This window comes from Sinorhizobium sp. NG07B, assembly GCF_002532005.1.
GTDB lineage: Bacteria > Pseudomonadota > Alphaproteobacteria > Rhizobiales > Rhizobiaceae > Sinorhizobium > Sinorhizobium fredii_C.
The window spans coordinates 112,456-223,277 of the sequence record NZ_NWTD01000005.1; the positions used below are offsets into that span (position 1 = coordinate 112,456).

The 110,822-nt window shown below is 63.8% G+C and carries 116 protein-coding genes, 2 tRNA genes and 1 riboswitch (2 of these 119 only partly in view); of the genes, 57 read left to right on the forward strand and 61 right to left on the reverse strand.

All coding sequences use genetic code 11. From position 1 onward, the window contains the following. The 6 genes from CO664_RS18370 to sdhC all read right to left on the reverse strand — a co-directional run. Positions 1 to 379 carry the 5' portion of a protease inhibitor Inh/omp19 family protein gene (locus CO664_RS18370; protein WP_097539538.1) on the reverse strand. 158 nt of this gene lie to the left of the window's left edge, so 379 of the gene's 537 nt are visible here — the first part of the coding sequence; the start codon lies at positions 377 to 379; the stop codon falls past the left edge of the window. A gap of 138 nt (positions 380 to 517) precedes the next feature. Next, positions 518 to 1,117: a peptide-methionine (S)-S-oxide reductase MsrA gene (gene msrA / locus CO664_RS18375; RefSeq protein WP_097539539.1), complete on the reverse strand. Its 600-nt coding sequence runs from the start codon at positions 1,115 to 1,117 to the stop codon at positions 518 to 520. A 146-nt stretch (positions 1,118 to 1,263) separates the two neighbouring features. After that, positions 1,264 to 2,043 carry a succinate dehydrogenase iron-sulfur subunit gene (locus tag CO664_RS18380; protein WP_037417782.1) on the reverse strand — a complete coding sequence of 260 codons (780 nt, stop codon included), beginning with the start codon at positions 2,041 to 2,043 and terminating at the stop codon, positions 1,264 to 1,266. Positions 2,044 to 2,061: 18 nt separating this feature from the next. Beyond that, positions 2,062 to 3,903 (reverse strand): succinate dehydrogenase flavoprotein subunit, encoded by a 1,842-nt coding sequence (gene sdhA, locus CO664_RS18385; protein WP_097526157.1) that lies wholly within the window; start codon positions 3,901 to 3,903, stop codon positions 2,062 to 2,064. 6 nt (positions 3,904 to 3,909) lie between these two features. Then, complete coding sequence (gene sdhD / locus CO664_RS18390) at positions 3,910 to 4,290, reverse strand: succinate dehydrogenase, hydrophobic membrane anchor protein (protein WP_037417785.1); 381 nt, start codon at positions 4,288 to 4,290, stop codon at positions 3,910 to 3,912. 13 nt (positions 4,291 to 4,303) lie between these two features. After that, complete coding sequence (sdhC, locus tag CO664_RS18395; RefSeq protein WP_037417786.1) at positions 4,304 to 4,696, reverse strand: succinate dehydrogenase, cytochrome b556 subunit; 393 nt, start codon at positions 4,694 to 4,696, stop codon at positions 4,304 to 4,306. Positions 4,697 to 5,001: 305 nt separating this feature from the next. Between sdhC and CO664_RS18400 the strand changes: the two genes are divergently transcribed. Then, on the forward strand, positions 5,002 to 5,649 hold the full coding sequence (locus CO664_RS18400; protein ID WP_097526155.1) for a hypothetical protein: 648 nt from the start codon (positions 5,002 to 5,004) through the stop codon (positions 5,647 to 5,649). Positions 5,650 to 5,928: 279 nt separating this feature from the next. Here the strand turns inward: CO664_RS18400 and CO664_RS18410 are convergent, their stop codons facing one another. From CO664_RS18410 to tsaD, 5 genes are read right to left on the reverse strand one after another with little or no spacing between them, the layout of a single operon-like run. Further along, positions 5,929 to 6,597, reverse strand: coding sequence for a methyltransferase (locus tag CO664_RS18410; RefSeq protein WP_097539540.1), 669 nt, complete (start codon positions 6,595 to 6,597; stop codon positions 5,929 to 5,931). A 35-nt stretch (positions 6,598 to 6,632) separates the two neighbouring features. After that, complete coding sequence (locus tag CO664_RS18415) at positions 6,633 to 7,064, reverse strand: EVE domain-containing protein (protein WP_037417789.1); 432 nt, start codon at positions 7,062 to 7,064, stop codon at positions 6,633 to 6,635. Between the two features lie 7 nt (positions 7,065 to 7,071). Then, positions 7,072 to 7,365, reverse strand: a complete 294-nt coding sequence (locus CO664_RS18420) for a YciI-like protein (RefSeq protein ID WP_037417790.1) — start codon at positions 7,363 to 7,365, stop codon at positions 7,072 to 7,074. 29 nt (positions 7,366 to 7,394) lie between these two features. Then, positions 7,395 to 8,396 (reverse strand): NAD(P)H-dependent glycerol-3-phosphate dehydrogenase, encoded by a 1,002-nt coding sequence (locus tag CO664_RS18425; protein WP_097539541.1) that lies wholly within the window; start codon positions 8,394 to 8,396, stop codon positions 7,395 to 7,397. Between the two features lie 10 nt (positions 8,397 to 8,406). Beyond that, entirely contained in the window at positions 8,407 to 9,501 is a 1,095-nt protein-coding gene (gene tsaD / locus CO664_RS18430) for a tRNA (adenosine(37)-N6)-threonylcarbamoyltransferase complex transferase subunit TsaD (protein ID WP_097539542.1), read from the reverse strand. A gap of 175 nt (positions 9,502 to 9,676) precedes the next feature. On the opposite strand from tsaD, the gene hemC reads away from it, so the two are divergent. From hemC to CO664_RS18460, 6 genes are all read left to right on the forward strand, one after another. Continuing rightward, positions 9,677 to 10,606 carry a hydroxymethylbilane synthase gene (hemC, locus tag CO664_RS18435; RefSeq protein WP_097539543.1) on the forward strand — a complete coding sequence of 310 codons (930 nt, stop codon included), beginning with the start codon at positions 9,677 to 9,679 and terminating at the stop codon, positions 10,604 to 10,606. Between the two features lie 3 nt (positions 10,607 to 10,609). Beyond that, the gene (locus tag CO664_RS18440) at positions 10,610 to 11,320 is read left to right on the forward strand and encodes a uroporphyrinogen-III synthase (RefSeq protein WP_097539544.1); all 711 of its coding nucleotides are present in this window, start codon (positions 10,610 to 10,612) and stop codon (positions 11,318 to 11,320) included. Between the two features lie 161 nt (positions 11,321 to 11,481). After that, the gene (locus tag CO664_RS18445) at positions 11,482 to 12,762 is read left to right on the forward strand and encodes a COG4223 family protein (RefSeq protein WP_097539546.1); all 1,281 of its coding nucleotides are present in this window, start codon (positions 11,482 to 11,484) and stop codon (positions 12,760 to 12,762) included. 19 nt (positions 12,763 to 12,781) lie between these two features. After that, the gene (locus CO664_RS18450) at positions 12,782 to 14,407 is read left to right on the forward strand and encodes a heme biosynthesis protein HemY (RefSeq protein ID WP_097539547.1); all 1,626 of its coding nucleotides are present in this window, start codon (positions 12,782 to 12,784) and stop codon (positions 14,405 to 14,407) included. A 30-nt stretch (positions 14,408 to 14,437) separates the two neighbouring features. Then, positions 14,438 to 14,923, forward strand: a complete 486-nt coding sequence (locus tag CO664_RS18455; RefSeq protein ID WP_037417803.1) for a TerB family tellurite resistance protein — start codon at positions 14,438 to 14,440, stop codon at positions 14,921 to 14,923. Positions 14,924 to 14,925: 2 nt separating this feature from the next. Beyond that, a complete protein-coding gene (locus CO664_RS18460; protein WP_097539548.1) occupies positions 14,926 to 15,690 on the forward strand; it encodes a glutamine amidotransferase in 765 nt (254 codons plus the stop codon). A gap of 146 nt (positions 15,691 to 15,836) precedes the next feature. On the opposite strand, the gene CO664_RS18465 is transcribed toward CO664_RS18460, so the two are convergent. Next, entirely contained in the window at positions 15,837 to 17,084 is a 1,248-nt protein-coding gene (locus CO664_RS18465) for an MFS transporter (protein ID WP_097539549.1), read from the reverse strand. 129 nt (positions 17,085 to 17,213) lie between these two features. Between CO664_RS18465 and CO664_RS18470 the strand changes: the two genes are divergently transcribed. After that, on the forward strand, positions 17,214 to 17,507 hold the full coding sequence (locus tag CO664_RS18470; protein WP_012709685.1) for a YggT family protein: 294 nt from the start codon (positions 17,214 to 17,216) through the stop codon (positions 17,505 to 17,507). Position 17,508: 1 nt separating this feature from the next. Then, a complete protein-coding gene (locus CO664_RS18475; RefSeq protein WP_097526146.1) occupies positions 17,509 to 17,832 on the forward strand; it encodes a DUF167 domain-containing protein in 324 nt (107 codons plus the stop codon). On the opposite strand, the gene ppa is transcribed toward CO664_RS18475, so the two are convergent. From ppa to CO664_RS18500, 5 genes are all read right to left on the reverse strand, one after another. Then, positions 17,833 to 18,366 carry an inorganic diphosphatase gene (ppa, locus tag CO664_RS18480; protein WP_037417814.1) on the reverse strand — a complete coding sequence of 178 codons (534 nt, stop codon included), beginning with the start codon at positions 18,364 to 18,366 and terminating at the stop codon, positions 17,833 to 17,835. A gap of 261 nt (positions 18,367 to 18,627) precedes the next feature. After that, entirely contained in the window at positions 18,628 to 19,134 is a 507-nt protein-coding gene (locus CO664_RS18485; RefSeq protein WP_097526145.1) for a GNAT family N-acetyltransferase, read from the reverse strand. Between the two features lie 202 nt (positions 19,135 to 19,336). Continuing rightward, positions 19,337 to 21,163, reverse strand: a complete 1,827-nt coding sequence (gene typA / locus CO664_RS18490) for a translational GTPase TypA (RefSeq protein ID WP_097539551.1) — start codon at positions 21,161 to 21,163, stop codon at positions 19,337 to 19,339. A 129-nt stretch (positions 21,164 to 21,292) separates the two neighbouring features. Continuing rightward, complete coding sequence (locus tag CO664_RS18495) at positions 21,293 to 22,852, reverse strand: alkaline phosphatase (protein WP_097526143.1); 1,560 nt, start codon at positions 22,850 to 22,852, stop codon at positions 21,293 to 21,295. Further along, positions 22,749 to 23,159: a KTSC domain-containing protein gene (locus tag CO664_RS18500; protein WP_234819775.1), complete on the reverse strand. Its 411-nt coding sequence runs from the start codon at positions 23,157 to 23,159 to the stop codon at positions 22,749 to 22,751. The genes CO664_RS18495 and CO664_RS18500 overlap by 104 nt, the downstream gene beginning before the upstream one ends. Before the next feature lie 284 nt (positions 23,160 to 23,443). On the opposite strand from CO664_RS18500, the gene CO664_RS18505 reads away from it, so the two are divergent. Next, a complete protein-coding gene (locus CO664_RS18505; protein ID WP_097539552.1) occupies positions 23,444 to 24,766 on the forward strand; it encodes an amidase in 1,323 nt (440 codons plus the stop codon). A gap of 100 nt (positions 24,767 to 24,866) precedes the next feature. Here CO664_RS18505 and CO664_RS18515 read toward each other — a convergent pair whose 3' ends face one another. Then, on the reverse strand, positions 24,867 to 25,028 hold the full coding sequence (locus CO664_RS18515) for a hypothetical protein (RefSeq protein ID WP_097526141.1): 162 nt from the start codon (positions 25,026 to 25,028) through the stop codon (positions 24,867 to 24,869). A gap of 190 nt (positions 25,029 to 25,218) precedes the next feature. Between CO664_RS18515 and CO664_RS18520 the strand changes: the two genes are divergently transcribed. Then, complete coding sequence (locus CO664_RS18520) at positions 25,219 to 25,728, forward strand: hypothetical protein (protein ID WP_097526219.1); 510 nt, start codon at positions 25,219 to 25,221, stop codon at positions 25,726 to 25,728. A 40-nt stretch (positions 25,729 to 25,768) separates the two neighbouring features. Beyond that, on the forward strand, positions 25,769 to 26,545 hold the full coding sequence (locus CO664_RS18525; protein WP_037417828.1) for a DUF429 domain-containing protein: 777 nt from the start codon (positions 25,769 to 25,771) through the stop codon (positions 26,543 to 26,545). 26 nt (positions 26,546 to 26,571) lie between these two features. Here the strand turns inward: CO664_RS18525 and CO664_RS18530 are convergent. After that, a tRNA-Ser gene (locus CO664_RS18530) sits at positions 26,572 to 26,661 on the reverse strand. 299 nt (positions 26,662 to 26,960) lie between these two features. On the opposite strand from CO664_RS18530, the gene rplU reads away from it, so the two are divergent. The 14 genes from rplU to CO664_RS18605 all read left to right on the forward strand — a co-directional run bounded on the left by rplU (position 26,961) and on the right by CO664_RS18605 (position 39,191). Then, a complete protein-coding gene (gene rplU, locus CO664_RS18540) occupies positions 26,961 to 27,332 on the forward strand; it encodes a 50S ribosomal protein L21 (RefSeq protein ID WP_097539553.1) in 372 nt (123 codons plus the stop codon). Positions 27,333 to 27,365: 33 nt separating this feature from the next. After that, positions 27,366 to 27,635, forward strand: coding sequence for a 50S ribosomal protein L27 (rpmA, locus tag CO664_RS18545; protein WP_097539554.1), 270 nt, complete (start codon positions 27,366 to 27,368; stop codon positions 27,633 to 27,635). Positions 27,636 to 27,765: 130 nt separating this feature from the next. After that, on the forward strand, positions 27,766 to 28,398 hold the full coding sequence (locus CO664_RS18550) for a GNAT family protein (protein ID WP_176536621.1): 633 nt from the start codon (positions 27,766 to 27,768) through the stop codon (positions 28,396 to 28,398). Beyond that, positions 28,395 to 28,979 carry a GNAT family N-acetyltransferase gene (locus CO664_RS18555; RefSeq protein ID WP_037417912.1) on the forward strand — a complete coding sequence of 195 codons (585 nt, stop codon included), beginning with the start codon at positions 28,395 to 28,397 and terminating at the stop codon, positions 28,977 to 28,979. Before CO664_RS18550 ends, CO664_RS18555 begins: the two co-directional genes overlap by 4 nt. A 175-nt stretch (positions 28,980 to 29,154) precedes the next feature. Further along, entirely contained in the window at positions 29,155 to 30,165 is a 1,011-nt protein-coding gene (obgE, locus tag CO664_RS18560) for a GTPase ObgE (protein ID WP_037417924.1), read from the forward strand. A 1-nt stretch (position 30,166) separates the two neighbouring features. Then, positions 30,167 to 31,348 carry a glutamate 5-kinase gene (proB, locus tag CO664_RS18565; protein WP_097539556.1) on the forward strand — a complete coding sequence of 394 codons (1,182 nt, stop codon included), beginning with the start codon at positions 30,167 to 30,169 and terminating at the stop codon, positions 31,346 to 31,348. Next, positions 31,341 to 32,624, forward strand: coding sequence for a glutamate-5-semialdehyde dehydrogenase (locus tag CO664_RS18570; protein ID WP_097539557.1), 1,284 nt, complete (start codon positions 31,341 to 31,343; stop codon positions 32,622 to 32,624). The genes proB and CO664_RS18570 overlap by 8 nt, the downstream gene beginning before the upstream one ends. A 14-nt stretch (positions 32,625 to 32,638) precedes the next feature. Then, a complete protein-coding gene (locus tag CO664_RS18575) occupies positions 32,639 to 33,247 on the forward strand; it encodes a nicotinate-nucleotide adenylyltransferase (protein ID WP_097539558.1) in 609 nt (202 codons plus the stop codon). Between the two features lie 89 nt (positions 33,248 to 33,336). Next, positions 33,337 to 33,783 carry a ribosome silencing factor gene (gene rsfS / locus CO664_RS18580; RefSeq protein WP_037418182.1) on the forward strand — a complete coding sequence of 149 codons (447 nt, stop codon included), beginning with the start codon at positions 33,337 to 33,339 and terminating at the stop codon, positions 33,781 to 33,783. 161 nt (positions 33,784 to 33,944) lie between these two features. Continuing rightward, complete coding sequence (gene rlmH, locus CO664_RS18585) at positions 33,945 to 34,427, forward strand: 23S rRNA (pseudouridine(1915)-N(3))-methyltransferase RlmH (RefSeq protein ID WP_037417938.1); 483 nt, start codon at positions 33,945 to 33,947, stop codon at positions 34,425 to 34,427. A 95-nt stretch (positions 34,428 to 34,522) separates the two neighbouring features. Then, on the forward strand, positions 34,523 to 35,950 hold the full coding sequence (locus CO664_RS18590; protein WP_234820280.1) for a murein hydrolase activator EnvC: 1,428 nt from the start codon (positions 34,523 to 34,525) through the stop codon (positions 35,948 to 35,950). Continuing rightward, positions 35,940 to 37,262 carry a S41 family peptidase gene (locus CO664_RS18595; RefSeq protein WP_037417945.1) on the forward strand — a complete coding sequence of 441 codons (1,323 nt, stop codon included), beginning with the start codon at positions 35,940 to 35,942 and terminating at the stop codon, positions 37,260 to 37,262. Before CO664_RS18590 ends, CO664_RS18595 begins: the two co-directional genes overlap by 11 nt. Before the next feature lie 146 nt (positions 37,263 to 37,408). After that, positions 37,409 to 38,614 (forward strand): divergent polysaccharide deacetylase family protein, encoded by a 1,206-nt coding sequence (locus CO664_RS18600; protein ID WP_097539561.1) that lies wholly within the window; start codon positions 37,409 to 37,411, stop codon positions 38,612 to 38,614. A 46-nt stretch (positions 38,615 to 38,660) separates the two neighbouring features. Continuing rightward, on the forward strand, positions 38,661 to 39,191 hold the full coding sequence (locus CO664_RS18605) for an RNA pyrophosphohydrolase (RefSeq protein WP_097539562.1): 531 nt from the start codon (positions 38,661 to 38,663) through the stop codon (positions 39,189 to 39,191). 67 nt (positions 39,192 to 39,258) lie between these two features. On the opposite strand, the gene CO664_RS18610 is transcribed toward CO664_RS18605, so the two are convergent. The 6 genes from CO664_RS18610 to CO664_RS31235 all read right to left on the reverse strand — a co-directional run bounded on the left by CO664_RS18610 (position 39,259) and on the right by CO664_RS31235 (position 49,686). Beyond that, a complete protein-coding gene (locus CO664_RS18610) occupies positions 39,259 to 42,282 on the reverse strand; it encodes a calcium-binding protein (protein WP_097539563.1) in 3,024 nt (1,007 codons plus the stop codon). A 587-nt stretch (positions 42,283 to 42,869) separates the two neighbouring features. Continuing rightward, on the reverse strand, positions 42,870 to 43,355 hold the full coding sequence (gene bfr, locus CO664_RS18615; RefSeq protein WP_018235917.1) for a bacterioferritin: 486 nt from the start codon (positions 43,353 to 43,355) through the stop codon (positions 42,870 to 42,872). Then, positions 43,321 to 43,632, reverse strand: a complete 312-nt coding sequence (locus tag CO664_RS18620; RefSeq protein WP_097539564.1) for a (2Fe-2S)-binding protein — start codon at positions 43,630 to 43,632, stop codon at positions 43,321 to 43,323. The genes bfr and CO664_RS18620 overlap by 35 nt, the downstream gene beginning before the upstream one ends. Positions 43,633 to 43,926: 294 nt before the next feature. Then, a complete protein-coding gene (locus CO664_RS18625) occupies positions 43,927 to 47,280 on the reverse strand; it encodes an error-prone DNA polymerase (protein ID WP_097539566.1) in 3,354 nt (1,117 codons plus the stop codon). Continuing rightward, entirely contained in the window at positions 47,277 to 48,821 is a 1,545-nt protein-coding gene (locus tag CO664_RS18630) for a DUF6504 family protein (RefSeq protein ID WP_272939095.1), read from the reverse strand. Before CO664_RS18630 ends, CO664_RS18625 begins: the two co-directional genes overlap by 4 nt. Further along, positions 48,733 to 49,686: a hypothetical protein gene (locus CO664_RS31235; RefSeq protein ID WP_234820281.1), complete on the reverse strand. Its 954-nt coding sequence runs from the start codon at positions 49,684 to 49,686 to the stop codon at positions 48,733 to 48,735. The genes CO664_RS18630 and CO664_RS31235 overlap by 89 nt, the downstream gene beginning before the upstream one ends. 168 nt (positions 49,687 to 49,854) lie before the next feature. Here CO664_RS31235 and CO664_RS18635 point away from each other — a divergent pair, with 168 nt between their 5' ends. After that, entirely contained in the window at positions 49,855 to 50,289 is a 435-nt protein-coding gene (locus CO664_RS18635) for a metallopeptidase family protein (protein WP_097539569.1), read from the forward strand. Positions 50,290 to 50,397: 108 nt separating this feature from the next. Here the strand turns inward: CO664_RS18635 and CO664_RS18640 are convergent, their stop codons facing one another. The 4 genes from CO664_RS18640 to CO664_RS18655 all read right to left on the reverse strand — a co-directional run bounded on the left by CO664_RS18640 (position 50,398) and on the right by CO664_RS18655 (position 52,971). Then, positions 50,398 to 50,586, reverse strand: a complete 189-nt coding sequence (locus CO664_RS18640; RefSeq protein WP_018235934.1) for a Trm112 family protein — start codon at positions 50,584 to 50,586, stop codon at positions 50,398 to 50,400. A 10-nt stretch (positions 50,587 to 50,596) separates the two neighbouring features. Beyond that, positions 50,597 to 51,277 (reverse strand): LON peptidase substrate-binding domain-containing protein, encoded by a 681-nt coding sequence (locus CO664_RS18645; RefSeq protein ID WP_037389940.1) that lies wholly within the window; start codon positions 51,275 to 51,277, stop codon positions 50,597 to 50,599. A gap of 145 nt (positions 51,278 to 51,422) precedes the next feature. Further along, positions 51,423 to 52,400 (reverse strand): thioredoxin, encoded by a 978-nt coding sequence (trxA, locus tag CO664_RS18650; protein ID WP_097539571.1) that lies wholly within the window; start codon positions 52,398 to 52,400, stop codon positions 51,423 to 51,425. Between the two features lie 61 nt (positions 52,401 to 52,461). Further along, positions 52,462 to 52,971 (reverse strand): prolyl-tRNA synthetase associated domain-containing protein, encoded by a 510-nt coding sequence (locus tag CO664_RS18655; RefSeq protein ID WP_037418183.1) that lies wholly within the window; start codon positions 52,969 to 52,971, stop codon positions 52,462 to 52,464. A gap of 252 nt (positions 52,972 to 53,223) precedes the next feature. Between CO664_RS18655 and CO664_RS18660 the strand changes: the two genes are divergently transcribed. Together CO664_RS18660 and CO664_RS18665 are read left to right on the forward strand one after the other, a co-directional pair. Beyond that, positions 53,224 to 53,298, forward strand: a tRNA-Gly gene (locus tag CO664_RS18660). A gap of 233 nt (positions 53,299 to 53,531) precedes the next feature. Beyond that, positions 53,532 to 54,140, forward strand: a complete 609-nt coding sequence (locus tag CO664_RS18665) for a hypothetical protein (protein WP_234820282.1) — start codon at positions 53,532 to 53,534, stop codon at positions 54,138 to 54,140. A 447-nt stretch (positions 54,141 to 54,587) separates the two neighbouring features. Here the strand turns inward: CO664_RS18665 and CO664_RS18670 are convergent, their stop codons facing one another. From CO664_RS18670 to CO664_RS18705, 8 genes are all read right to left on the reverse strand, one after another. Then, entirely contained in the window at positions 54,588 to 55,604 is a 1,017-nt protein-coding gene (locus CO664_RS18670; RefSeq protein WP_097526217.1) for an aldose epimerase family protein, read from the reverse strand. An 82-nt stretch (positions 55,605 to 55,686) separates the two neighbouring features. Continuing rightward, positions 55,687 to 56,871, reverse strand: coding sequence for a VWA domain-containing protein (locus CO664_RS18675; RefSeq protein WP_097526133.1), 1,185 nt, complete (start codon positions 56,869 to 56,871; stop codon positions 55,687 to 55,689). Then, positions 56,871 to 57,794 carry a homoserine O-succinyltransferase gene (metA, locus tag CO664_RS18680; protein ID WP_097526132.1) on the reverse strand — a complete coding sequence of 308 codons (924 nt, stop codon included), beginning with the start codon at positions 57,792 to 57,794 and terminating at the stop codon, positions 56,871 to 56,873. The genes CO664_RS18675 and metA overlap by 1 nt, the downstream gene beginning before the upstream one ends. Before the next feature lie 61 nt (positions 57,795 to 57,855). Then, positions 57,856 to 57,933, reverse strand: a riboswitch (SAM riboswitch). A gap of 336 nt (positions 57,934 to 58,269) precedes the next feature. Next, positions 58,270 to 58,569: an NUDIX domain-containing protein gene (locus CO664_RS31705; protein WP_337441822.1), complete on the reverse strand. Its 300-nt coding sequence runs from the start codon at positions 58,567 to 58,569 to the stop codon at positions 58,270 to 58,272. Next, entirely contained in the window at positions 58,566 to 59,405 is an 840-nt protein-coding gene (locus tag CO664_RS18690; RefSeq protein WP_097526131.1) for a MoxR family ATPase, read from the reverse strand. The genes CO664_RS31705 and CO664_RS18690 overlap by 4 nt, the downstream gene beginning before the upstream one ends. Positions 59,406 to 59,453: 48 nt before the next feature. Then, the gene (locus CO664_RS18695; RefSeq protein ID WP_097526130.1) at positions 59,454 to 59,834 is read right to left on the reverse strand and encodes a RidA family protein; all 381 of its coding nucleotides are present in this window, start codon (positions 59,832 to 59,834) and stop codon (positions 59,454 to 59,456) included. Between the two features lie 11 nt (positions 59,835 to 59,845). Further along, on the reverse strand, positions 59,846 to 60,451 hold the full coding sequence (leuD, locus tag CO664_RS18700) for a 3-isopropylmalate dehydratase small subunit (RefSeq protein ID WP_097526129.1): 606 nt from the start codon (positions 60,449 to 60,451) through the stop codon (positions 59,846 to 59,848). A 123-nt stretch (positions 60,452 to 60,574) separates the two neighbouring features. Further along, positions 60,575 to 60,817 carry a hypothetical protein gene (locus tag CO664_RS18705; protein WP_097526128.1) on the reverse strand — a complete coding sequence of 81 codons (243 nt, stop codon included), beginning with the start codon at positions 60,815 to 60,817 and terminating at the stop codon, positions 60,575 to 60,577. Positions 60,818 to 60,918: 101 nt separating this feature from the next. Here CO664_RS18705 and CO664_RS18710 point away from each other — a divergent pair, with 101 nt between their 5' ends. Together CO664_RS18710 and CO664_RS18715 are read left to right on the forward strand one after the other, a co-directional pair. Further along, positions 60,919 to 61,824 carry a CoA ester lyase gene (locus CO664_RS18710; protein ID WP_097539572.1) on the forward strand — a complete coding sequence of 302 codons (906 nt, stop codon included), beginning with the start codon at positions 60,919 to 60,921 and terminating at the stop codon, positions 61,822 to 61,824. Further along, positions 61,821 to 62,027, forward strand: a complete 207-nt coding sequence (locus CO664_RS18715; RefSeq protein WP_097526126.1) for a DUF1737 domain-containing protein — start codon at positions 61,821 to 61,823, stop codon at positions 62,025 to 62,027. The genes CO664_RS18710 and CO664_RS18715 overlap by 4 nt, the downstream gene beginning before the upstream one ends. A gap of 21 nt (positions 62,028 to 62,048) precedes the next feature. Here CO664_RS18715 and CO664_RS18720 read toward each other — a convergent pair whose 3' ends face one another. Next, positions 62,049 to 63,263 (reverse strand): ubiquinone biosynthesis hydroxylase, encoded by a 1,215-nt coding sequence (locus tag CO664_RS18720; RefSeq protein ID WP_097526125.1) that lies wholly within the window; start codon positions 63,261 to 63,263, stop codon positions 62,049 to 62,051. A 183-nt stretch (positions 63,264 to 63,446) separates the two neighbouring features. Here CO664_RS18720 and tesB point away from each other — a divergent pair, with 183 nt between their 5' ends. The 6 genes from tesB (at position 63,447) to CO664_RS18750 (ending at position 71,075) form a co-directional block, all read left to right on the forward strand. Beyond that, entirely contained in the window at positions 63,447 to 64,325 is an 879-nt protein-coding gene (gene tesB / locus CO664_RS18725; protein WP_097526124.1) for an acyl-CoA thioesterase II, read from the forward strand. A gap of 252 nt (positions 64,326 to 64,577) precedes the next feature. Next, a complete protein-coding gene (locus tag CO664_RS18730; protein WP_014766401.1) occupies positions 64,578 to 64,916 on the forward strand; it encodes a P-II family nitrogen regulator in 339 nt (112 codons plus the stop codon). A gap of 27 nt (positions 64,917 to 64,943) precedes the next feature. Then, positions 64,944 to 66,368 (forward strand): ammonium transporter, encoded by a 1,425-nt coding sequence (locus tag CO664_RS18735; RefSeq protein WP_097539573.1) that lies wholly within the window; start codon positions 64,944 to 64,946, stop codon positions 66,366 to 66,368. Between the two features lie 338 nt (positions 66,369 to 66,706). Then, positions 66,707 to 69,361, forward strand: coding sequence for a DNA translocase FtsK (locus CO664_RS18740; protein ID WP_097539575.1), 2,655 nt, complete (start codon positions 66,707 to 66,709; stop codon positions 69,359 to 69,361). A gap of 115 nt (positions 69,362 to 69,476) precedes the next feature. Beyond that, a complete protein-coding gene (locus tag CO664_RS18745; protein ID WP_097526216.1) occupies positions 69,477 to 70,139 on the forward strand; it encodes an outer membrane lipoprotein carrier protein LolA in 663 nt (220 codons plus the stop codon). A 129-nt stretch (positions 70,140 to 70,268) separates the two neighbouring features. Continuing rightward, entirely contained in the window at positions 70,269 to 71,075 is an 807-nt protein-coding gene (locus tag CO664_RS18750) for an exodeoxyribonuclease III (protein WP_097539576.1), read from the forward strand. Between the two features lie 30 nt (positions 71,076 to 71,105). On the opposite strand, the gene CO664_RS18755 is transcribed toward CO664_RS18750, so the two are convergent. Together CO664_RS18755 and CO664_RS18760 are read right to left on the reverse strand one after the other, a co-directional pair. Beyond that, a complete protein-coding gene (locus CO664_RS18755; protein WP_097539578.1) occupies positions 71,106 to 71,561 on the reverse strand; it encodes a Crp/Fnr family transcriptional regulator in 456 nt (151 codons plus the stop codon). A 62-nt stretch (positions 71,562 to 71,623) separates the two neighbouring features. Beyond that, positions 71,624 to 72,307: a response regulator transcription factor gene (locus CO664_RS18760; protein WP_037390380.1), complete on the reverse strand. Its 684-nt coding sequence runs from the start codon at positions 72,305 to 72,307 to the stop codon at positions 71,624 to 71,626. A 144-nt stretch (positions 72,308 to 72,451) separates the two neighbouring features. Between CO664_RS18760 and CO664_RS18765 the strand changes: the two genes are divergently transcribed. After that, positions 72,452 to 73,000 carry a L,D-transpeptidase gene (locus CO664_RS18765; RefSeq protein ID WP_097539580.1) on the forward strand — a complete coding sequence of 183 codons (549 nt, stop codon included), beginning with the start codon at positions 72,452 to 72,454 and terminating at the stop codon, positions 72,998 to 73,000. Positions 73,001 to 73,012: 12 nt separating this feature from the next. Here CO664_RS18765 and CO664_RS18770 read toward each other — a convergent pair whose 3' ends face one another. The 5 genes from CO664_RS18770 to rplS all read right to left on the reverse strand — a co-directional run bounded on the left by CO664_RS18770 (position 73,013) and on the right by rplS (position 78,006). Continuing rightward, entirely contained in the window at positions 73,013 to 73,552 is a 540-nt protein-coding gene (locus tag CO664_RS18770) for a histidine phosphatase family protein (protein WP_097539581.1), read from the reverse strand. 143 nt (positions 73,553 to 73,695) lie between these two features. Continuing rightward, positions 73,696 to 75,105 carry a 3-isopropylmalate dehydratase large subunit gene (gene leuC / locus CO664_RS18775; protein WP_037418025.1) on the reverse strand — a complete coding sequence of 470 codons (1,410 nt, stop codon included), beginning with the start codon at positions 75,103 to 75,105 and terminating at the stop codon, positions 73,696 to 73,698. Positions 75,106 to 75,538: 433 nt separating this feature from the next. Then, the gene (locus CO664_RS18785) at positions 75,539 to 76,357 is read right to left on the reverse strand and encodes an amino acid ABC transporter permease (protein ID WP_037418189.1); all 819 of its coding nucleotides are present in this window, start codon (positions 76,355 to 76,357) and stop codon (positions 75,539 to 75,541) included. A gap of 175 nt (positions 76,358 to 76,532) precedes the next feature. Beyond that, complete coding sequence (locus tag CO664_RS18790) at positions 76,533 to 77,342, reverse strand: basic amino acid ABC transporter substrate-binding protein (RefSeq protein ID WP_097539582.1); 810 nt, start codon at positions 77,340 to 77,342, stop codon at positions 76,533 to 76,535. A 130-nt stretch (positions 77,343 to 77,472) separates the two neighbouring features. Further along, positions 77,473 to 78,006, reverse strand: a complete 534-nt coding sequence (rplS, locus tag CO664_RS18795) for a 50S ribosomal protein L19 (RefSeq protein ID WP_064242464.1) — start codon at positions 78,004 to 78,006, stop codon at positions 77,473 to 77,475. Positions 78,007 to 78,281: 275 nt separating this feature from the next. On the opposite strand from rplS, the gene CO664_RS18805 reads away from it, so the two are divergent. Together CO664_RS18805 and CO664_RS18810 are read left to right on the forward strand one after the other, a co-directional pair. Next, positions 78,282 to 78,755: a MarR family transcriptional regulator gene (locus CO664_RS18805; RefSeq protein ID WP_097539583.1), complete on the forward strand. Its 474-nt coding sequence runs from the start codon at positions 78,282 to 78,284 to the stop codon at positions 78,753 to 78,755. Beyond that, positions 78,752 to 79,990, forward strand: coding sequence for a multidrug effflux MFS transporter (locus tag CO664_RS18810; protein ID WP_097539584.1), 1,239 nt, complete (start codon positions 78,752 to 78,754; stop codon positions 79,988 to 79,990). The genes CO664_RS18805 and CO664_RS18810 overlap by 4 nt, the downstream gene beginning before the upstream one ends. A 415-nt stretch (positions 79,991 to 80,405) precedes the next feature. Here CO664_RS18810 and CO664_RS18815 read toward each other — a convergent pair whose 3' ends face one another. Next, on the reverse strand, positions 80,406 to 81,623 hold the full coding sequence (locus tag CO664_RS18815) for an argininosuccinate synthase (RefSeq protein WP_097526115.1): 1,218 nt from the start codon (positions 81,621 to 81,623) through the stop codon (positions 80,406 to 80,408). 166 nt (positions 81,624 to 81,789) lie between these two features. Between CO664_RS18815 and CO664_RS18820 the strand changes: the two genes are divergently transcribed. Beyond that, positions 81,790 to 82,443, forward strand: coding sequence for a LysE family translocator (locus CO664_RS18820; RefSeq protein WP_097539585.1), 654 nt, complete (start codon positions 81,790 to 81,792; stop codon positions 82,441 to 82,443). 25 nt (positions 82,444 to 82,468) lie between these two features. On the opposite strand, the gene rlmN is transcribed toward CO664_RS18820, so the two are convergent. The 4 genes from rlmN to CO664_RS18840 all read right to left on the reverse strand — a co-directional run bounded on the left by rlmN (position 82,469) and on the right by CO664_RS18840 (position 85,605). Then, positions 82,469 to 83,704 carry a 23S rRNA (adenine(2503)-C(2))-methyltransferase RlmN gene (gene rlmN, locus CO664_RS18825; RefSeq protein ID WP_097539586.1) on the reverse strand — a complete coding sequence of 412 codons (1,236 nt, stop codon included), beginning with the start codon at positions 83,702 to 83,704 and terminating at the stop codon, positions 82,469 to 82,471. A 231-nt stretch (positions 83,705 to 83,935) separates the two neighbouring features. After that, on the reverse strand, positions 83,936 to 84,439 hold the full coding sequence (locus CO664_RS18830; protein WP_037418046.1) for an invasion associated locus B family protein: 504 nt from the start codon (positions 84,437 to 84,439) through the stop codon (positions 83,936 to 83,938). Between the two features lie 395 nt (positions 84,440 to 84,834). Further along, complete coding sequence (locus CO664_RS18835; RefSeq protein WP_037418049.1) at positions 84,835 to 85,212, reverse strand: YkvA family protein; 378 nt, start codon at positions 85,210 to 85,212, stop codon at positions 84,835 to 84,837. A 75-nt stretch (positions 85,213 to 85,287) separates the two neighbouring features. Then, complete coding sequence (locus CO664_RS18840) at positions 85,288 to 85,605, reverse strand: 4a-hydroxytetrahydrobiopterin dehydratase (RefSeq protein WP_097539588.1); 318 nt, start codon at positions 85,603 to 85,605, stop codon at positions 85,288 to 85,290. A 71-nt stretch (positions 85,606 to 85,676) separates the two neighbouring features. Here CO664_RS18840 and CO664_RS18845 point away from each other — a divergent pair, with 71 nt between their 5' ends. After that, on the forward strand, positions 85,677 to 86,150 hold the full coding sequence (locus CO664_RS18845) for a low molecular weight protein-tyrosine-phosphatase (protein ID WP_176536623.1): 474 nt from the start codon (positions 85,677 to 85,679) through the stop codon (positions 86,148 to 86,150). Here CO664_RS18845 and thpR read toward each other — a convergent pair. Both thpR and CO664_RS18855 read right to left on the reverse strand, forming a co-directional pair. Further along, positions 86,090 to 86,677, reverse strand: a complete 588-nt coding sequence (gene thpR, locus CO664_RS18850; protein WP_097526109.1) for an RNA 2',3'-cyclic phosphodiesterase — start codon at positions 86,675 to 86,677, stop codon at positions 86,090 to 86,092. The two genes, CO664_RS18845 and thpR, sit on opposite strands and share 61 nt — an antisense overlap. A gap of 112 nt (positions 86,678 to 86,789) precedes the next feature. Next, the gene (locus tag CO664_RS18855) at positions 86,790 to 87,431 is read right to left on the reverse strand and encodes an arylesterase (RefSeq protein ID WP_097539590.1); all 642 of its coding nucleotides are present in this window, start codon (positions 87,429 to 87,431) and stop codon (positions 86,790 to 86,792) included. A gap of 64 nt (positions 87,432 to 87,495) precedes the next feature. Between CO664_RS18855 and CO664_RS18860 the strand changes: the two genes are divergently transcribed. The 4 genes from CO664_RS18860 to CO664_RS18875 all read left to right on the forward strand — a co-directional run bounded on the left by CO664_RS18860 (position 87,496) and on the right by CO664_RS18875 (position 92,397). Further along, positions 87,496 to 88,221, forward strand: a complete 726-nt coding sequence (locus CO664_RS18860; protein WP_037418060.1) for an ABC transporter ATP-binding protein — start codon at positions 87,496 to 87,498, stop codon at positions 88,219 to 88,221. Then, on the forward strand, positions 88,218 to 90,773 hold the full coding sequence (locus CO664_RS18865) for an ABC transporter permease (RefSeq protein WP_097539591.1): 2,556 nt from the start codon (positions 88,218 to 88,220) through the stop codon (positions 90,771 to 90,773). Before CO664_RS18860 ends, CO664_RS18865 begins: the two co-directional genes overlap by 4 nt. Before the next feature lie 211 nt (positions 90,774 to 90,984). Continuing rightward, a complete protein-coding gene (locus CO664_RS18870) occupies positions 90,985 to 91,722 on the forward strand; it encodes a Bax inhibitor-1/YccA family protein (protein ID WP_037390358.1) in 738 nt (245 codons plus the stop codon). Between the two features lie 117 nt (positions 91,723 to 91,839). Further along, positions 91,840 to 92,397: a GNAT family N-acetyltransferase gene (locus CO664_RS18875; RefSeq protein ID WP_037418066.1), complete on the forward strand. Its 558-nt coding sequence runs from the start codon at positions 91,840 to 91,842 to the stop codon at positions 92,395 to 92,397. 152 nt (positions 92,398 to 92,549) lie between these two features. Here the strand turns inward: CO664_RS18875 and CO664_RS18880 are convergent, their stop codons facing one another. The 3 genes from CO664_RS18880 to acnA form a co-directional block, all read right to left on the reverse strand. After that, positions 92,550 to 92,954 (reverse strand): DUF2794 domain-containing protein, encoded by a 405-nt coding sequence (locus CO664_RS18880; protein WP_037418194.1) that lies wholly within the window; start codon positions 92,952 to 92,954, stop codon positions 92,550 to 92,552. Between the two features lie 450 nt (positions 92,955 to 93,404). Beyond that, on the reverse strand, positions 93,405 to 94,178 hold the full coding sequence (locus CO664_RS18885; RefSeq protein WP_097539592.1) for a thioredoxin family protein: 774 nt from the start codon (positions 94,176 to 94,178) through the stop codon (positions 93,405 to 93,407). Between the two features lie 213 nt (positions 94,179 to 94,391). Beyond that, positions 94,392 to 97,082, reverse strand: a complete 2,691-nt coding sequence (gene acnA, locus CO664_RS18890; protein WP_097539594.1) for an aconitate hydratase AcnA — start codon at positions 97,080 to 97,082, stop codon at positions 94,392 to 94,394. Positions 97,083 to 97,351: 269 nt separating this feature from the next. On the opposite strand from acnA, the gene ccmA reads away from it, so the two are divergent. From ccmA to CO664_RS18915, 5 genes are read left to right on the forward strand one after another with little or no spacing between them, the layout of a single operon-like run. Next, complete coding sequence (gene ccmA, locus CO664_RS18895; protein ID WP_037418072.1) at positions 97,352 to 97,975, forward strand: heme ABC exporter ATP-binding protein CcmA; 624 nt, start codon at positions 97,352 to 97,354, stop codon at positions 97,973 to 97,975. Further along, positions 97,972 to 98,631 (forward strand): heme exporter protein CcmB, encoded by a 660-nt coding sequence (ccmB, locus tag CO664_RS18900; RefSeq protein ID WP_097539595.1) that lies wholly within the window; start codon positions 97,972 to 97,974, stop codon positions 98,629 to 98,631. The genes ccmA and ccmB overlap by 4 nt, the downstream gene beginning before the upstream one ends. A 60-nt stretch (positions 98,632 to 98,691) precedes the next feature. Next, entirely contained in the window at positions 98,692 to 99,462 is a 771-nt protein-coding gene (locus CO664_RS18905) for a heme ABC transporter permease (protein ID WP_097539596.1), read from the forward strand. Then, entirely contained in the window at positions 99,459 to 99,635 is a 177-nt protein-coding gene (gene ccmD, locus CO664_RS18910; RefSeq protein WP_083853990.1) for a heme exporter protein CcmD, read from the forward strand. Before CO664_RS18905 ends, ccmD begins: the two co-directional genes overlap by 4 nt. Continuing rightward, positions 99,632 to 100,243, forward strand: coding sequence for a DsbE family thiol:disulfide interchange protein (locus tag CO664_RS18915; protein WP_037418080.1), 612 nt, complete (start codon positions 99,632 to 99,634; stop codon positions 100,241 to 100,243). The genes ccmD and CO664_RS18915 overlap by 4 nt, the downstream gene beginning before the upstream one ends. A 258-nt stretch (positions 100,244 to 100,501) precedes the next feature. On the opposite strand, the gene CO664_RS18920 is transcribed toward CO664_RS18915, so the two are convergent. The 6 genes from CO664_RS18920 to CO664_RS18945 all read right to left on the reverse strand — a co-directional run bounded on the left by CO664_RS18920 (position 100,502) and on the right by CO664_RS18945 (position 106,849). Continuing rightward, a complete protein-coding gene (locus tag CO664_RS18920; RefSeq protein ID WP_083853992.1) occupies positions 100,502 to 101,095 on the reverse strand; it encodes a DUF2585 domain-containing protein in 594 nt (197 codons plus the stop codon). After that, positions 101,092 to 101,724 (reverse strand): septation protein A, encoded by a 633-nt coding sequence (locus CO664_RS18925; RefSeq protein WP_037418204.1) that lies wholly within the window; start codon positions 101,722 to 101,724, stop codon positions 101,092 to 101,094. The genes CO664_RS18920 and CO664_RS18925 overlap by 4 nt, the downstream gene beginning before the upstream one ends. A 158-nt stretch (positions 101,725 to 101,882) precedes the next feature. After that, on the reverse strand, positions 101,883 to 103,562 hold the full coding sequence (gene ftsY / locus CO664_RS18930; RefSeq protein ID WP_097539598.1) for a signal recognition particle-docking protein FtsY: 1,680 nt from the start codon (positions 103,560 to 103,562) through the stop codon (positions 101,883 to 101,885). 15 nt (positions 103,563 to 103,577) lie between these two features. Next, positions 103,578 to 104,852, reverse strand: coding sequence for a tRNA (N(6)-L-threonylcarbamoyladenosine(37)-C(2))-methylthiotransferase MtaB (gene mtaB / locus CO664_RS18935; protein WP_097539599.1), 1,275 nt, complete (start codon positions 104,850 to 104,852; stop codon positions 103,578 to 103,580). Further along, positions 104,849 to 105,751, reverse strand: a complete 903-nt coding sequence (gene dapF, locus CO664_RS18940) for a diaminopimelate epimerase (RefSeq protein ID WP_172900191.1) — start codon at positions 105,749 to 105,751, stop codon at positions 104,849 to 104,851. Before dapF ends, mtaB begins: the two co-directional genes overlap by 4 nt. A 90-nt stretch (positions 105,752 to 105,841) precedes the next feature. After that, on the reverse strand, positions 105,842 to 106,849 hold the full coding sequence (locus CO664_RS18945) for an MBL fold metallo-hydrolase (protein WP_097539600.1): 1,008 nt from the start codon (positions 106,847 to 106,849) through the stop codon (positions 105,842 to 105,844). Between the two features lie 126 nt (positions 106,850 to 106,975). On the opposite strand from CO664_RS18945, the gene CO664_RS18950 reads away from it, so the two are divergent. The 6 genes from CO664_RS18950 to trmD all read left to right on the forward strand — a co-directional run. Continuing rightward, a complete protein-coding gene (locus tag CO664_RS18950) occupies positions 106,976 to 107,428 on the forward strand; it encodes a MarR family transcriptional regulator (RefSeq protein ID WP_097539601.1) in 453 nt (150 codons plus the stop codon). 277 nt (positions 107,429 to 107,705) lie between these two features. Beyond that, positions 107,706 to 109,268 (forward strand): signal recognition particle protein, encoded by a 1,563-nt coding sequence (gene ffh / locus CO664_RS18955; RefSeq protein WP_037418094.1) that lies wholly within the window; start codon positions 107,706 to 107,708, stop codon positions 109,266 to 109,268. A 12-nt stretch (positions 109,269 to 109,280) separates the two neighbouring features. Next, entirely contained in the window at positions 109,281 to 109,616 is a 336-nt protein-coding gene (locus CO664_RS18960) for a chorismate mutase (RefSeq protein WP_097539603.1), read from the forward strand. A 37-nt stretch (positions 109,617 to 109,653) separates the two neighbouring features. Continuing rightward, positions 109,654 to 110,028, forward strand: coding sequence for a 30S ribosomal protein S16 (gene rpsP / locus CO664_RS18965; RefSeq protein ID WP_037418100.1), 375 nt, complete (start codon positions 109,654 to 109,656; stop codon positions 110,026 to 110,028). Positions 110,029 to 110,162: 134 nt separating this feature from the next. Further along, positions 110,163 to 110,726 carry a ribosome maturation factor RimM gene (gene rimM / locus CO664_RS18970; protein ID WP_097526214.1) on the forward strand — a complete coding sequence of 188 codons (564 nt, stop codon included), beginning with the start codon at positions 110,163 to 110,165 and terminating at the stop codon, positions 110,724 to 110,726. Positions 110,727 to 110,736: 10 nt separating this feature from the next. Next, positions 110,737 to 110,822 carry the 5' portion of a tRNA (guanosine(37)-N1)-methyltransferase TrmD gene (trmD, locus tag CO664_RS18975; RefSeq protein ID WP_097539604.1) on the forward strand. The gene runs 631 nt beyond the window's last position, so the window shows 86 of its 717 coding nt (coding positions 1-86); it begins with the start codon at positions 110,737 to 110,739; the stop codon falls past the right edge of the window.

Sequence of the window (110,822 nt, forward strand, 5' to 3'; positions counted from 1 at the left end):
CGCAGCCGCGCGTACCGCCGCGCGAGCCGCTGCCGAGATTGGTCAGCGTCAGGAACATATCGCAGGAACTGCCGGCGCTCGAAACGCGCCAGTTGCCGACCATGGATTCCTTCGTCACGTCGAGGGCGTTGGTGGCGGCGGCCACCTGCGTGCCCGCGGGCGCGCCGGCCGGGGTGCCTGTCGGAGCGCTCGGGAATTGCGAGGTGTTCGTCGTCGGATCGGGCAGCTGGCCCGCCGAGACCGACGGCACCGGCTGCGCTTGCAGGGGAGCAGGCGCGGCAGAAACATCCTGGGAACCGAAGCCCCCAAAGGATGTCCGCTGGCATCCGGTCAGCGCAAGCACAATAACAAGCCCCGCCGCCGCATGAAAAACCCGCATGTCTTTACCCCCTATATTGTCCTCGAACGATGATGCAATGCGATAATAAAGGCCGAATTACAGCAAATCCACCCGTGAGATCAAGGCACCACGTTTCGGCCTTGGCTGTTGCACGATGGAAACGCTTGCGGCGAAAGCTTAATGGCTGACGCCGGCATAGGCCCGCTCGCCCCAAAGGGCCTCGACCGCCCGGTTGCGGCCGCAGCCATTGCGGTAATACCAGTAGCGGATCGGATTCCGCGTCGCGAAATCCTGGTGGTAGTCTTCGGCCGGCCAGAACTTCGCGGGGCCCTCGACGGGCGTCACGATCGGCCTGCCGAGTTCCGCCTCGGCCTTGATTTTCTCGGCCTTCGCCTGCATCGCCTGCTGCTCATCGAGCGCGTAAATCGCCGTCGAATAGGAGAAGCCGCGATCACAGAACTGGCCGCCGCCATCGGTCGGGTCGGTCGTGCGGAACAGCACGCCGACGAGTTCCGCATAAGAGACCCTGTCGGGATCGAACTTGATCCGCACCACCTCGCGGTGGCCGCCCTTCGCATAATCTTGATAGGTCGGATTTTCGCTCCTGCCGCCGGCATAGCCGGAAATCGTCTCGACAACGCCCGGCACGTCATCGAAATCGCTCTCGACGCACCAGAAACAGCCGCCGGCGAGGATCGCGTGTTGCGGCTCGGCTGCTCGCGCCGACGGCAGGAGACAGCTTACGGCAGTTGCGACAAGCAGGCGAGCGAGAAGCATCAGCGACCCTCCACCCTCTAATACCTATGCGCCTCGCGGCGGCTTTCAATTCACTTACCGACACGTCGATGCGAGAGTTGTGAAAAGCAAGACGGCGGGCCCTCTGCCCGCCGTCCAATTTCGATGATTTTTGAGCCCGGGACGCTTTAGAACCGCCGCTCGACCAGCATCTTCTTGATCTCGCCGATCGCCCTGGCCGGATTCAGCCCCTTGGGACAGGCCTGGGCGCAGTTCATGATCGTGTGACAGCGGTAAAGACGGAAAGGATCCTCGAGATTGTCGAGCCGCTCGCCGGTCGCCTCGTCTCTGGAGTCGATCAGCCAACGATAGGCCTGCAAGAGAACGGCGGGACCGAGATAGCGGTCGCCGTTCCACCAGTAGCTCGGACAGGAGGTCGAGCAGCAGGCGCAGAGGATGCACTCGTAGAGCCCGTCGAGCTTCTGGCGGTCCTCGTGGCTCTGCCGCCATTCCTTGGCAGGCGTCGGCGACACTGTCTTTAGCCAGGGCTCGATCGAGCGGTGCTGGGCGTAGAAATTGGTGAGATCCGGCACCAGGTCCTTGACCACCGGCATGTGCGGTAGCGGGTAGATCTTCACCGTGCCCTTGATCTCCTCCATGCCCTTGGTGCAGGCGAGCGTGTTAGTGCCGTCGATATTCATCGCACAGGAGCCGCAGATACCCTCGCGGCAGGAGCGCCGCAGCGTCAGCGTCGGATCGATCTTGTTCTTGATGTACAGCAGCCCGTCCAGGACCATCGGGCCGCAGTCGTCGATGTCGATGTAATAGGTGTCGATGCGCGGGTTCTTGCCGTCGTCCGGGTTCCAGCGATAGACGCGGTACTCGCGCAGATTGGTTGCGCCGACCGGCTTCGGCCAGACCTTGCCTTCATTGACCTGCGAGTTCTTCGGGAGAGCGAGTTCAACCATGTGCCTTAGTCCTCGAGATCAGTATACCCGCGCCTTCGGCTCGATCTTTTTCGGATCGATGCCGTCGGCGATCAGCTCGGTGTGCACCGGACGATACTCGAGCCGGACGTCGCCGGCGTCATTGACCCAGGCCAGCGTATGCTTGCGCCAGTTCATGTCGTCGCGGCCGCCGAGCGGACCATCCTTGTAGTCCTCGCGGGCGTGTGCGCCGCGGCTTTCCTTGCGCGCTTCGGCGCCGTAGACCGTGGTGATAGCGTTCGCCATCAGGTTCTCGAGCTCTAGCGTCTCGACGAGATCGGAATTCCAGATCATCGAGCGGTCGGTGACCTTGATGTCGGAAAGTTCCTTCCAGATTTCCGATAGCCGCCGGCAGCCGGATTCGAGCGATTCCTGGGTACGGAAGACGGCCGCGTCTTCCTGCATGGCGCGCTGCATCTTGTCGCGCAGCACCGCCGTCGGCGTACCGCCTTTGGCATGGCGCAGCCGGTCGAAGCGCTCGACGATGCGATCGCAGGCGGCCGCATCAAGCGCCGGGATCGATTCCTGGCGGTCGATGATCTGGCCGGCGCGGATCGCCGCGGCGCGGCCGAAGACGACGAGGTCGATCAACGAGTTGGAGCCCAGCCGGTTGGCGCCATGCACGGAGGCGCAGCCGGCTTCCCCGACCGCCATCAGGCCGGGCGCGATGCGCTCGGGGTTCTGAGCGTCTGCGTTCAGCACCTCGCCCCAGTAGTTGGTCGGGATGCCGCCCATGTTGTAGTGAACGGTCGGCAGCACCGGGATCGGCTCGCGGGTGACGTCGACGCCGGCGAAGATCTTCGCCGATTCCGAGATGCCCGGCAGCCGCTCGTGCAGCACCGCCGGATCGAGATGGTCGAGGTGCAGGAAGATGTGATCCTTGTTCTTGCCGACGCCGCGGCCTTCGCGGATTTCCAGCGTCATGCAGCGCGAGACGACGTCGCGCGAGGCGAGGTCCTTGGCCGACGGAGCGTAACGCTCCATGAAGCGCTCGCCTTCCGAGTTGACGAGATAGCCGCCCTCGCCGCGCGCGCCTTCGGTGATCAGGCAGCCCGAACCGTAGATGCCGGTCGGGTGGAACTGCACGAACTCCATGTCCTGCAGCGGCAGGCCGGCGCGGGCGATCATGCCGCCGCCGTCGCCGGTGCAGGTGTGCGCCGAGGTCGCCGAGAAATAGGCGCGGCCGTAACCGCCGGTCGCCAACACCACCATCTTCGCGGCGAAGCGATGGATGGTGCCGTCGTCCAGATTCCAGGCGACGACGCCGGTGCAGCGGCCGTCCTCGGCCATGATCAGGTCCATGGCGAAATATTCGATGAAGAATTCGGCGTTGTTCCTGAGCGACTGGCCGTAGAGCGTGTGCAGGATCGCATGGCCGGTGCGGTCGGCGACTGCGCAGGTCCGCTGCACCGGCGGACCTTCGCCATAATTCTGCATATGGCCGCCGAACGGCCGCTGATAGATCTTGCCTTCCTCGTTGCGCGAGAACGGCACTCCGTAGTGCTCGAGCTCGTAGACCGCCTTCGGCGCCTCCATGGTCAGGTACTGCATGGCGTCGACGTCGCCGAGCCAATCGGAGCCCTTGACGGTGTCGTAGAGATGCCACTGCCAGCTGTCCGGCGTCATGTTCTGCAGCGAGGCGGCGATGCCGCCCTGTGCTGCAACCGTGTGGGAGCGCGTCGGGAAGACCTTGGTGATGCAGGCGGTCTTGAGGCCCTGTTCGGCCATGCCGAGGGTGGCGCGCAGGCCCGCCCCGCCGGCGCCGACGACGACGACGTCGAAGGCGTGATCGACATATTGATAGGCTTTGCCGTTTGCAGCCGGTGAACTGATCGATGCCATGGCGAGTTATCCTGCGAAAGCGATCTTCAGGATGGCGAAAAGACAGAGCCCGCCGATCAGGATCGCAAAGAATGTATTGAGCATGAGAAGCGCAATCTTGACGCCCTCCGCATGAACATAATCCTCGATAATGACCTGCATGCCGATCCGCATGTGGATGAGCGCCGAGGTCACGACGAGACCGAGGATCACCGCGACGAAGGGATTGGAGAGCGCCGCGAGGAGCTCTGCATGCGGCGCGCCGGCGTAGCGGGCGACGAAGAAAACGAAGAAGATCAACAGCGGAATGTTGGAAACGGCCGTCAGGCGCTGGCGCCAGAAGTGGTCCGTGCCTTCCTTGGCCGAGCCGAGGCCGCGAACCTTGCCGAGGGGTGTGCGCATATCCATGGTGTTTCCCCTGTCAGCGAAGCAGAGAAGCGATGATCCAGATGACGAGCGTCAGCGTCACCGATCCGGCGAGCGTCGCCTTGGCCATCTTCGTCGCGAAGTGCTTTTCGTAGCCGTAGCCGAGGTCCCAGACGAGATGGCGCAGGCCGCCCAGCATGTGGTGCATCAGCGCCCAGGTGTAGCCGAACAGCACGAGCTTGCCGATCAGCGTGCCAAACAGCCAGTTCACCCAATCGTAATAGGCCGCACCCGAGGCGGCGGCGATCAACCACCAGGCCACTAGGACCGTGCCGAAATACAGTGCGCCGCCGGTGATGCGGTGCATGATCGACATGACCATGGTGGGAATTGGTTTGTAGATTTGAAGATGCGGCGAGAGCGGCCGGCTTCTTGTGACATCCGTCATCGGAACCTCACGAAATGACCGGATTTCTCGCCCTTTAACTAGACTATTCTAATCCGGTATCGCACCCGATTGTGCGCAATTCAGTCATTCGGACCTTTAATCACCATATTGCTTAACGACAAGTATGTTTGCAGTGCAAAATAAATAAAATCGATTAGACGAAAAGCGGCATTTTCCGGTCTGCCGGAGACATCCCGCCGTTAACGATAAGGCCGGAAAAAGCCAATCAAATTCGTGACATTTGGCAGCGCTTACATCAGGATGCGGTTAAGAGTTCGTTAACCGCATCCGAGGGGCATGGCAGAATGAATCTGTTGCGCGCGGTCCACGCGACCAAAGTTCTACTCCTGGCCCTGGCCTTGGCAATCCCCGCCGGCCTGCCTGCGAGCGCCGGGAGCGACAGGGGCCTCCAGGACGTGGAGACGCGCGTGCGGCATGTCCGGCTCAAGGATCGCCCGCCGCACCGCGCCTGGCGCAAGGCGCGGCACCTCCGCCATTTCGCCGGCCATCGGCGCCACCGCTCCGTCAATTCCAGCATCGATGATTTCTCGTCCTTCGAGACGGGCGGCCTCCGCGACGTTCAGACCCGCACCCGCCATGTCCGACGCAAGCACTGGCCCCCGCACTTCGTGCGGCGTGATCGCAATCGAGGCCCCTGGATCGTCATTGACGGAAGGGGCTACGGCGCCGGCCGCTATAGCGGCGACATCGACGGCGGCTATGATTTCCCCTCCGATATCCCTGGCCTCGGCACCTATGCCGGCAATCTTTCAGCCTATGAGGATGTGGGCACCGGCATCTATTTCAGCCAGACCGGCAGCTATTCCTATGTCGCCGGGGATAACCTTGAGGCCGCCCCGCCGGCCGAGCGCCCGAAAATCATCGTCGTCTCGCCGCAGACCAATGCCAGCGCCTGCGCCTGGGAGCACGGTGTGTGTGTCGTCCGGCCGTAGAGCGATGTGAAGGGTAGGAAAGCGCCAAAATCAGGAAGCGGTGCTAATACCCCCCTCTGCCCTGCCGGGCATCTCCCCCACAAGGAGGGAGATTGGCAAGCGGCGATGTCTCGCCCGATCAGCGCCGTTGCGGGTTTACGGCCGGAGTCGGCAACTTCGGCGGAGCGGCGGGGCAGCATCTGTATCTCCCTCCTTGTGGGGGAGATGCCCGGCAGGGCAGAGGGGGTGAATCCCGGTCGCCCGCGACGACTACCGCGCGCGCTGACGGTAAGGATCCAATCACGCTCCAACGTTCGTGTCGGCGGCCCCAAACCGCCAAACCGTGGTCCGCTTCACCTCGCTGTCCTCGAGCGCCCTGGTGACCGGCACCTCATAGGTCGCAAGCGCCGCCAGCCGCTCGCGCGGGCAATAGGCGCGGCCCGGATCACCGACGATAACCGCGGCACCGGCGCTCCCGAGCGCCTCGAACCAAGGCTGCAGCAGATCGGCAAAGCCCTTGTCGTAAAAGACGTCGCCGGCGAGATAGACGTCGGCCTCACCCTCGCGGCCGATGATGTCCTCGCCGAGAAACCTCACTTCAACGCCATTCAGATCCGCATTGAGCCGCACGGCCGTTTCGGCCCAGGGATCGATATCAACGGCGAGAACCTCGGCGGCGCCGGCCAGCATGGCGGCAATCGCCACGAGACCGGAGCCGGAGGCGAAATCGACGACGCGGCGGCCGCGCACCACCTCCGGATGATCGAGGACATAGCGGGCGAGACCCTGCCCGCCCGCCCAGGCAAAGGCCCAGAAGGGCGGCGGCAGGCCGATCGCCTCCAGTTCCTCCTCGGTCTTCAGCCACAGGTCATGCGCTTCGCTCGCCAGATGGAGCCGGATCTCCGGTACATGCGGCGGCGAGAGAATGCCGGTATTGGCGCGGATGAAGCTTTCCGGATCCGTTTTCAAGATTGGAGACTCGGGGGGGCGTGCGCCGAGAGCAATTACTTCGGCGGGTTGTCGAGCCCACCCATGCGGCAGACCTCGATCCACTCGTCCTCGGTCACCGGCTGGACGGAGAGGCGCATCGAGGTCACCAGCGACATCTTGGCGAGTTTCGGGTTTTCCTTGATTTCCTTCAAGGAGACCGGACGTGGCATGTCGATCACGGCGCGGATGTCGACGCAGTCCCAGCGGGCATCGCCGTCAGCGGTGGAGTCCGGATGCGAAAGGGCGCAGACCTCGGTGATGCCGACGATCTCCAGCCCCTCGTTGGAATGATAGAAGAAGCCCTTGTCGCCGATTTTCATCGCCCGCATGTTGTTGCGCGCCAGATAGTTGCGCACGCCCGTCCATTCGGTGCCCTTCTCGCCGGCATCCTTCTGCATCTGCCAGGACCATTTGTTGGGTTCGGATTTATAGAGCCAGTGGGCCATCGCTCCCTCACGCGTCCGGATTGTTGAAGACCCAGTTGTAGGCCTTGATCTCGACATTGGCGAAGAGGCCCGCCTTGGCATAGGGATCGGCCGCGGCGATCTCCTCAGCTTCTTCGATCGTCTCGGCCTTGACGATCACCAGGCTTCCCGTCGGCTTGCCGTCGGCGCCGAGAAAGGGGCCGGCGATCTTCAGGACGCCCTTGGCGTTGAGGTCGTTGAGATAGGCGAGATGGTCGGGCCGCGTGTCGAGCCTCAATTGCAGGGCGCCCGGCTTATCCGTGCAGAGCAGTGCGAAGAGCATGGTTCCTCCTATGAGAATGCGCGGGCCGGTCACTCCTGGGTGATCGGCCGCGACATCAATTGTTCGAGAGCAGTGCGCACATCGAGCCTGCCGTCGATGATGGCGGCGACGGCTTCGGTGATCGGCATCTCGATGCCGAGGTCCTGTGCCACGCGCCCCGCCACCGACGCGGCAAAGGCGCCCTCGACGAGCTCGCCGCCGCTGCCGTCGGCACGGCCGTTGTTGCCGAGTGCTATGCCGAAGCGCAGGTTGCGGGACTGGTGGCTGGTCGCCGTCAGCACCAGGTCGCCGAGGCCCGACAGGCCGCGCACCGTATCGGCCTCGCCGCCGCGTGCGGCGATGAAGCGCGACATTTCCGCAAGGCCGCGGGAGATCAGCGCCGCGCGGGCGGAATCGCCGAGGCCCGCCCCTTCGACGATGCCGCAGGCAATCGCCAGCACGTTCTTGAGCGCGCCGCCGAGCTGGACGCCGATGCGGTCGGTCGACGGGTAGAGCCGGAAGGTCGGTCCGGACAGTGCTTCGGCCAGTTGCGTCGCAATTGCCATGTCGGGAGCGGCGACGACCATCGCCGTCGGCAGGCCTTTGGCGATGTCGGCGGCGAAGCCTGGCCCGGAAAGGACGCCGATCCTGTGGCCCGGCAATTCGTCTGCAAGCAACTCGGTCAGCAGCCGGCCGGTCGATTGCTCCATGCCCTTGGCGCAGGTGACGATCGTCGCATCGGCGCCGATCGCCGCGCCGTAGGTCTGCGCCGCGGTCCTGTGTTCCTGCGACGGCATGGCAAAGAGCACGATATCTGCTCCCGCCAGCGCCGCGGCATCGGCGGAAAAGCCAAGCCCAGCGGGAAGCGCGATGCCCGGCAAAGCCCTTTCGTTGCGGCCGGTCAGACGGCATTCCGCCGCCACTTCCTCGCGGCGCGAAAGCAGCGTCACGTCCGCATTGGCCTTTGCCGCCGCAACAGCCGCAAGGGCCGTGCCGAAGGCGCCCGCGCCGACGACGGCGATCTTTGGCACGATCGTTTGGTTAGCGCTCATCTTCTGTCCGTCATGCCTTGGCGCCGCGTTTTCCGGAGCCGATCAAGGCCCGGGCCTCGCTGTCGAGCGGCCAGCGCGAACGCGGCGCGACATCGAGCCCGTCGGCCGGCAGCCCCGCCGCCAGCCGCTCGGCGCCTGCCCAGGCGATCATCGCCGCATTGTCCGTGCAAAGCTGAAGCGGCGGCGCGACGAAGCGGAAGCCGTGCGTGTCGCAGAGCGCCTGCAGCGTTTGCCGGAGCGTCTGGTTGGCGGCCACGCCCCCGGCAACGACCAGCGCCGGCCGATCGACCGATGGATATTCGCCCTTGAACCGCTTCAGCCCGCGGCCGACGCGATCCTTCAGCGTCCGCGCAATGGCCCGCTGGAACGAGGCGCAGATGTCGGCGATATCCTGTTCGGTGACCGGCTCCAGCGATTGCGCTGCCTGCCGCACCGCCGTCTTCAGGCCGGAAAAGGAGAAGTCGAGCCGGGCATCGCCGACGAGCGGCCGGGGGAAGTCGAAGCGCTCGGGATTGCCGTTTCGGGCCGCCCGTTCCACCGCAGGCCCGCCCGGATAGAGAAGGCCGAGCAGCTTCGCCGTCTTGTCGAAGGCCTCGCCGAGCGCGTCGTCGATGGTCGTGCCCCAGCGCTCGTAGTCGCCGACGCCCTTGACCAGAATCAGTTGCGTGTGGCCGCCCGAGACGATCAGCATCAGATAGGGAAAGGCAAGTCCGTCCGTCAGCCGCGCCGTCAGCGCGTGGCCTTCGAGATGGTTGATGGCGTAGAGCGGCTTGCCGGTCGCCCGGGCGATCGCCTTGCCGGTCATCAGCCCGACGATCAGGCCGCCGATCAGGCCGGGACCGCTCGTCGCAGCGATCGCGTCGATGTCCGTGAGCGTCACCCCGGCCCGCAGCAACGCTTCCTCGATCAGCGCATCGAGCGCCTCGACATGGGCGCGCGCGGCGATCTCCGGCACGACGCCGCCATAGGCGCTGTGCTCTTCAAGCTGGCTCAGCACCACGTCGCCAAGAATCCGGCCGCCGCCCTCCTCGTCGCGCAGCACGACGGAAGCCGCGGTTTCGTCGCAGCTTGTCTCAATGCCGAGGATGCGCAAGGGCGGGGACATGACGTGGTATACTCAAAGATTGCGGTCACCCATAAAGGTGGGTACACGGAACTCCTACAGCGCAGTGCGTCTTTCAGAGGCACAAAGGACGCTGTAACGCTTTGAAGTGCTGCATGGTTTTTCCTCAGATCGTTTCCGATCGAAGGAAACCTGCAGTAACAACGGATGGCCAAGGATGCAAACAAAACCTTTCCGCATCGGCACGCGCGGCAGCCCGCTGGCGCTCGCCCAGACTCATGAGACGCGCGACCGCCTGGCCGCCGCCCATGGCCTGCCGCCGGAAATGTTCGAAGTCGTCGTGCTGTCGACGAAGGGCGATCGCATCACCGACCGGCCGCTCGCCGAGATCGGCGGCAAGGGCCTGTTCACCGAGGAGCTCGAGCAGCAGCTTCTGTCGGGCGATCTCGACTTCGCCGTCCATTCGTCGAAGGACATGCCGACGAAGCTGCCCGACGGGCTGTGTCTCTCCGCCTTCCTGCCGCGCGAGGATATCCGCGATGCCTTCGTCGGGCGAACGGCCCCGAAGCTTGTGGATCTGCCCGAGGGCGCCACCGTCGGCTCGTCGTCGCTGCGCCGCCAGGCGCTGATCCGGCGACTGAGGCCCGACATCAACGTCATCACCTATCGCGGCCAGGTCGAGACGCGGCTGCGCAAGCTCACCGAAGGCCAGGTCGACGGCACGCTGCTCGCCTATGCCGGGCTGAAGCGGCTCGGCATGACCGACGTGCCGACCGAACTGCTCGATCCTGAGGCGTTTCCGCCGGCCCCGGCCCAGGGCGCGATCTGCATCGAAAGCCGCGTCGGCGACGACCGGGTAAATACGCTGCTTGCCGCAATCGACGACCCGCGCACCCATGAGGCGGTCGCCTGCGAGCGCGGCTTCCTGGCGTCGCTCGACGGCTCCTGCCGCACGCCGATTGCCGGCTACGCGCAGTCGGACGGCGCACATATCCGCTTCTTTGGCATGATCCTGACGCCCGACGGCGCCACCTCGCATCGCATCGAAATCGACGGCAAGGCTGCGGAGGCGGCGGAACTTGGGCGCAAGGCCGGCGAACAGATCCGTGCCAAGGCCGGACCGGGGTTCTTTTCGAGCTGGACCTGACCGATGCGCGTGCTCGTCACCCGTCCTCGCCCGGCAGCCGAACGAACGGCGCTGAAGCTCGAAGCGATGGGACACCAGCCCACCGTCCTGCCGCTGATTCAGGCGCAGCATTTTGTCGCCGCGCTCCGCGCCGGCTTCGAGCGGCCCCATGACGCGGTTGCCGTGACCAGCGCCGAGGCGATCCGTGTTCTGGCCGAGCTCGGTCCCGCACTTCAAGCGCATCTATCGACGCCGCTTTTCGCCGTCGGTGCGGCGACGGCGGCCGTCGCCACCGATCTCGGCTTCACTGACGTCCGGGTCGGCGTGGGAACCGGCGAAGCGCTGGCGGAAACGGTTGCCGGCTTTCTTGGCCCCGGAACCGGATCTCTGCTTTATTTCGCCGGCTTGCCGCGCGCCGATGGCTTCGAACATTCGCTTCGTCAGCGGGCGATCGATCACGTGACCGTCGAATGCTACCGCATGATTCCTGTCGACCATCCGCTGGAAACGCTGCCGGCCCTCACCCGCTCCGGCCCGTTCGACGCGGTGCTGCTCTACTCACGCGAAACGGCTCGGCGGCTTGCCGCGCTGATGCGCGACAGCGGCGTTGATTGCGCCGACTTTTCCACCCGTTACCTCTGCCTCAGCGCCACTGTCAAAGAGGCGCTGCCCAGCGGCGCTGCAGCAGAAGTGGCACCTGCGCCCGACGAGGAAAGCCTGCTGAAGATCCTTTGAGGCGGGATCAGCAAAGGCAGCGACGATTTTCCGCTGGCTTCCCGCCGTCGGTCAGCTCATCTAAGGCAAATGCCGCAAAAACGAGGCCCGGGGACTTTCCCTGTTGCGCTTCCCTGACTAGGTTTGGCTTTCAGAGCCCGACAGAACGGTAAGAGGTCACTATGGTATCGGAGAAGCCGCCGCGCCGCTCGCAACCGGAAAAGGAACCGCTGACGATCGACCTGGAGGCGGAGAGAACCGTCACCGAAGAGACGGAATCGATCGCCAGCCGGGAGCCGGTGACCGACGAGCCGGCGGAGATCTCGGCGACAACGGCCCCGGACGCGACCGGACCTGCGGCGGACGACGTCGAAGCGGAGAAGGCCGTAGAAGAAGAGGCCGAACGGAAAGCGGAAACCGAGGAGGAACGCGCCAACGCGGCTGCCGCCGCTTTCGACGAGGAGCCCCCGCATCTGAGCAGCGGCGCGACAGCCGAACCGAAGAGAAGGCAGGGGACGAGCGCCGGGGCGCTTGCCGCCGGCATCCTTGGCGGCCTCGTCGCGCTTCTCGGCGCCGGCGTCTTGCAATATGCCGGCTATGTACCGGCACCGGGGCCGGATCGCGGCAACGGATCGGTCGAGCAGAACCTGACGGGTGAAATCGAGGCGATCAAGGCCGAGCTCCGGTCGCGGCCGACGGCCGCGGCAGAGGCGGTCGACCTCGCTCCGCTGGAAAGCCGCCTCGCCGCGCTGGAACAGGCGGCCCCCTCGGCGGCGAACGCACCCGATGTGACGGCGCTCCAGGCCGAGGTCGCCAACCTGACCAAGGAAATCGCTGCGCTGAAAACCGATCTCGCCGACGCCCGGCAATCGGCGGACACCGCCAAGGCCGAACTCGCCGGCCGCATCGACCAGGCCGAGCAAAAGCTTAATGAGCCGGTGAACGACATCGAAATGGCCAAAGCGGTCGCCGTCACCGCGCTGAAGACCGCAATCGATCGCGGCGGGCCGTTCCTCGCCGAACTCGAGGCGTTGCGCAGCATCGCGCCTGAAGACGCTGCGGTGAAAGCGCTTGCCGAGGACGCCAAGACCGGCGTCGCCACACGGACGGATCTGCGTGAGGCGTTTCCGGCAACGGCGACCGCAATGCTCGACGCCCTGCACCAGCCGGACCCGAACGAAGGCATTTTTGCCCGGCTCATCTCGAGCGCCATGTCCGGCATTCGCGTCCGGCCGGTCGGCAGCGTCGAGGGAGACACGCCGGAGGCGATGATCGCCCGCATCGAAGACAAGCTCAACAATGGCGACCTCAAGGGCGCTTCGCTCGAATGGGAAGGCCTTCCTGACGCGGCGAAAGCGGCGGGCCAGAATTTCAAAGAGAAGCTCGACCGGCGACTGCGCGTCGAAACCGCTATCGGTGCGGCCGTGGCGGCGACCATGACGCGAAACGGCACCCAAGGCTAAGGGGAGGAAACAAGACTAGATGGTCCGGATATTGTTCTTCATCCTGCTCGTCCTTGCGCTCGCACTCGGCTTTGCCTGGCTGGCGGATCGGCCGGGAGAGCTGTCGCTGATCTGGCAGGGCCAGCGCATCGAAATGAGCCTGATGCGCGCCGCCACCATCCTGATCTCGGTCGTCGCCGCGATCCTGATCGTCCTTTGGCTGATCCGCACGATCTGGCTGTCGCCCTATACGGTGACGCGCTACTTCCGCGCCCGCAAGCGCGATCGCGGCTACCAGGCGCTCTCGACCGGCCTGATCGCAGCGGGCGCCGGCGACGCCGCGCTGGCGCGCAAGATGGCCAGCCGCGCGCGCGGCCTGATCCGCGTCGACCAGGAGCCGCTCATCCACCTCTTGGAGGCGCAGACGGCGCTGATCGAAGGCAAATATGACGATGCGCGCAAGAAGTTCGAGCTGATGGCGGACGACGAGGAGACACGCGAGCTTGGTCTGCGCGGGCTCTATCTCGAAGCCAAGCGGCTGGGTGCCAACGAGGCCGCCCGCCAATATGCCGAACGGGCTGCCGAAAAGGCGCCGCACCTTTCCTGGGCGACACTTGCGACCCTCGACCAGCGCAGCCAGGCGGGCGAGTGGGACGAGGCAATTCACCTTCTCGACCAGAGCCGCGCCGCCAATGTTCTCGACAAGAAGGAAGCGAACCGCAAGAAGGCCGTGCTGCTCACCGCCCGGGCCACGAGCAAGCTGGAGGCCGATCCGAAGGCCGCCCGCGACGACGCGGTCGCCGCACTGAAGCTCGACGATCGGCTGGTGCCGGCGGCGCTCGTCGCCGCCAAGGCGCTGTTTCGCGAGGACAATCTGCGCAAGGGCGCTTCTGTCCTCGAAAAGATCTGGAAGCAGGAACCGCATCCGGACGTGGCCCGGCTTTACGTCCGGGCGCGCGGCGGCGATTCCGCCGTCGACCGGCTGAAGCGCGCCAAAAGGCTGGAAACGCTCCGCGGCAACAATGCCGTCAGCCTGGCAACGGTCGCCGATGCAGCTCTTGAGGCACGCGAACTGGCGCTTGCCCGGGAGAAGGCCGAAGCCGCCGTCCGGCTGGCACCGAGCGAGAGCATCTTCCTGCTGCTTGCCGACATCGAAGAGGCCGACACCGGCGACGAGGGCCGCATCCGCCACTGGATGGCGCAGGCGCTCAGAAGCCCGCGCGACCCGGCCTGGACCGCCGATGGCGTGACCTCGCCGACCTGGCTGCCGGTCTCGCCGGTCAGCGGCCGGCTCGACGCCTTCGAATGGAAGGCACCCCCGTCGCCGCTTGCCGGCCCCACCGAGGACGGTCGCCTCAGCCCCGACGATGCCATCCGCAGCCTGCCTCCGGTAGCACCCGACCAGCCGGCGATCGCGCCGGCGGCCCCGGCTGCGATCAAGCCTGAAGCAGGCCCTCCCGTGCTGGAAGCGGAACCCCCGTCGCCGACACCTGCCCCGATAAAGGTGCCCGAGCGGAAAGAACCCTTGGTTCCGCCCACCAAGAGCGAGGAAACCGCTGCCGCGGACGAGGAGGCCGCACCGTTCTTCGGGCGTCCGCCGGACGATCCCGGCGTGCGCGAGCGGGTGGTGGAAGAAGGCAGCAAGGCCACCTTCCGGCTGTTCTGAGTTCTGGTTTCAAGGGTTGCGGGCATAGGCATGTTTGAACGGTTTCGAGGGTTTCTCGAAGAACTGACGGGTACGGGTGCGCGAATCGACAAGGACGATCCGCGCGTGGCGGTCATCGGGCTCTGTTTTCAGGTGATGGAGGCGGACGGCGCCATCCGTTCGTCGGAACGCCGCACGTTGCGCAAGATCATCAAGGAGCACTACAGGCTCGACGATGCTGCGCTCAACGCGCTGGTCGCGGCCGGCGAAACCGCCGAAAGCGAGGCGATCGACTTCTACCGCTTCACTTCCGAGATCAAGCGCCACCTCTCCGAGGACCAGCGCATCGAACTCGTCGGCATGCTGTGGGACATCGTCTATGCCGACGGCGCACGCAGCGAAATGGAGGATCACGCAATCTGGCGGATCGCCGATCTCCTTGGCGTCTCCGGGCGCGACCGGGTTTTGAAACGGCGGGAGGCAGCGGCCAAGATCGACATGGTTGAGGAGGAGAACGAGGCACAACAGGAAAGCTGACGATGCCGCGAGAAGCTTGCGACGCCAACAGACCGATCCTCGTCGTCCTCCACCAGGAGCGGTCGAGCGCAGGCCGCGTCGGCCATATTCTCGAGCAGAAGGGCTTTTCCCTCGATATCCGCCGCCCGGCGCTTGGCGACGAGCTGCCGCCGACGCTCGAGGGTCATTCGGGTACGATCATCTTCGGCGGGCCGATGAGCGCCAATGACGAGGAGGAATTCGTTCGCCGCGAGATCGATTGGCTGTCGGTGCCGCTCCTCGAAAACAAGCCCTATCTCGGCATCTGCCTTGGCGCCCAGATGCTCGCCCGCAATCTCGGCGGCAAGGTCGCCCCCCATCACCAGGGCATGACCGAAATCGGCTGGTATCCGCTTGAGGCCACCGAGGCCGGCAAGGCGCTGCTCGACTGGCCGGCCATGGTCTACCACTTCCACCGCGAAGGCTTCGATCTGCCGAAGGGTGCCGAACTGCTGGCGACCGGCGACACCTATCCGAACCAGGCCTTTCGCTACGGCGAGAACGCCTGGGGCATCCAGTTCCACGGCGAACTGACGCGCGCGATGATGCATCGCTGGGTCGTGCACGGCGCCCACCGCTTCGTGCTGCCCGGCGCCCAATTGGGCAAGGCGCATCTCGAAGGCCGGATGATCCACGACCACCCCTTGCGCACCTGGATGGAGAATTTTCTCGAGCTGATCTTTTTGCGCGGCGAAACAGCGGCGGGACCTCGTGTGCCCGATGATGAATGCCCCTCTCCTCGGGTTTAACCCGAGGACTAACCCTCTCCCCGTTTTGACGGGGAGAGGGGACTTGGGCCGGCGCGGCGTCGCCCCTTCTCCCAGTCAACACGGGGAGAAGGTCGCGGCAGCGGGATGAGGGGCCGTTTCTGGCATTTTCGCGGCGCCGGCCGAAATTATGCAGTCGAGCGCCTCTCCGGCACGTCGAGCCTGTCGATCCTGCGCAATTGCGGGAAACCGGTCGCCCAGATGAGCGACACCAGCAGCGTGCCGAGCCCGCCGAAGACGACGGCAAAGACGGCGCCGAAGCCGGCCGCCATAGTGCCGGCGCGAAACTCGCCAAGCTCGTTGGAGGCGCCGACAAATACCGCGTTGACGGCATTCACCCGGCCGCGCAGCTCGTCCGGCGTCCAGAGCGCGATCAGGCTTTCGCGCACATAGACCGAAATCATGTCCGCCGCACCCATGACGACGAGCGCGGCGATCGATATCCACGGCGTCGCCGACAGGCCGAAGACGATCGTGGCTAGGCCGAAGAGCGCCACGCCGACGAACATGGAGAGACCTGCCCGGTTGCAGATCGGGTGGGCGGCGAGCCAGATGGCCATGCCGACGGCGCCGACGCCCGGGGCAGCGCGCAACAGGCCCAGCCCCCATGGGCCGAGCACCAGAATATCGCGCGCGAAAACCGGCATCAGCGCCACCGCGCCGCCGAGCAGCACCGCGAAGAGGTCGAGCGAGATCGCCCCGAGCACGACCTTCTCGGCCTTGATGTAGCGGAAGCCGGCGGTGATCGTCTGCCAGTTCTGCGCCGAGGCGGGCGAGCGCTGGGTGGGCTTCGGCACGGCAAACACCATCAGCGCCGCAGCCGCGAAGAAGCAGAGGCTGACGGTATAGGGCACCATCGGGCCCAGGCCGTAGATCAGGCCACCCGCCACGGGTCCGACGATCGTCGCCGTCTGCCAGGAGCTCGAATTCCAGGCAATCGCATTCGGCAGATCCTCGACCGGCACGAGATTGGGCGCCAGCGATTGCGCGGCCGGCGTCAGAAAGGCCCGCTCGATCCCGAAGACGATGAGGATCGCATAGACCGGCCAGGGCGCGAACAAGCCGGTGACCGTCAGCACCAGCAAGGCCGCGGCGCAGAGCGTGCCGACGAGCATGCAGAGCCCCATGATGACGCGGCGATTGTAGCGATCCGCCACGCTGCCGGTGACGAGGATGAGGAGAAGCGACGGCAGGAACTGGAAAAGGCCGATCAGGCCAAGCGCGAAAGGATCCCGCGTCAGGTCGTAAATCTGCCAGCCGACCGAGACCGACATGATCTGCACGGCGAAATAGGCAAGGAAGCGCGAGACGAAATAGCGTCGGTAGCCGACATGCCGGAAGGCGGCGAAACGATGCGCAGTGTGGACGGCCGACATGGCGGAAGCACTCTCCGGGGATAATAACGCCCCGCATCGTTAAACATGATGGCGCGGGGTGCGAGCGTCGTACTTGCTCGTTTCGTTCCCAATGTCTACATGTCTGGCGACATAGATTTGGAGACTGGCATGATTGCTGTCATCGGTACCTTGAACTTCATCATAAATATCGCGTGGTTCCTGATCATCGCGTCGGCGATCTTCTCCTGGCTCTACGCCTTCAACGTGATCAACGTGAACAACCAGGCGATCAACATGATCGGCCGCTCGCTCTACCAGCTGACCGAACCGCTCTACCGGCCGATCCGCCGTTTCCTGCCGGACATGGGCGGCGTCGATCTTTCTCCGCTCGTCGTGCTTGTCATCCTCTATTTCATCCAGCTCTTCCTGAACACGACGATCGCGCCGGCGCTCATTCGCTGACATGGGCCGGCGAGCTCTGGCTGGCTTCGGCGACCATGCGCGCCTGGCGGTGAGGCTGACGCCGAACGGCGGCCGAGACGCGATCGACGGTTTGGAAACGGCGGCCGACGGCGAGGAGCACCTCAAGGTGCGGGTGCGCGCCGTGCCGGAAAAGGGCAAGGCGAACCAGGCGCTAATCGCCCTGCTAGCCCAATCCTTCGGCATCGCCAGGAACAGGATCTCCCTCGTCTCCGGCGCCACGCAGCGCAAAAAAATCCTCCGGATCGAGGCCGATCCGGAGGTTCTACAGAAGCGCCTCGCCGAGATCGCCGGCGCGGCAACATAATTACTTCTTCGCCTTGGCGCGCTCGACCGCTTCGCGGATCAGCTGCTTGGCGACGCCCGCATCCTTCCAGCCGAAGATCTTCACCCACTTGCCGGGCTCCAGATCCTTGTAGTGCTCGAAGAAGTGCTCGATCTGCTTGAGCGTGATTTCCGGCAGGTCGGTATAGTCGTGGACCTTGTCGTAGCGCTTGGTCAGGTGAGCCGACGGGACCGCGATGATCTTTTCGTCCTGGCCGGAATTGTCTTCCATCATCATCACGCCGATCGGGCGGACATTGATGACGCAGCCCGGTACCAGCGGCCGCGTATTGCAGATCAAGACGTCGATCGGATCGCCGTCATCGGAAAGCGTGTGCGGGACGAAGCCGTAATTGCCCGGATAAGTCATCGGCGTGTAGAGGAAGCGATCGACGACCAGCGTGCCGGCTTCCTTGTCCATCTCGTACTTGATCGGATGGCCGCCGACCGGCACTTCCACAATCACGTTGATATCTTCGGGTGGATTCTTTCCAATGGAAATCGCGTCGATCCGCATGAGCACCTCCAGGGCCGTTTAAGAAGTCGCCCGTCGGATAAAGGGAAACATGCGGCGATGCAACATGACTTTCGTCCAGCCGGGCGGAATTGCCATAGGCAGGCGACACGGCCAAATATGGGCAGAGCGGATTTTGTCCCGGAGAAAGTCGGTGGCCAGACGCCTTGCCCGGAGCCGCTTGGCAATAGCAGCCAGATATCATCTTCGGCAGCGCCGGGATGCATGAGGGCTTGCGGCGAAATGCATTTGCCCTGGAGGTCGTTATTTCCAGACGAGGCCGACCTTCTTCAGGTACTTCTCACCGAAGTCTTCCATGCCCTCGGCAACGTCGCGCCCGCCGGCCGAGAGGAAGAAGTTATAGGCGAGTTCGCTGTCCTCCAGGCACCAGACGACGAGCCCTTCGCAGCCGAGCGATTTCAACAAGCTCTTCGCCTCGCCGAAGAGCTTCCGCCCAAGCCCGAGGCCCTGATATTCCGGGCGCAGATAGATTTCGTAGATCTCGCCTTCCTGCGGCAGCGCTCGCGCCCGGCTCAGGCCAAGCGTGGCATAGCCGGCTATCGTTCCCGCCACGTCGACGACGAGCAGTGTCGCCGGACCGCGCGTCGCCTTTCGCCACCAGGTCTCGTCGCGCCGGTTGACCATCTTCACCAGCGGGCGGTGCGGGATGAGACCGCCATAGGCCTGTAGCCAGGATGCGCGATGCACATCGGCAATCGCCGCCGCTTCATGCGGCTCCCCGGGCCTGACCTCGATCGAAACAGTCTTCATGACCTGACTCTAAACACACGGCTCGGCGAACCGGAATCCCGCCCGTCTGCCGGCCAAGCTTAACCCACAGGCAACTTTAGCGGCATCCATGAGAAGGTTAACGTGATTTTAACTTTATCCGCAAGCCGGCCGCGAAAGGCACACACAGCAAAAAACCCCGGATCGCTCCGGGGTCCACATGCAGCTGTCCATTTTCTCGAAATTACGCGGCGCCGGCGGTGCGGGCCTTTTCGAAGCGCTTGCGCTCATGCGGATCGAGATGCAGCTTGCGAAGCCGGATCGACTTCGGCGTCACTTCCACCAGTTCGTCGTCCTGGATCCAGGAGAGCGCCCGCTCGAGCGTCATCTTGATCGGCGGCGTCAGGCGGACCGCCTCGTCCTTGCCGGCGGCGCGCATGTTGGTGAGCTTCTTGCCCTTCAGCACGTTGACTTCGAGGTCGTTGTCGCGGGTATGGATGCCGATGATCATGCCCTCATAGACCTTCTCGCCCGGCTCGATCACCATCGGGCCGCGGTCTTCGAGGTTGAACAGCGCGTAGGCGACCGCCTCGCCCGGCTCGTTCGCGAGCAGCACGCCGTTGATGCGGCCGCCGATCTCGCCCTTGTAGGGCTGATAGTCGTGGAACAGCCGGTTCATGATCGCCGTGCCGCGCGTGTCGGTCAGGAGCTCCGACTGGTAGCCGATCAGGCCGCGGGTCGGGGCGAAGAAAACGAGGCGGACGCGGTTGCCGCCCGACGGGCGCAGTTCGACCATTTCGGCCTTGCGCTCGGACATTTTCTGCACGACGACGCCGGAATGCTCCTCGTCGACGTCGATGACGACTTCCTCGATCGGCTCGAGAAGCTGGCCGTTGTTATCCTTGTGCATGACGACGCGGGGACGCGAGACGGCAAGCTCGAAGCCCTCGCGACGCATCGTTTCGATCAGAACGGCGAGCTGCAATTCGCCGCGGCCGGAAACGAAAAAGGAGTCCTTCTCGGACGATTCCTCGATCTTGAGCGCGACATTGCCTTCCGCTTCCTTGAACAGTCGGTCGCGAATGACGCGCGAGGTGACCTTGTCGCCCTCGGTGCCGGCAAGCGGCGAATCGTTGACGATGAAGGACATGGTGACGGTCGGCGGGTCGATCGGCTGGGCCGTCAGAGCCTCGGCCACCGAAGGATCGCAGAAGGTGTCGGCGACGGTGCCCTTGGTGAGACCGGCGATCGCGACGATGTCCCCGGCATGGGCTTCCTCGATCGGCTGACGCTCGATGCCGCGGAAGGCGAGGATCTTCGATATACGGCCGGATTCGAGCAGCCTGCCATCCTGTCCGAGCACCTTCACGGCCTGGTTTGGCTTGACGGAACCGGAGTGGACGCGACCGGTGATGATGCGGCCGAGGAAGGGGTTTGCCTCGAGGATCGTGCCGATCATGCGGAACGGCCCTTCCGCCACCGTCGGTTCGGGAACATGGTTCAGAACCAGATCGAGCAGCGGGCCCATTCCCTGGTCCTTCGGACCTTCGGGATTGACGTTCATCCAGCCGTCACGGCCCGAACCATAGAGGATCGGAAAGTCGAGCTGCTCGTCGGTCGCGTCGAGCGCGGCGAAGAGGTCGAAGACTTCGTTGATGACTTCCTCGTGGCGGCCGTCCGGCCGGTCGATCTTGTTGATCGCGACGATCGGCTTCAGGCCGACCTTCAGCGCCTTGCCGACCACGAACTTGGTCTGCGGCATCGGGCCTTCGGAGGCATCGACCAGCACGATCGCGCCGTCCACCATCGACAGGATGCGCTCGACCTCACCGCCGAAGTCGGCGTGGCCGGGGGTGTCGACAATATTGATGCGCGTTCCCTTCCACTCGACCGAGGTCGCCTTGGCGAGAATGGTGATACCGCGTTCCTTTTCCAGATCGTTGGAATCCATGACGCGTTCGGCAACGCGCTGGTTTTCGCGGAACGAGCCCGACTGCTTCAGAAGTTCGTCGACGAGCGTGGTCTTCCCATGGTCAACGTGCGCGATGATCGCGATGTTACGAATGCTCATTTTTTGTCTCGGAAAGTTCTGGGCGCGCGCGTCAGGGCGGGCACCGCTTTTTCAGTTGCCGCGCTCATACAGGTTTTTTTGCACGAGCGAAAGGGGGCCGGCGCGCGGAGCAGGTTTGCAAAAAGCAAGTCACCCAACGGCCGCCGGATCGAGCGTCACGCGCCAAAGCTCCTTGTCCTGCCGGTCCATGAGCCGCACGGTCAGCTGCCGCGTCTGCCCGCTGATGTCGACGATGCCGAAGAATTGCAGGCCGGCCGAGGGCGGCAGGTTGCTGTCGACGCCACCGCCAGACGCCTTGATGAACCGAACGTCCGGTCCGAAGGTCATGTCGAGCTCCTTCGGTCCATAGGTGCCGGAATGGAGCGGCCCGGAGACGAATTCCCAGAAGGGCGAAAAGTCCTTGAAGGCGGCGCGCGACGGGTCGTAGTGATGCGCGGCCGTGTAATGCACGTCGGCCGTCAGCCAGACGATGTTGTCGATTGCATTGTCGCGGATGAAGCGCAGCAGATCGGCAAATTCCGTCTCGCGCCCCTTGGGCGCACCTCCGTCACCATTAGCGACCGCGTCCGAGCCGCGCTTCCTCGAATAGTCGTCCCAGACGACGAGACCGATCGGCATGTCGCAGGCGATCACCTTCCAGGTGGCGCTGGATGCCGCAAGTTCGCGTTTCAGCCAGTCCGTCTGGCGCCAGCCCAGGAGGCCGGCCTCGCCGCCCTGGTTGGCGCCGCGATAGGAGCGCAGATCGACGAAGAAGACGTCGAGCAGTGGCCCATAGGCGATCCTGCGGAAGATCCGCCCCGGCTGCGTCGGCAGGGTACGGATCGGCGTCATCTCGTGGAAGGCGCGCGCCGCCCGCGATGCATAGACCGCCACGTCCTTCTCCGGATAGCGCGGGTCGTCGCGAAGATCCGTCGAGGCCGACCAGTTGTTCAGGACCTCGTGGTCGTCCCATTGATAGAAGGTCGGGCAGGCGGCATTGAGCTCCCGCACGTGCTCGTCAAGCAGATTGTATTTCCATTGGCCGCGATATTCCTCGAGCGTCCGGGCGACATCGCGCTTCTCCGGCGTCACGATGCGGTTCTTCCACATGCCGCCGTCGCGCAGCTTGATCTCGTCGGGGATTGGGTTGTCGGCATAGATCGTGTCGCCGGAATGGATGAAGAAATCCGGCTCGTGCAGCCGCATCGTCGAATAGGTCTTCATGCCGACCTCATCGATCCCCCAGCCCTGGCCGGCGGTATCGCCGGACCAGACGAAGCGCACCGACCGGCGGCGCAGGGGCGCGGTGCGGAAGCGGCCGACGATCGGCTCGGAAACGCGGTTGCCGTCATAGAGATCGGTGGCGGTGAAGCGGTAAAAAATGTCCTGGTCGGGCAGCAGATTGTCGAGGCTGGATTTGACCGCGCAATCGGTCTGCGGCGTCGCATCGATGTCGGGGAGCCGGGCGGCGTTCGAAAAGCTCTCGGTGGTCGAATATTCGACCGCGACCCGCGCCGGCCGGTCGACCCGCGTCCAGATCATTCCCGACCGTGTATCGACATCGCCGGACTGCACGCCGTGAACGAACTCCGGCCGGCCGTAGCCCCTAGCGTAAAAGGGGGTCGCAAGCCCGGAAGAAGCGACGAGACCGGCAGCGCCAGCCGATAGGAGAAAGGAACGCCTGGTAAGCGTGTCTCGAACAGCCGCCAAATCCTGCCTCCGGTCCGCGAATCATCGTTCTCGCAAGCGGACCATTGGCGCCATGCATGTCAGCGGCTTTACAGGCGCATGAAACTATTTGAACGGATTGGCGACAGTTCTGTGAAGGAAGCGGAGTTCCCGAAGGGAACCTCCGCCGATGTCGGTGCCCCTCATCTGCCTGCCGGCATCTTCGCCCCGCCTGCGGGGAGGAAGGTTGCGGCAGCGGGATGAAAAGGAAACCGTAATGGTCGCGTATGTGGTGGTTGAAATAGCCGCCGGCCGAATCCTCCTGCAGGAGTTCCTCGTAAACATGCACCGGTACGTCAAGGTAATGATAAGGTCGGTGGTTGCCGACGAACCAGATGCTCAACCATCCGACGCGGCGCGTCGTATTTCACCGCTTGGATTGCCGTAGAGTCGAGAGTGACAGGAGATTTCCGGTTCGGCATCGACGTCTTCCTGGGTCTCTGGAAATCCTTGCCGCTTGCATTCTATAACAATGCGGCAATTCCATAAACGGTTGCACTCGCCTGCCGCTCGCACCCATCTGATCCCAAAAATCCGGTATGCGTCGGCCGCGGCACCTATGAGGTCTTTGCCTTGACCCGTTCGAACGCCCAGTCCCGCGATCGGCTCGAAGCCATTCTCACCCGCTTGGGAGAGCGCCTCGGCGACGAACGCGTCTTCATGAAGCTCTATACCGAATCCGCCCGCGCCGAAGCGGATGCCTCCGATCGCAGGGGCCGGGAAGGAACGGGTCTCGGTCCGCTCGACGGCCGCATCGTCTCGATAAAGGATCTCTTCGACGTTGCCGGCGAGCCGACGCTTGCCGGTTCAATCATCCGGCGCAGCGCGCCGCCCGCAGCGGCGGACGCGACGATCGTCCGGCGCCTGCGCGCCGCCGGCGCGGTGATCATCGGCAAGACCCATATGACCGAATTCGCCTTCACCGCCGTCGGCCTCAACCCGCATTATCCGCCGCCCGGCAACGCGCGGGACGCGAGCCTCATCCCCGGCGGCTCGTCCTCGGGAGCGGGTGTTTCGGTGACGGAAGGCACGAGCGAAATCGCCATCGGCTCCGACACCGGCGGCTCGGTGCGCATTCCGGCTGCGCTGCAGGGGCTTGTCGGCTTCAAGCCGACCGCCCGCCGCGTGCCGCTCGACGGTGCCTTTCCGCTGTCGCCCAGCCTCGATTCGATCGGCCCGCTGGCGCTGAGCGTCGCCGATTGCGCGGCGGCCGATGCGATCATGGCCGGCGAGCCATCCGAACCGCTGACGCCGCTGCCGATTGCCGGGCTGAAGCTCGCGATACCGAAGGGTGTGCTCTTCGACGACCTCGCGTCCGATATCGCCGCGGCCTTCGAAGCAAGCCTGCAGAGGCTTTCGCGCTCGGGCGCAACAATTGCCGCATGCGACCTCGACGATCTCCTGCGCCGCTTCGCCGAAGCCACCGCAATCGGCTCCCTCGCCGGGCTCGAGGCAAGCCGCATCCATGCGGACTGGCTCCCCGACGAAAACGCGCCGGTCGATGCGCGCGTCAAATCCCCGCTCCGCCGCCGTCTCGCCGTTCCCGACGCGGCCATCGAAAGCCTGCTGCTGACGCGGCGTGCGCTCGTCCGCGCGATGGACGAGCGCCTCGCGCCCTTCGACCTCGTGCTGCTGCCGACGACGCCGATCCCCGCTGTCCCGTTCGCCTCCGTGGAGCAGGACAGGCAGGCATATCGCCGTGTCGAGGGTCTGCTGTTGCGCAACACCGAGGTCGCCAACCAGTTCGACCTGGCGGCCATCACGCTGCCGATGCCCGGCACTGCCTTGCCGGCGGGGCTGATGCTGATGGCTCGAAACGGCTTCGACGGAACGCTGCTGCGGGTGGCCGCATCCGTGGAGCGATTGTTGCAGGGCGGCTACTGCATGTCTCCTTAAATCGACCTCGATTTAAGGACAAAGCCATGCAGCAATTCAAAGTGCTACAGCGACCTTTGCGCGTCTGATAAGACGCGCGGCGCTGTAGCGCCGACCGCCCTCAGTGCATCGTCTGGAAAGACCAATCCTCATCGAGGATCCGGAACGCATCTTCCAGCGCGGCGACCAGAATATCGGTGAGTTCGTCGCCGTCGTTTTCCATCAGGTAGAGAGCCACGCTCGCATCCTGCGGGTCGCTATAGTGCTCAACAATGTCAGACATTCATCGTCCTTCCTTCGCCACGAATCATTCCGGCTGTTGGCGCCAGGATGAAAGGGCCGGCTTGTGCAGAGCTTGAGGTCCGCCGCAACCTCGCCAATCGACGCCGACCAACCAGCTGGCCGATGTTTTTCCTCGCCCTCGCCGCTCAGGCGCGGTAGAGGACCATCGAAATCGAGTGTCGAGGTCCATGATGTCGAAGAAGACGAGGCGCGATGACGCCCACCTGCAGCGGCTGAAGACCGATTTCCCGGACATTTATCGCGCCCTGCTCGCCGGTGAGATCGGCTCGGCGCGCAAGGCCTTCGTCCTCGCCGGCATCGAGCCGGAGCGCACCCGCATCGAGAAGCTCAAGAATTCCTGGGCGAAAGCGACGGATGCCGAACGCGACGCCTTCCTGATCTGGCTTGCCGCCAAAGGCGCGCGGCCACTCGCCCCGAGACTGACCTCCCCTGCGCCGACGTCTTCCGATCCGCGGCCGGCGCAAACACCCATCGCCAGCGGCCGCTACCTGCTTGCCTCCACCATCGCCGAGATCAAGGCGATCATGGACCGGCGCCGCATGACGCCTGAGGACGTGATGCAGGAGATGGGATGCGAAGCCGAGGGCCGCGCGCTTTCCGGCGCACTCGCCCGCGGCGCCAGTCTCAGACTGTCGGTCATTGCCGCCTTGGAGGCATGGCTGCGCGCCAACAGGCGCTGAGCGGAAACGCATAGACTGGGCGGAAACGGGAGCGGAAAGGATGAGCTTCGACAAGCTGCTCGGCATCGACGTCGGCTACGCCCGGTCCCGCCCGACCACCGGCATCGCCTGGAGCCTCGGCGAGGCCGTCGGCTCCGCAAGGACCCACACCGATTGGGAGCGGCGGCAGCGGCACATCCCCCTCTCGACGTCTTTCGCAATGATCGCCATCGACGGCCCCTTGACGCCGCCGGACGCCCCCGACAGGCTCGACCGCCTGTGCGAGCGCCTCTTGACCCGCGGCGCCTTCCAGCGACGCTGCAAGCCGGGCCTCAGTCACTTCGGCCACGGTCTCGCTCTCAGAAAAGCCGCCGCCGAGACCGCCGCACAAGTTGGCCACCTGGCCGCTGCCGCACCGATCGGCCGAGCCGTCATCCCCGGCGCCGCAATCATCGAGGCCTTCCCCAACGCCTTTCTCGGGGTTCTTCTCGCCGATGAGCGTTTCGCCATATCAAAAGCCGCGAAACGCAAGAAGTTCGACTGGCTCTATGCGCAAGCGGCCGAGACCGGTGTCATCGCTCGCCTCCTCGATTTCATCGGCTGGCACAATGGCCGCTTGCTGCAGAACATCACCACCGAAACCGACCACGAAAGACGCGCTGCCTGGATCTGCCTGCTGACCGCCGCCTGCGCCGCGGCCGGCAAGTCGGAGGTCGTCGGCGATCCGGCCGGAGGATGGATCTGGCTGCCGCCGGCGGAACTCTGGGCGGGGTGGGCTGCCGACGCCCTGAGTCGGAGCAAGGTGGCGGCCGCGTGCGGTGGCACGACGCGGCGGTGAACCTGTTTAAACTTGGGCGTGATTTATGGCGGAGAGGGGGGGATTCGAACCCCCGATGGGCTTGCACCCATGCCGCATTTCGAGTGCGGTGCATTCAACCACTCTGCCACCTCTCCGCGGGCGGTTGGCGCTTTGAAGCGCGGCCGGTTCATAGCGGCAGTTTCGGCCGCTGACAAGGGGCAGAAAGAAGAATATCTTCAAGTCGGTGGCTTTCGCCTTGACAAGGAAGGGCGACTCCCGTAATCCGCGCCATGAAGTGGTGTGGCCTGCCCGCACCGCAGCGGGTAATGGTTTGTGCCCGTTCACTGGCGGAGGTCAAGGGGGTTCCTCGCATCTCTCCGCTCAACGTAGCGACTGACAAAAAGACGGCCTTGTCCACGGGCAAAGAGCCGGACCGAACATGAAAGGATAAAGTATGTTCGCAGTCATCAAGACCGGTGGTAAGCAGTACCGCGTGGCAGCCGACGACGTCATCACCATCGAAAAGCTGGAAGGCGTTCAAGGCGACAAGATTGAATTCACCGAGATCCTGATGGTCGGCGCCGGCGCCGATGCCACCATCGGTGCTCCGTTTGTCGAAGGTGCCATTGTCAGCGCCGAAGTTGTGGAACAGGGCCGCGCCAAGAAGGTCATCGCCTTCAAGAAGCGCCGCCGCCAGAACTCCAAGCGTTCGCGCGGCCATCGCCAGCATCAGACGACCGTCCGCATCCTGGACATCGCTGCTGCCGGCGGCAAGGCGAAGAAGGCTTCGAAGAAGACCGAAGCCGCCGCTGAAGCTGCAAACTGAGTTCCGAGATCGAAGGTTTAAAGGAGAACACCAATGGCACACAAGAAAGCTGGCGGTTCGTCGCGTAACGGTCGCGATTCTGAGTCCAAGCGCCTTGGCGTGAAGAAGTTCGGCGGCGAAACCGTCATTGCGGGCAACATCATCGTGCGCCAGCGCGGCACGAAGTGGCATCCGGGCGCCAATGTCGGCCTCGGCAAGGACCATACGATTTTTGCGCTTACGGCAGGCAACGTGGACTTCCGTACGAAGGCCAACGGCCGAGTCTACGTGTCTGTAATGCCGAAAGCCGAAGCAGCGGAATAAGCCGGTAGCGCTCTAAAACAGCCGGCGTCTCATCGACCCGGCTGATGCACCCGCAAGGTTCAAAAGCCAGACTTCAAAGGGGAGATGGGACGATACCCAACTCCCCTTTCGCATGTCTGGAGGAAGAACCATGCAAACCGAGCTCTTGAGGGAAGACCAATCCCGGTCTCCCGAACAAAGGCTGAGGCCTCAGCGGTCAAGGACCGATTGCCCGATATTGTTATCGCCCCGGCTCGTTTTGCGCGCGCCCCACGAAGACGATATCGACGCCCTTGCCCATCTTGCCAACAACGCCAATATCGCCACCATGGTCTCGCGCATGCCGCACCCCTACACCACGGCGGATGCGGCCGATTTCGTGCGACGCGCAAAAGCCGGCACGATTGGCAAGTGCGTCTACGCGATCACCAAGGCGGACAATGGCGCATTCCTGGGTTGCTGCGGCATCGAGCCGCATCCCGACGGCAAGACGGCCGAGCTCGGCTACTGGCTGGGCGAACCCTACTGGAACCAGGGCTACGCCACGGAAGCTGCGCAAGCGCTGACCGACATGGCTTTCCGCACCCGCGACATCGACCAGATCGATGCACGCTGCCGTGTGATGAACATGGCTTCGCGCCGGGTCATCCAGAAGTGCGGCTTCCAGTTCCAGGGCTCCGGCATGGTCGACAGCCTGGCGCTCGGCGGCACCATTGCCGTCGAGTGGTACCGGCTCGACCGCAAGACTTGGGTTTCGCTCAGAAGCTGGGGAGGCATGCGATGAACGCGCTCGTTCCCGAACGGTCGCGGGTGGTCGCCCGCCCCGATCCCGGCCCCTGCCCCATCATCGAGACGCAGCGGCTGCGTCTGCGCCCGCACCGGCTTTCCGATGCCGCGGCGATCGCCGAATCGCTCGGCGATTTCCAGGTGGCGCGCATGCTGGCTCGGGTGCCGGCGCCCTACCACCAGCAAGATGCGCTCGACTGGCTGAACCGTCAGACGGCAAGCGTCCTGCCCGACTGGATGCTCGCCGTCACCTCCGGCGACGACGTCCATATCGGCTGCGTCGGCATCGAATTCCGGCGGAGCGAATGGCACGTTGGCTACTGGCTGAACCGCTTCTATTGGGGCAAGGGCCTGGCCAGCGAGGCCGTCCATGCCGCCGTCGAACGCTTCTTCCGCCGCATGCCGGAGGCGGTGCTGCATTCGGGCGTCTTTGCCGACAACCCGGCCTCGCTCAAGGTGCAGGAGAAGCTCGGCTTCCGCATCACCGGCTGCAGCCAGATCTATGCGCTCGCGCGCAATGCCATGGTGGCGCATATCGAAACGCGGTTGACGGCGGAGGACCTGCGCCGGCCGGCTTGACGAACAGAACCCGCCGGAGCTCAGCTTTGGCGGGTCCTTCATGCGATAGTCTTTGACCTCTGCCGGAACCGCCTATATCGATGGCGGCGACTGCAAGAGAGCAAGGATGCGCGGTCTTCCAGCTTTATCCTTCCTCACCCCAGATGAAGCCGAACACGCAAGAAATGGCGAGCCGATGAAATTCCTCGATGAAGCGAAAGTCTATATCCGGTCCGGAGATGGCGGCGCCGGCGCCGTCTCTTTCCACCGCGAGAAATTCATCGAGTTCGGCGGACCGGACGGCGGCGACGGCGGCCGCGGCGGCGATGTCTGGGTGGAGGCGGTCAACGGCCTCAACACGCTCATCGACTTCCGCTACCAGCAGCACTTCAAGGGCAAGACCGGCGTTCACGGCATGGGCCGCAACCGCACCGGCGCGAAGGGTGCCGACGTAACGCTGAAGGTGCCGGTCGGCACGCAGATTTTCGAGGAAGACAACGAGACGCTGATCGTCGACATGGTCGCGGAAGGCCAGCGTTATCGGCTCGCGGCCGGCGGCAATGGCGGCTTCGGCAACGCCCATTTCAAATCCTCGACCAACCAGGCGCCGAACTGGGCCAATCCCGGCCTCGAGGGCGAGGAGAAGACCATCTGGCTGCGCTTGAAGCTGATCGCCGATGCGGGCCTCGTTGGCCTGCCGAATGCCGGCAAGTCGACCTTCCTTGCCGCCTGCACGCGCGCCCGGCCGAAGATAGCCAACTATCCTTTCACGACGCTGCACCCCAATCTCGGCGTCGCCACCGTCGACGGGCAGGAATTCATCATCGCCGACATTCCCGGGCTGATCGAGGGCGCCCATGAGGGCGTCGGCATCGGCGACCGCTTCCTCGGTCATGTCGAGCGCACCCGGGTGCTGCTGCACCTGGTTTCGGCTCAGGAGGAAGATGTCGCCAAGGCCTACAAGACCGTCAAGCACGAGCTGGAGGCCTACGGCGGCGGGCTCGAAGACAAGCCGCAGATCGTCGCGCTGTCGCAAATCGACGTGCTCACCGACGAGGAGTTGAAGGCGAAATCGAAGGCGCTCGCCAAAGCCTGCGGCGCGCCGCCGCTCCTCATCTCGGCCGTGACCAACAAGGGCATGACCGAGGCGCTGCGGGCACTGCGCGACGTCATTTCCTCCGCCAAGGCCGGCGAGGAGCAAGCCTGACATGGCCGCGAACCGCAAACCGCTCGAAAAGCACCGCCGGATCGTCATCAAGATCGGCTCGGCCCTGCTCGTCGACCGCCAGACGGGGCTGAAAAAGAGCTGGCTCGACGCCATGTGCGCCGACATCGCGGCGCTAAAGGGCAAGGGCGTCGAAGTGCTGGTCGTTTCCTCGGGCGCCATCGCGCTCGGCCGCACCGTATTGAACCTGCCGGCCGGCGCCCTGAAGCTCGAGGAAAGCCAGGCGGCCGCCGCCGTCGGCCAGATCGCCCTCGCCCGCGCCTGGTCGGAAAGCCTTTCGACCGACCAGATCATCGCCGGCCAGATCCTGCTGACGCTCGGCGATACGGAGGAGCGACGCCGCTACCTGAATGCGCGCGCCACGATCAACCAGTTGCTGAAGCTCGGCTCCGTGCCGATCATCAACGAGAACGACACGGTCGCCACCACCGAAATCCGCTATGGCGACAACGATCGGCTCGCCGCCCGCGTGGCGACCATGGTCGGCGCCGACCTGCTCGTGCTGCTATCCGACATCGACGGGCTCTATACGGCCCCGCCGCATCTCGATCCGGAAGCCCGCTTCCTCGAGACGATTGCGGAAATCACGCCGGAGATCGAGGCGATGGCCGGCGGTGCGGCCTCGGAACTGTCGCGCGGCGGCATGCGCACCAAGATCGATGCCGGCAAGATCGCCACAACGGCCGGTTGCGCGATGATCATCGCCTCCGGCAAGCCGGTGCATCCGCTGAAGGCGATCGAGGCCGGCGCCCGTTCCTCCTGGTTCGCGCCTTCCCGCTCGCCGGTGACGGCGCGCAAGACCTGGATCGCCGGACAGCTCCTGCCGGCCGGTTCGATTGCGATCGATGCCGGCGCGGAGACGGCGCTGCGCTCCGGCAAGAGCCTGCTTCCGGCCGGTGTCCGCCAGGTGACCGGAACGTTCAGCCGCGGCGACACGATCGCGATCCTCAACAATTCCGGCCGCGAGATCGCCCGCGGGCTCGCCGGCTACGACGCCGACGAGGCGCGCCAGATCGCCGGCAAGAAATCGGCCGAGATCGCCGCGATCCTCGGCTACGCCGGCCGCACCGCCATGGTGCATCGCGACGATATGGTAATGACGGCTCCCTCGGAACCACGATCCGGGGCGGAAAAGGACGAGAAGAAAGGGGAGCTCCATGCTTGACACGGTCGAGAACGGCTCAGACGTCAATGCGATCATGCTGGAGATCGGCCGTCGCGCAAAGGCGGCCGCCCGGCCGCTCGCCATTGCCAGCGCCGAACGCAAGGATGCGGCGCTCATCGGCATGGCCGAGGCAATCATCGCGAGGAGCAGCGACATCCTCGCCGCCAATGCGACCGATCTCGCAAACGCTGAAGAGAGCGGTGTCGCCAAGGCCTTCATCGACCGGCTGACGCTGACGGACGGCCGCATCCGCGACATGGCGGACGGCATCCGGGCGATCGCGGCGCTGAAGGATCCGGTCGGCGAGGTCATTGCCGCATGGGACCGGCCGAACGGCTTGCATATAGAGCGCGTCCGCACGCCGCTCGGCGTCATTGGGGTAATCTATGAAAGCCGTCCGAACGTCACGGCGGATGCCGGCGCGCTCTGCCTCAAGGCGGGTAATGCGGTGATCCTGCGCGGCGGCTCCGACAGCTTCCATTCGTCGCGGGCGATCCATGCCTGCCTGGCCGAGGGGCTGAAGGCTGCCGGCCTGCCGGAAGAAGCGATCCAGATGGTGCCTGTCGCCGACCGCGCCGCCGTCGGCGCCATGCTTTCGGGGCTGAACGGGGCGATCGACGTCATCGTGCCGCGCGGCGGCAAAAGCCTCGTCGCCCGGGTTCAAAACGAGGCGCGCGTGCCGGTCTTCGCCCATCTCGAAGGCCTTTGCCATATCTATGTCGATGCCTCCGCCGACCTCGACATGGCGAAAAACATCGTCGTCAATGCCAAGATGCGCCGAACCGGCATCTGCGGCGCCGCCGAGACGCTGCTGATCGACCGCAACGCCGCCGACCGGCTGGCGAAACCGCTGCTTAAGGGTTTGCTCGACGCTGGTTGCGAGGTGCGCGTTTCCGAAGAGCTCCAAGGCCTGCTACCGGGCCTGAGAGGCGCAACCGACGAGGACTGGGCGACGGAGTATCTGGAGGCGATCATCTCGGCCGGGCTCGTCGACGGCATTTCCGGCGCCATCGAGCACATCAACAGCTGGTCTTCGGCCCATACCGAGGCGGTGATCGCCGAGGATGCGGCGGTCGTCGAGCGCTTCTTCACCGAAATCGACTCGGCGATCCTGCTGCACAATGCCTCGACGCAGTTTGCCGATGGCGGCGAGTTCGGCATGGGCGGCGAGATCGGCATTGCCACCGGCAAGATGCATGCCCGCGGTCCGGTCGGCGTCGAGCAGCTCACCTCGTTCAAATATCGCGTGCGCGGCACAGGACAGGTGCGGCCCTGACGACACCTGCGGATGTGAAGCCGGAATATCTGCGCATGCCGCATGTCGAGAGCGGCATGGCCGTCGGCCTGTTCGGCGGATCGTTCAACCCGCCCCATGAGGGCCATGTGCTCGTTGCCGAGACGGCGCTACGCAAGCTCGGGCTCGACCAGCTCTGGTGGATGGTGACGCCCGGCAATCCGTTGAAGGACCGCAACAATCTCGCGCCGCTCGCCGAGCGGATCGCGATGAGCGAGAAGACCGCCGGCAATCCGCGCATCAAGATCACGGCCTTCGAGCAGGCGCTCGGACAGAGCTATACGGCGCGCACCCTGGAGTTCGTCCGGGCACGCAACCGCGGCGTCCGCTTCGTCTGGGTGATGGGGGCCGACAATCTCCGGAGCTTTCATCGCTGGCAGGACTGGCGCCGGATCGTCGGCACCTTCCCGATCGCGGTGATCGACAGGCCGGGCTCGACGCTCGCCTATCTGTCGTCGCCCATGGCCAGGACCTTCAGCCATGCGCGAATCGACGAGGACGACGCGCCGAGGCTTGCATCTCGGCCGCCGCCGGCCTGGACTTTCATCCACGGACCCCGCTCCTCACTAAGCTCGACGGCGCTCCGTTCCGCCAAATCCGGGTGAATTCCCGTCATTTACGTCTCGCGTCTTGAAACCGTACCGGTTTGGTGCCTACATTTGACGCACGGTTCGACCTCAATCACGGACCGGAAGTGCTTGTTCTGTTCATTCGGAAAGGAAAGACCCTGACAACAGCACACGCCAAGGGATATGCGGTCTCCGCAGTCCCGCGCAGCACGGAACTGAGCGACGAAGCCGCTGTCCGTGCGCTTAAGCTGGTCCTCGAAAGCCTAGAGGACTCGAAGGCAGAAGATATCATCACCATCAACATTGCCGGAAAGTCGGCGTTGGGAGACTTCATGGTCGTCGTCTCCGGGCGTTCGAACAGGCATGTTATGGCCATTGCCGACCACCTGGTGACGGACCTGAAGGACGAGGGCCTTGGCAATCCCCGCGTCGAAGGTCTCGAAGGTGGCGACTGGGTGCTGATCGACACCGGCGATGTGATCGTTCACATCTTCCGGCCCGAGATCCGGGAATTCTACAACATCGAAAAGATGTGGGCGGCCCCGGAGGTCGAGGACAGCACCCTGCACTGAGACGCGCCGCCCGTCCCTGACCGATCGCCTCAGGACGGAGCGACGACCGGTGCCGATTTGAGATGCCGCTGCCATCACCCGACCGGGAGGATGGCAGCAGAAGGGTTTTTGCCGATCGAAATCCCCTTCGATCGGATGCCGGTGGGGATGGAAACGGGTCAATGCGAATCGGACTTTTCGCAGTCGGCCGCCTCAAGGCGGGGCCGGAAAAGGATCTCGCAGCCCGTTACCTCGATCGCTTCGCCAAGGCGGGACCGGCCATCGGCCTGGAACTGGCGCGCGTCGTCGAAGTCAACGAGAGCCGCGCCGCCAACGCGGAAACACGCAAGCGCGAGGAAGCGGCCCAGCTCGAAAAGGCGCTTGCCGAGGGCAGCCTGCTGCTCTTGCTCGACGAACGCGGCAAGGCGCTCGATTCGGAGAGTTTCGCGACGCTGCTCGGCACGTTGCGGGACGGCGGCAAGCGCGATCTGATGATCGCCATCGGCGGTGCCGACGGGCTCGACCCGACACTTCATGCCCGGGCCGATTCCGTCCTCTGCCTCGGCAAGATGACCTGGCCGCACCAGCTCGTGCGCATCCTGATTGCCGAACAGCTCTATCGGGCCGTGACGATTTTGGCCGGTCATCCGTATCATCGTGCGTGAATCTCATTCGTCGGCAATAACAAGAATATGTATTGGTGGGCTGCGGCAAATCGGATTAGGGTTTCCTGATTTATTTGCTTAGCCCACGAGACAGGATGACGCGCGCCAGGAACAGAGACGTCGCCCGGATGAAATTTGCCGTCGGGCAGGTCGGTCGGCACGCGGCGATCGTCGCCGTTCTCCTGTTGAGCGGCGCGCCGGCACTGGCGCAGGATCCCGGCGCGGCCGCTCCGGGCCCGACCGCTGCGACGCAGGGGCCGCCGGATCCCGCCGCCGACCTGACCCTGAGGCGCGACAGCACACGCAGCGAACTCGAGGCGCTGTCGAAGACGATCGGCGTCTCGCGTGATCGCGCCGCGGCTCTCGAGCAAACGATTGCCGAGATCGACAAGAGCAATGCGGCGCTGCGCTCGGCGATCGTCGATTCGGCGGCGAAGCGCCAGGACCTCGAACGGCAGATCGCCGAGGGCGAGAAGAAGCTCAACGAGCTGCGCGCCAAGGAGGACGTGGTCAAGCGCTCGCTCAGGGGCCGGCGCGGCGTACTCGCCGAGGTGCTTGCCGCCCTGCAACGGATGGGCCGCAACCCGCCGCCGGCGATCTTGGTGACGCCGGAAGATGCGCTTGGCTCCGTTCGCAGCGCCATCCTGCTCGGCGCCGTCGTTCCAGAAATACGCGAGCAGACCGACAGCCTCGTCGCCGATCTCAAGGCGCTTTCCGACATCCGCGCCGGCATAGCGAGGCAGCGGGACGATCTGACGGCGACGATGACCGCCAATCTCGAGGAAGAGCGGCGCATGTCAATGCTCGTCGCCGAGAAGGAAAAGCTGCGGCAGCAGAACGCGACGGAACTCGCCTCCGAGCAGCTCAAGGCGGAGGAACTGGCCCTGCAGGCGACCAATCTCGAGGGGCTGATCTCCTCGCTCGAAAACGAGATCTCCTCGGTGCGCGAGGCAGCCGCGACGGCGCGCGCGCAGGAGGAGGAACGGCTGCGGATGAACGAGGCCGAGCGCCAGGCGGCGCGGGAATTGGCCAAGAGCGCGGTGCCCGACAAAAACCGTATTGCGCCCGCATATGTGTTTTCGGAATTGCAACAGAGGCTCAGCTATCCGGTCGCAGGCTCGATCCTGCGGCAATTCGGCGACGCGGACGGCACCGGGCACTCGCTGCAGGGGATCATGCTGGAAACCAATGCAGGCGCGCTGGTGACCACGCCGGCGGACGGATGGGTTGTCTATGCCGGCAGCTTCCGCAGCTACGGACAGATGATCATCCTCAATCCCGGCGACGGCTACCATATCGTGCTTGCCGGAATGGAGAGCGTGAGCGTCCGCCCGGGGCAATTCGTCGTGGCAGGCGAGCCGGTGGCGACGATGGGTGCAAAAAGAGTGGCGAGTGCGGCGGCCTTGACGCTGGAAACCGACAGGCCAACGATTTACATTGAATTCCGAAAAGACGGAAAGCCGGTTGATTCCCGACCGTGGTGGACCGCAGCAGAAGTTGGAAAGGCGCGAAATGATACGTAGAGCTTCACTTGTTCTGGTCGGGGCGCTGATGGGGGCGACGGCGATGGGCGTCGTCTATTCGGCAACGATCCCGGCCGTGGCGGCCAATTCGTCCACCTATCGCGAGCTGGCGATTTTCGGCGATGTGTTCGAGCGCGTGCGCGCTCAGTACGTGACGCCGCCGCAGGACGACAAGCTCATCGAGAATGCCATCAACGGCATGCTCTCCTCGCTCGACCCGCATTCGAGCTACATGAACTCGGCGGATGCCGAGGATATGCGCACCCAGACGCGCGGCGAGTTCGGCGGCCTCGGCATCGAGGTGACGATGGAAGAGGATCTCGTCAAGGTGACGAGCCCGATCGACGATACCCCTGCCGCCCGCGCCGGGGTGCTTGCCGGCGACCTGATTTCGAAGATCGACGGGCAGGACGTCCGCGGCCTGAAGCTCGAGGAAGCGGTCGACAAGATGCGCGGTGCCGTCGGCACGCCGATCAAGCTCACCATCCTGCGCAAGGGTGCGGAGAAGCCGATCGAAGTGACGATCGTTCGCGACGTGATCGCCGTGCGTGCCGTCAAATACCGCGTTGAAGGCGATGTCGGCTATCTCCGAGTGATCTCCTTCACGGAGAAGACCTTCGACGACCTGAAGAAGGGCATCGAGAAAGTCAAGGCGGACGTCCCGACCGACAAGCTCAAGGGCTATGTGCTCGACCTGCGACTCAACCCGGGCGGTCTGCTCGACCAGGCGATCAATGTTTCGGACGCTTTCATGGAACGCGGCGAGGTCGTCTCGACCCGCGGCCGCAACCCGGACGAGACGCGCCGCTTCAACGCGACGCCGGGCGACCTGACGGACGGCAAGCCCGTCATCGTCCTCGTCAACGGCGGCTCAGCTTCGGCATCGGAGATCGTCGCCGGTGCGCTGCAGGATATGAAGCGCGCGACCGTGCTCGGCACGCGTTCCTTCGGCAAGGGCTCGGTTCAGACGATCATTCCGCTCGGCGACGCCGGCGCACTGCGCCTGACGACCGCGCTTTATTACACGCCGTCCGGCAAGTCGATCCAGGGCACCGGCATCACCCCGGACATCAAGGTCGAACAGCCGCTGCCGCCGGAACTCCTCGGCAAGGTCGAGGCCCAGGGCGAGTCCGATCTGCGCGGCCACATCAAGGGCCAGAACGAGGACGACGAGGGCTCCGGTTCGGTCGCCTATGTGCCGCCGGAGGCCAAGGACGACATTCAGCTGAACTACGCGCTCGACCTCCTGCGCGGCAAGAAGACGGATCCGTCCTTCCCGGCCAATCCCGAACAGGCCGAGCTCAAGAAGTAAGCGGACGCGAAGCGGATGAGACAAAGGCGCCGGGCTGTTCAACCCGGCGCCTTTATATTATGCATCGGCGATGTAGCCGACTGCCGATGATTCTCGCGAGCGGGGCGCATCCCTCACCGGCAACGTTCCAAAGGTCGAGGCTCCGTTTGGGAACTGATCTCAATGCCCCCCTTGGCCAGGGCCCGAAGAAGCGGCCTCGGCGCAAGCGCGACCCGCGCCGGCTGTCCGGCTATGCATTTCTTGGCATCTTCACCCTTGTCGTCGCCGGGCTTTCCGGCTGGGCCGCCTTGGCGCCCGATCCCCTGCTCCGCACTCCGGATCCGGTAGCGAGCGCAGAAGCGAGCCAGGCGCCCGCCGAGCAAGTCGCATCCCCCGCCAAGCCGAAAGGAGCAGCCGGCTCGCTTCGCCCGAGCGGCGCCCGTTCCGGCGCCCATGTCGAGGAGATCCTCACCGACGACGGCGCAACGGTCACGAAATTCACGCCGAGGCCGCGCGATGGCGAGGGCCCGGCGCTGATCAGCGCCGGGGCGATGCGCGGCCAGGACCCCCGCATGGCGGCGCTTCCGAACGAGGACCTCATCGAAGCAACGCCCGAGGGCCGGCTGCCGACCGTCGGTCCGGACGGTTTGCGGCCCATGGATCAATATGCCCGGCCCTGGTCCGGCGCCCGCGGCACCCGCATCGGGCTCGTCGTCGGCGGCCTCGGCCTCAGCCAGACGGGGACCCAGCGGGCGATCCGCGATCTGCCGCCGGACGTGACGCTCGCCTTCGCCGCGGCCGGCAACAGCCTGCAGCGCTGGATGCAGGATGCGCGCCGCGACGGCCACGAGATCCTCCTGCAGATCCCGATGGAGCCCTTCGACTATCCGGACAACGACCCCGGGCCGCATGCGCTTCTCGTCTCTCGCGGCGCCACGAAGAACCTCACCGAGCTGCACCGCAGCATGGGCCAGATCACCAATTATACCGGCGTCATGAACTATCTCGGCGGCCGCTTTCTCTCCGATGCGGATGCGCTCGAGCCGGTGATGCGCGACCTCGGTAAGCGCGGCCTGTTGTTTCTCGACGACGGCACCTCGGCGCAATCGCTTTCCGGAACGCTCTCTGGCGCCTTGGGCGTGCCGCATGGCTTTGCCGATCTGGTTCTCGACAGCGAACTCAGCCGCAGCGCGATCCTGCGCAAGCTCGACGAACTCGAACGCGTCGCGCGGCGCAACGGCACGGCGATCGGCGTCGCCTCCGCCTTCGAAGAGAGCGTGGCGACGATCGCCGACTGGATGGAGGAGGCCGGCGGGCGTGGCATCGAATTCGTCGGCATCTCGGCGCTCGTCAACGATCCGCAACAAAACTGATCTAAGCAGGCTGAATGCCTGACAGCACATGCAAGGGAATGACGACATGGGTAAAGACAAGGGCAAGGCTTTGAAGGCAGAGGACCTGCCCTATCGGCCGTGTGTCGGCGTCATGGTCCTCAATCAAGAGGGGCTCGTCTGGGCGGGGCATCGGCTTGCCGTCGGCAATTCGGAATATGACGGCTCGCCGCAGCTCTGGCAGATGCCGCAGGGCGGCATCGACGAAGGCGAGGACCCGCTTGAAGCCGCCTATCGCGAGCTCTACGAGGAGACCGGCATGCGCAGCGTTTCGCTGCTTGCCGAGGCGCCCGACTGGATCAATTACGACCTGCCCGAGCATCTGATCGGCATCGGGCTCAAGGGCAAGTATCGCGGCCAGACGCAGCGCTGGTACGCCTTCCGCTTCGAAGGCGACGAAAGCGAAATCGCCATCAACCCGCCGCCGGGCGGTCACGATCCCGAATTCGACGCCTGGGAATGGAAGCCGATGCGCGAACTGCCGGGCCTGATCGTGCCTTTCAAGCGCAAGGCCTATGAAGAGGTCGTCGCCGCCTTCGCGCATCTGGTGGGTAGGTAGGCCCGCCGTCGGAGCCCGCCCCGCAAAAACGGGACGGGCTACTGATCGCGGATCGTTCGGACCTTCGTCAGGCGAGGACGAAGTCGCTCGTCGTAAGTGTTCTGACGTTCTGCAGGATGGCGACCAGTTGCGGGTCTTCGGCAGTACCCGAGCCGTCGGCATCGAACCAGAGACGGCCATTGTCCGTCTCGAACAGGAACATGCCCTTTCCGCTCGTCGCTGCGGGGTCGGTGCCTGTCACGAGTGTCACCGCCGCATCGCCCCCCGCGATGCCGAAGGCGTCGCGCTCGATGACGAGCTTGTCCTGGCCACGGGTGAAATCGGTGATGACGTCTCCCTCGCCGTCGAATCCGTCCTTATCGAAGACGAACCGGTCGTTGCCGGCACCGCCGGTCAGCCAATCATCGCCCTTGCCGCCGACCAGCATGTCGTTGCCCGTGCGACCATCGAGGATGTCGTCCGCCTTCCCGCCATAAAGAACATTGCCGTTTGCATTGCCGCGAATCTCATCGTCGGCGCCGCTGCCTCTGATGTTTTCGACGTTCGTCACCGTGAGACCGAGTGCCAGGCCCTTGCTCGCCGCCTGATCCTGGAGATCGAGAACGACCGAAGTCGATCCTTCGCTGAAGGAAAGCGTATCGACACCGCTACCGCCGTCTAACACATCCCTGCCTGATGGATCATCGCGGATGAGAAGGTCGTCGCCAGCATCCCCGAAGAGTTGATCGTCGCCGGCGCCGTCGCGGAGCGTATCGTTGCCGTTTCCGCCGTGCAGGGTGTCGTCGCCGTTGTTGCCCTTGAGCGTGTCGTCGAGAGCGCCGCCGCTCACCCTGTCACGGCCGTTGCTGCCCGCATAATCAAGCCCTTCGAAGCCGTTGAACCATGTCGCCGTATCGACGATCACCGCTGCGCCAGAGAAGGCAAAACTGATTTCCCGCGTCTGCCCAGTGAGATCAAGGTTCAGCACGTCGGTTCCGGCGCCGCCGTCCGCCTTGTCGCCGATGCCGATATAGACCGTGTCATTGCCGTCCTCGGCATAGATCACGTCCTTGCCCTCGGTACCGGCGAGGCCCGCGCCGCGGATGATGTCATTGCCAGCGCCGCCTCTCAATCTGTCGTTGCCGGCATCACCCGATATCGTGTCGTCGCCGGCGCCGCCGTTGAGGACGTCGTTGTTGCCGCCGCCGCTCAACTCGTCATCGAGGCTACCGCCGGCGAAGGTGTTGCTGCCCGCACCCCCGATGAGCTTGACTCGCTCGACGTTCCTCACAAAGACGGACGCGTTGGTAGCGGTCACGTCGGCCGAGAGCTCAAATCCGACATTCGACCAGGACATGCTGAAGTCGATGGTCGCGAAGTCGTTTCCGGCGCCTCCGTCGAGGTCGAGAACCCCATTCGAGGCGCTCCGCGAAAACGTGTCGTTCCCGGCGCCGAGATTGACGACATTGGTGCTGGCACCGCTCGAACCGTCGGCAACGGCGACCTGATCATCGCCGTCGCCGGCGTTGATCGTGTTCCAGCCGTCATAGTCGCGGATAACATCGTTTCCGCCACCGGCGGTCAGCGTGTCGTTGCCGTCACCGCCATCCAGCCAATCCGCACCGTTGCTGCCAATCAGCCTGTCGTTGCCGCCGTAGCCGGAAAACGAGACGGTCTCGGCGGAGCCTACGGATGCAACCACGTCGTCGCCGGCGCCGAACAGGATCTGATAACGCTCGAAATTGGTGAGAACCGAGCCATCGGAAAGCGTGGCGACGGCGCCGTTGACCGAAAAGGTCAGAGCGCCTGTAAGAGAGCTGCGGATAACAGTTACCCAGTCCTTTCCCGCGCCTCCATCGGCCTGGTCCGCACCGCCGCCGCCGAGGGATACTTCGTCATCGCCGCTGCCGCCGATCACATTGTCGATGCCGAGACCTGCGTTGACATAATCATCGCCGGCGCCGAGATCGACCGTATCGTCTCCTCCATCGGAAAAGACGACGTCGTTACCGTCGGCTGTGATGATGCGGTTCGCTTCGGAACCGGCGGCGAAGATCGTATAATGCTCGATGCCGGAAATCGTCGTTGCACCGTCGAGCGTGTTGACCTCGGTCGCCGCCTTGGCGGTAAAATCGCCGGTGAAGTTCCCGATTTGCAGACGATCGCTGCCGCTTGAATCGGTAATCTGGTCCTTCCCTTCGCCATGGGTGTAGATGAAGACATCGTCGCCAGCGCCTCCCTCCGACTTGTCGTCTCCAAGACCGCTGAGAAGAACGTCGTCGCCCGCCCCTCCCTGAAGAATATCCGCGCCGTCGCCGGCGAATATCTGGTCCCTGCCGCTGCCGCCCGAAAGGAGATCGTTGCCGACGTCACTAATGAGCAGATCATCGCCGTCGCCGCCATAGAGCTTGTCGTCGCCGTCGCCGCCGTAGAGATAGTCCTTTCCAGCGTCCCCGAAGAGGATGTCATCCCCGGTTTCGCCGAACAGGCGGTCGGAACCATAGCCGCCGGCGAGCATGTCGGCACCCGTGTGGCCCGTCAGCGTATCATCGCCACGGCCACCCCAAAGCTCGTCATTGCCGGCGCCTCCCCACAGAGCATCGGCATAGGCGCCGCCGGATATCACATCGTCGAAACTGGTCCCGCCAATCGAGAACGACTCCACATTCATCACTTGCATGCCGCCGGTCAGGGTCTGCACGGAAGCCCAATCATCAATCCTGATGTCAAGTCCGGCGCCATAGGCCGCATAGTTGAGCATCACCGTGTCGGTGCCGGAGCCGCCGTCGACGATGTCGCCGACAGTCTCATCGTATCCGTTGGCGACAATGGTGTCCCGGCCGCTGCCCCCATGCAGCATGTCCTGTCCGACATCACCCATGAGCCGATCGTTGCCGCTGTCACCGTTCAGCGTATCGTCCCCGTCGGCGCCGCGGATGTCGTCACTCTGAAATGACCCGTTGACGGTATCATTGTCCCCATCACCATTGGCCGTGTCGTAGCCCATGCCGCCATTGATGACGTCGGCACCCTCGAGGCCCGTTATGACGTCGGCCTCAAGATCGCTGCCGATCAACACATCGTCGCCGTTCGTACCCGTGATAGTTCCCATTCCTGTCTCCTGACTGGTTGCCTCGGGGACGTGCAGGCTCGAACCACGATCCTCATGTCTCGCCCGTCAAAATCGGATTGTTCGGAGAAATGCCGCGGGCGTGCCGCTCGATTGCTCAAAGGCCGCACTGCCCAGTCCCGCCGGCTGTCGCCAACGCAGCCCCCGCATTTCAATGCCTTGTCGCATTGAGGCGCATCCGATCTGCAAACTGACAATGAGCGAGCCGGAAAAACAGCGTGAAATGAACGAGAACCGGCAAATTTCCGTGACCTGCTTCGACCCCCATACCGGATCATGCATTCGCATGACCTCGAGAACGGAGCTTCCGTTCCGCTGCCATCTATGCGCGAGTTCTGAGGTCTCTCCTGTTCCTGTCGGAACAGTCAAATGCGTTGGGCCGAAACGTCGCCGCTGTCGATCCGGGCGTGGTGCGCTGCTTCAATTCTCGCATCGCACATCATGACGCGATTGGGTCTTGCGCATGGACCTTTGCGCAACATCCGTACGGTGCGGGCTATCTTGCAATAAGCTCAATACAAAAGCGCCGCGGGTAGCACGCGCGGCGCTTTATCCAAACAAATTCGATACTATTCGGCTTCGTTTGCCGGGGCGGCGTTGAGCTGCCCATATTTTTCCTCGCCGATCGTTTCGAGCAGCTGGATCTGCGACTCGAGGAAGTCGATGTGGCCCTCCTCGTCGGCGAGCAGTTCCTCGAAGAGTTTCATCGAGACATAGTCGCCGGCCGCGTGACAGACGTCGCGGGAATTCTTGTAGGCCGTGCGGGCGTCGTATTCGCCGGCGAGGTCGGCCTTCAGCACTTCCTTGACATTCTGGCCGATGCGCAGCGGCGCCACCGTCTGCAGGTTCGGATGGCCTTCGAGGAAGATGATGCGTGCGATGAGTTTGTCGGCGTGGTGCATTTCCTCGATAGATTCCTCACGCTCCTTCTTTGCAAGCAGCGTGTAGCCCCAGTCTTCGAGAAAGCGGTAATGCACCCAGTACTGGTTTACGGCACCGAGTTCGAGAAAGAGCGCTTCGTTAAGCTGCTCGATGACCTTTGCGTCGCCTTTCAAGATCCGCCCTCCGGTTTTCTTCGTGGAATTGTTTTAGGCGGGTCATGAAATCAAATATCTCGGCGTCCGTCGAGTCGCGACGGGCGTGATATTGCTCGGTGGTGCGGATGATGATGTCGACGACATTGGGGAAACAGCCGCAGCAACGACCGCGCTTTTCCATCGCGTGATAGACTTTCGCCGGCACGATCAGCTGCCAACAGTCCTCATCGAGGAGGCCGATGATCGTGTCCTCGACCTCTTTTTCGGTGATGAAATTGCAGCTGCACACCAGCATTTCGTCTTGCCCGTCAAACGCAACATCCTGAATTTGCGATAAAGCAAAAGAGGATATTTGCCGTCAACAAAAAACTCCTCTCCATAAAGTTGAAGGGTATATTAGAGGCGTTCTAATCTTGAGGAAAAATTTCGTGTTTTCATTGGATTAGCGGATTCTAAGGCACCGATTTTTCTCTCATGGCTTGCAGATTGGGTCGGAAAGGCTGCGACATTTTTACACAGGCTTGCCCGCAGCCAAAGCCGGAGACAATCGGGCGATGCAACGATCTGCAGTTGGCAAGCCGACCGAGGATCAATGGAAGTTGCGTCCCTTCGGCATGACCTCGGCCACCTCGCTCCCCGACTCCGACGTTTTTCGTCCCTCTTGTTGAGAAGGCATCAGGCGCAATTGCCGGAGTGCTTTCTTGTCGCGGGCATCCGCGGTCGGCCTGAGCGCCTCGTCGGCCCGATCATTGGCTCCGAAGCGCCTGGCCTCGTTGCGCAGGAGCCCGAGCATCGGCGTCATGTCCTCCATATGTTCGGCGACCACATGGATGACGCCGCTTTCGCTCTGTAAGCGACCGCGTATCTTCACGAGCCGCGATCCCATGACCTGCCGCCGATATTTCTGGAAGGTCTTCTCCCAGACGATGATGTTGGCGACACCGGTTTCGTCCTCGATCGTCATGAAGATGACGCCATTGGCCGAACCCGGCCGCTGGCGAACGAGCACAAGGCCTGCCACCGTCACCCGTCTTCCGGCCGGGGTCCGCGCCAGATCCCGGCTGGAAAGAATGCTCATGCGCGAGAAATCCTCCCGCATGAAGGAGACCGGGTGGGCCTTCAGCGACAGCGTCAGGTAGCGATAGTCATGGATGACATGTTCGCCGGCGGGCATGTCCGGCAGGGCAACCGCCGGCTCGACCTGTAGGTCCGTCGAACCGGCCCCATCGAAAAGCGGCAGGCGCTCGACCGCCGACTGCTCGTTGAGCGCCTTCACCGCCCAGAGGGCTCTTCGCCGGTCGAGGCCGATGGAGCGGAAGGCATCCGCATCCGCAAGACGCTCCAGCACGGCCCGCGTCAGCCCGGAGCGGACCCAGAGATCGTGAACGGACCGGTATCCCTCGCCGCGGCGCGCGACGAGCGCCCCCATATCCGCTTGCCGCAATCCCTTGACCAGCCGGAAACCGAGCCGGACGGCCTTCTGCGACTTGATCACATCCCGCATATCCGCATGGCGCGGGTCGACCGCATCCTTGCTGAACATCCTCTCGCCTTCGAGCAGGGCATCCCAGTCCGAGTGGTTGACGTCGACCGGCAGGATTTTCACCCCGTGTTCGCGGGCATCGCGCACGAGCTGCGCGGGCGCATAGAAGCCCATCGGCTGCGAGTTCAGAAGCGCGGCGCAGAAGACATCCGGATAATAGGCCTTGAACCAGGAGGAGGCATAGACGAGCGAGGCGAAGGAGGCGGCATGGCTCTCGGGAAAACCATATTCGCCGAAACCCTTGATCTGGTTGAAGCAGCGCTCGGCGAACTCCCTTTCATAGCCGTTCTTGACCATGCCATCGATCATCTTCCGCTCGAAAGTATGGATCGTGCCGGTCCGCTTGAAGGTCGCCATGGCGCGGCGCAGGCGATCGGCCTCGCTCGGCGAGAAGCCGGCGGCGGTGATGGCGATCTGCATTGCCTGCTCCTGGAACAGCGGCACGCCCAGCGTTCTTTCCAGGACCGCCTTCAATTCCTCGCTCGGATAGTCGACCGCTTCTCCCCGGCGCTGCGCCTCGCGCCGCTTCAGATAGGGATGCACCATGTTGCCCTGGATGGGACCCGGGCGGACGATCGCCACCTCGATCACCAGATCGTACATTTCGCGCGGTCTGAGCCGCGGCAGCATGCTCATCTGCGCACGGCTTTCGATCTGGAACACCCCGACCGTATCGGCGCGGCAGATCATGTCGTAAACGGCCTCTTTCTGGTCTTGGTAGAGTTCGGCGAGCGTTTTCGGCTTGCCGTAATGGGCTTCCAGGAACTTGAAGGCCCTGGCGAGGCAGGTCAGCATGCCGAGCGCCAGCACGTCGACCTTGAGGATCTTCAACTGGTCGAGATCGTCCTTGTCCCATTCGATCATGTAGCGGTCGGGCATGGCCGTGTTCATGATCGGCACAACCTCGTCGAGCCTGTCGCGGGTGATGACGAAGCCGCCGACATGCTGGGAGAGGTGCCTCGGGAAGTTCATGAGCAGGCTGGCATAGGCAAGCACGCGCCTCGTCAGCGGATCCGCCATGTCGAGCCCCGCCCCCCTCGCCTGTTCCTCGGTGAAGGGCGAAGTGCCCCAGCCCCAGACGGAACTGACGAGAGCCGATTGTATGTCCTCCGACAGGCCGAAGGCCTTGGCGACCTCGCGGCCGGCCGAACGCGAGCGGTAGCTGATCACCGCGGCAGTGAGCCCGGCATGCTCCTTGCCGTAGGTTCTGTAGATATATTGGATGACCTCTTCGCGCCGCTCGTGTTCGAAGTCGACATCTATATCGGGCGGCTCGTCGCGGTCGCGCGACAGGAAGCGGTCGAACAGCAGCGTGAACTTCTGCGGATCGACGTCGGTGATGCCGAGGCAGAAACAGACGGAGGAGTTGGCGGCAGACCCCCGCCCCTGGCAGAGAATGTTCACGCTGCGGGCAAATTTCACCAGCTTGTGGACGGTCAGGAAATAGGGCTCGTATTTCTTGTCGTGGATGAGTTCGAGCTCGTATTCGATCTGCCGCTTTACCTTTTCCGGCACGCCGGAAGGATACCGCTCGCGCGCACCTTCGGCGACGAGCCTCCGCAGGCTTTCGGCCGGCGTCTCGCCCGCGGCGTTTTCGTCCGGATATTGATGGCTGAGCTCGTCGAGGCTGAAGGAAAGCCGCTTGAAGAATTTGCCCGCATTGACGATCGCTTCGGGATAGTCGCGGAAAAGCCGGACCATCTCCTGCAGGCCCTTCAGGTGCCTTTCGGCATTCTTCTGGAGGAGGAAGCCGGCGCTGGCGATCGACACATGCTCGCGAATGGCGGTGACCACATCCGCAAGCGGCCGGTAGTGCGGATCGTGATAAAGTGCGTCATTGGTGGCCAGAAGCCGGACATCGAGGCTCCTGGCGAGGGCGGCGAGAACGGCGAAGTCATGCCGGTCGAAGCCGTCATAACGGGGCGCCAGGCCGAGATAGAGCCGGTTGCCGGCATGCTCCCGCAATGTCTCAAGAAGCGTGCCCAGGATTTCCGGCTGCGGCCGGCCTTCGCCCGGCATGACGATCAGCAGCAGTTCCTCCTGCCATTCGAGAAGATCGGCGAGATGAAGCGTGCAGTCGCCTTTCTTCGAACGCAGGTTGCCGGCGCTGAGCAGTCGGCAGAGATGCCCCCAGCCCTGCCTGTTCCGGGGATAGGCGAGAATGTCCGGCGTGCCATCGGCAAAGACCAGGCGGGCCCCGGGCTGGAAAGGATAATTCTCCACTTTTGCCTTGGCATGGGCCCTGACGACACCGGCCACGCTGTTGCGGTCGGCGACGCCGAGGCCTGAAAGCCCGATCTTCTTGGCAAAGACGATCATCTCCTCGGCCGGCGCCGCCCCTTCTAAAAAGGAGAAATTCGTGCGCGCTCCAAGCTCGTAGAAGATCGGCGCCTCGCTCATGCGAAAACTCCGTGCATGAACCAGCGGGCTGCCGCGACTTCCCTTCCGTAAAGGCCTTCGCGGAACAGCCAGAAACGGCGGCCCTCCTGATCCTCGACCCGGAAATAGTCGCGCGTCGGATGGTCCTCCCCGTCGATCCACCATTCGGCGGCGATCCGCTCGGGACCCTCGGCGCGGGCGACGCGATACTGGGTCTTTCGCCAGTTGAAGCTGCGCGGGGCGCCGTCCGGCACCTCGGCCGTCGCCTCCACCAGTTCGGGGTAGGCGAAAACCCGAAGCGGGCGGTTTTCCGGAAAGACCCTGTCGTCAGAGCCAGGCGGCGCCATCACCGCCGCTACATTCCTGACCGCGGCAAACCCGCCCGCCCGCTCCGGCAGGTGGCTTTCGGCAAGGCTCGCCTGCATCAGGCAATCAGGGCCGAACCGGGCGGCAACCTTGTCGATGAAGGCGGCAAGCGGCTGGCTTTCCTCGGGCACGCCGGAAAAATCCTGCTGCGCCGGATCGAGCCTTTCGCTGCGCAAAACGGCCAGCCTGAGGATTTCGAAGCCGTAGCCGGCATCGAGATCGTCATGGACCGCCTGCAGCCGTTCGCGAAAGAGCGCCGCGATGCGGCCGGCATCATTCAACGGCATGGCCGCATGCGCCCGCACACGGAATACCCGTCCGTCGACGCGAAACAGAAGAAGCTCGAACAGCCGCCCGCCTTCGCCATGCCGCTCCAGCGAAGTGCGGACGTCCTTGGCAAGGTGACGGGTCAGTTCGAGAATGTATTCCTCGTCCATCAGCGGTTCGGCGAGCCGGCGCTCGGCGGCAAAGCTCGGCACCGGCAGGCGCGGCGACAAAGGTTCGTCCGCCGCGCCTCTCGCCTGGTCGAGCCTGAGGAGAAGGAGGGAACCGAAGCGGCGGGCAAGCGGCGCGCGCGGCGCTTCGAGAAGGTCGCCGATCTGTTTCAGCCCGACGCGCTCGAGGGCTGCGGCGGTTTCCTCCGGCAGGCGGAGCGCCGCAACCGGCAAGGGTGCAAGAACCCGACCGGCCTCTCCCGCTTCGATGACGGCCACATCGCCGTAGCGGGCGGCGGCCCAGGAAAGGCCGGCTGCGGAGGAGACGGTCGCCCGCGCCTCGACGCCGAGCGAGAAAAGCCGGGACAGGAGATCGCTGACAAGCCCCTTCTCGCCGCCATGCAGGTGGGCGCAGCCGGTGATGTCGAGAAACAGGCCGTCCTTTCCGTCGAGCGCGACCAGCGGCGTGTAGCGGTCGCACCAGTCGGCAAGCCCTTCCAGAAAGGCCTGGTCGGCCGCCGGATCGGCGGCGATCACGTCGAGCGCCGGGCACATGGCGCGGGCCTCCGCCGCCCCCTGCCCGCGCTTCAGGCCGATCTTCTCGGCAAGCGTGTCGAGCGCGACGAGGCGCATGGCATTGTCGATCTTGGCGGCGAAAACGACCGGCGGATGATCAGGACGCCCGCGCGAAAGCCAGGAGGCGCCCCAGCGGCTGCGCGCGAGGCGGTCGGCCGGCAGGTGAGGAAAGTGGATCGACAGGATTCTCTGGCTGTCCGTTGGCCTGAAGAGCGGCGCTCCGGCGTTCGTCGAGGGGGTAGAAGCGGCGGTCATGGGCGTTCCATTCCAGAAAGATGTCGGCAGCGGCATAAGCCCTGCTTTTTTCGACAAGGAGGTGAAAGGCGGGATGGTCGATGCTGCCGCAAAGCACCGAGCCATCGGGGAGAGGACGTTCGCCGGCCGGCGCCGGCTTGATCTGGAAGCGGAAAAAGGCGCTGCTCGCCTCCTCCTTGCCCGCCTGGCGGAAGAGAAGCAGAGGCACATGACCCGCCCGGGCCCGGACATTGAGGCGCCGGCTCTCGCTCAAGGTGAGACAGGCGGGATTGCCGCGGATTTCCAGAACGACCGCGGCGAAGACCGGCACCGAAAGCGCCGTCTCGGCGACCCAGAGCGCATCCTTGACGGTGCGCGCCGCGACGAAGAGGAAGCGCTCCGGATCGAGCCCATAGGACTTGAGGCCGGGCGCATAGAGTTGCCCCGCCTCGCGGCAAGCGAGCGCCTGGCTGATCCAGAGCACCGGAGCGAGATGGCCTTTCTCCCTCCTCTCCTGCTGGTAGAGCACCGCAAGCGCCGCCACGAAGCCGGCGGCCGCGCCCGCATCGCGGGTTTCGGCATTGCGGATTTCCATCATCCCTTCGAGCGGCAGCCCGCCCTTGAGGAGACCGTCGAGCGGCCCGATCCCGAGCGGCAGCACCTTGTGATGCAAGGTCCCTTCACTGCCGCGCCGAAAGCCGGCGGCATCGGCCGTCTTGGCGGTCCGCACGATTCCAGGCAAGCTGCAATTTTCAATCCGTGCTATGGTGTCACGAAGGGAAAGTATGGTTTGCCGTTGCACGGCGTTCTCGGCCATGACGGTCAACTCCCATCAAATGTTCATGTTATGTTCTTATGGATTCCAGAGCTGGCAGGAAGAGTCAACAGCAAAGAATAAGAATTTATTCCTCAGCCCCGCCTGAACAGAATTCAACACTCGAAAAACAAACGGGAAATCGCTATATGAGGGCAACAAGGAGTGCCTATGGCCCGCATTGACCAGACCGATGATTGGCAGGAACGCCACGCACCGACGCTTACCACATTCGAACAGCTTGCTTTTGAAGCCTATAGCCACCTACCGGACGAATTCCGCAAGCTGACGACGGACCTCATCATCGAAGTTGCCGATTTCCCCAGCGACGACGTCTTCGAAGACATGGCGCTCGAGACGCCTTTCGACCTGCTCGGCCTCTTCGAAGGCCGCGGCATCGGCGAACGCTTCACCATGGAGACCGGCCAGTTTCCCAACCGCATCACCCTCTACCGCCGCCCGATCCTCGACTACTGGGCGGAAAACGAGGAAACACTCGGCGATATCATCACCCATGTGCTGATTCACGAGATCGGCCACCATTTCGGTCTTTCCGACGACGACATGGAGCGGATCGAGGCGAGCGTCGAGCACGTCGGCGGTTAGGGCACAAACGACCTTCCATCGATTTGCCCCTCATCCGCCTGCCGGCACCTTCGCCCCGCTCGTGGGGAGAAGGTCGCGGCAGCGGGATGAGGGGCAAGCAACCGTCGCCTAATCTTCGATCTTGCGCGCTTCCGAGACCAGCATGATCGGCACGCCGTCGCGGATCGGATAGGCGAGGCGGGCCTTTTCCGAGACCAGCTCGTGGGCCTCGGCATCGTAGCTAAGCCGCCCCTTTGTCAGCGGACAGACGAGCAATTCGAGAAGTTTCGGATCGACCCTGCTGGCGTTTGCGTCCATGGCTTCGTCTTCACTGCAGAATGTTGTCGAGATCGCCGAAATTGCGGGCGAGTACGATCTCGGTAATCGCGATCAGCGTTTCGGCCCGCGTCTTGAGATCGGGCGCTTCGAGCAGCGCCTGCTTCTCCGCCGGCCCGTAGGGCGACATCATCGCCATCGAATTGACGAGCGTACGGTTGCTCGCCCGCTCGACGCTTTCCCAGTCGGCCTCCAGCTTGTTGGCGTCGAGATAGGCGCGGAAGGCGGCGAGCAGCGCCTCGCGGTCGACGAGGGCCTCGTCGTCCGGCCCTTCGAGATCGGCCGCGAAGGGGCCGATGCGGAAGCGGCGATAGCCGCGCACGCCGGAAATTTCGGCAAACAGCCTGTAGCGGCAGACGCCGGTGAGCGAGGTGATGTAGCGGCCGTCGCCGGTTTCGGCGAAGGAGGTGATGCGGCCGATGCAGCCGACCTGGCAGAGTGCCGGCACCGGCGAGGAATCGATGTCGCTGCGGCCTTCGGCAAAGGAGGGCTGGACGATGCCGATCAGCCGGTCACCGGAGAGCGCGTCATCGAACATTGCGAGGTAGCGGGGTTCAAAGATGTTGAGAGGAAGCTGGGCACCCGGAAGCAGCAGCGCGCCCGTCAGGGGGAAGACCGGAATGATCTCCGGCAGATCCTTCGGACTGAGATAACGCGCATTTCCGACATGCATTTCCGATTGCCCCTGAAGATCGCGGCGTCCCCCATTTCATAAACGCGGGCCGCACGCTCAAGAAATGGTGCATCCCTCGAAAATCTCAAGGCAAAAGCTGCGATCGGAGACGCAAAAAACGGCTCGGCTGCCGGCTGTCTTCCGATCAGGAGAAGAGAAGAGAAGACAGCTTGCGCCGGGCGGCAATCGTCGTCGGATCCTTCGGTCCCCAGACTTCGAAGAAGGACAGGAGCTCGCGCCGGGCGGCGTCGTCCTCGAAGCTGCGGTCGCGCTTCATGATCGTCAGGAGATGCTCGGCGGCGCCGGTCCTGTCGCCCTCGACATTGCGGATCTTGGCAAGCTTCAGCCGTGCCGCGTGGTCGTCCGGGTTGTGCGCCAGTTGCTGCTCGAGAGCCACCGGATCGCCGAGCTTGCGAGCCTCCTCGATCTGATCGAGCTTCTTCGAAACAGCACCGATTGCCGCGGCTTTCGCCAGTTCTTCCGGCAGTTGCGAGAGCGCCTGGCGCGCCTCGGCAAGCTGGCCGAGCGCGATCATGCATTCGACCACGCCGGCGATCGCCTCGGTGTTTTCCGGCTCCGCCTGCAGCACGGCGCCGTAGAGTCCGGCGGCGTTCTGGGCATCGCCGGCTTCGAAAAGCGCCTTGGCGTCGGCAAGCACGGCCTCGACCTCTGCCTTGGAATCGTCGACTGCCGGGCCGGCGATACGGTCGATGAACTGCTTGATCTGGCTCTCGGGGATAGCGCCCATGAAGCCGTCGACGGGACGCCCGCCGACAAAGGCGATGACCGCCGGGATCGACTGGATGCCGAGCTGTCCGGCGATCGACGGATGGTCGTCGATGTTCATCTTGACGAGCTTGACGCGGCCGGCGGCTTCCTTGACCACCTTCTCGATGACCGGCGTCAGCTGTTTGCAGGGGCCGCACCAGGGTGCCCAGAAATCGACCAGCACCGGCTGCTGGCGCGAGGCCTCGAGCACGTCGCGGGCGAAGGCGGCGGTGGTCGTCTCCTTGATCAGGTCGCCGGCGACCGCGGCATTCGGTGCCGGATGCCCGCCGAACGAGGCCGAGGCCGTCATCTGGTTGCCGAAGGAACCTGCATAGGGATTGTCGCTACCGCCCATTCTTCTCTCTCCTCGCGGGCTTGCCGCCCGACTTGATGCTTTCCGCGCCAAAGATCGTATGTCAAGCCGTCACTTTCAAGACAAGCGGCTCGTGTCCGGTCGCCTCCATGAAGCGCAGCATATCGGTGGCGGCGATCGAGGTCGTCTGGTCGTTCGAGAGCGGGTGGCAGTTGATCGTGTCGAATTCCATCAGCCCCTCGTCGAGAATGATCTTCACCTTGCCCGAGGTGTCGTTGATCGCGCCGAAGGCGGTCACGGCGCCGGGGATCACGCCCAGATATTCCATCAGCTTCTCCGGCTTGCCGAAGGAGACCTTGCTGGCCGCGCCGATGGTCTGATGAATGGTCTTCAGGTCCACCGTCGCATTCTCCTCGACGGTCAGCAGGAAATAATTGTCCTTTTTGTCCTTCAGGAACAGGTTTTTTGTATGTCCGCCGGGAATTTCATCGCGCAGCGCCACCGATTCGGCGACGGTAAAGACCGGCTGATGCTGCTTCGTCCTGTGCTCGATACCGAGTTCGTCGAGAAAGCGGAATAGGTCTTCCGCGGATTTCGGCTGTGCCTCGCTCATCATCTTGATCCTTCCGACGGCTTTAGATTTTGTCCTGCTTTACGAGGAAGGGCCGGCTTACGCAATCTCAAGGGCGGCCAACGGCGGGGGATCGCGGCATGGCGGCCTTTTGGGATTAGCCCGAAAAAATTCTTGCCTTCCGCGCCATTTCCCTGTTGCATTTGAAAAATCGATAGGCCATATAGCGCCGGTCGCCGCAAGACGGGGCGGCAACCCACGGTCCACAGACTACCCCGGACCTGGGTCTGATGAGCGGGTGTAGCTCAGGGGTAGAGCACAACCTTGCCAAGGTTGGGGTCGAGGGTTCGAATCCCTTCGCCCGCTCCAGTTTTCTCAAAGATTATCAGCAGCTTTCTAGCAGCTTTTGCCTGTCTAAAACGCGTCCTAACAAGCTCACTGTCAGCGCTCGCGAGCACTTGCTTAAAATTGTTGACAGGAATCTCGTTTATTGAATCTATGGGCGTAGGAGATTTCGGGATGAGCTACCTGATAGGAGTGGGACTATACACGCCTGCGGAAGCAGGACGCCTCCTTCACGTGCCCGCGTCGAAAATCTCTCGATGGCTGCGCGGACACTCCGTCAAGGGTTCTACGTACGCACCGCTCTGGCTCCGGCAATCAATCTTGGTGATGATCGGTTGGTGCTCGACTTCAGAGACCTGATGGAAATCAGAGTTGCAGACGCGTTCATTCGAGCAGGTATTTCAGCAATAAAGGTGCGCGCTGCAATTCAGATTGCCCGTGAGGAGCTCGGCCGCGACCACCCTCTTTCTACCGACCGATTTCGGACTGATGGACGTAAGATATTCTTGCACGTCATCGAGACCGACCCCGACGGCCAGGAACGAGAACGCCTGCTGAACATCTTTCGCCGCCAGTATGAGTTCAAGGGAATCATCGACCCAATATTGAAGACGGGGGACTTCGCGGAGAATGGCGACCCTCTGCTTTGGTGGCCAGGAGGGCGGCGGTTGAACGTTGTTGTCGACCCTGCGCGTTCATTTGGGCAACCAATTGATGCCGCCTCAAGCGTGCCAACTGCCATATTGGACGCGGCCGCAAAGCAAGAGGGCATTGTCGGCGCAGCTCGGGCCTTTGACGTGCCCGAATCATCGGTGCGCCGCGCCGTGGAATTTGAAGGTTCTCTCAGTCAGCGGATGGCTGCGTGAAGGTTCTGTTCGACAACTGCACCTCGCCAGTTCTCGCCTCAACATTACATGGTTTCATAAGTCACTTTGGCCACTCGGCCCTGCACATCAAAGATCTCTCCGGCTTACCGCGCGGGCGAAATTCACCGATTTGGAATGGATAGAATTTCTGCGCACCTCAGCGGAATCGTGGATGTTCATCACCGGAGATACCCGAGTTCTCAGAAATTCGGCAGAACGAGCAGCACTACGCTCCGCTGGGTTACACGGCTTTGTCTTGGCGCCCGCCTATCAAAAATCGCCTATGCACATGGTGGCAGCGACAATCGTTTCCAGATGGCCTGACATGTATCATCTGACAAGCATCGTTGCCGCACCTTCGATGCACGAGTTCCGATCGGCAAACACACGAAGCTTCGCTCTCTCCCTCTTTGAGCACCTTTAGATACTTCGCGCTATATATCCGTTTCAGCTCTTGGCGAAAACGTAGTCCGTCTCTTGCCGGAGCACCTCACCCGGCCTCAGCACACCATTCGGAAAACCTCGGTGGTTCACCGCATCGGGCCAGACTTGCGTCTCGAGGCAGAAGCCGGCGAAGGGGCCGTAGCGGCGGCCTTCGAGGCCAGAGACCGGCACGTTCAGTTTGGATCCGGTGTAAAGCTGGACGCCGGGCTCGGTCGTCCGCACCTCCAGCGAGACGCCGGAATTGATGCTGCGCACCAGCGCCACCGAGCGCTTCCGCATGCGCTCCGGCGAGAGGCAGAAATTATGGTCATAGGCGATCCTGTCGCCTTGCATCTGGCGCTTGAGCGAGGTCATCTCGCGGAGGTCGAAGGCAGTGCCGGCGACGGGGCGGATTTCGCCGGTCGGGATCAGCCGCTCGTCCGTCGGCAGGTAATGGTCGGCGGCGATCATGATGTCATGGCCGCGCGCGTCCTCGCCGCCGTCGAGATTGAAATAGCTGTGCTGGCAGACATTGGCGAGCGTCGGCGCGTCGGTCTCGGTTTCGTAGAGGACGTTCAGCGTGCCGCCCGGCTTCAGCGCATAGGTGCAGGTCACCGTGCAGTTGCCGGGATAGCCGGCGCGGCCATCGGGATCGGTGATCCGGAGCGTCACGCTGCCCTCCGCCCGGTCGAGGATCGTCCAGTTGCGCTTGCCGATATTGTCGCTGCCGCCGTGCAGATGTGTGACGCCCTTCTCGTTGAGCTCGAGTTGATAGGCCTTGCCGTCGAGCATGAAGCGCCCGTCGCCGATGCGGTTGGCGTTGCGCCCGGGCGTGGCGCCGAAATAGGAGGAATGGGCCGGATAGCTTTGGAAATCCTCAAAGCCGAGCACGAGCGGCGCCTGATGGCCGTCGAGCCGCAGGTCCTGGATGACCGAGCCCCAGGTCAAAACCCTGGCGGTCAGCCCGCCGCCCGTGAGCGTCAGCCGATGCACCGGTTCGCCGGACGGCAGGTGGCCGAAGATTTCCGTGTCGGTGCTCATCGTTTCTCCCCTCGCGACATCATCCAAGCGGGCGACAAACTGCGTCATTTCCGGCGGGGCGGCAACCGGAAAGTCACACTTTTCAACGCGACAATTCTTTGGTCGCCGCCTGCAGGCCGGCGAGCGTCAGCGGGAACATCCGCCCGTGAAAGAGCGCGCGGATCACGCCGATCGAATGGGTATGGCGCCAATGGCTCTCCGGCACCGGGTTGAGCCAGATCGACCGCGGGAAATGCGCCGTCAGGCGCTCGAGCCAGAGCGCCCCCGCTTCGTCGTTCCAGTGCTCGACCGAGCCGCCCGGATGGCTGATCTCGTAGGGGCTCATCGCGGCGTCGCCCACGAAGATGGCGCGGTAATCGCTGCCATAGGTGCGCAGGACCTCCGTGGTGCGGGTAATGTCGGCGCGGCGGCGGCGATTGTCCTTCCACAGGCCCTCATAGACGCAATTGTGGAAGTAGAAATAGTCCATCTGGCGGAACTCGGCGCGGGCCGCCGAGAACAGCTCCTCGACGATGCGGATGTGGTCGTCCATCGATCCGCCGACGTCGAAGAACATCAGGAGCTTGACGGCATTGCGGCGCTCCGGCCGGGTGACCACGTCGAGATAGCCGTGCTCGGCGGTGGAACGGATCGTGCCGGAGAGGTCGAGTTCGTCGGCCGCCCCTTGGCGCACCCAGCGCCTGAGCCGCTTCAGCGCCACCTTGATGTTGCGGGTACCGAGCTCGACTGTGTCGTCGTAGTCCTTGAACTCGCGCCGGTCCCAGACCTTGACCGCACGCCGATGACGCGAGCCTTCCTGGCCGATCCTGATACCTTCGGGATTGTAGCCATAGGCGCCGAAGGGCGAGGTGCCGGCCGTGCCGATCCATTTCGAGCCGCCCTGGTGACGGCCGGTCTGCTCGGCAAGCCGCTGGCGCAGCGTCTCCATCAGCCTGTCGAAACCGCCGAGCGCCTCGACGAGCTTCTTCTCCTCCTCGGTCAGATATTTCTCGGCGAGCTTCTTCAGCCATTCCTCGGGGATCGCCACTTCGGCAACATTCTGCGACGGGGAAACCGCTTGGAGCCCGGCGAAGCAATGCCGGAACACCCGGTCGAAGCGGTCGATGTAGCGCTCGTCCTTGATCAGCGCCGTGCGCGCCAGAAAATAGAAGGCCTCCACGTCAAAGGCGGCGATCCCCTTCTCCATTCCCTCGATCAGCGACAGAAACTCCCGAAGCGTCACCGGGATCTTCTCTGCCTTCAGTTCGAGGAAGAAGGGGATGAACATCACTCTCCGCTGCCGATCTTTTCGAGCTCGTAGGGTGTCGTCTGGTACATCTCGTTGATCCAGTTGCCGAAGAAGAGATGCGCATGGCTGCGCCAGCGGTTCTGCGGCGGCAGGGTCGAATCATTGTGCGGAAAGTAGTCGTGCGGCAGCTTGATCGGCACGCCGGCATCGACGTCGCGGAAATATTCGTCCGAAAGCGAAGTTGAATCATATTCGACATGATTGAACATGTAGAGCCGGTTGCCCTTCTTCTCGTGCACCAGGCAAACGCCCATCTCCTTCGATTCCATCAGGATCTCGAGGCTCGGAACCCGGTCGATATCGGCGCGGCGCACCTCGGTCCAGCGCGACACGGGGACGGCGAAGTCATCGGAAAAGCCGTTCAGATAGACCGACGAGGGCTTGAGGTTCTGGTGGCGATAGACGCCGAAGGCCTTTTCCTTGAGCGGATATTTCGGAACACCGTGAAAGTGGTAGATCCCCGCCATCGCGCCCCAACAGACGTTCAGCGTCGAGTGCACATGCGTTTCCGTCCAGTCGAAGATGCGCTTGAGCTCGTCCCAATAGGTGACCTCTTCATAGTCGAGCGTCTCGACCGGGGCGCCGGTGATGATGAAGCCGTCGAACTTGCGGCCCTTGACCTCCTCCCAGGTCTCGTAGAAGGCGAAGAGATGCTCCTCTGGCGTGTTCTTCGGCCGGTAGCCGCCGATGCGCACCAGCGTCAGCTCCACCTGCAGCGGCGTCGCGCCGATCAGCCGGGCGATCTGGATTTCCGTCTTGATCTTGTTCGGCATCAGGTTCAAGAGCCCGATCTGCAGCGGCCGGATGTCCTGGCGGACCGCCGCCGTCTCGGTCATCACCCGCACGCCCTCGTTGACGAGCGTTTCGAAGGCGGGCAGCGTATCGGGAATCTTGATGGGCATGGTTCCACTCGATCAATACAAAAAAACCGGCGGCGAGATGATCGCGACCGGTCCTCGGAAATCCGTTCTTTCCTCGGCCCTTTAGCGATTTCTTTAACGTGGCTGCAAGCCGGCCGGCCAAATCACCACAGGATCGTTTGATAGCGTGGCGCGGGGCAGGTGGTCAATGGAAAAGGAGTCTTGGGGTTTGCGGCCCCTCATCCGGCCTGCCGGCCACCTCTCCCCGTTCAACGGGGAGAAGGGACTCGCGGCGGCGCCCAAGCTCTCCCCCCCCCGCGAGCGGGGGCTAGTCCTCGGGTTAAGCCCGAGGAGAGGGGCAAACCCGAGGAAAAGGGCGAAGCGTCGCGCACTGCAGCAAGTCCAGACCTTCCTGCATTCCGTACCCCAGACGCGTGACGGCCTTGTCGGGGCTCATCCAAAAGAAGCGGAAGCGGATCGGCGCTCCACCGCCGTCCGGCGTCATTTCGTGATGCAGTCATGTTTGCCGCTGTTCGCCTTCAAGGGCGACGTGGAAATAGTGGCGGCGATGGCAGATTTCCCTATCACCTTTCCCGTAGCGAAAATCCCGGGTGGCGAATTGCGTCGCCGTGTCCGGCAGCGTGAGCCCGGTCTCCTCGAAAAATTCCCGAGGGGCCGCGCCTTCCGGGCTCTCGCCCGGCTCAATCGTGCCGCCCGGCACCTGCAGCTCGATTTCGGGAAAATCCGGTTCGTCGAAGACCAGCAGCGAACCCCGCCAGGTGGCGTAGATCAGGACCTTTTGCGCGTCCGGGCTCATGCGTCGCGGCGCGCCATGAAGGCCAGGCGCTCGAACAGGTGCACGTCCTGCTCGTTCTTTAAAAGGGCGCCGTGCAGCTTCGGCAGCATCGATTTTGGATCGGCGCGCAGGTCGGCCGGATCGATCTCATCGGCGACCAGAAGGCGGATCCAGTCGAGAGCCTCGGAGGTCGAGGGCTTCTTTTTGAGCCCCGGCACCTCGCGGATGCCGTAGAAGGCGGCAAGGGCCGCCGATAGCAGGGTCTTGCGGATGCCCGGATAGTGGACCTCGACGATGCGGGCGAGCGTCTCGGCATCGGGAAAGCGGATATAGTGGAAGAAGCAGCGGCGCAGGAAGGCGTCCGGCAGTTCCTTTTCGTTGTTCGAAGTGATGACGACGATCGGCCGGTGCCGCGCGCGGATCGTCTCGCCGGTCTCGTAGACGTGGAACTCCATCCGGTCGAGTTCCTGCAAGAGGTCGTTGGGAAATTCAATGTCCGCCTTGTCGATCTCGTCGATCAGCAGCACCACCTTTTCCGACGCCTCGAAAGCCTGCCAGAGCTTGCCCTTGCGGATATAGTTCTTCACGTCGTTGACGCGGGCGTCGCCGAGCTGGCTGTCGCGCAGCCGCGAGACGGCGTCGTAATCGTAGAGCCCCTGCTGCGCCTTGGTGGTCGATTTGACGCTCCACTCTATGAGGTCGAGGCCAAGTGCCGCGGCGATCTGGCGGGCGAGCTCGGTCTTGCCGGTGCCTGGCTCGCCCTTGACGAGCAGCGGCCGCTCCAGCCTTATCGCCGCATTGACGGCGACCATCAGGTCCTTGTCGGCAATATAGTCGGCGGTACCTTCAAACTGCATGGACCTGCTACTCTCGAGGTTGATGAATGCGCGAAAACCGATCCCGCCTCACCCGCGAAATGCCGTGACCTCGATTTCGATCAGCATTTCCGGGCGGATCAGGTCGCAAACGACCATCGTCGCGGCTGGGCGGATCTCGCCGAAAACCCCGCCGAAAATCGGGAAGACCCGGTCGGCGAAGCTGGCGTCGGTGACGTAGTAATGATTGCGCACGACGTCCGAGAGCGAGAAGCCGGCTTCCTTCAGCGCAGCCTCGATCGTCTTCAGGCAGTTGCGCGCCTGTTCCTCGACCGTCTTCGGCATGGTCATGCTGGCGTAGTCGTAGCCGGTCGTGCCGGAGACGAAGCACCAGTCGCCCTTGACGACGGCACGCGAATAGCCTGCCGTCTTCTCGAAGGGCGATCCGGTCGAAATCAGCCTGCGCGTCATCCGCGAGCCGTTCAGGCCCAGGGGCGCGATGCGGCGGTCGACTTCTCGAAGCTGTCGATGGCGCCCGCCTTTTCGAGCGTCAGGCCGATGTCGTCGAGGCCGTTCAGCAGGCAATGGCGCTTGAAGGCATCGATCTCGAACTTGATCGAACCGCCGTCCGGGCCGGTGATTTCCTGGGCTTCCAGATCGACAGACAAGACGGCATTGGAGCCGCGGTTGGCATCGTCCATCAGCTTGTCGAGGTCGGCCTGGCTGACGACGATCGGCAGGATGCCGTTCTTGAAACAGTTGTTGTAGAAGATGTCGGCGAAAGACGTCGAGATGACGCAGCGGATGCCGAAATCGAGGAGCGCCCAGGGCGCATGCTCGCGCGAGGAGCCGCAGCCGAAATTGTCGCCGGCAACCAGGATCTTGGCGTTCTGATAGGCCGGCTTGTTGAGCACGAAATCGGGGTTCGGCGTGCCGTCCTCGTTGTAGCGCGCCTCGGCGAAAAGCCCCGTGCCGAGGCCGGTGCGCTTGATCGTCTTCAGGTAGTCCTTCGGGATGATCATGTCCGTGTCGATGTTGACGACGGGCAGGGGCGCAGCAACGCCGGTGAGCTTGACGAACTTGTCCATGGTCTAGCCTTCGATTTCAGCGGAAGTGTTGGGAGAGCGTTTAGATCAGTTTCGCGCCGAAATGAAGGAGAATCTGTGCTGCGGGCCTTGGCGTCTCGCTTCTGGAGCGTCCTTTGAGCGTTTCTAGAGATCGATGATCGTGCCGCGCCCGTCGTTCCAGATCCGCATTTCGCGCTGCTGGCCGGCATTTGCCCGGGCCCGTGCCGGCATCGGCTTCGCCCTGAACCGCGCGGCGATCGCACTGCCGATCGCGACGACGGCGGCGATGCCGGCAAGCGCCAGGGCGAGCGAGGCGGTCAGCACGAAGGCCGCGACCGTGATGGCAATGGCGGCGGCCGTGAAAAGAACAGAGCGGATGCTTTGCATGTTCGTCACCTTTCTTTAAGCCATGTGGTGGCTCGCGGCACCGCTTGCAAGAGGGGCCTTCGACCTTGCGCAAGGCAACAAAGGCGGGCACAACGGGTTGCATGACACGTGCGACAGATCATCATCCCGTGCGGCTCCGCCGCTCCGTGCTTAGCGTTCCTGCCGACAATCCCCGCGCGCTCGCCAAGATCAAGGACCTTGCCGCAGACGCGGTGATCTTCGACCTCGAGGAGGCCGTGACGCCCGAGCACAAGGCGCAAGCCCGCGACGCCCTTGTCAGCCATCTGTCCGCAAACCGTCCCGACGGCGAAGCGATCATCCGCATCAATGTGGCGGAATCGGGATTCCGGGAAGCGGATCTTGCCGCCTCGGTCGTGCTGCGCCCGGACGCCATTCTTCTGCCGAAGGTCGAAAGCCCTGCCGACATCCAAGCGGTGCTCGATTGGCTCTCCGACAACGACGCGCCCGAAAGCCTGCGGCTCTGGGCGATGATCGAGACGCCGCGCGGTGTCATCAACGTGCCGGCGATCGCCGAGATGGGGCGCACCGTCGGCGGTCGGCTCGATTGCTTCGTCGTCGGCCTCAACGACCTGCGCAAGGCGACGGGCGTTCCCGCCCTTCCCGGCCGCACCTATCTCGTGCCATGGCTGATGCAGGTCCTGCTTGCCGCCCGCGGCAGCGGTCTCGACGCCATCGACGCGGTCTTCAACGATTTTCGCGACGCGGAGGGTTTTGGGACCGAGTGCCGGCAGGGGCGCGACATGGGGTACGACGGCAAGATGCTGATCCACCCCGCCCAGATCGACGAAGCCAATCGCTGCTTCGGCATAGACCAGGCGGCGCTCGACGAGGCGCGCGCGATCATCGATGCCTTCGCCCGGCCGGAACATGCCGGCAAGGGCGTGATCAATCTCGACGGCCGCATGGTCGAGCGCCTCCATCTCGACGAGGCGCTGAAACTCGCCGCGAAAGCGAACATTATCGAAAGGCGAAAGGTGAAACCTTGATACTCTACAGATTTCTGACAGGCCCCGACGACGCTTCGTTCTGCCACAAGGTGACGGCGGCTTTGAACCAGGGTTGGAGCCTGCACGGCTCGCCCACCTATGCCTTCAACGCCGATACCCAGCACATGCAATGCGGCCAGGCGGTGGTGAAAGAGGTGGAGGGCAAGGATTACCAGCCGGATATGAAGCTGTCGGAGCAGTGAGACCGAACCCCGAGCGCTTCCTCAGATAGGCTGCCCCGACAGCAATCGCGGGTCCGCTTCGCCGGCAATGCCGGCCGCCTGGCGGATAAAGAAATTCTTGAGCGACGGCAGGCGATCGACGAGGCCGAGGCCGACGTCGCGCAGCACCCTCACCGGCGTGATGTCGTTGGAGAACAGCCGGTTCAGCACATCCGTCGTCACGCCCATCCGGAACGTGTCGAAGCGCCGCCAGATCTGGTAGCGCTCGAGGACGGCGAGCGAGCCGATATCGAGGCCGAGGCGATCCGCCTCGACGATCGTTTCGGCAAGGGCGGCCACGTCCTTGAAGCCGAGATTGAGGCCCTGGCCGGAGATCGGGTGGATGCCGTGGGCGGCATCGCCCGCCAGCGCGAAACGGGGGGCGACGAAATCGCGCGCCAGCGTCAGGCCGAGCGGAAAGGCCCTGCGGCCGCCCACCACCTTGAGATGGCCGAGCTTGTGGCCGAAGCGGCGCTGCAGCTCCTCCTCGAAAATGAAGTCATCCTCTTTCAACAGCCTTTCGGCATCGTAGCTGCTCTCCGTCCAGACGAGCGAGGAGCGATTGTTCTTGAGCGGCAGGGTGGCGAAGGGGCCGGCCGGCAGGAAATGCTCCTCCGCCGTGCCGCCATGCGGCCGCTCGTGCTCGACCGTGGTCACGATGCCGGACTGGCCGTAATCGAACTCGACGACCTTGATGCCGGCCGCCTCGCGCAATTTCGAACGCACGCCGTCGCAGGCGACCAGCAGCCGCGCCTCGAGCGCCTCGCCGCCGGCGAGCGTCACGGCAACAGCGTGGTCGCCGCTCTTGAAGCTCTCGACCATCGCCGCCTGGCGGATCGCCACGCCGAGCTCCAGGCAGGCGTCGCGCAAGGCGCCGACCAGCGCGGTGTTCGGCACCATATGCGCAAAGGGACGGCCCTCGCCGCCGTCGCCCTCGAAGGTCAGGAACACCGGACGGACGGGATCGGCGGCTTTCGAATCGGTGATCACCATTCGGAGGATCGGTTCGGCCTCCGGCGCGATCGCGCTCCAGACCCCGAGCACGTCGAGCATGCGCTCTGCGGCAAGCGCCACCGCGGAGGCCCGTTCGTCCCTTTTCCAGGCGTCCTCCGGCGCACCGTCTACGACCGTCACGGCGAAATGGGGAGCCGCTTTCTTCAGCGATACGGCAAGCGACAGGCCGACATAACCGCCTCCGGCAATCAGTACATCGATCATCCCGCCTTCTCCCGTCGCACTTGAGCATCGATCCGTGCGTATATAGATCAATGCCATCGCCGTTCCTACTGCTGCATGTCTCCTTGAGTCGGGGCGATTTAAGGAGACATGCAGCAACTCAAAGTGTACAGCCGCCTTTGCGCGTCTGAAAAGACGCGCGCCGCTGTAGAGGAGACCGCCGAAATGTCGCGCCCCGCCGAAACCCCCATGGATGCGCTTCTCGCCATTCTCGATCTCGAGAAGCTCGAGGAGAATCTGTTCCGCGGCTTGAGCCCCCAGGTCGGGTGGCAGCGGGTGTTCGGAGGGCAGGTGATCGGCCAGGCGCTCGTTGCCGCGCAACGCACCGTGGATGCCGGCCGCTACGTCCATTCGCTGCATGCCTATTTCCTGCGGCCCGGCGACCCGACCGTGCCGATTATCTACGAGGTCGACCGCATCCGCGACGGATCGAGCTTCGCGACGCGCCGCGTCGTGGCGATCCAGCACGGCAAGGCGATCTTCTCCATGTCGGCCTCCTTCCAGTTCGACGAGGGCGGTTTCGACCATCAGTTCGACATGCCCGACGTGCCGATGCCGGAAGCCCTGCCGGGCGAAAAGGAACTGCGGGAGAAATTCCTCGTCCATGCACCGGAAGCGATCCGCCGTTATTGGGAACGGCCGCGGCCGATCGAGATCCGGCCGACCTCGCTCGAGCACTATTTCTCGCGCGACAAGGCCGCGCCGCGGCAGGACGTCTGGGTGAAGGCCGTCGGCCAGGTGCCGGACGAACGGCATCTGCAGGCGGCCGTGCTTGCCTATCTCTCCGACATGACGCTGCTCGATACCTCGCTCTATGCGCACGGCACTTCGGTCTTCGACCGGACGCTGCAGGTCGCGAGCCTCGACCATGCCATGTGGTTCCATCGGCCCTCCAAAATGGATGACTGGCTGCTCTATACCCAGGACAGCCCGAGCGCGCACGGCGCACGCGGCATGACGCGCGGCAGCCTGTTCGATCGTTCCGGCGTGCTGATCGCCTCGGTGGCACAGGAAGGCCTGATCCGTAAAAAGGCAGTTGAGTAAAAAATAGCCAGTTCTGAGCCATTTTTTGGCTTTTGCCTATTTTATCAGCTTTTCAATTGGCTGCTTTTTTAGCATTCCGCGATCGTCGGCGCAGGAATCGTGGTTTTTTCGTGTCTTTTCCGGAGTTTGCGGCCTCTGAATTGAATCTGGCACGCCCCTTGAATGTGACTTTTCGGTTGCCCAGCGCTTCACGCGCTTAAGCAGCAAGGAGAGACGGCCTCCCGCGCGGAGGCAGACAAGGATGGGAAGCCGATGAAAATTGTGATGGCCATTATCAAGCCGTTCAAGCTCGATGAGGTTCGCGAAGCCCTGACCGCCGTAGGCATCCAGGGTTTGACCGTGACCGAAGTGAAGGGTTACGGCCGCCAGAAGGGGCACACCGAAATTTACCGTGGCACCGAATACGCGGTGAGCTTCCTGCCGAAGCTGAAGATCGAGATCGCGGTTCCGTCGGAGATCGTCGACAAGGCCGTCGACGCGATCGCCTCGGCCGCCAAGACCGGCCAGATCGGCGACGGCAAGATCTTCGTCTATTCGATTGACCACGCCGTGCGCATCCGCACCGGCGAAACCGATTCAGAAGCGTTGTAAGCAGCGCCGATCAGGGAGCATTTCTCAATGTCATTCTACCTTTCCTCCTCTCTTCGACGCGTGGGCGCCGCTGCTGCCGCCTTGCTCGCGCCGGTCGTTGCCTTCGCCCAGGAGGCGGCGCCCGCCGCTGCCGAGGCCGTCGCAGCAACGCCGGTTCCGGACAAGGGCGATACCACCTGGATGCTGTTGTCGACCATCCTCGTCCTCTTGATGACCGTTCCCGGTCTCGCGCTCTTCTATGGCGGTCTCGTGCGCGCCAAGAACATGCTGTCGGTGCTGATGCAGGTTCTGATGATCACCGCCGTGGTGATGATCATCTGGGTGACCTACGGCTATTCGCTGGCCTTCACCGATGGCGGCTCGCTCAACTCGTTCATCGGCGGCTTCTCGAAAATGTTCCTGGCCGGCGTTGACACGACGACGCTTGCGGAAAGCTTCTCGAAGGGCGTCTTCATCCCCGAATACGTCTTCGTCGTCTTCCAGATGACCTTCGCCTGCATCACCCCGGCGCTGATCGTCGGCGCCTTCGCCGAGCGCATCAAGTTCTCGGCCGTCATGCTGTTCGTCATCCTGTGGGTCACCTTCGTCTACTTCCCGGTCGCCCACATGGTCTGGTTCTGGGGCGGCCCGAGCGCCTATACGGCCCCGACCGGCCTGATCTTCTCCTTCGGCGCGATCGATTTCGCCGGCGGTACCGTCGTCCACATCAATGCCGGCATCGCGGGCCTCGTCGGCGCGATCATGCTCGGCAAGCGCACGGGCTACAAGAAAGAGATCATGGCTCCGCATTCGATGACGCTCACCATGGTCGGCGCCTCGCTGCTGTGGGTCGGCTGGTTCGGCTTCAATGCCGGCTCGAACCTCGAAGCCAATGCTTACGCGGCCCTCGCCATGATCAACACCTTCCTGGCGACCGCAGCTGCGATCATCTCCTGGGCCGTCGTCGAAACGCTCGTCCGCGGCAAGGCTTCGATGCTCGGTGCCGCCTCGGGTGCCGTTGCCGGTCTCGTCGCGGTGACCCCGGCCGCCGGCTTTGCCGGCCCGATGGGCGCGATCGTGCTCGGCCTCGCCGTCTCGCCGGTCTGCTACTTCTTCGTCGACGTGGTGAAGAACAAGTTCCACTATGACGACAGCCTCGACGTCTTCGGCATCCACGGCGTCGGCGGCATCCTCGGTGCGATCGCAACCGGCATCCTCGTCAATCCGGCGCTCGGCGGTGCAGGCATCGTTGACTATTCGACCGCCGACTTCGCCGCCGGCTACGCCGGCACGGCAACGCAGGTCTGGGCGCAGCTGAAGGGCGTCCTCGTCACCGTCGTCTGGTCCGGTATCGGTTCCGCCATCCTCTTCAAGGTGGTCGATGCGATCGTCGGCCTGCGCGTCTCGGTCGAAGCGGAGCGCGAAGGCCTCGACCTCTCCTCGCACGGCGAGGCCGCCTACCACGCCAGCTAAGCGCGATTGCGGCGCCGGCAAAAAACGGCGCCGCCAAAAGTCCCGTCGCGATCCGCATATTTCGTGGATCGCCTTTCGCCCGGATCTCGCGATCCGGGCTTTTTTTGTTCCTCGACCGGCCTATCCACCGGTAATTCGGCGCCACACGCGCATGGTTAATGTCGCATTAACCCTACTACGCTTAGGTTGATTCCATGGCACGCAATGTGCCCGGAGCATTCTGCGCCGAAACCGGTTGGGGTCGGGCAAGGATGTTCTGCAATCAATGGCTGGAATGTTCCCACCGTTACTCGCAAAATGCGTGGCGCTCCGGCGGATCGAAACGGACAGCAGGCAATATGAGCAGAAGCAACCCCGCAACGCTTGACAGCCGTAACAACCGGTTCGTGCTGACCACCTTCCTCTGGCGCCAGACCGCGTCGCTGGCGGGTTTTGCGCTGTTCGGCACCCTGGCGCTCGCCGTTGCCGCTCTTTCGACCTGGAACGTTGCCGATCCGAGCTTCTCCTATGCCACCTCGGAGGAGCCGACCAACCTGCTCGGCTATGCTGGCGCCGCCTTTGCCGACATCTTCATGCAATTCTTCGGCCTGGCAAGCGTCGTGGCGCTGCTGCCGGCCGTCGCCTGGGCGCTCGTGCTCATCGGCAACAAGCCCTTCGACAAGGTCGTGAAGCGGTTCTGCCTTTGGTTCGTCGGCTCGGTGCTCGCAAGCGCCGCCTTGAGTTGCGTGCCGGCGCCGATCACCTGGCCATTGCCGAACGGTCTCGGCGGCGTCTTCGGCGACATGATCCTGCGTTTCCCAGCCCTCTTCACCGGCACGTTCCCGACCGGCACCTTCGCGACCGTTCTCGCCTGCCTCTTCGCCGGGCCGGCGGCCTGGGCGCTGATCTTCAGCGCCGGCCTGATCGGCGTCAGCGACGAGGCGGAAGAGGAGCAGGCACCCGAACCCGTTCCCAGCAAGGCGCGCACTATCCGCGAAGAACTCGAGGATGAGGACGACGAAGGTCCGCTGACCCTGCTGATGGGTTCTCTCGCTCATATGCGCTTCACGGCACAGGCCCGGCTGCGGCGGGCCATCGGCATGAGCGCCAGCCGCGCCAAGCGCCAGTACGACGAGCCCTATGATTTCAACAACGACGAGTTCGGCACCCTCAACGAGCCGGTCCGGCCGAAGGCGCAGGTGGGCGGCGCGCGCATCGAACCGTCGCTCGAGCGTGCCGAACGCCGCGTCGTCACGCCGCCGCCGATCGTCGCCGACGAAGACGACCCGCCCTTCGACATCGACGAGCCCCGCCCCGCCGGCATCCTGCCGGACGACGAGGACGATATTGCCGCCGACTGGGCGCCGAGACCGGCCCCCGCCAAGCCGATGGTCGCGATAGGCGGCTCGCGGGTCGCTCCGCCGCCGGCACGGCCGAAGAGCGGACAGCGCGTCGAACGGGAAGCCCAGCGCTCCTTCGTCGAGGATGACGGCGACTTCGCGCTGCCGCCGATCCATTTCCTCGCCGAGCCGAAGAATGTGGCGCGCGACGCCTCGCTTTCGGCCGATGCGCTCGAACAGAATGCCCGCATGCTCGAAGGCGTGCTCGAGGATTTCGGCGTCAAGGGCGAGATCATCCATGTCCGCCCCGGCCCCGTGGTCACCCTCTACGAACTCGAACCGGCGCCCGGCATCAAGTCGTCGCGCGTCATCGGCCTTGCCGACGACATCGCCCGCTCGATGAGCGCGATCGCCGCCCGCGTCGCCGTCGTGCCGGGCCGCAACGCCATCGGCATCGAACTGCCGAACCAGCGGCGCGAAATGGTCTATCTGCGCGAGCTGATCGGCTCGCGCGACTTCGAGACCACCAAGACCAAGCTCGCCATGGCGCTCGGCAAGACGATCGGCGGCGAACCGGTCGTCGCCGACCTCGCCAAGATGCCGCATCTGCTCGTCGCCGGCACCACCGGCTCGGGCAAGTCGGTGGCAATCAACACGATGATCCTGTCGCTGCTCTATCGGCTCACCCCCGACCAGTGCCGGCTGATCATGATCGATCCGAAGATGCTCGAGCTTTCCGTCTATGACGGCATTCCGCATCTGCTCTCGCCGGTCGTCACCGACCCGAAAAAGGCCGTCGTCGCGCTCAAATGGACCGTGCGCGAGATGGAAGAGCGCTACAAGAAGATGTCGAAGATCGGCGTCCGCAACATCGACGGCTTCAACACCCGCGTCGAGCAGGCGCTGTTGAAGGGCGAAGCGATCACCCGCACCGTCCAGACCGGCTTCGACCGCCAGACCGGCGAAGCCGTCTATGAGACCGAAGAATTCGACCTTTCGCCGATGCCTTATATCGTCGTCATCATCGACGAGATGGCCGACCTGATGATGGTCGCCGGCAAGGACATCGAAGGGGCGGTACAGCGGCTCGCCCAGATGGCGCGCGCCGCCGGCATCCACGTCATCATGGCGACGCAGCGCCCGTCGGTCGACGTCATCACCGGCACGATCAAGGCGAACTTCCCGACCCGCATCTCCTTCCAGGTGACCTCGAAGATCGACAGCCGCACCATTCTCGGCGAACAGGGTGCCGAGCAGCTGCTGGGCCAGGGCGACATGCTCTACATGGCCGGCGGGGGGCGCATCCAGCGCGTCCACGGCCCCTTCGTCTCCGACACCGAAGTGGAAGAGGTGGTCGCCTATCTGAAGACGCAAGGGGTGCCGCAATATCTCGACGCGATCACCGAGGACGACGACGAGGAGAACGACGGCGGCGGACCGGCCGGCACCTCGAACCTTGCCGATTCCGAGGACCCCTACGACCAGGCGGTGGCGATCGTGCTGCGTGACGGCAAGGCCTCGACCTCCTACGTGCAGCGGCGCCTCGGCATCGGCTATAATAGGGCGGCATCGCTGATCGAGCGGATGGAGCAGGAAGGCATCATCGGTCCGGCCAACCATGCCGGCAAGCGCGAAATCCTGGTGCCGACCGAGGCGGAGATCACGGGCCGGTAAGTCTGAAAGACCGGCCGGTAACGGTCATTTGAGAGGCGGGCCGCCGCGGCAGCAGATAACGCCTTGAAGGCGCCCCACTTGCGCTCCAAATGACGCTGATATGAAGGAGACTGCGATGACAGAGACAAGAAACGGCGGCGGCGACACTCGGGCGATCTCGCGGCGCGTCTTCGTTTGCGGCCTGGCAGCGCTCGCAGGCATCGCCGGCACGACGCTGGACGCGGCCCCCGCTTCGGCGCAGGCCCCCGCCGTCGCCCAGAAGATCGCCGATCATTTTTCATCGGTGAAGACGATGGCGGGCGAATTCGTCCAGTTCGGTCCGCGCGGCGAGCAGACCGGCGGAAAGTTCTACATCCGCCGCCCCGGCCGCATCCGCTTCAACTACGAGGCGCCGTCGCCGATGCGCGTCATCGCCGACGGACGGTCGGTGGTCATCGGCAATATGAAGCTGAAGACCTGGGACATCTATCCCTTGTCGAAGACGCCGCTCAATCTGCTTCTGAGCGAGCGGATCGATCTCCGCAGCCGCATGGTGCGCGACGTCCGGGTCGAACCCGACCTCATCACCATCGTGCTCGGCGACCGCTCGATCTTCGGCGACTCGACCATCACCATGATGTTCGACCCGCGGACCTACAATCTCAGGCAATGGACGATCACCGACGCGCAGAAGAAAGACACCTCGGTGATGATCTTCAACGTGCAGACCGGCATCGCACTGGACGACAAGGTGTTCCGCATTCCCTATGACGAGGTGCGCAACAAGGGCGGCAAATAGCCATAGGCGCGTGGCCGCGACAGGACTCCAGGGCCGCCTTCGGGCGGCCTTTTTCATGCTTGTCGATTGGCCCCGGACCTGCTTAGAACGCCCGTACTGCCGGACATCCCGCTATTCAGAGGAATGAGAATGCCGCTTTCCATCGCCACGTGGAACATCAACTCCGTCCGCCTGCGCATGCCGCTCGTGGAGCATCTGCTGATGAATTGGCAGCCCGACATCCTCTGCCTGCAGGAGACCAAGTGCCCGGACGATCAGTTTCCGTCCGCACCTTTGAAGAAGCTCGGCTACAACTACATCGAAATGCACGGGCAGAAGGGCTATCACGGCGTTGCGACCATTTCCCGCCTGCCGCTGACCGAATTGACCGATCGCCGCGACTATTGCGGCGTCGGCGATGCACGCCATCTCTCCGTCGTCTTCGCAGCCGGCGGCAAGACCATCCGCCTGCACAATTTCTATGTGCCGGCCGGCGGCGACGAGCCGGATCGCACCATCAACCCGAAATTCGGCCACAAGCTCGATTTTGTCGACGAGATGAAGCTGTTGCACGCCGAGGCCGAGGCGGGCATTTCCTCGATTCTGGTCGGCGACCTCAACATCGCGCCGCTCGAGCACGACGTCTGGTCGCACAAGCAGCTCCTGAAGATCGTCAGCCACACGCCCGTCGAAACCGACGGGCTCACCACCGTCATGACCGGCGGCGCCTGGGTCGACCTGATGCGCCAGCACACCCCGCCGCCCGAGAGGCTCTACACCTGGTGGAGCTACCGGGCCAAGGACTGGGCCGCCGCCGACCGCGGCCGCCGCCTCGACCATATCTGGTCCTCGGCCGATCTCGCGACGAAACTCCTGCGCGTCGACATCCTCCGGGAAGCACGCGGCTGGGAGCGCCCCTCGGACCATGTGCCGGTGATTGCGCATTTCGAGCTTTGAGATCGCCACGCGCTTGGGAAGCATCTTCGACTAGGCAAAACGTTCGGCGAGCGCCTCGACGCGGCGGATCATCGCCTGCAGATTGTCGCGGATCCGGGCTTCGACCATTGCCGTCACCTCCGGGTATTCTTCCAGCATGCGGCGGAAAAGCGGCCGGTTGATGCGGATCACCTCGCTGTCCTCGTCCGCGGTCGCGGTGAACTTGCGCTCGACCATCGAGATCAGCGCCAGTTCCGATAGCAGAGCGCCGCGGCCGACGCTGTCGACCTGCTGCGGCCGGCCCTCGGCATTGAGCTTGGAGAGCGAAAAGCTCCCGGCGGCGACCGCATAGGCGCAGTCCGCCGGCGCCCCTTCGCGAAAGAGCTCGTGGCCCTTCGCCACGCGACGACGCTCGGCGCCGAAGGCGATCAGCCGAAGCTTGTCGTCGCCGATATCGGCGAAGAGCGAGACGTTGGACAGAAGCGCGATGTCGTCATTGAGCGTCACGCAGCAATTCTCCTGACTCACCTACGAGCAAGATGGGGAGGGGAAAACCCGCAAATCCCGCCTTACGGAACGATCTTGTAGCCGCCGTTCTCTGTCACCAAAATCTCGGCATTGGAAGGGTCGCGTTCGATTTTCTGGCGCAGCCGGTAGACATGCGTCTCGAGCGTGTGGGTCGTCACGCCGGAATTATAGCCCCAGACCTCCTCGAGCAGGACGTCGCGGGTCACCACCTTCTGGTCGGCCCGGTAAAGGTAGCGGATGATCGCCGCCTCCTTCTCGGTCAGCCGGATCTTCTGGCCGTTATCCAACGTCAGCAATTTTTGGCTCGGCTTGAACGTGTAGGGACCGACGCTGAAGGTAGCGTCCTCGCTCTGCTCATGCTGGCGCAGCTGGGCGCGGATACGGGCCAGCAGCACGGCGAAACGGAAGGGCTTGGTGACATAGTCGTTGGCGCCGGCCTCGAGCCCGAGGATCGTGTCCGAATCGGTATCGTGACCGGTCAGCATGATGATCGGCGCCTTGAATCCGCTCTTGCGCAACAGCTTCACCGCCTCGCGGCCGTCCATGTCCGGCAGGCCGACATCCATGATCAACAGGTCCACCTGGCGGGCGCGCGCCGTCTGGATACCCTTGCCGGCGGTCGCTTCCTGCAGGAGGTCGAACTCCTCGTAAAGAGAGAGCTGCTCTATCAACGTCTCACGCAGGTCATTGTCATCGTCGACAAGGAGGATAGTGCGCGTCGCCATGGGACAGTTCCTGTTGCTTCCTGAATTTCAAACTAGCTCAAATGCCGCCCTTGGCAAAGCGCGGCGGCCGCGCAATCTTGTCGCCTTGGAACCGTGCTTAGGGTGGCCGCGAGATCACGGGCAAAGCAAGAATTTGTGAGAATAATGCGCAAGAAAACGTCGGGAGTAAGATCGCGGAAATCCACCATTGTGGTGCGCACTGCGCCGCGCGATCGCCGCCGCGCGCTTCTGAGCTTCGACGGAAAGACCGAGCAGGCGGCGATCGGGCGAAGCGGCCTCACGGCCATGAAGCGGGAAGGCGATGGCGCAACGCCGCGGGCGACGATGAGGCTGATCGGCGGGTTCGCGCGCCGGGACCGCGTGTCCCTGCCGCCGACACGGCTGCCGATCCGCAGGATCCGCCGCGACATGCTCTGGTGCGACGCGCCGGGCCACGCCTCCTACAACCGCCCCGTCAGGGCACCGTTTGCCGCAAGCCACGAGGCGATGATGCGCGATGACGGACTATACGACATCTGCCTCGTCATGGATTGGAACATCTTGTCCAGGCGGCGACAAGCCGGCTCGGCGATCTTCTTTCATCTCATTCGCCCCGGTTATGAGCCGACGCAAGGCTGCATCGCCGTCAGCTTGCCGGCGATGAAGCGGCTGCTGAGGCATATGCGCCGGGGAACGGCTGTCCGGGTGGCATAGCCGCGAAGACCGTCATTGCTTCTGCTTGAGCATGCGCGGCGTCACGAACCGGACGAGGCGGCCGCTGCCGGGCTCGATCTCCGACCATTGCCCGGCATCGAAATCGATGACCGCGAGGGCGGCCGTGGGAAATTTTTCACGCAGGCGCGGCAGCGCCTCGCCCTCGCCGGCAAGGAGCAGTGCAAGCTCCTCCATGCCTGGATTGTGCCCGACGAGGAGGAGGCTGCGCACCGACGGCTCCACGCCCCGTATCACGCCGAGAATGGCTTTGGCCGCGACCTCGTAGATCCCGACGGCGTCACGGGAGTCGACGCTGGCCGGCAACGCCTCGGCCACCAGTTCCCAGGTCTCCTGGGCGCGTCGCGCCGTGGAAACAAGCGCCAGATCCGGCACGAGGCCCTGCTCGGCCATATAGGCGCCAATCACCGGGGCAGCCTTTCGCCCGCGCCCGGCGAGCGGCCGGCGATGGTCGGCCACGCCTTCGGGCCAGGCGGATTTCGCATGGCGGAGCAGCATCAGGCGCCGTGCGGCGGTCTTGTCGTGATCAGCCATGAGGTTCTTCGCGGGTCAGGTGGAACGCGGCCATTGTGGCACCGTTGACGCCACTTGTCTGCCCGCGGAAGCTTCTTGTGACGCTCAATGAAAAAGGCCGCCCTCGAGAGGGCGGCCAAATTGCCGGAAAAGTTCGAACCGGCTTATTTCCACTCGCGGATATCGACGAAATGGCCCGCCACCGCGGCGGCGGCGGCCATTGCGGGGGAGACAAGATGGGTGCGGCCCTTGAAGCCCTGGCGGCCCTCGAAGTTGCGGTTCGAGGTCGAGGCGCAGCGCTCGCCCGGCTTCAGCCGGTCGTCGTTCATCGCCAGGCACATCGAGCAGCCCGGTTCGCGCCAGTCGAAGCCGGCCTCCTTGAAGATCCTGTCGAGACCCTCGGCCTCCGCCTGTTCCTTGACGAGGCCCGAGCCCGGCACGATCATCGCCGAAACGGTCGGGGCGACCTTGCGACCTTCGACGACCTTGGCAACGGCGCGCAGGTCCTCGATGCGACCGTTTGTGCAGGAGCCGATGAACACCCGGTCGATGGCGATGTCGGTGATCTTCGTGCCCGGCTTCAGGCCCATATAGTCGAGCGCCCGCCATTTGGAAGCGCGCTTGGTCTCGTCCTGGATGTCGTCCGGATTCGGAACGGCGCCCTGGACCGAGATGACGTCTTCCGGAGAGGAGCCCCAGGAGACGATCGGCGGCAAGTTGGCCGCGTCGAGCACGACGACCCGGTCGTAATGGGCGCCCTCGTCGGTGTGCAGCGTCTTCCAGTAGTCGAGCGCCATGTCCCAGGCCTTGCCCTTCGGCGCGCGCGGCTTGTCCTTGATATAGGCGAAGGTCGTCTCGTCCGGCGCGATCAGGCCGGCGCGGGCGCCGCCTTCGATCGTCATGTTGCAGACCGTCATGCGGCCTTCCATCGACAGCGAACGGATCGCCTCGCCGGCGAATTCGATGACGTGGCCGGTGCCGCCGGCGGTGCCGATCTCGCCGATGATGGCGAGGATGATGTCCTTGGCGGTGACGCCGGGCGGCAACTGCCCGTCGACGCGCACCAGCATGTTCTTCGCCTTCTTCTGGATTAGCGTCTGGGTGGCCAGCACGTGCTCCACTTCCGACGTGCCGATGCCGTGCGCCAAAGCACCGAAGGCGCCATGCGTCGAGGTGTGGCTGTCGCCGCAGACGATCGTCATGCCCGGCAGCGTGAAGCCCTGCTCGGGTCCGACGATATGGACGATGCCCTGGCGCTTGTCGTTCTCCGAATAATATTCGACGCCGAAATCGGCGGCGTTCTTGGCAAGCGCCTCGACCTGGATTCGGCTTTCCTCATTCTTGATGCCGAGATGGCGGTCCGGCGAGGTCGGCACGTTATGGTCGACGACGGCCAGCGTCTTTTCCGGCGCCCGGACCTTGCGGCCGGCCATGCGCAGTCCTTCGAAGGCCTGCGGACTCGTCACCTCGTGCACGAGGTGACGGTCGATGTAGAGCAGACAGGTGCCGTCATCCTGTTGATTGACCAGATGATCGTCCCAGATCTTGTCATAGAGGGTACGCGGTGCGCTCATAGCGAGATATCCATCGAATTTTAAAATACGGAAAAGCCGGCGGCGATGCTGCCGGAAACAACGCTGATCAGGCGATCAGGATAGGCGGCTCGTCAGAGCGCCGCAGACATGCGCAAAGAACCGTGCCGGCAGACGCTTGTGGTCCTGCAGCACGACGATTTTCTGGGCGCGACATCCGAACTTGGATTCCATGGCCGGTGCTCATATCAATTTTTCGACTGTTCGGCAATTGGCGAGATGGCAGGCAGTTGACGGTCAGAGCCCTCCCCAACCCCTCCCCACAAGGGGGAGGGGCTTGGCGCGCGCGGCACCCTCTTCGATCACCTCGGCGCAAGAGGCGGCTGCAGCGGTGCAGAAGGGAGGTTTGGGCGCGGCATCGGAGCCCCTCCCCCTTGTGGGGGGTTGGGGAGGGGCCTTGCGAGGGGAACGCGCCCTACCGCGCCTCTGCCCTTCTCAGCCGCCGCTCGAGCCCCCGAAGCGCCAGCGACAGACCGATCGTCAGGATGAGATAGACATAGGCGACGATCGAATAGGTCTCGAAGAAGCGGAACGAGCCCGAGGCGTAGACCTTGCCCATCTGGGTGATGTCGGCGACGCCGAGCACCGAGACGAGTGAGGAGTCCTTGACCATCGCCACGAAGTCGTTGCCGAGCGGCGGCAGGATGACGCGGATCGCCTGAGGGAGGACGACGAGCCGGAAGCGCTGGTAGCGCGTCAGGCCGAGCGCCTTGGCCGCCTCCACCTGCCCCTTGTCGACGGAAAGGATGCCGGCGCGGAAGACCTCGGCGATGAAGGCGGAATAGCCGATCATCAGCGCGATGATCGCCCGCCACATCAGCGAAACGTCGCGCACGACGAGCGGCTCCATGACGCCCGCCTTGACGAGCGGCGTCGCCAGGAAATTGACGGCTGTCACCAGCGCCGGCGCACCGACGAAGGCGATATAGAAGAGCAGGACCAGGATCGGCACGCCGCGAATGACTTCCGTGTAGAAGCGCGCCGCCTGGCGCAGTGCCGCGTGCTCGGAAAGCGCCATCAGCGCCACGCCGAGGCCGAGCATGGTCGCGAGCGCGAAGCCGACCAGGGTTACGAAGACGGTGACGCCGAGACCTTTCAAGACGACCGCGAAGACCTGAGCGAAGATGTCATTGGCGGCGATCACCGCGGCGAGCGCCACGGCGATTACAAGGAGGGCGACCAGCCACCAGGGATAGTCGCCCTTCTCGGAAGCGGATGAATTGACCGGCGCCATCGTGATTCCATAGTTGAGACGCGGGATGCGAGCGGAAAACCGCATGCACTTTTCCTCATCCCGCTCCACAGCGCCGCGCGTCCAATAGGACGCGCTAAGGTCGCTATAGTACTTTGAAATGCTGCATGATTTTGTCCTCAAATCGATTCCGATTTCGGGAATCATGCAGTAGCGATCAGCCGCCCATCTTGTAGTCGAGGAACCACTTCTTGTTGAGCGCGTCGAAGGTGCCGTCCTCTTTCAGCGCCTTGATTGCGGCGTTGACCGGCTGGACGAGATCGGATCCCTTCGGGAAGATGAAGCCGAAATCCTCGGTGCCGAGGGGCTCGCCGACCACCTTGAGCGTGCCTTCGGAGGCGTCGACATAGCCTTTCGCCGCGACGCTGTCGGTCAGCACCAGATCGACGTCGCCGGCCTTCAGCGCCTGGACCGTCGCACCGAAGGTCTCGAACAGCTTGATGCGCGGGTTCTGCTCGTTGCCGTCGAGAATTTCATAGACGGCGGTGTAGAAGGGCGAGGTGCCGGGCTGGGCGCCGATCAGCGCGTCCTCGACCGCGGCGAAGCTCTTGGCGTCCTTGAAGCGCGCCTCGTCGGCGCGCACCAGCATGAACTGCTGCGAGCGCATGTAGGGATCGGAGAAGTCGACCTTCTCCTTGCGGTCGTCCTTGATGGTGATGCCGGTCATGCCGATCTGATACTGGCCGTCGGATACCGATTGGATCATCGCATCCCAGCTGGTGTTCTGATATTCTACCTTGAAGTTCAGCCGCTTGGCGATCTCGTTCATCGCGTCATATTCCCAGCCGACCGCCTGGCCCGACTTCGGATCGACGAACTGCAGCGGCGGATAGGCGTTCTCGGTGACGACGACGACCGTTTTGCCGCCAAGGTCGGGCAGGCCGCTCGCGACGGCGGACGCGGAGAATGCGAAGGGAACGGCGAGGGCAGCGGCGATGCCCGCGAGCACGTGGCGGCGGATTGTCATTGGAGGAACTCCCGAAAATTGTGGCGACCGAAAAATGTCACGAATTTCGCCGGGAAGACAAGCAGATAGTGCCAAAAAAGAAAGGCGGCCGGGAGGCCGCCTTTGCGAATAACTCCGAAGAGTCGAAATCTTATTCTGCGGCCGCTTCGGCTGCCTTTGCCTCTTCGGCTGCCTTTGCTTCCGCCGCTTCGGCGGCTGCTTTTTCGGCGGCGAGCGCCTGGGCGGCTGCGACCTTCTCGGCCTCGATGCGTGCCTTCTCGTCGGCGACTGCCTGGCGCTCGGCTTCGTTCAGCTTGCGGGCGCGCGTGCCGGTGTTCTCGACGATACGAGCCGACTTGCCGCGACGATCGCGCAGGTAGTAGAGCTTGGCGCGGCGGACCTTACCGCGGCGGACCACTTCGACGCTCTCGACGAGCGGCGAGTAAACCGGGAATACGCGCTCGACGCCTTCGCCGTAGGAAATCTTGCGAACCGTGAAGCTTTCGTTGAGGCCGCCGCCGGAGCGGGCGATGCAGACGCCTTCATAGGCCTGGACGCGGGTACGGTTGCCTTCGACGACGCGGACGTTGACGCGGACGGTGTCGCCGGCGGAAAAATCGGGAAGGGTGCGCTTGGCGGCGATCTTGGCGGCCTGTTCGGCTTCCAGCTGCTGGATGATGTTCATCGGTCTAACCTTTGCTTTCTTCTGAAACAGCCAGAGCGCTCTCGGTCGGCCTGTCGGATTTCCTTCAGGCCTTGCCCTCTTTAAGGACAGGAGCGGATTCGCCATTCTTTCTTGGTGGTCGACGGGCAAGAACCCGAACCGGGGCGGCACATACACCAAACGAGACTGCTTGTCATCCCCGATCGCAGATTTTCTCGGATGCCCGACGCGTCGATTGTACGCGCGGCCGAGACATGATAAGGAAACCTTATTATTTTTCTACGTGATCGAACCGGATGCCCAGGAAACTCGAATCCGACACGATCGGATTGCTGCTCACCGATGTCTCGCGGCTGCTGCGCGGCGCCTTCGACCGCAAGGTCAATGCGATGGCGCTCGGCATCACCCCCGGGGAAGCGCGCACGCTGATCCAGGTCGCCGTGACCGAGGGCATCAAGCAGGCGGAGATCGCCACGCGTATGGGGATCGAGCCGATGACGCTCTCGGCCTATCTCGATCGCCTCGAGGCACTGGAGCTGGTGGCGCGGGTGCCTGATCCGGCCGACCGGCGCGCCAAGAATGTCGTCATCACCGAAAAGGCCGACCCGCTGCTTTCCGAGCTGATGAGCGGGCTCAGGGGAATGATGAACGCCTATACCGAGAGCCTCGGCGACGAGGGCCGCGAGCAGCTGCGCGGCAGCCTCCGGATCCTCCGCGACAATCTTCGCCGCCTGGATCCCTGTCTTGCCGGCAAGGAGAAGACGCAATGACGCTCAGGATGAGCGAACGGCGCACGAGCATCATCGGCGCCTTCCTGGTGGCGCTCGGCCCGGTTTCCATGGCGCTCTATACGCCGGCCATGCCGGAACTCGTCCGCGCCTTCGCCTCCAGCGAGGCGGCGATCAAGATGACGCTGTCGCTCTATTTTGGTGGCTTCGCCTTCGCCCAGCTCGTCTCGGGCACGCTTTCCGACGTTATCGGCCGCCGGCCGGCGACGCTGATTTTTATGGCCATCTATCTCGCCGGCAGTCTGATGGCCGCCTTTGCGCCGTCGATCGCCGTGCTGCTCGCCGGGCGGCTGGTGCAGGGGATCGGCGCCTCGGTCGGCATGACGGTCGCCCGCGCCATCGTCCGCGACCAGTTCACCGGCACGAGCGCCGCCCGCATCATGAACATGATCGGCATGATGCTGGCGCTCGGGCCGGCCGTCTCGCCGACGCTCGGCGGCATTGCGCTTGGTCTTTTCGGCTGGCAGTCGATCTTCCTGCTGATGGTCGGCTTCGCACTGATGGCCTGCCTGACCGTGCATTTCTTCATGGCCGAGACGGTGGCGCCCGACCGCAGCAAGGGGCATCTGCGGCCGATCCTTGCCGCCTATCGCGAACTGCTGGCCGACAGCCGCTTCTTATCGACGACGCTGGTGATCGCCGGCGCCGTCGGCGCGCTCTACGCCTGGGCGACGATGCTGCCCTTCGTGCTGATCAGCGAGGTCGGGCTGACGCCCACCGAGTTCGGCGTCGGCATGCTGATGCAATCGGGTCTGTTCTTTTCCGGCACGGTGACGGTGCGGCTCCTGATGCGGCGCTTCACGCCGCAGGCGCTGGTGCCCGTCGGCCTCTCTTTCATCGGCGCATCGAGCCTCATCCTTGCCTTTACAATGCAAGCAATGGAGCCGACCTTCCTCTCGGTCATGACTCCGATCGGCATCTACGCCTTCGGCATCGCCTTCATCATGCCCTATATGATGACCGCGGCGATGGCGCCCTTCCCGCATATCGCAGGCACGGCGTCGGCGTTGATGGGCTTCATCCAGATGGGCTCCGGCCTTCTCGGCGGCGCGCTTGCCGCCCTCGTCGGCGCGCCCGCCCTGGCGCTCGGGACGATCATCCCCGGCTTCGGCCTGATCTCCATGGCGAGCTATATCTGGTATCGCAGGGCGGTTCGGCTGAGGCCGCTCGCCGCGCCGGCACCAGCCGAAGCGCCGTTGAGCGAAGCGGCGGAATAGAGACAGTTGCAGGGAAGTGTGACGGTTTTCCATCCACGACACCACGACGAGATGAATTGAGCTGCGCTCGGGGTGGATGCCCCTCTGCTGCCGGGCATGCCCCTCATCTGCCTGCCGGCCTCTTATCCCCGTCACACGGGGAGAAGAGGGAATGCCTCGATCCCGGCACCAAACGGCGGCCGTCGAGAAATGTGCACGCCTGCGGGTCAAGAAGGGACCAAGCGATTGCGGCTTGTCTCTCCGTCCCCGTGCGCGGCGTGCGCGGGGAGAAGATGCCGGCAGGCAGATGAGGGGCAGGCGGAAGGGAGCCGGCCGTAGATGCTCCCCTTGAAACCGGCTTTGCCTTCAAACCGCCCGGCACGAAAAAACTGCGGCGGATTGCTCCGCCGCAGCTCTGTCTCGAGGAATTCCGGCCTCAGCGGTTGCGGGCAGCGAGCGTGCGCAGGCGCAGGGCGTTCAGTTTGATGAAGCCGGCAGCATCCTTCTGGTCGTAGGCGCCCTGGTCGTCCTCGAAGGTGACCAGCTTGTCGGAATAGAGCGACTTCGCGCTCTCGCGGCCGGTGACCATGACATTGCCTTTGTAGAGCTTCAGCGTCACTTCGCCTTCGACATGCTCCTGGCTCTTGTCGATGGCCGCCTGGAGCATCTCGCGCTCCGGCGAGAACCAGAAGCCGTAATAGATGAGCTCGGCATAGCGCGGCATCAGCTCGTCCTTCAGATGCGCCGCGCCACGGTCGAGGGTGATGCTCTCGATCGCCCGGTGGGCGGCGAGCAGGATCGTGCCGCCGGGGGTCTCATAGACCCCGCGCGACTTCATGCCGACGAAACGGTTCTCGACGAGGTCGAGGCGGCCGATTCCGTTGTCGCGGCCGTAGTCGTTGAGCTTGGCAAGCAGCGTCGCCGGCGACAGGCGCACGCCGTCGATCGAAACGGCGTCGCCGCGCTCGAAGCCGATCTTGATGATGGTCGCCTGGTCCGGAGCAGCCTCCGGCGAGATCGTGCGCATGTGCACATATTCCGGCGCTTCCTGAGCCGGGTCTTCCAGCACCTTGCCTTCCGATGAGGAATGCAGCAGGTTGGCGTCGACGGAGAAGGGCGCCTCGCCCTTCTTGTCCTTGGCGACCGGGATCTGGTGCTTTTCGGCGAATTCGAGCAGCTCGGTGCGGCTCTTGAACGACCAGTCGCGCCAGGGAGCGATGATCTTGATATCGGGATTCAGCGCATAGGCCGATAGCTCGAAGCGGACCTGGTCGTTGCCCTTGCCGGTCGCGCCATGGGCGATGGCGTCGGCACCGGTCTTCCTGGCGATGTCGATCAGGTGCTTGGAGATCAGCGGCCGGGCGATCGAGGTGCCGAGCAGATAGACGCCTTCGTAGACCGCATTGGCGCGGAACATTGGAAAGACGAAGTCACGCACGAACTCCTCGCGCACGTCCTCGATATAGATCTCCTTGATGCCGAGCATCTCCGCCTTCTTGCGCGCCGGCTCAAGCTCCTCACCTTGGCCGAGATCGGCGGTGAAGGTCACCACTTCGGCGCCGAGTTCGGTCTGCAGCCATTTGAGGATGATCGAGGTGTCGAGACCGCCGGAATAGGCGAGTACGACCTTCTTCACGTCTTTGTGCGATGCCATTATGTCTGTCCGTGCTATTCGAGGGCGGAATGCCGCCGTGCAAAATCTGCGGCACTTTAGCCAGAACTCGAAGCGATACAAGCGGAACAAGCGGCATTCGGACGAATCTGCTGGCGAAAGGATGTAAGCTTCGGTATCAGCAAAGACCTGCGCCTGAGGAATAGCCATGGACTTCCTGCCAAGCCTGCCGACCCTCCTTACCTTTGCCGGCGCGAGCCTGCTGCTGGCGGCAACGCCCGGACCCGACATGACGCTGTCGATCAGCCGGGCACTGGCGCAGGGCAAGAAGGCCGCGCTCTTCGTCGTGGTCGGCACCGGGCTCGGCATCGTCGTCCACACGCTGCTCGTCGCCTTCGGCATCTCGGCGCTGATCACCGCCTCGCCGACCGCCTTCCTGGTGTTGAAGACCGGCGGTGCCGCCTACCTCCTGTGGCTCGCGATCCAGGCGATCCGCTACGGCTCCAGCCTGTCGGTAACGAAGGCGACGGAGGTGGCGGAGGCGAAGGGTACGGCGTCGCTTTCGAACATTTCGACCGGCTTCTCCGTCAACATCCTGAACCCCAAGGTCGTGATCTTCTTCATGACCTTCCTGCCGCAATTCGTCAGCGCCGACGACCCGGCGGTGACCGGCAAGCTCCTGTTCCTCGGTTTCTTCTTCATCGCCATCGGCATGCCGGTCAACGCGCTGGTGGTGCTAGCCGCCGACTGGCTGGCGGCCTGGCTGCAGCGCAACAGGCGGGCGATGCGAGCGCTCGACTACAGCTTTGCCGGGGTGTTTTCGGTGTTTGCCGTGAAGATTTTTCTGACGCAGGCGCGGTGACGTCCATCCCGAGGGCTCTTGCCCCTCAATCCTCGCCGTGGTTGGCGATCATCATCGCCTCGAAGGCGAGTCGGTCGACCTTGCGCATGCGCTCCGATTCCGACTTGAGCTGGCCGCAGGCGGCGAGGATGTCGCGGCCGCGCGGGGTGCGGATCGGCGAGGCGTAGCCGGCCTGGTTGATGAAGTCGGCGAAGGCTTCGATCTGCTCCCAGTCCGAACACTGGTAGTTGGTGCCCGGCCAGGGATTGAAGGGGATCAGATTGATCTTCGCCGGGATGCCCTTCAGGAGCTTCACCAGTTCCTTGGCGTCCTCCAGGCTGTCGTTGACGTCCTTCAGCATTACATATTCGAAGGTGATGCGGCGCGCATTGGAAAGGCCCGGATAGGCGCGGCAGGCCTCCATCAGCTCCTTCAGCGGATATTTCTTGTTGATCGGCACGAGCATGTCGCGCAGTTCGTCTTTGACGGCGTGCAGCGAGATTGCCAGCATGACGCCGATCTCCTCGCCGGTGCGATAGATTTCCGGAACGATCCCGGAGGTCGACAGCGTGATGCGCCGCTTCGAGAGCGACAGGCCGTCGCCGTCCGAGGCGATCAGCAGTGCCGTCTTGACGTTCTCGAAATTATAGAGCGGCTCGCCCATGCCCATCATCACGATATTGGTGATCTTGCGGCCCTCGGCCGGCACGATCGCGCCCTGCGGCGTGTCGCGCTCCGGAAAGTCGCCGAGCCTGTCGCGGGCGAGCAGAAGCTGCGAGAGGATTTCCTCGGCCGTCAGATTACGCACCAGCTTCTGCGTGCCGGTGTGGCAGAAGGAACAGGTGAGCGTACAGCCGACTTGGCTCGAAATGCAGAGCGTGCCGCGGCCTTCCTCGGGAATATAGACCGTCTCGATTTCCACCGGCCGTCCGGCGCCGCGCGGCGGAAAGCGCAACAGCCATTTGCGCGTGCCGTCGCCCGAAACCTGCTCTTCGACGATTTCGGGCCGGGCAACGGTGAAATGCTGCTTGAGCATTTCGCGCATGTCCTTGGAGACATTCGACATCTGGTCGAAGTCCGAGACGCCGCGCACATAGAGCCAATGCCACAGCTGGCTGACGCGCATCTTCACCTGCCGCTCCGGCACGCCTTTCTCGACCAAGAGCTTGGCCATGTCCTCGCGCAAGAGGCCGATCAGCGACGGCTTTTCCGTTTGCGGCGCGACGCGCACCTGCGGCGCCTTAACGATATCCGGCCTGTTCAAGATCTCGGTGGCTGGCATGCTCGTGGTCCTGTCATGGAGCGGGGGCTGTCCGGATATGCGTCTCCGGATCATCTTCCGATGCTCGAACTGAAGTATGGCGAGCCTTCGGGCGCGCTCACACGGGGCGCAGGGCTCTGGATTGCGGGCGCTTTAGCATTCTTTTTGCGGCGAGTCACCATGAGCGCTTCAGCCGAAAGCAAAAAGGCCGGCTGAGCAGCCGGCCTCTGAGTCGGGAACGCAGGGTCCGGCCTACTTGCAGGCCTCGATCTGCTTCAAGGCGGCGGAGATGCCGGAGAGCGAATAGGAGTAGGAGGTTGCCGTGCCCTTGCGCGACTTGGCGTTGACCGACATGTCCTTGCCCGATTTCATCGCCGCGACCAGCGCCGGCTCTTCCGCGGCATTCTCGACCCAGGCAGAGTTGCCCTTGGTGAACATGATGAAGGTGCGTCCGTCGATGACCACGTTGACCTTCGAATTGTCCTGTAGCTGATAGCCCATCATCACCTGCGGCTCGTAGCTGATGTTCTGCCCCGGGCGCTGCGAGACGAGGAAGAAGATGTCTCCGTGGTCGACGCCGGCAGGGCTCTTTTCCTTTGGAACCGACAGGACATAGCAGACCTTGCCGCCGCCCGACTGATAGGAGTACGCGCCCCAGGCGTTGAACTGCTGGATTCGCGTCGGCGATTGCGCGGAAGCCACGCCGGCTGCCGCCATTACGAGTACGATTGCAGTTGCGATCTTTCTTGCAAACATGAGTTCCTGCCGATTTCCTAGCTTGCGGTTGCCCGAACCAGGCTTACACGGGCAACGCATAGTCACGATTTGAATTTATTTTGACTTAATTCAGGTTACCAAACCGTCAACGATCGCCGCAATCGTCCCGTTTTGTCCCACAGGAACAGTGCGCCCGCAGCCTTGGGCCATTGCGGGCGTGCGGTTCGTCCCTGTGCGGATTTGCCGGTCCGGTCGGACATCGGTACTGGCGGGCCGTGGCCGGTGATCTTCCTGTCTCAAATCTCGTCGGACGCGCCGTTCTGCTGCCTCACGCCCACAGCCGTCACGTTTACGGAATCTATGTCACAAAGAATCGGGCAAGAGTTTGTCGTCGCGGGCGGCAATGCGGCGACCTCGGCAACGGGGTGGCGCCGCTAGTCGTCGAGCCGCTCGCCGAACGTCTCGTCGGCCTTGTGATAATGTGTCTCCTTGATTTGGCCGCTGATCGCCGCAAAGGCGGCAGTCAATACGGCGACGTCGTCGGAGAAGCCGACGGCGGCGAGTACGTCGGGCACGAAATCGAGCGGCAGGACGAAATAGGCCAGTGCCGCGAGCAGTATCCCTCGGGTGCGGGTCGGCGTCTGCGGGTCCACCGCGCAATAATAGGCGGCGACGAGATCGCGGCTGAAGGGAATCTGGCGAACCGCCCGGCGGAAGGTCGGCCAGAAGCGGCGGCGCACCTTGCGCTCGCGGCGCTCCTGTTCGGATTCCTCGCCTGGAAGGAGAATTTCACCAATCTTCACGTCGTCCATCGCGTCCGTTCCGCTTGTCACCAGCCAGATATGGGCATGGCAGGCGCCATTTCAAATGGCCGTATTTAGATGGCCTTACTTCAGATGATCCGGCATCCGCCCGGCAGCCGACTGGTCCATCTTCGCCGCCAGCTTGAAGTCGAGCTCCGTCAGGCCGCTGGCATCATGCGTCGAAAGCGTGACATCGACCTTGTTGTAGACATTGAACCATTCCGGGTGGTGGTTGAGCTTCTCCGCCGCGAGAGCGCATTGCGTCATGAAGCTGAAGGCTTCGGCGAAATTGCGGAAGCGAAACGCCTTCCAGATCGAGGCTCCGTCCTCGGCGAGAACCCAGCCTTCCATCCTGTGGAGATGCTCGGCGATAGTCTCGGCATCGAGCTTTTCGGGCCTCATGCGATTTTCTCCCTGCCCTTTTCAGGCTAACCATGCCGCGTGGACGTGCGGTCGAATGCTCCATGGATACCATGAAACCCGTCAGAATTCTCTTCGTTTGTCTCGGCAATATCTGCCGATCGCCATTGGCAGAGGGCATCATGCGTCAGCTTGCGTGCCGAAACGGCTATGGCGATGTGGTCTCGGTCGATTCAGCCGGCATGGGTGCCTGGCATATCGGCCATCCTCCCGACCGCCGCTCGATCGCAGTCGCCAGAGCCCACGGCATCGACATTTCCGGTCTGCGCGGCAGGCAGATCGACGCGGCCGATCTTGCCGCCTTCGACCTGATCCTCGGCATGGACCGCCGCAATGTCGCCGAGCTGCGGAGGCTCGCCTCGCCCGAGACATTCCACAAGGTGCATCTGTTCATGAACGTTGCCGCGGGCCGGAACGACGACGTTCCGGATCCCTATTCCGAAACGGCGGATGCCTTCGAGGCGCTCTACCAGATGCTGGAGGCCGGCTGCTCCTCGCTGCTTGCGAAGCTCACGCGCCCTTCGTGAAGCGGGAACACCTCTTCCGTCAGATAGGGCCCGCCGCCGACCGAGTCGCGCGAGGATAGGAGGACGAAGCGCGGAACGATAAAGGGCGCGGTCATGAAATTGCCGCGCCCTGACAGATACTCGACGACGTCGTCGACACGTGAAGCGCGTAGTCGCGCCAGCGTCACGTGCGGCGTGAACTTGCGCGGGTCCGGCGGCAGGCCGAGACGCTGGCAGATGCGTTCGATTTCCGCCTGCAGCGCATACATGTCCGGATTGTTGCTGACGCCGGCCCAGACCGAGTGCGGCTTCTTCGAGCCAAAGGCACCGATGCCGGTCAATTGCAACTGAAATTCCGGCCGTTCGATGCGGTCGAGGCCGTCGATGATTTCATTGGCGGTGCGCCAATCGACATCGCCGATGAAACGCAGGGTAATGTGGTAATTCTCCACATCGATCCATCGAGCTCCGGGAAGACCTCCGCGCAGCAACGAAAGACTCATTGCTGCATTGTGCGGAATTTCGAGGGCGGTGAATAGTCTCGGCATGGCGAGCTCCCCGAATCTCTTGCAGATGTCTTAGCGAATCACGCATCGACTCTGCACGCAACTGTTATTTGGCGAGTTGAGAAATTAACATCTGCTTAATTGTGGATGTTCGTTATTCTCCTTTGTGCAGTGATCTGACGAATTGCTCGGCCGTTGGAAGAAAACGCTCCACCATTACGGCAATGCCATCGCTGTTCGGATGCATGCCGTCGTCGAGTTGCAGTCCTGCTTTGGTTACGACTCCGTCGAGGAAGAAAGGGTAGAAGGCGAGTTTGTGTTCCCTAGCGAGGTCGGAATAAATCAAATTGAAGCGCGCGCCGTAGTCGCCACCCATGTTCGGCGGCGCCATCATGCCGACGAGCAGCACCGCAATGCCGCGCTCCTGGAGCCGGTCAATCATAGCCTCGAGGTTTTTGCGGGTTTCCTCGGGCGAGACGCCGCGCAGCGCGTCATTGGCGCCGAGTTCGAGGATCACGCCCTTCGTTCCGTCAGGCACCGACCAATCTATGCGGGCGAGACCGCCCGAAGTCGTGTCGCCGGAGACGCCCGCATTCGCGATCGTGACATCGAAGCCCTTGTCCTTGAGCGCCTTTTCAAGCCGGGCGGGGAAAGCATCCTCCGGCGGAAGCTGGTAGCCGGCCATCAGGCTGTCGCCGAAGCCGACGAGGCTGAGGCTTTCGGCCCGGGCTGCCGCCGATAACGCGATTGTCATTGCAAGGCTCAAGAAAAACGGGAGAAAATCTTTCAATCGCATGCTTCCGTTCCTAAATCGGCGGGCAATCTTTTCGTCAATCCTCTTTCATATAGGGTCGTTCCGCGTGGCAAAAACCATCATCGAACTGAAAAATGCGGACCTGACCCTCGGCGAGGCGGCAGCCTCGGTGCACGTGCTGAAGGGCATGAGCCTGACCATCAATGCCGGCGAATCCGTCGGCATCGTCGGGCCGTCCGGCTCGGGAAAATCGACACTCCTGATGGTCATGGCCGGCCTCGAGCGCCTCGATCGCGGCGAGATCGTCATTGACGGCACGGCCCTGCACCGGATGAGCGAGGACGAGATCGCCGATTTCCGCGGCCGCAATATCGGCATCGTTTTCCAGTCCTTTCATCTGATCCCCAATATGACGGCGCTCGAAAACGTCGCGGTGCCGCTGGAACTCGCCAATGTCCGCGACGCCTTCGGCATCGCCCGCCGAGAGCTCGTCGCCGTCGGGCTCGGCGAACGGCTGACGCATTATCCGGGACAGCTTTCCGGCGGCGAGCAGCAGCGCGTGGCGATCGCCAGGGCGCTGGCGCCGTCGCCGAAACTGCTGATCGCCGACGAGCCGACCGGCAATCTCGATGCCGAGACGGGCCGGCAGATCGCCGACCTGCTCTTTGCCGAGCAGCGCGAGCGCGGCATGACCCTCATTCTCGTCACCCATGACGCGGCCCTCGCCGGGCGCTGCTCCCGGCAGGTGCGGGTCCGTTCGGGCGAGATCGTCTCCGGGGCCGAGGCCGCGCCGCTCGCCGAACCGGCCCGTCCGGAGGCCGCATCCGCATGAGCGCAGCCACGGTCATCCGCCGCCTTCGCGCGTTCCTCGCCCTTCGTCTGGCGCTCCGGGAGATGCGCGGCGGTCTCAAGGGCTTCTATATCTTTCTTGCCTGCATCGCGCTCGGCACGGCGGCGATCGCCGGGGTCAATTCGCTGTCGCAGTCGATCAGCGCGACGATCGCCTCGCGGGGCCAGGAGATCCTTGCCGGCGATATCCGCTTCGAGCTCAACAACCGCCTCGCGACGCCCGAGGAGCGCGCCTTTCTCGAGGGCTTCGGCGACGTTTCGGCATCCGCCGGCTTGCGCTCGATGGCGCGCCTTCCGGACGGGTCGAACCAGGCGCTCGTGGAGTTGAAGGCCGTCGACGGCGCCTATCCGCTCTATGGCGCGCTTGAAAGCGAGCCGGCAGGGCCGCTTGCCGAACTCCTTGCGAAGGATGGCGATGTCTACGGTGCGGTTGCCGCGCCGCTGCTCCTCGAGCGGCTCGGCATCGCCTCGGGCGCCGAGATCCTTCTCGGCAATGCGCGGATCCGCGTCAATGCCACGATCATTCGCGAGCCGGACGCACTGTCCGACGGATTCGGCTTCGCGCCGCGGCTGATGGTGTCGGCCGAGGCGCTCGCTGTTTCCGGCCTGGTGCAGACCGGCAGCCTCGTCGAGCACGCTTACAAGATCAGGCTCGCCGATCCGTCGCGTGTCGCCTCGATCCGGACGGAAGCGCAGGCGCGTTTTCCCACAGCCGGCTGGTCGATCCGCACCAGCAGCAATGCCGCCCCGTCGCTCAACACCAACATCACCCGCTTCTCGCAGTTCCTGACGCTCGTCGGGCTGACAGCGCTGATCGTCGGCGGGGTCGGGGTCGGCAATGCGGTGCGCTCCTATCTCGACGGCAAGCGCGGGGTCATCGCCACCTTCAAATGCCTCGGCGCGCCGGCCTCGCTGGTGGCGACGGTCTACCTCGCACAGATTCTGATGATCGCCTCGATCGGCATTGCCATCGGCCTCGCGCTCGGTGCCCTGATCCCATTCGTGGCGGCGCAGTTCCTCGCCGACGTATTGCCGGTGTCGACATCCTTCGAGCTCTATCCCTCGGCGCTTGGCCTTGCGGCGCTCTTCGGCTTGCTGACGGCGCTTGCCTTTGCGGTCCTGCCACTCGGCCGGGCGCGCCGGGTGCCGGCCACCGCCCTCTTCCGCCAGCAGGGTTTCGAGCCGAGCGGCTTTCCCGCCTGGCCCTATCTCGCGGGCGCGCTCGTCTGCCTGGCGGCGCTCGCAGGCCTTGCCGTCTGGACCGCCTATGACCGCTACATCTCGCTGATCTTTCTCGGCGCGATCGCCTTTGCCTTCGTCGTCCTGCGGGCCGTTGCCTTCCTCATCGGCTGGCTGGCGCGGCGCAGCCCGCGCGTCCACTCGCCGGCCCTGCGGCTGGCAATCGGCAATATACACCGGCCCGGCGCACTGACGCCGTCGGTGGTCCTGTCGCTCGGGCTGGGCCTCGCGCTTCTGGTCACGCTCGCGCTCATCGACGGCAATCTGCGGCGCGAGCTGACCGGCAGCATGTCGGAGCGCGCGCCAAATTTCTTCTTCGTCGACATTCAGGGTCATGAGATAGACGGCTTCCGGTCGCTGCTCGGCAGGGCGATGCCGAAGGGCAAGATCGTCGAGGTGCCGATGCTGCGCGGCCGCATCGTCGCCCTCAACGGCCAGGACGTGAACAGCCGCACCGTGCCGCCCGGCGGACAATGGGTCTTGCGCGGCGACCGCGGCATCACCTACGCGAAGAACAAGCCGGAGAATTCGACGCTCACCGCGGGCGCATGGTGGCCCGCGGATTTCAGCGGCGAGCCGCTCGTCTCCTTCTCGGCCGAAGAGGCCGGCGAGCTTGGCCTGAAGCTCGGCGACACGGTCACGGTCAACGTGCTCGGCCGCAACGTCACCGCCCGGATCGCCAATTTCCGCAATGTCGAGTGGGAATCGCTGTCGATCAATTTCGTCATGGTCTTCTCGCCCAACACCTTTGCTGGCGCGCCGCATGCCTGGCTGGCGACGATCATCGACCCGGATGCCACGGCGGCGGAAGAAGCGGCGGTGCTGAAATCCGTCACCAACACCTATCCCACGATCACCAGCGTTCGCGTCAAGGACGCGCTCGACATCGTCAACACGCTGCTCGGGCAGCTTGCGACGGCAATCCGCGCCGCGGCCGCCGTGGCGTTGATCGCATCCGTGCTGGTGCTCGCCGGCGCGCTTGCCGCCGGAAACCGGGCACGCATCCACGACGCGGTGGTGCTGAAGACCCTCGGCGCCACCCGGGGAGCTTTGATCCGCGCCTTCAGCTACGAATATTTCATTCTCGGCGTGGCCACCGCCGTCTTCGCGCTCCTGGCAGGCGGAGTTGCGGCCTGGTTCGTCGTCAGCCGCATCATGACGCTGCCGTCGAATTTCCTGCCGGACGTGGCCTTCGCTACGATCGCCGTTGCCCTCGTCGTGACGGTCGGCATCGGCCTTGCCGGGACCTGGCGCATCCTCGGGCAGAAGGCCGCGCCGGTCCTGCGCGAACTGTAGCGGTGGCGATTAACCGTTAATCACCCGTGTTTGATCGCCCAAAAGCCCGGCTTTGCTCGATTCAGGCCCGGCCGGGTCTTGTGCGGCGCGGCTTTCACCATCATATTTATCCACAGGCATGCTGGAGCCCCGCAGCGGCGCCTGGGCGTGAGCTGGCACAGACACCCGCCGCCCGACACCGTAATTCCAACCGGGGCTTAAAGAGGAAACAATGGCTGATCTGAGAAACTACCAAACCCGAATGTCGCCCGCCGGCGCTCAGGCGGGTGCCGTGATCGATGAAGGCCTTCGCGCTTACATGCTGAAGGTCTACAACCTGATGGCCCTGGGGCTGGCGATCACCGGCGTGGCAGCTTACGGGACCTATGCGCTTGCCGTCTCCAATCCGGCATTCGCCCAGCTCATCTACGCCTCGCCGCTGAAGTGGGTCGTGATGCTGGCACCGCTTGCGCTGGTCTTCTTCATGAGCTTCCGCATCAACTCCATGAGCGTTTCCGCCGCCCAGACGACGTTCTGGATCTACGCGGCGCTGATGGGCCTTTCGTTGTCCTCGATCTTCCTGGTCTTCACCGGGCAGAGCATCGTGCAGACGTTCTTCGTGACGGCCGCCTCGTTTGGCGCCCTGTCGCTCTACGGCTACACGACGAAAAAGGATCTGTCGGGCTTCGGCACATTCCTGATCATGGGCCTGTTCGGCCTGATCATCGCGTCGATCGTCAACATCTTCCTTGCTTCGTCGGCCCTCGGCTTCGCGATCTCCGTGATCGGTGTTCTGGTCTTCGCCGGCCTGACCGCCTACGACACGCAGAAGATCAAGGAAATGTACTTCGAGGCCGATGACGTCGCGGTTGCCGGCCGCAAGGCTATCATGGGCGCGCTGACGCTCTACCTCGACTTCATCAACCTGTTCATGTTCCTGCTGCAGTTCCTGGGCAACAAGAACGAGTAGTCGGGACTGGATTGACGAAGAAGGCGGCTTCGGCCGCCTTTTTTGTTGCGCCGAATCTTGATCGGTCCGGCCGCTTCATGCGAATGCTGCAGCAGTCCCAACAACGAAAAATCTCCCATGACCTTCACGCTTCGCGACGCCGTCGCCGCCGATCTTCCCGCCATCACCGAGATCTACCGCGAGTCGGTCCTGAACGGTGTCGCGACCTACGAGGTGACGCCGCCCTCCGAGGCGGAGATGGCGCTGCGCTTTTCGACGATCACCGGCAGCGGCTATCCCTATATCGTCGCCGCGGACGAGCAGGGCAGCGTGCTCGGCTACGCCTATGCGTCGGCCTTCCGCACCCGGACCGCCTATCGGTTCCTGGTGGAGGATTCGATCTATCTGGCGCCGGAATCGCGCGGCCAAGGCATCGGCAGGGCGCTGCTCGAGGAGCTCGTCAAGCGGTGCACCGCGCTCGGTTTTCGCCAGATGGTGGCGGTGATCGGCGGCGCCCACCCCTCCTCGATCGCCGTTCATCGCGCCGTCGGCTTCGAGCATCAGGGAACGATGAAGGCAACCGGCTTCAAGCATGGGCGCTGGCTGGATACCGCGATCATGCAGCTTCCTCTCGGCGAGGGGACGGACACCCTGCCCGCCGAGGGCGCCTATCCGGATACGCTTTACCGGAGCTGATTGCCCCTCTCCTCGGGTTTAACCCGAGGACTAACCCTCTCCCCGTACGCGGGTAGAGGGACTGGAGCCGGCGCGGCATAGTCCTTCGCCCCGCTTGCGGGGAGAAGGTGCCGGGAGGCGGATGAGGGGCAATTCCAAATGGAGACGCTGCGTTATGTCTCGACGAGCTTCAGCACCTTGTCGAAGACTTTGAGGACCTGTGCCAGCTCGTGGCCGCGCTTCAGGATCGTGCCTTGAGCGTTCAGCACGCTGTAGGCACCCTGTTTGGCGGCGAGTTTGGGGTTCTTCTCGATGCGGTAGAGCGGGACTTCCCCGGCGCGCTTGAACACCGAGAACACGGCACGGTCCTTCAAATGGTCGATCGCGTAGTCGCGCCATTCGCCCTCACCGACCATGCGGCCGTAGAGTCTCAGAACGAGGTCCAGCTCACGGCGGTGGAAGGTGACTGGCGGGGGGTTTTTGGCTTGCTTGTATTCGTGAAAATCGACGACCACATTCGATGTGGTCTGGCCCTGGTGACGCGCTTCGCCCTCCGGCAAATCCGATTGATCGGTCATCGGCAATTCGGCCTTCTGATGTGACAGGACCATGACAGTGTGCCTGACGAGAGACGAAAAGCAAGCCGGAAGCTGTTGGCAAGGCGGGCAATTCTTGCCCTTGCCGCAATTCAGTCAAATCGCCGCCCCAATTCACCGCAAAACTCCGACCGCTGCCGGACGAGTCGTTGCCACCGTATGTCCGGACAGGTTGTCATGCTGCGGGAGGTTTCCAAACGCAGACATGACCGGTTCGGTCCGGTAACTTCGAACCCTCAGCCCCAGCCCCTCGATGCTGCCGGGCCGAACCATCCCTCCGCCTCGAATTCGGCGCGTGCGCTCGCATCTGCCCCTCATCCGGCTGCCGCCACCTTCTTCCCGCAAGCGGGGGCGAAGGGACGATGCCGCACCCGCTTACGTCCCTCCACGAGCAGACAAGGGGCAAACTCCTGACCGGAGCCCTTCGCGTCGCTACAGCTTGCCTTGCGGGCCGGCGAGAAGGGTTGCGGCGCCGATGATCGGGCCCGGCGTTTCCGCATCCTTCATCGATTGCAGCAGGATGGCGCAGCCGCTATTGCCGCGCCCCTCGATCAGCACCGAGGCGGGGAGCGTGAACTGGGCGGGCTTGCCGTCCCACATGCCGATGGTCTGGATATCCTTGACCGCGTGCCAATAGGCGATTTCTTTGCCCTTGTTCTCGCCTCTTTCGACTTTGACCTCCCGGGCCCGGTCGAAATAGACGACGACGACATTCGCCTTGCCCTCACCGGCGCCGACCTTGATGGAGATTTCCTCGCCGCCGATCGTGGCATCGACCGGCACGGCGAGCCCGCCGCCGCCGGCGCTCATCGTCGCCAGCCGGGACTTGACCGCCTGGAGGTCGGAGCCGTTCACGTGATCGCGGCCGTTCAGAACCACCTGTGGCGTGTAGACGCCACTGCGGCCGAGCATGCGGGCATAGGCATACTGCCGCTCGGTGTTTTCCTTGGTGGCAAGCGTGTCGGCCCAGCCGAGATAGTTCCAGTAATCGACGTGATAGGCGAGTGCCACGACCTCGCCCTCGTCGATAAGCGCCTTCAAGGCGGCGTCGGCGGGCGGACAGGACGAACAGCCCTGGCTGGTGAAAAGCTCGACCACACCCTTGAACGCCTTGCCGTCGTCGGCCGCCGCCGTGCCGCCGATGGCACCGAGCAGGCCCATGGTCAGGGCCAGGCGGCGAAGCATTGGCAGCAAGGCGAAAGTCATGGCGTCACTTGTATTTGTCGGGCGGGCGCTTCCATCAGGGGAGTACATTACATACGACGGGCCGGTTTCAACAGAAAGTCACGTTGGAGTGACCTGCGGGCAGGCTGGGGAAAACGTCGACGGACATAAGCGGCGGCAGTTAGCGCAAAAAGAGAGCCGGGGCATCGGCTGATGCCCCGGCCAGATCGTTGAAGCAGAATGCGGACGGCCGGTTCAGGCCGCGAGATCGCGCAGAACCGTCTGCAGGATGCCGCCATTATTGACGTAGGTGACCTCGTCCAGCGTGTCGATACGGCAGATGAGCGGCACTTCCTTCACCGAACCGTCGCCATAGGAGATCTTGGCGACGCGCCTTTCGCGCGGCTGGACATTGGCGAGGTTGTCGATCGTGACGACCTCATCGCCCTTCAGGCCCAGCGAATCCCAGGTCGTGCCCTCTTCGAAGACGAAGGGGATGACGCCCATGCCGACGAGATTCGAGCGGTGGATGCGTTCGAAGGACTGGGCGATCACGGCCTTGACGCCGAGAAGGTTGGTGCCCTTGGCCGCCCAGTCGCGCGAGGAGCCGTTGCCGTATTCGACGCCGGCGAAGATGACGAGCGGAACGCCCTCTTCCTTGTACTGCATGGCCGCATCGTAGATCGACATCTCTTCCTTGGACGGATAGTGGATGGTGTAGCCACCTTCCTTGCCGTTCGGGCCGAGCATGTGGTTGCGGATACGGATATTGGCGAAGGTGCCGCGCATCATCACTTCATGGTTGCCGCGGCGCGTGCCGTACTGGTTGAAGTCGGCAACGGTCACGCCATGGCCGAGCAGGTAGGAGCCTGCCGGTGAGGCGGCCTTGATCGAACCGGCCGGGGAAATGTGGTCGGTGGTGATCTTGTCGCCGAAGAGGCCGAGGACGCGGGCGCCCTTGATGTCGGAAATACCGGCGCCCGTCTTGCCCATGCCCACGAAATAGGGCGGGTTCTGCACATAGGTCGAGGCCTCGTCCCAGGCATAGGTCTGCCCGGCCGGAACCTGGACGGCCTGCCAGTTTTCGTCGCCCTTGAAGACGTCCGCGTATTTGGTCGCGTAAAGTTCGCGGGTCACGTATTTGAAGATGAACTCCTGGATTTCCTGCGAGGTCGGCCAGATATCCTTCAGGTAGACCGGCTTGCCGTCCTTGTCTTCGCCGATCGGCTCCTTGGTGAGGTCCTTCTGAACCGTGCCGGCGAGTGCGTAGGCGACCACAAGCGGCGGCGAGGCGAGGTAGTTTGCCTGGACGTCCGGCGAGATGCGGCCTTCAAAGTTGCGGTTGCCGGAAAGAACGCCGGCGGCAATCAGGCCCTTGTCGTTGATCGCCTTCGAGATCGGCGCCGGCAGCGGGCCGGAGTTGCCGATGCAGGTGGTGCAGCCGAAGCCGACGAGATTGAAGCCCAGCGCATCGAGGTCCTTCTGCAGGCCGGACTTCGCCAGATATTCGCCGACAACCTGCGATCCGGGCGCCAGCGATGTCTTCACCCAAGGCTTGGTCTTCAGGCCCTTGGCGACCGCGTTGCGGGCAAGCAGGCCTGCGGCGATCAGCACCGACGGGTTCGAGGTGTTGGTGCAGGAGGTGATTGCCGCGATCGCGACGTCGCCATGGCCTATGTCGAAATCCGTGCCTTCGACGGCATAGCGGTTCGAAAGCTGACCGGGCTTCTTGTAGTCGTTTTCGAGCGCGACGGCAAAGCCGGAGGCGATGTTTTCAAGCGCGATGCGGCCCTCGGGGCGCTTCGGGCCGGCCATCGACGGCACGACGTCGCCGAGGTCGAGTTCCAGCGTGTCGGTGAAGACGAGGTCCGAACCGTCGCCCTCGCGCCACATCCCTTGAGCCTTGGAATAGGCTTCGACCAGCGCGATGCGCTGTTCTTCACGACCGGACATCGTCAGGTAGTTGATCGTTTCGGCGTCGACCGGGAAGAAGCCGCAGGTGGCGCCGTATTCCGGACCCATGTTGCCGATGGTGGCGCGGTCGGCGAGCGTCATGTTGTCGAGGCCCGGGCCGAAGAATTCGACGAATTTCGAGACGACGCCCTTCTTGCGCAGCATCTGCACGACGGTCAGCACCAGGTCGGTTGCCGTCACGCCTTCCTTGAGCTTGCCTGTGAGTTTGAAGCCGATGACTTCCGGCAGCAGCATCGAGACCGGCTGACCGAGCATCGCTGCTTCCGCTTCGATGCCGCCGACGCCCCAGCCGAGCACGCCGAGGCCGTTGATCATCGTGGTGTGGCTGTCGGTGCCGACGCAGGTATCCGGATAGGCGGTGATTTCGCCGTTCTCTTCGCGGGTCCAGACCGTCTGGCCGAGATATTCCAGATTGACCTGGTGACAGATGCCGGTGCCGGGCGGCACGACGCGGAAGTTCTTGAACGCCTGCTGGCCCCATTTCAGGAAGCGGTAGCGCTCGCCGTTGCGCTGATATTCGAGTTCGACGTTCTTGGCAAAGGCCTGCGGCGTGCCGAATTCATCGACGATGACCGAGTGGTCGATGACGAGGTCGACGGGAACGAGCGGGTTGATCTTCTCCGGGTCGCCGCCGAGAGACACCATGGCGTCGCGCATCGCCGCGAGGTCGACGACGGCCGGGACGCCGGTGAAGTCCTGCATCAGCACGCGCGCCGGACGGTAGGCGATTTCGTTTTCCGCAGTGCCCTTGTCGCTGAGCCATGCGGCGACGTTTTCAATGTCCTTCTTGGTGACCGAGCGGTCGTCCTCGTTGCGCAGCAGGTTTTCCAGCAGCACCTTCATCGAATAGGGAAGCTTGGAGACACCGGCGAGGCCGTTGGCTTCCGCTTTCGGCAGGCTGTAATAGACATAATCCACGCCGTTGACCGTGAGCGTGGAGCGACAATTAAAGCTGTCTAGGGATTTGGACACTGGAAATACCCCGTTCCGTCTGATCGCCAAAAGCTGACGTACGAACGCCCGAGCGCCTGTGAAGCGCGAAATGGGATGCGGGTGCGGCCATTTCCGCTGTCCGTACGTGGAATGTCATTCCATGTTCGGCGCTTGGATGAAATTCACGCCGACCGCTGGCGTGTTGGCCGCCTTATAGATAATTTCTCCAATTCGTGCCAGACCAACCAAGGTCCAATCGGAACTTTTTTTGCTCTGCGAAAAAGAGCGTCAAGGAAAGCTTAAGATCGATGCGCCTGCTGGTTGAGGGTTTGAGTGCGAGGCGAGGCGAAGACTTGATTTTCAACGATATTTCCTTTTCGCTTGCAGCCGCGGAGGCGCTCGTGGTGACGGGGCCGAACGGCTCTGGAAAGTCGACCCTGCTGCGCGTTCTTGCGGGTCTTCTTCGTGCCGAAACGGGGAGGATATCGCTCAAGGACGGACCTGCCGGTTTCGAGCATCCGCACGAGCTCAGCCACTATCTCGGCCACCGCAATGCGATGAAGCGGGAATTGACGGTCGAGGAAAATCTTTCCTTCTGGCAGCGTTTTCTCGGCAATTCGCCGGGCGGCTCCGGCCTCGATCTTGCCGCGGCGGCAGCCGCCGTCGGCCTCGCCGACATTACCCATCTGCCCTTCGGCTATCTTTCCGCCGGGCAGCAGCGGCGGATGGCGATGGCGAAGCTGCTCGTCGCCTATCGACCGATCTGGATTCTCGACGAACCGACCGCCGCACTCGATGCCGGCGCAGACAGGCTCTTTGCCGGGCTGGTCACGAGCCATCTCGAGCGTGGCGGCATCGTCATCGCCGCCACCCACCAGGCGCTGGGGATCGGGCAGTCGAAGACCTTGCAGATGACGGGGTTTTCGCATTGATGTCTCTTTTCTTCCGGGACCTGAAGCTTTCGGTGCGCGCCGGCGGCGGCGCGATGATCGGCGTGCTCTTCTTCATGACCGTCGTGTCGGTGATCCCCTTCGGCGTCGGGCCGGATCTCAATCTGCTTTCCCGCATCGGCCCGGCGATCCTCTGGATTGGCGCGCTGCTCGCCTCGCTTCTCGGCCTGGACCGGCTTTTCCAGGCGGAGCGCGAAGACGGCTCGCTCGATCTCATGCTGATGCACGAGACGCCGCTCATCCTCACGGTTTTCGTCAAATGCGCCGCCCATTGGGCCGCCACCGGACTCCCGCTGGTCGTCGCCTCGCCCTTTCTCGCCCTGTTCATGAACATGGACGAGTTCGCCATCGGCGCGACAATGCTTACCCTCCTTGCAGGGACGCCGGCGATCACCTTCATCGGGGCGGTCGGCGCGGCCGTCGCTGTCGCCCTGCCGCGCGGCGGGCTGCTCGTCTCGATCCTCGTGCTGCCGCTCGCCATTCCCGTGCTGATCTTCGGGGTGAGCGCCGTCTATGCCGCGGTCGAAGATCCCGCCCCCTTCCTGCCGCCTTTCATGATATTGATGGCGATATCTCTGTTCTTCGCGGTCATCGGACCGGTTGCGGCGGCCGCGGCGCTGCGGCATTCGGCCGACTGACGCAATCGTGATTGACCTGGGTCAATTGCGGAGAAGGTGCTTCCGCGTTAAACAGCCGTCATGAGCGATAACAGCCTGGCCATCCGCAAATTCAGCGATCTCGCCAACCCGACCCGGTTCCTGGCGCTCGCCGATCGCGTACTGCCATGGTTTGCCGCACTCACGGTGCTCGCCTTCGCCGCCGGGCTCTGGCTTTCCTTCACCACCGAGGGCGATTACCAGCAGGGCGAGACGGTGCGCATCATGTATGTGCACGTGCCTTCCGCCTGGCTGTCGATGATGTGCTACACGCTGATGGCGATATCCGCACTCGGCACGCTCGTCTGGCGCCATCCGCTGGCGGATGTCTCGGCCAAGGCGGCCGCACCGATCGGCGCCTGCTTCACCTTCCTGGCGCTCGTCACCGGCTCGCTCTGGGGCAAGCCGATGTGGGGCACCTGGTGGGTTTGGGATGCACGGCTGACCTCGGTCTTCCTGCTCTTCCTTATGTATCTCGGACTGATGGCGCTGAACCGGGCCATGGACGATCCGGCCCGTTCGGCCCGCGTCTCGGCCGTGCTGGTGCTCGTCGGTTTCGTCAATATCCCGATCATAAAATTCTCCGTCGAATGGTGGAACACGCTGCATCAGCCGGCAAGCGTCATGCGCCTCGACGGCCCCACCATCGATCCGGAATTCCTGTGGCCGCTCATAATCATGGCGGTCGGCTTCACGCTCCTGTTCTTCACGCTGCACATCGCCGCAATGCGCAACGAGATCTGGCGCCGCCGGGTGACGTCGCTCCGGCGCCAGGCGGCCCGCAATGCCGGCCGGGAGAACTTGGCGCCATGATGAGCCATGCAGCCTATGTCTTTGCCAGCTATGCCGCCGCCTTCGCGGTCGTTGCGGGCCTCGTCGTCTGGGTTGTCGGCGACGGCCGTGCCCGGCAACGAGAATTGAGGGCACTCGAGGCCGCCGGCATCCGCCGCCGTTCGGCGGAAGCTCCAGCCGGAGAAGCTCGATGACGAGCACGCAGGCGCCGCAGCCGGACGAGCGCAGGCCCGGCCCCTTGCGCTATTTGCTGGCCGCGCTTCCGCTTCTGATCTTCGCGGCGCTGGCGCTGATCTTCTGGAGCCAGTTGAATTCCGGCCGCGACATCAGCGAAATTCCCTCGGCGCTCATCGGCACCAAGGCGCCGAAGCTCGATCTGCCGCCGCTCCAAGGCGCCGTGACGCCCTCAGGCCAGCCGATGCCGGCGCTCACCGATACGGCCGTCAAGGGCAGACTGACGCTCGTCAACGTCTGGGCCTCTTGGTGCGTGCCCTGCCGCCAGGAACATCCGGTCATCCTCGAACTTTCGAAGGACCCCCGGTTGACCGTCGTCGGCATCAACTACAAGGACCGCAACGACAACGCGCTGCGGTTCCTCGGCGAACTCGGCAACCCCTTCTCGGCGGTCGGCATCGATCCGAACGGCAAGGCGGCGATCGACTGGGGCGTCTACGGCATCCCGGAATCCTTCCTCGTCGCCGCCGACGGCACGATCCTCTACAAGCGCGCCGGGCCGTTCGACGAGCGGACTTTGAAGGAAGGATTGATGCCGGCGATCGAGAAGGCGCTTGCCGGATCGTAGGTGGCATTTTAGCTAGCGTTGCCCCTCATCCGGCCTGCCGGCCACCTTCTCCCCGCGCGCGGGGAGAAGGGACTCGTGGCGCCCACTCATCCTCATCGAACCGCCTGTGGGAAGGTAACGGAAACGCGGCTTCCCCGTTTCAACGCCTTGCGTTGAAGAGGGCGCTCGGCGTTTCCGCGAAGTCCCTTCTCCCCGCCTGCGGGGAGAAGGTCGCGGCAGCGGGATGAGGGGCAAACCCGGCCGGAAGACCTAACGGGTCTACAGCCCCGCCTGCCACGCCTTCACCGCATCAAGCGGCCAGACAAGCATCAGCACGTTGAGCGTCAGGTTGTCGCGGATCAGCCAGCCGGTAAAGAGTTCGAGGATGATCGCGATCGTGACCGTTACCGCCACCGGCAACCGCGAGGCAATGAGGAAGCCTGCGGCCATGGCGAGCGTGTCCATAGTGGAATTAAGGATGCTGTCGCCGAAATAGTCGAGCGAGATCGTCGCCGAGCGGTAGCGGTTGATCACCATCGGCGTGTTCTCGGCGATCTCCCAAGCCGACTCGATGACGGTCGCGAGCAGCAGGCGGGCGCTCAGCGGTTTTCCGCGCAGCAGCAGAAAGCCGAGGCCGTAGAACAGGAAGCCGTGGATGATGTGCGACGGCGTGTACCAGTCGGAAATGTGCTGCGAGTTGCCGCTGGAATTGACGACGCCCTCCCAGAGTTTCACATAGCCGCATTCGCAGATCCACAGCCGCCCCATCAGATGCTGCATCAGGATCTGGATGACGACGACGCCGAGGCAGGCGATCAGCCAAATCCAGGTGCTGCGTTGTCTGTTGTCGTCCGTACCGGCGGCGATCGTCACTCGGCCCTCTCCTGTTCCAGCGAGTGCTTCATAATCAGCGGCATCTGGGCAAGGGTGAAGAGAATGGTAATCGGCATCGTCCCCCAGACCTTGAAGGCGACCCAGAAATCGGTCGAGAAGGAGCGCCAGACGATCTCGTTCAACACCGCGAGGAACAGGAAGAACACGCCCCAGCGGATCGTCAGCTTCCGCCAGCCGTCCTCATCCAGCTTGAAGGCGGCATGGAATACATAGCCGAGTAGCGACTTGCCGAACAGGAGCCCACCGAGCAGGATCGCGCCGAACAGCGTGTTGACGATGGTCGGCTTCATCTTGATGAAGGTATCGTTCTGCAGCCACAGCGTCAGCGCCCCGAAGACGAAGACGACGATGCCGGAGACGAGCGGCATCATCGGCAGGGTTCGCGTCATGATCCAGGAGACGGCGAGCGCCGCGGCCGTCGCCGCCATGAAAAGGCCGGTGGCGATGAAGATCGGACCGCCGAGTTCGGCGAGCACCGGAAAGCGCCCAGCCAGCCAGTCGCCGCGCGAATTGGCGAAGAAGAACACCATCAGCGGCCCGAGCTCCAGTACGAGCTTCAGGAGCGGGCTTACCTCCGTCCGGGGCTTCTCTGCCTCGATTGTCGACATGTGCGGATCCTGTTCTGTCATACCACTTGCTGGAACGGGACGCGGGCGGAAAACCGCTTCACACTTTTCCTCGTCCCGCTCTCTGGCCGCTCATAACACCAGCATTGCGGCAAAACCATATCAACCGGCGTTGCCACCGCAAGCTTCGCGTTTCTTGATCAGCCGGCGGCGACGCCGGCGATCGCCTCGGCAAAATCCTTCGCCTCGAAGGGTTCGAGATCGTCGACACCCTCGCCGACGCCGATGAAATAGACCGGCAGCTTGTGCTTGGCGGAGATCGCCACCAGGATGCCGCCGCGCGCCGTGCCGTCGAGCTTGGTCATGATCAGCCCGCTGACGCCCGCGACATTGCGGAAGATCTCCACCTGCTGCAGTGCATTCTGCCCGGTCGTCGCATCGAGCGTCTGCAGCACCGTGTGCGGCGCATCCGGATCGAGCTTGCCGAGGACGCGGACGATCTTTTCGAGCTCGGCCATCAGCTCGGCCTTGTTCTGCAGCCGCCCGGCCGTGTCGATGATCAGCACGTCCGATTTCTTCTCGCGGGCGAGCTGGTAGGCCTCATAGGCAAGGCCCGCGGCGTCGGCGCCGAGCTTGGAGGCGACGATGTCGGACTTCGTCCGCTCCGCCCAGATCTTCAGCTGCTCGATCGCCGCGGCGCGGAAGGTGTCGCCGGCTGCGAGCATCACCTTCAGCCCGGCGCCGGAAAGTTTTGCGGCAAGCTTGCCGATCGTCGTCGTCTTGCCGGTGCCGTTGACGCCGACGACGAGGATCACATGCGGCTTGTGGCTGAGATCGAGTTCTAGCGGCTTGGCGACCGGGGCGAGCACCTTGGTGATCTCTCCGGCCATGATGCGCGAGACGTCCTCGCCGGTCACGTCCTTGCCGTAGCGCTCCGAGGAGAGTGCGTCGGTGATCCGCATCGCCGTCTCGACGCCGAGGTCCGCCTGGATCAACAGATCTTCCAATTCCTGCAGCGTCGCCTCGTCGAGCTTGCGCTTTGTGAAGAGGCTGGCGATCTGGCCGGTGAGCTGCGACGACGTGCGGGCGAGGCCGCGGCGCAGCCGCTGATACCAGGAAAGCTTCGGCTGGGCGGCGGGCACTGCTTCCTGGGGGCGTTTGTCGGCGGCGGCAAAGCCCTTGGGGAGGCTCGGGGCGGCTTCGTCGCGAAGCGCGGCCTGGTCTGCGGAAGGGGCACCCCCCTCTGCCCTGCCGGGCATCTCCCCAACAAGGGGGGAGATTGGATGGGGCGCGCCCTCGCCGTCTATCGCAACGCTTTCGTCAACTTCTTCGCTACGGGTACCAACCTCATCCGGGGCGGGCTCGGCTGTCGGCGCAATTTCGCCTGCACCACCGGCCTCTGCCTCCTCGACGACGGTTCGGCTGTTGTCGGCGGCTGCCTCGATCTCCCCCTGATCTCCCCCCTTGTGGGGGAGATGTCCCGAAGGGACAGAGGGGGGTATCGCGACTTCACCGGCAGACGGAGCGTCTTCGGAAGGTGCTTCACCCCCCACTGCCCTGCCGGGCATCTCCCCCACAAGGGGGGAGATTGGATGGGGCACGCTCTCGCCTTCGATGACGACGTCTATCTCGGACCTTGCCTCTTCATGACCGGTCTCAACCTCGGGGGCACGTTCGGCAGATGGCGCAATCTCGTCCGCACCAGACTTCGCCTCCTCGATGGCAGTCCGATCATCCTCGGCGCTCGCCGCAGGGACAGAGGGCGTACCAGCGGCCTCATCGGCAACCGGCGCTACCGGCGCCTCCTGCGGCGGCAGCGGTTTCTCTTCGACGGTATCCTTGCCGAAGGAGAAGATCTTCTTGATGAAACCAATCGCCATGGGAATGTCCGGATATCAGGCCGCAGCCATCTGTTCTCTGTGCATCGTCAGATGCTTGCCGTTGTGGCCGGTGATTGCGACCGTAGCGAGCGAGCGCGGTTCGAGGCCGGCCGCATCGACGAGGGTAAAATTCTCCGTATGCGCCAGCCCGTTCATCTCGACGAGGATCGTCTGGTCGCTGCCGATCATGCGGTCGAGATGGGCCGCGTAGAGCTCTGCTCCTTTGACGCGCAGCCGCGCGGCCCGTTTTTTGACGAGCGCCCGGTCGAGCTGCGGCATGCGGGCCGCCGGGGTGCCCGGACGGGGGCTATAGGGGAAAACGTGGAGATGGGCGATGCGGCACTCCTCGGCAAGCCGCGCGGCGTTCTCAAACATCTCTTCGGTCTCTGTCGGAAAACCGGCGATCATGTCGGCGCCGAAGCTGATCTCGGGCCGCAAACGCCGAACCTCGGCGCAGAAGGCGCGGGCATCGGCGCTCGAATGGCGTCGCTTCATGCGCTTCAGGATCAGATCGTCGCCATGCTGCAGCGACAGATGCAGATGCGGCATGAAGCGCGGCTCGTCCGCGATGAGGTCGAGGAGATGCCTGTCCGCCTCGATGCTGTCGATCGACGAGAGCCTGAGGCGGAGAATTTCCGGCACCTGCTTCAAAAGCGTCCTGGCGAGCAGCCCAAGCGTCGGCGTTCCGGGCAGATCGGCGCCGTAGCTCGTCGCGTCGACACCGGTCAAGACGATCTCGCAATAGCCGCCTTCGACGAGCCGGCGCGCCTGTTCGACGACCGCGCCCATCGGCACGGAGCGGGAATTGCCGCGGCCATAGGGGATGATGCAGAAGGTGCAGCGGTGATCGCAGCCGTTCTGCACCTGGATGAAGGCGCGCACGTGGCCGTCGATGTGCTTGACCATCTGCGGCGCCGTGGAGCGCACGCTCATGATGTCGTTGACGCGCAGCTTTTCCTCGGCCGAAACGCCGAAATCCGGCAGCGCCCGATAGGAGGCGCTTTTGAGCTTCTCCTCGTTGCCGAGAACCGCATCGACCTCGGCCATCTCGGCGAAGGTTTCCTTCTCGGTCTGGGCGGCGCAGCCGGTGACGACGATGCGGGCATGCGGATTGTCGCGCCGGGCGCGGCGGATCGCCTGGCGCGCCTGGCGCACGGCCTCGGCCGTGACCGCGCAGGTATTGACGAGGATGGCGTTGTTCAGCCCCGCCTTCTCGGCCTCCGCCCGCATCACTTCCGATTCATAAGTGTTGAGGCGGCAGCCAAAGGTTATGACCTCGACGCCGCTCAAAGCGCTCGCGCTCCGTTTGCGCCGCTCGCCGCATCACGCTCAAAAGCACCGGTGGCGGGATCGAGCCTGCCCGACCATTCCCATTCGGCCGGCCCCGTCATGATCACGTGGTCGTCGCGCTCGCGCCATTCGATCTTAAGCGGCCCGCCCGGAACGTTCACCGTCACGGTTCGATCCGTGCGGCCGGTTCTGGCGCCGCTGACCGCGGCGGCGCAGGCGGCGGAACCGCAGGCGAGCGTCAGCCCCGCGCCCCGCTCCCACGTCCTGAGGTCCATCTCCTCACGTGAACGGACACGGGCGATCGATATATTGGCGCGTTCGGGAAAGATCGGGTGATTTTCGAGCAGCGGCCCGAAGCGCTCGAGCTCGTAGCTCCAGACGTCGTTCTCCACCCAGAAGATCGCATGCGGATTGCCCATCGAGGCGACCGAGGGCGAATGCAGCACCGGATCGTCGATCGGCCCGATCTGCAGCTCGATCCGCCGTGTATCGTGGAATTCCTCGGCGAGCGGGATCTCGCTCCAGCCGAAGCGCGGGGCTCCCATATCGACCGAGATCAAGCCGCCGTCATGCTCCTTGGCCTCGAGCAGGCCGGCGACCGTATGGAACAGGAACGCCTTCTTGCCTGTCTCGGCGGAGAGCGCCTGGACGACGCAGCGGGTGCCGTTGCCGCAGGCCTGCGCCATCGAGCCGTCGGAATTGACGATGTCGATCCAGGCGTCCGTGCCGGCGGCCCTCGGATCGTGGATCGCCATGATCTGGTCGAATTCTGTCGCCGGATCGGCATTGAGCGCGATCGCCGCCGCAGGCGTCACGCGATCCTTGCGGCCGCGCATGTCGACGACCAGGATCTTGTTTCCAAGCCCGTTCATCCTGGCAAATTGCACGTGATCGGCCATGTCGCGATTGTCCAAACTCGGCTCCCGACCCCGGGCGCCCTTCATTCGGGCTGTATATGGCGGAAAAGCCCTGAAATTACCAGTGCTGCATTATCCCGTCGAGGCGGGAACGTCGAAGACTTCGCCGGGCCGCAGCGGCCGGAAGCGGCGTGGCTCGACGCCGGCCCTGGCGAGCGCTGCCTCCAGGGCCCTCAACGGCTCTTCGATGCCCTCATCCGTCAAACGGAACGTGCCCCAATGGTGACCCGCCACGTGCTCTGCGCCGCAGGCGATCATGCCCATGACCGCTTCTTCCGGATTCTGGTGGTGGCTTTCCATGAACCAGCGCGGCTCGTAGCAGCCGAAGGGAAGGTTGGCGAGGCGGAAGGAGCCGTGCTTGTCGCGGGCGGCGCGATAGTTGATGCCGCCGTGGAAGCCGGTATCGCCGACATGGTAGATCTTGCCAACCGGAGTCTCGATGACGAAGGCGGACCAGAGCGCCATCCGCCTGTCGCGCATGCCGCGGGCCGACCAATGATGGCAGGGTTCCGCATGGACGACGACGCCGTCGTCGATCTCGATCCGCTCGCCCCAATCGAGAACCGCGAGCTCCGCATCCGGAACGGCGCGGCGGATGATCGTGTCGTTGCCGAGCGGCGTTGCGATCAGCGGCGCGTGCTCGGCATGCAGCGTGCCGAGTGTTTCTACATCGAGATGGTCGTAGTGATTGTGGGTGACCAGCACGACGTCGATCGGCGGCAGGTCGTCCATGCGAATGCCCGGTGCGTTATGGCGATGCGGCCCGGCAAAGGCGAAGGGGCTGGCACGATGAGACCAGACCGGATCGGTCAGTATGTTCAGGCCGGCCACCTGGATCAGGAGCGTCGCGTGCCCGATCATCGTCACCCGCAGCCGGTCGCCGTCGAAATTGAGCTCAGGCCGGACTTCGATGAAGGGGCTGTCGTAGTGTTTCGGCCAGCGCACGCGCTTGCCGCGCAGCTGCCAGCGCAACAGGTCGGCGAAGCCGCGCGGCGCCATTCCGCCGGGATTGTAGAAACGAATGCCGTCGAAATGATCCGAAACGGGTCCCCTGTAGTAGCGATTGCCGCCTGTGCCCATTGCCGTCCCAAGCTGTCGATTACATCGATGCCGAAAAGATAGGCGCTCCGGCGCTCGATCACAGTGTGAACGCCAAATCCGTTAATAATTTCTTGTGAATGGCAACTCGATTGCTACCATACCATCATGCTTGCCCGATTCGACAGACTGGAACGGCTCTACAAGGCGATCAAGCTTGTCCGGCCCGTGCATCTCAACGTCAGCAGAACAGTCGAGAACATGCTCGAGGGTGCGGGAATCAGTGTTGCCGCGCGCTCCGTGCTGGAACTCCTCTGCGAGGAGCCGCTGACCGTGCCGGAGGCAGCCAGGCGGCTGTCGATGAAGCGGCAGTTCGTGCAGCGCGTCGCCGCCGGCCTGATCGGCAAAAGGTTGATCGAGAAAAGGCCCAATCCGGAACACCGGCGGGCCTATTTCTGCGCGCCGAGCCCGGCCGGCAGGGATCTCTTCAACGCCGTCCATCGGCGCGAACTCGAAATGCTGCATGCGGTCCTCGGCGATATCAATCAGACCGAGGTAGTCGTGGCGCTCAGAGTCATGGCACGGATCGACGCCGCCTTCGAGGCGCTCGCCCGACGGTGAGCGAAGGAACTTGACGCCGCTCTTCCTCTTCGCGCAAGGTTCTCCCGTAACTTGACTTTTCGGTCGCTTTGCTGTTTATCGCGGCAAATTCCTTCGCAAGTGATGACTTCGAAGCCGCCGACCGGGCCCCGCAAAGGTATAAAGAGAGCCCGGAGGTCAACACCCGACAGCGCGTTGCGCCCTCGGGTGGTTTTTGGCTTTGCGCCTTGTTTTCCGCGCGAGGGTACCCAAGTTTTCGGCGAGCCTGAAGCGAACCGGAAACCAGAAGGAAGAGAGAATGTTCGAGAGCCTCCAGGACCGTCTTGGTTCCATATTGAATGGACTGACCGGCCGCGGCGCCCTGTCGGAAGCGGACGTTTCCGCGGCGCTTCGGGAGGTTCGCCGTGCGCTACTCGAAGCCGACGTCGCGCTCGATGTCGTGCGGTCCTTCACCGAGAAGGTTCGCGAGAAGGCGGTCGGCGCCGAAATCCTGAAATCGATCAAGCCCGGCCAGATGGTCGTCAAGATCGTCCATGACGAGCTTGTTGCCATGCTCGGCTCCGAGGGCGTGACGATCGACCTCAATGCGCCGGCCCCGGTCGTCGTCATGATGGTCGGCCTGCAGGGCTCCGGCAAGACGACGACCACCGGCAAGATCGCCAAGCGGCTGACGGCGCGCGACAAGAAGAAGGTCCTGATGGCCTCGCTCGACACCCGTCGTCCGGCCGCCCAGGAGCAGTTGCGCCAACTCGGCGTGCAGACCGGCGTCGACACGCTGCCGATCATCGCCGGCCAGTCGCCGACCGATATCGCCGCCCGCGCCGTTCAGGCGGCGAAGCTCGGCGGCCACGACATCGTCATCCTCGACACCGCCGGCCGCACCCATATCGACGAGCCGCTGATGATCGAGATGGCGGAGATCAAGCGGAAGTCCAATCCGCATGAGATCCTGCTCGTCGCCGATGCGCTGACCGGCCAGGACGCCGTCAACCTCGCCCGCAACTTCGACGATCGCGTTGGCATCACCGGCCTGGTGCTGACCCGCATGGACGGCGACGGCCGCGGCGGTGCGGCGCTGTCGATGCGTGCGGTCACCGGCAAGCCGATCAAGCTGATCGGCGTCGGCGAGAAGATGGACGAGCTCGAGGAGTTTCACCCGCGCCGCGTTGCCGACCGCATCCTCGGCATGGGCGACATCATCTCGCTGGTCGAAAAGGCGGCGGAAAACATCGACGCCGAAAAGGCGGCCGCCATGGCCGCCAAGATGGCCAAGGGCAAATTCGACCTCAACGACCTCGCCGACCAGCTGCGCCAGATGCAGAAGATGGGCGGCATGGGCGGCATCATGGGATTGATGCCGGGCATGGCCGGCATGAAGGACAAGATGGCCGCTGCCGGCCTCGACGACAGTCTCTTCAAGCGTCAGCTCGCCATCATCTCCTCGATGACCAAGGCCGAGCGCGCCAATCCGGATCTGCTCAAGCATTCGCGCAAGAAGCGCATCGCCAGCGGCTCGGGAACCGATGCCGCCGACATCAACAAGCTTCTGAAGATGCACCGCCAGATGGCGGACATGATGAAGATGATGGGCGGCAAGGGCAAAGGCGGCATGATGAAGCAGATGATGGGCGGCCTTGCCAACAAGATGGGCCTTGGCGGCTTGGGCGGCGGCATGCCGGATCTTTCGAAGATGGATCCGAAACAGCTGGAAGCGCTGCAGAAGCAGGCGGAGGCCGCCGGCCTCGGCAAGTCGGGTGCCGGAATGCCGAGCCTCGGTGGCGGTTTGCCGGGCCTGGGTGGCGGCAAGCTGCCCGGTCTCGGTGGATTTCCCGGCCTTCCCGGTTTACCTAAGAAGAAGTGAGGATCGCGACGAATGCTTGATCCCGAGATCAAAGAGGAATTGGCGGGCTACCGGCAATCGATCGACAATATCGATGCCGCGCTCGTCCACATGCTGGCCGAACGGTTCCGCTGCACCAAGGCGGTCGGCGTTCTCAAAGCCAAGCACAAGCTGCCGCCGGCCGATCCGGCGCGCGAAGAATACCAGATTGAACGCCTTCGCCACTTGGCCAAGGATGCAAATCTGGACCCGGATTTCGCCGAGAAGTTCCTGAACTTCATCATCAAGGAAGTCATCCGGCATCATGAAGCCATCGCCGCCGATCGCTCGCAGCCCGCGGGCAGCACCGGCACCACCCGTTCCGCTTGAACGAAGCGGTCAAGAAAGCCTGCAAGGAGTAACTGAAATGGCACTGAAAATTCGTCTCGCCCGCGGCGGTTCCAAGAAGCGCCCCTATTACCAGATCGTCGTTGCCGACGCGCGCAGCCCGCGTGACGGCCGCTTCCTCGAAAAGATCGGCTCCTGGAACCCGATGCTCGGCAAGGACGACGAAAAGCGCGTCGAGCTGAACGCCGAGCGCGTCAGCCACTGGATCGCCCAGGGCGCCCAGCCGACCGACCGCGTCCTGCGCTTCCTCGACCAGGCAGGCCTTGCCAAGCGCCCGGCCCGCAACAACCCGACCAAGGCACTGCCGGGCAAGAAGGCACAGGAGCGTGCCGCCGAAGCCAAGCAGAAGGCCGAGGATGCCGCCGCTGCCGCTGCGGAAACAGCCGCGGAATAATAACCGTCAGGACGGTGTTAGCAGACGGGCGGCATTTTCATGCCGCCCGTTTTGCTTTATGTGCACGTTCGAACAATTGGAGCGGGCAAAGAATTGGAGCGGTGGCAAGAACCCCTCCTGCCTGGATGCCGAAAATGACCAAGCTCGAGAACCCTGTCCTGATGGCGACGATCGGCGCGGCGCAAGGCCTGCGCGGCGAAGTGCGGGTAAAGTCCTTTACGGAAGATCCGACGGCGCTGGGCGACTACGGCAATCTGCACAGCGAGGACGGCCGCGTCTTCGAGGTGCTGGAAATCCGTGAAGCGAAGAACGTGGTCATCGTCCGCTTCCGCGGCATCAACGACCGAACCGCGGCGGAAGCGTTGAACGGCCTCGAACTCTTCATCGAACGCGACAACCTCCCCGACGACGACCTCGACGAGGATGAGTTTTTCTATGCCGATCTCGAAGGCCTGGAAGCGATCGACGGCACTGGCAAGAGCTACGGCTCGGTGACCGGCGTCTTCGACTTCGGCGCCGGGGACCTGCTGGAGCTCAAGGGACCCGGCCGCCGGCCGGTGCTGATCCCGTTCACCGAATGGTCGGTGCTGGAGATCGATCTCGAGGCCGGCAAGCTGCTGGTCGATCCGGTCGCCGCCGGGCTCGTCGATGACAAGGACGAGAGCCTCGACAAGCAATTCCCGACGAAGCGCAAGTGAGCCGCCGGCGATGTCCTTTCGCGCCACGGTCCTGACGCTGTATCCGGAGATGTTTCCGGGGCATCTCGGCGTGTCGCTCGCCGGCAAGGCGCTGGA

Bases quoted from the DNA above. Each gene is read 5' to 3' on its own strand.
- CO664_RS18830 (WP_037418046.1), bottom strand. From the start codon at position 84,439: ATGTTTGCAAGAAAGATCGCAACTGCAATCGTACTCGTAATGGCGGCA.
- CO664_RS18845 (WP_176536623.1), top strand. From the start codon at position 85,677: ATGAAACCCGTCAGAATTCTCTTCGTTTGTCTCGGCAATATCTGCCGA.
- rlmH (WP_037417938.1), top strand. From the start codon at position 33,945: ATGCGAATCGGACTTTTCGCAGTCGGCCGCCTCAAGGCGGGGCCGGAA.
- CO664_RS18425 (WP_097539541.1), bottom strand. From the start codon at position 8,396: ATGAGCGCTAACCAAACGATCGTGCCAAAGATCGCCGTCGTCGGCGCG.
- CO664_RS31705 (WP_337441822.1), bottom strand. From the start codon at position 58,569: ATGAGCCCGGACGCGCAAAAGGTCCTGATCTACGCCACCTGGCGGGGT.
- CO664_RS18655 (WP_037418183.1), bottom strand. From the start codon at position 52,971: ATGAGCGAGGCACAGCCGAAATCCGCGGAAGACCTATTCCGCTTTCTC.
- CO664_RS18525 (WP_037417828.1), top strand. From the start codon at position 25,769: ATGAGCTTCGACAAGCTGCTCGGCATCGACGTCGGCTACGCCCGGTCC.
- typA (WP_097539551.1), bottom strand. From the start codon at position 21,163: ATGAGCATTCGTAACATCGCGATCATCGCGCACGTTGACCATGGGAAG.
- CO664_RS18550 (WP_176536621.1), top strand. From the start codon at position 27,766: ATGCAAACCGAGCTCTTGAGGGAAGACCAATCCCGGTCTCCCGAACAA.
- CO664_RS18735 (WP_097539573.1), top strand. From the start codon at position 64,944: ATGTCATTCTACCTTTCCTCCTCTCTTCGACGCGTGGGCGCCGCTGCT.
- tesB (WP_097526124.1), top strand. From the start codon at position 63,447: ATGTCGCGCCCCGCCGAAACCCCCATGGATGCGCTTCTCGCCATTCTC.
- CO664_RS31235 (WP_234820281.1), bottom strand. From the start codon at position 49,686: ATGGCCGAGAACGCCGTGCAACGGCAAACCATACTTTCCCTTCGTGAC.
- CO664_RS18835 (WP_037418049.1), bottom strand. From the start codon at position 85,212: ATGGACGACGTGAAGATTGGTGAAATTCTCCTTCCAGGCGAGGAATCC.
- dapF (WP_172900191.1), bottom strand. From the start codon at position 105,751: ATGGCCGATCACGTGCAATTTGCCAGGATGAACGGGCTTGGAAACAAG.
- CO664_RS18450 (WP_097539547.1), top strand. From the start codon at position 12,782: ATGGTCCGGATATTGTTCTTCATCCTGCTCGTCCTTGCGCTCGCACTC.
- rlmN (WP_097539586.1), bottom strand. From the start codon at position 83,704: ATGCCAGCCACCGAGATCTTGAACAGGCCGGATATCGTTAAGGCGCCG.
- CO664_RS18690 (WP_097526131.1), bottom strand. From the start codon at position 59,405: ATGCAGTTTGAAGGTACCGCCGACTATATTGCCGACAAGGACCTGATG.
- sdhD (WP_037417785.1), bottom strand. From the start codon at position 4,290: ATGGATATGCGCACACCCCTCGGCAAGGTTCGCGGCCTCGGCTCGGCC.
- CO664_RS18905 (WP_097539596.1), top strand. From the start codon at position 98,692: ATGAGCGATAACAGCCTGGCCATCCGCAAATTCAGCGATCTCGCCAAC.
- CO664_RS18640 (WP_018235934.1), bottom strand. From the start codon at position 50,586: ATGGACGCAAACGCCAGCAGGGTCGATCCGAAACTTCTCGAATTGCTC.
- CO664_RS18785 (WP_037418189.1), bottom strand. From the start codon at position 76,357: ATGGCGCCGGTCAATTCATCCGCTTCCGAGAAGGGCGACTATCCCTGG.
- trxA (WP_097539571.1), bottom strand. From the start codon at position 52,400: ATGGGCGGTAGCGACAATCCCTATGCAGGTTCCTTCGGCAACCAGATG.
- CO664_RS18595 (WP_037417945.1), top strand. From the start codon at position 35,940: ATGATACGTAGAGCTTCACTTGTTCTGGTCGGGGCGCTGATGGGGGCG.
- CO664_RS18645 (WP_037389940.1), bottom strand. From the start codon at position 51,277: ATGCATGTCGGAAATGCGCGTTATCTCAGTCCGAAGGATCTGCCGGAG.
- CO664_RS18695 (WP_097526130.1), bottom strand. From the start codon at position 59,834: ATGACGCGCAGGCTGATTTCGACCGGATCGCCCTTCGAGAAGACGGCA.
- CO664_RS18805 (WP_097539583.1), top strand. From the start codon at position 78,282: ATGCCCAGGAAACTCGAATCCGACACGATCGGATTGCTGCTCACCGAT.
- ccmA (WP_037418072.1), top strand. From the start codon at position 97,352: ATGCGCCTGCTGGTTGAGGGTTTGAGTGCGAGGCGAGGCGAAGACTTG.
- CO664_RS18760 (WP_037390380.1), bottom strand. From the start codon at position 72,307: ATGGCGACGCGCACTATCCTCCTTGTCGACGATGACAATGACCTGCGT.
- CO664_RS18865 (WP_097539591.1), top strand. From the start codon at position 88,218: ATGAGCGCAGCCACGGTCATCCGCCGCCTTCGCGCGTTCCTCGCCCTT.
- CO664_RS18475 (WP_097526146.1), top strand. From the start codon at position 17,509: ATGGGCCGGCGAGCTCTGGCTGGCTTCGGCGACCATGCGCGCCTGGCG.
- rplU (WP_097539553.1), top strand. From the start codon at position 26,961: ATGTTCGCAGTCATCAAGACCGGTGGTAAGCAGTACCGCGTGGCAGCC.
- CO664_RS18400 (WP_097526155.1), top strand. From the start codon at position 5,002: ATGAATCTGTTGCGCGCGGTCCACGCGACCAAAGTTCTACTCCTGGCC.
- CO664_RS18810 (WP_097539584.1), top strand. From the start codon at position 78,752: ATGACGCTCAGGATGAGCGAACGGCGCACGAGCATCATCGGCGCCTTC.
- CO664_RS18590 (WP_234820280.1), top strand. From the start codon at position 34,523: ATGACGCGCGCCAGGAACAGAGACGTCGCCCGGATGAAATTTGCCGTC.
- leuC (WP_037418025.1), bottom strand. From the start codon at position 75,105: ATGAGCGCACCGCGTACCCTCTATGACAAGATCTGGGACGATCATCTG.
- CO664_RS18555 (WP_037417912.1), top strand. From the start codon at position 28,395: ATGAACGCGCTCGTTCCCGAACGGTCGCGGGTGGTCGCCCGCCCCGAT.
- CO664_RS18950 (WP_097539601.1), top strand. From the start codon at position 106,976: ATGCTTGCCCGATTCGACAGACTGGAACGGCTCTACAAGGCGATCAAG.
- CO664_RS18855 (WP_097539590.1), bottom strand. From the start codon at position 87,431: ATGCGATTGAAAGATTTTCTCCCGTTTTTCTTGAGCCTTGCAATGACA.
- CO664_RS18705 (WP_097526128.1), bottom strand. From the start codon at position 60,817: ATGCAAAGCATCCGCTCTGTTCTTTTCACGGCCGCCGCCATTGCCATC.
- tsaD (WP_097539542.1), bottom strand. From the start codon at position 9,501: ATGTCCCCGCCCTTGCGCATCCTCGGCATTGAGACAAGCTGCGACGAA.
- CO664_RS18570 (WP_097539557.1), top strand. From the start codon at position 31,341: ATGCTTGACACGGTCGAGAACGGCTCAGACGTCAATGCGATCATGCTG.
- rpmA (WP_097539554.1), top strand. From the start codon at position 27,366: ATGGCACACAAGAAAGCTGGCGGTTCGTCGCGTAACGGTCGCGATTCT.
- CO664_RS18445 (WP_097539546.1), top strand. From the start codon at position 11,482: ATGGTATCGGAGAAGCCGCCGCGCCGCTCGCAACCGGAAAAGGAACCG.
- CO664_RS18515 (WP_097526141.1), bottom strand. From the start codon at position 25,028: ATGTCTGACATTGTTGAGCACTATAGCGACCCGCAGGATGCGAGCGTG.
- CO664_RS18740 (WP_097539575.1), top strand. From the start codon at position 66,707: ATGAGCAGAAGCAACCCCGCAACGCTTGACAGCCGTAACAACCGGTTC.
- CO664_RS18925 (WP_037418204.1), bottom strand. From the start codon at position 101,724: ATGTCGACAATCGAGGCAGAGAAGCCCCGGACGGAGGTAAGCCCGCTC.
- CO664_RS18945 (WP_097539600.1), bottom strand. From the start codon at position 106,849: ATGGGCACAGGCGGCAATCGCTACTACAGGGGACCCGTTTCGGATCAT.
- CO664_RS18520 (WP_097526219.1), top strand. From the start codon at position 25,219: ATGTCGAAGAAGACGAGGCGCGATGACGCCCACCTGCAGCGGCTGAAG.
- CO664_RS18750 (WP_097539576.1), top strand. From the start codon at position 70,269: ATGCCGCTTTCCATCGCCACGTGGAACATCAACTCCGTCCGCCTGCGC.
- rimM (WP_097526214.1), top strand. From the start codon at position 110,163: ATGACCAAGCTCGAGAACCCTGTCCTGATGGCGACGATCGGCGCGGCG.
- CO664_RS18380 (WP_037417782.1), bottom strand. From the start codon at position 2,043: ATGGTTGAACTCGCTCTCCCGAAGAACTCGCAGGTCAATGAAGGCAAG.
- hemC (WP_097539543.1), top strand. From the start codon at position 9,677: ATGCAAACAAAACCTTTCCGCATCGGCACGCGCGGCAGCCCGCTGGCG.
- CO664_RS18770 (WP_097539581.1), bottom strand. From the start codon at position 73,552: ATGGCTGATCACGACAAGACCGCCGCACGGCGCCTGATGCTGCTCCGC.
- CO664_RS18885 (WP_097539592.1), bottom strand. From the start codon at position 94,178: ATGACTTTCGCCTTGCTGCCAATGCTTCGCCGCCTGGCCCTGACCATG.
- CO664_RS18485 (WP_097526145.1), bottom strand. From the start codon at position 19,134: ATGAAGACTGTTTCGATCGAGGTCAGGCCCGGGGAGCCGCATGAAGCG.
- CO664_RS18620 (WP_097539564.1), bottom strand. From the start codon at position 43,632: ATGCTGGTGTGCAGCTGCAATTTCATCACCGAAAAAGAGGTCGAGGAC.
- CO664_RS18605 (WP_097539562.1), top strand. From the start codon at position 38,661: ATGGGTAAAGACAAGGGCAAGGCTTTGAAGGCAGAGGACCTGCCCTAT.
- CO664_RS18870 (WP_037390358.1), top strand. From the start codon at position 90,985: ATGGCTGATCTGAGAAACTACCAAACCCGAATGTCGCCCGCCGGCGCT.
- CO664_RS18730 (WP_014766401.1), top strand. From the start codon at position 64,578: ATGAAAATTGTGATGGCCATTATCAAGCCGTTCAAGCTCGATGAGGTT.
- rpsP (WP_037418100.1), top strand. From the start codon at position 109,654: ATGGCACTGAAAATTCGTCTCGCCCGCGGCGGTTCCAAGAAGCGCCCC.
- CO664_RS18815 (WP_097526115.1), bottom strand. From the start codon at position 81,623: ATGGCATCGCACAAAGACGTGAAGAAGGTCGTACTCGCCTATTCCGGC.
- CO664_RS18745 (WP_097526216.1), top strand. From the start codon at position 69,477: ATGACAGAGACAAGAAACGGCGGCGGCGACACTCGGGCGATCTCGCGG.
- CO664_RS18635 (WP_097539569.1), top strand. From the start codon at position 49,855: ATGGCCCGCATTGACCAGACCGATGATTGGCAGGAACGCCACGCACCG.
- CO664_RS18610 (WP_097539563.1), bottom strand. From the start codon at position 42,282: ATGGGAACTATCACGGGTACGAACGGCGACGATGTGTTGATCGGCAGC.
- CO664_RS18625 (WP_097539566.1), bottom strand. From the start codon at position 47,280: ATGAGCGAGGCGCCGATCTTCTACGAGCTTGGAGCGCGCACGAATTTC.
- CO664_RS18675 (WP_097526133.1), bottom strand. From the start codon at position 56,871: ATGTTCATCCCCTTCTTCCTCGAACTGAAGGCAGAGAAGATCCCGGTG.
- CO664_RS18665 (WP_234820282.1), top strand. From the start codon at position 53,532: ATGGCTGCGCGGACACTCCGTCAAGGGTTCTACGTACGCACCGCTCTG.
- CO664_RS18470 (WP_012709685.1), top strand. From the start codon at position 17,214: ATGATTGCTGTCATCGGTACCTTGAACTTCATCATAAATATCGCGTGG.
- CO664_RS18820 (WP_097539585.1), top strand. From the start codon at position 81,790: ATGGACTTCCTGCCAAGCCTGCCGACCCTCCTTACCTTTGCCGGCGCG.
- CO664_RS18420 (WP_037417790.1), bottom strand. From the start codon at position 7,365: ATGCTCTTCGCACTGCTCTGCACGGATAAGCCGGGCGCCCTGCAATTG.
- CO664_RS18440 (WP_097539544.1), top strand. From the start codon at position 10,610: ATGCGCGTGCTCGTCACCCGTCCTCGCCCGGCAGCCGAACGAACGGCG.
- rplS (WP_064242464.1), bottom strand. From the start codon at position 78,006: ATGAACATCATCCAGCAGCTGGAAGCCGAACAGGCCGCCAAGATCGCC.
- CO664_RS18790 (WP_097539582.1), bottom strand. From the start codon at position 77,342: ATGACAATCCGCCGCCACGTGCTCGCGGGCATCGCCGCTGCCCTCGCC.
- CO664_RS18840 (WP_097539588.1), bottom strand. From the start codon at position 85,605: ATGAGGCCCGAAAAGCTCGATGCCGAGACTATCGCCGAGCATCTCCAC.
- ccmD (WP_083853990.1), top strand. From the start codon at position 99,459: ATGATGAGCCATGCAGCCTATGTCTTTGCCAGCTATGCCGCCGCCTTC.
- CO664_RS18915 (WP_037418080.1), top strand. From the start codon at position 99,632: ATGACGAGCACGCAGGCGCCGCAGCCGGACGAGCGCAGGCCCGGCCCC.
- CO664_RS18465 (WP_097539549.1), bottom strand. From the start codon at position 17,084: ATGTCGGCCGTCCACACTGCGCATCGTTTCGCCGCCTTCCGGCATGTC.
- leuD (WP_097526129.1), bottom strand. From the start codon at position 60,451: ATGGACAAGTTCGTCAAGCTCACCGGCGTTGCTGCGCCCCTGCCCGTC.
- proB (WP_097539556.1), top strand. From the start codon at position 30,167: ATGGCCGCGAACCGCAAACCGCTCGAAAAGCACCGCCGGATCGTCATC.
- metA (WP_097526132.1), bottom strand. From the start codon at position 57,794: ATGCCCATCAAGATTCCCGATACGCTGCCCGCCTTCGAAACGCTCGTC.
- ftsY (WP_097539598.1), bottom strand. From the start codon at position 103,562: ATGGCGATTGGTTTCATCAAGAAGATCTTCTCCTTCGGCAAGGATACC.
- sdhC (WP_037417786.1), bottom strand. From the start codon at position 4,696: ATGACGGATGTCACAAGAAGCCGGCCGCTCTCGCCGCATCTTCAAATC.
- msrA (WP_097539539.1), bottom strand. From the start codon at position 1,117: ATGCTTCTCGCTCGCCTGCTTGTCGCAACTGCCGTAAGCTGTCTCCTG.
- ffh (WP_037418094.1), top strand. From the start codon at position 107,706: ATGTTCGAGAGCCTCCAGGACCGTCTTGGTTCCATATTGAATGGACTG.
- CO664_RS18455 (WP_037417803.1), top strand. From the start codon at position 14,438: ATGTTTGAACGGTTTCGAGGGTTTCTCGAAGAACTGACGGGTACGGGT.
- CO664_RS18960 (WP_097539603.1), top strand. From the start codon at position 109,281: ATGCTTGATCCCGAGATCAAAGAGGAATTGGCGGGCTACCGGCAATCG.
- obgE (WP_037417924.1), top strand. From the start codon at position 29,155: ATGAAATTCCTCGATGAAGCGAAAGTCTATATCCGGTCCGGAGATGGC.
- CO664_RS18710 (WP_097539572.1), top strand. From the start codon at position 60,919: ATGACACGTGCGACAGATCATCATCCCGTGCGGCTCCGCCGCTCCGTG.
- sdhA (WP_097526157.1), bottom strand. From the start codon at position 3,903: ATGGCATCGATCAGTTCACCGGCTGCAAACGGCAAAGCCTATCAATAT.
- CO664_RS18875 (WP_037418066.1), top strand. From the start codon at position 91,840: ATGACCTTCACGCTTCGCGACGCCGTCGCCGCCGATCTTCCCGCCATC.
- CO664_RS18765 (WP_097539580.1), top strand. From the start codon at position 72,452: ATGCGCAAGAAAACGTCGGGAGTAAGATCGCGGAAATCCACCATTGTG.
- CO664_RS18670 (WP_097526217.1), bottom strand. From the start codon at position 55,604: ATGAGCACCGACACGGAAATCTTCGGCCACCTGCCGTCCGGCGAACCG.
- CO664_RS18460 (WP_097539548.1), top strand. From the start codon at position 14,926: ATGCCGCGAGAAGCTTGCGACGCCAACAGACCGATCCTCGTCGTCCTC.
- ppa (WP_037417814.1), bottom strand. From the start codon at position 18,366: ATGCGGATCGACGCGATTTCCATTGGAAAGAATCCACCCGAAGATATC.
- thpR (WP_097526109.1), bottom strand. From the start codon at position 86,677: ATGCCGAGACTATTCACCGCCCTCGAAATTCCGCACAATGCAGCAATG.
- CO664_RS18880 (WP_037418194.1), bottom strand. From the start codon at position 92,954: ATGACCGATCAATCGGATTTGCCGGAGGGCGAAGCGCGTCACCAGGGC.
- CO664_RS18720 (WP_097526125.1), bottom strand. From the start codon at position 63,263: ATGATCGATGTACTGATTGCCGGAGGCGGTTATGTCGGCCTGTCGCTT.
- CO664_RS18415 (WP_037417789.1), bottom strand. From the start codon at position 7,064: ATGGCCCACTGGCTCTATAAATCCGAACCCAACAAATGGTCCTGGCAG.